The organism is Pseudomonas sp. FA117, from assembly GCF_057370475.1.
The window spans coordinates 1,637,138-1,750,229 of the sequence record NZ_CM170675.1 but is presented as its reverse complement, the minus strand read 5'-3'; the positions used below and the strand labels follow the sequence as shown (position 1 = coordinate 1,750,229).

Sequence of the window (113,092 nt, the reverse complement as noted above, 5' to 3'; positions counted from 1 at the left end):
TCCAGCACGCCATGGACGTGCATGGCGGCAAGGGCATCATCATGGGCCCGAACAACTACCTGGGGCGCAACTGGCAGGGCGCGCCGATCTTCATCACCGTCGAGGGCGCGAACATCCTCTCGCGCAACCTGATGATCTTCGGCCAGGGTGCAATCCGTTGCCATCCCTTCGTGCTCAAGGAAATGGCCCTGGCCGGGCGCGAGGATCGCGAGCAGGCGCTGAACGAATTCGACGACCTGCTGATGCAGCACATCATGTTCGCTGCCAGCAACGCCGCCAGCACCTTCGTTCTCGGCATCGGGCTGGGGCACTTCGAGAAAGTGCCGGGCGACGCCCTCAGCCAGGGCTACTTCCGCGCGCTGAATCGCCAGGCCGCGGCCTTTGCCCTGCTCGCAGACCTGTCGATGATGCTGCTGGGCGGTGCGCTCAAGCGACGCGAGCGCCTCAGCGCACGCCTGGGCGATGTGCTCAGCTACCTGTACCTGTCGTCGGCGGCGCTCAAGCGCTACCACGACCTCGGCTCTCTCGAGCATATGCAGCCCCTGCTGCGCTGGGCCCTGGAGGAAAGCCTGGGCCAGGCCGAGAAAGCCCTGGACCGACTCCTCGACAACTTCCCCAACCGCTTCATCGGCTGTGCGCTGCGGGTTCTGGTCTTCCCCTTTGGCCGCCGTCACACCGGGCCGAGCGATGAACTGGATGCCGAGGTGGCCGAGCTGATCGGTCGACCAAAAGGCGATCCGGCCCTGGAAGAACTGCTGGCAGGTTGCTTCCGCCCCGAGGCCGAAGGTGATCCGGTGGCTGCCCTGCAGAAAGCCTGCGACCTGTTGGACGATGCAGCGCCGCTGCACAAGGCATTGCACCAGGCGCTCAAGGACGGCAAGGTGCAGCCGGCACCCGGCCAGTCGGTCATCGACGCCGCCGTGCAGGCCGGAGCCCTGCAGGCTGGCGCAGGCGACCAGCTGCAGGCCGCCGAGGCGGCGCGCCGTGCGGTGATCGATGTCGACGCCTTCGACAAGGAGCAACTGCTGGCCACCGAGGGCAAGGTTCGCTAGCGAGCCGGGCACCGTTTCGCTGGCGCTGTACGTGCCTGGCGAACCGGTGCCTGTCTGCCCCCTGGGGCAAAACCTGCGTATACTCCGGCCCCTTTTCAACACCAAAGGATCGCCCCATGGCCAACCCCCACCTGGAGTACCACCTGCAACTGCTCCAACACCTGCGCACCATCCTGGTGGCCCTGGGCGAAGCCGAGCAAGTGCCGGAAGAAAGCCATGCGCTGTTCCTCGAGCGCTTCGATGAGCTGCTGACACTGCTGCCGCAGAACCCACTGGAAAGCCAGTACCTGGGCCAGGACCTGATGTGCCAGGTCATTACCCGCTACCCGCAGATCGCCCACCTGGTCCCGCGCGATTTGCTGTGGTTCTTCGGCGGCGATTGCCTGCACTACATGCCCGACGAAGAACTCGACCTGTACCAGACCCTGGAAGAGCGTCGTTACGAAGCCGAGCAGAATGAAGAACCCTTCGACTGGAACATGGAAAAGCAATTGCTGAGCGCACCCGATCAGGGCGAGCGCCACTGATCACGGCAGGCTGCGGGTCGTGATGACCTGCAGCGCCTCTGCCGCCAGCTTTATTGCAGGCATAAAAAAACGCCACTTCAATGAAGTGGCGTTTTGAATTGGAGCGGGAAACGAGACTCGAACTCGCGACCCCGACCTTGGCAAGGTCGTGCTCTACCAACTGAGCTATTCCCGCAATGTGAAGCAAACTGCATCTGGCCTGAAGCGACAAAAGCCCTTCACCACCGCTGTACCGTCAATGAACGCCACAGTATTGAACTGGAGCGGGAAACGAGACTCGAACTCGCGACCCCGACCTTGGCAAGGTCGTGCTCTACCAACTGAGCTATTCCCGCAAATGGCGTCCCCTAGGGGACTCGAACCCCTGTTACCGCCGTGAAAGGGCGGTGTCCTAGGCCACTAGACGAAGGGGACATGCCCAACGCTTTTCAGCGCACCAGATGTAAAGCCTTGCGGCCGACTCTGGATTTCTTTTCCAACCCTGCCAGGGGCAGTGCTGTGGAAACTGGAGCGGGAAACGAGACTCGAACTCGCGACCCCGACCTTGGCAAGGTCGTGCTCTACCAACTGAGCTATTCCCGCATTGGCGTCCCCTAGGGGACTCGAACCCCTGTTACCGCCGTGAAAGGGCGGTGTCCTAGGCCACTAGACGAAGGGGACACGCTACATCTTTTCACTCCCTGCCGCGCTTCGCTGTGTGCTTTACGCTGCAAGTGGCGCGCATTCTATGGATGCCTCGACAAGCCGTCAACCCCTTTATGGAAATTTATTTAAATCAATGACTTCCGTCTTTCCCGTGCGGCGGCGTAACGTACGTCCGGGGATTGACGTTGATTTTCTGACGCTGGCCCGGCAAGCTCGCATCAAAGTGCCAGCACTGCAGATTTCCGCACCTGCGCCGACACTACATCATGGACCCCAGCCAACGGACTGTCCGCCAGGCTGTACTGTTCGCCCCCGGGTGAACTCACTACACTCAATGATGCAAAACTTCTTCGTGAGGCGTTAACGGTGACACCACTTCTGATCACCCTGCTCATCGTGGCGGGTATCGCGTTGCTGATCGTGATCGGCTACCTCAATAATGTCGTGGAAAACGCCAAGCTCGAGCGCGCCCGCCTGAAAGTCGAACTCGCCGAACGCCTGCGTCGCTGCGGCGAGATCACCGAGACCTTCCCCGGCCAACTGATGACTCCGGCCCTCAAGTTGCTGCTCACCCGCCTGGAACTGAACCTCAACCAGCGCCTGCTGGCACTGGACAAGCACAATGCCGGCCTCAAGGCACGCATCGCCGAGCTCGAGGAACTGATTGCCAAGGGTGACAAGCTGCCGGTGAACAATCCGCCCAGCCCGATCCAGACCGAGGTCAAGGCCAAGGACGTACGTTTCCTGCTCGAGTCGCTGCACAACCAGATCGTGCGCGCCACCCAGGAAAACTTCCTGCAGTCCAACGAAGGCAAGTACTGGGTCAGGGAAATACGCCACATCCTGGTGCTGCTGCACATCGAGTTCTTCAACAACCTCGGTCAGCAGGCCCTGCAGCAAGGTCAGCCGGGGCACGCACGCCTGGCATTCGAGCGTGGCGTGCAGTACCTGCGCAAGCAACCCGAGCCGAAACAGTACGAAGAGCAACTCACCTACCTGGAAAAACTGCTGGCCCGTGCCAACGCACAGGTGCTGGACCAGATGGAGCCGGCAGAAAACGATCAGAATGCGCTGACCGAAGGGCTCAAGACCGACGAGGACGAGACCTGGAAGAAGCGCGTGATCTACGACTGACCCCACACACAAAAAACAAGGGCCGCAAATGCGGCCCTTGTTTTTTGCTCAGCAGTCGGTCAATTCCAGGAAGATTGCCGCCAGCCGCTCAAGCCCTTGTTGATCCGCTTCACTGAAGCGCGCCAGCTTCGGGCTGTCCAGGTCCAGCACGGCAATCAGCCGCCCGCCTTTCACCAACGGGATCACCAGCTCGCTGTTGGAGGCGCTGTCACAGGCGATATGCCCGGGGAACGCATGCACGTCCTCGACACGCTGGGTCTGGCGCGTTGCAGCCGCCGCGCCGCACACCCCCTTGGCGAAGGGGATGCGCACGCACGCCACCTGCCCCTGGAACGGCCCGAGGACCAGTTCCTCGTTGCGGTTGAGGTAGAAACCGGCCCAGTTCAGATCCTCCACCTGGTGATAGAGGAAAGCCGAGAACTGCGCGGCATTGGCGATGAAATCACGCTCGTCGGCGAACAGCGCCTGCACTTGCGCAGCCAGCAGGTCATAGCCGTCGAGGCCTTTGCCACTGGCGTTGAGGTCGATCATTGTTTCTGCTCCAGCAATTGCAGTCCGACCCAGTAGCGGGCGAACTGGTAGGCACAGCGGCCATTACGGTTGCCACGGCCGGTGGCCCAGCGCGCGGCGAGGATGTCGAGCTCTTCGGTACGCTGCCAGCTCAGCCCGGCCGGACGCGCCAGCTGGCCGATCCAGTGCTCGACCACGTTGAGGAAGTGCTCCTGGGTAAACGGATAGAACGACAGCCACAGGCCGAAACGGTCGGACAGGGCGATCTTGTCCTCCACCGCCTCGTTGGGGTGCAGTTCGCCGTCGACCATCTTCCAGTTCTCGTTGTCGCTCTGCTTTTCCGGCACCAGGTGGCGACGGTTCGAGGTGGCGTACAGCAGAACGTTGTCCGGCGCCTGTTCGAGCGAGCCGTCGAGCACGCTCTTGAGCACCCGGTAATCACCCTCCCCGGCCTCGAACGAGAGGTCGTCGCAGAACAGGATGAAGCGCTGCTCGAGCTTTTGCAGTTGCTCGACCACCCGCGGCAGGTCGGCCAGGTGGTCGCGCTCGATCTCGATCAGGCGCAGCCCCTGGCCGGCATGTTCGGCCAGCAGCGCACGCACCAAAGACGACTTGCCGGTACCGCGCGACCCCCAGAGCAGCGCGTGGTTGGCGGGCATGCCATTGATGAACTGGTGGGTGTTGCGACCCAACTGCTCACGCTGCTGGTCCACACCGATCAGGTCCGAGAGGCGGATGTCCAGGCTGACGTCCAGCGGCATCAGATAGCCGCTGCGACCATCGCGCTGCCAGCGCGCGGCGAGGGTCGAGGACCAGTCGATCTGCGGGCGAGGCGCCGGCAACAGGGGTTCGAGGCGCGTGAGGACGGATTCGGCGCGTTCGAGAAATGCAATGAGGCGGGTGTCCATGGAAGCTTCCTTTATCAAGACCGGTTCAGTGGCCGATGCGCAGCCGTCGCAGGATCAGCCCCACTCACGGGGCACTCGCTGCGATGGCCGCGCACCGGCCCATCGATTGGATCGCTCGAAACAACAGACAGACCCGCCAGCAGCCGGGGCTGATCGGCTATGCTTGCGCAGCGCAAGGGGCGTTGAACCGGCTCGGGAACCATGGATATCAAGTTCACCAATCGCCTGTCATACAAGCAAGCCCGGTTGACAGTCCTGGTCGGCTTCATCCTGGGGACATTGCTCAGTCTCATACAGATCGGCATCGATTATGCCAGCGAAGACGCGTCCATCAACCGCGAAGTGCAGGCGCTGCTGCAAATAAGTCACGACCCGGCCTCGCGCATCGCCTACAACATCGATGCCGAGCTGGCCCAGGAGCTGACCGGCGGGCTGTTGCAGTCGCCTGCGATCATCCGCGCCCGCCTGATCGACAACAACGATACCGTGCTGGCCGATGTCAGCCGTCCACGCCTCGAAGACAACTACCGCGCGCTCAGCGACTTCCTCTTCGGTGAGCAGCGCCAGTTCAGGGACCGCCTGTTCCTGGCGCACATGCCCGACGAGTACCTCGGCACCCTGTACCTGGACGTCGACACCTACGCCTTCGGCGGCCGCTTCCTGGACCGTGCCGGCATCACCCTGCTCAACGGCTTCGCCCGCAGCCTGGTACTGACCGGCATCCTCCTGGGGCTGTTCTACATCATGCTGACCAAGCCACTGGTCACGGTGATCGGCGCACTCAGCGGCAGCGATCCGCGCCAGCCCGGACAGACCCGCCTGGACTACCCCAACGGCCACGAACACGACGAGATCGGCGTGCTGGTCAAGGTTGCCAACCAGCAGTTCGTCAGCATGGCCACCGAGATCCAGCAACGGCGCAATGCCGAAAACCGCCTCACCCAGTACCTCAACGAACTCGAGGATATCGTCTCGGCCCGCACCGATGAGCTCAAGGCCAGCAACAGCCGCCTGAGCCAGTCCAACCAGGATCTGGAGGAAGCCCGCCGCCGTGCCCTGGACATGGCCCAGGCGCGTGCGGCATTCCTGGCCAACATGAGCCACGAGATCCGCACCCCGCTCAACGGCATGCTGGGCATGATCGCCCTGGCCCTGGACAGCGGCCTGACCGCCGAGCAGCGCCAGCAGCTGTCGATCGCCCACGACTCGGGCAAGGTGCTGGTGGAACTGCTCAACGATATCCTCGACCTGTCCAAGTTCGATGCCGGCCAGCTGGAGCTCGAGCGCATTGCCTTCGACATGGGCGCGATGGTCGAGGACACCGCCAGCCTGCTGTCGCAGAATGCCGCACCCAGCGTCGAGCTGACCTGCCTGGTTGCACCGGACTTTCCCAGCACGGTGCTCGGCGACCCCACGCGGGTCCGACAGATCGTCAGCAACCTGCTGTCCAACGCGCTCAAGTTCACACGTTTCGGTCGGGTCGACGTGCGCCTTTCGAGCATTGTCGGCGGTGTACGCCTGGAGGTGTGCGACACCGGCATCGGCATCCCCGAGGAAGCCCAGGCTCGCATCTTCCAGCCCTTCACCCAGGCCGGTGCCGGGATCACCCGCCAGTACGGCGGCACCGGCCTGGGCCTGGCCCTGACTCGCAACCTGTGCAAGGCGATGCAGGGTCACCTGCATATCCTCTCGCAAACCGGTTTCGGCAGCCGCTTCAGCGCCGACCTGCCCCTGCCTGCCCACACCGAAGCCGTTGCGCCTGCGCCGCTACGCGGCCAGGTCGTGGCGCTGAGCAACGCCAGCAGTGGTCTGGCCGAGCTGCTGCAAGGCCTGCTGCCCGGCTGGGGCCTGGACTATCAGCGCCACGACGACAGCCGCCGGCTCGACGGCATGGCCATCGACCTGCTGATCACCGACGACGTCGAGCACCTGTTCGACCTGCGGCCCGGCATCAGTGCACCGATCCTGCTGGTCACCGCCTATGGCAACTTCCTGCCAGGCGAGGAAACCGCGCGCCTGGCGCCACTGCACCAGCAGGCACGCCCCCTGGCACGTAACGCGCTGTACCAGATCTTGCGTCGCACCCTGCAGGGCGAGAACGCCCAGACACTGCCGTCCGAGGCCAGCCGCCTGCTCGAGCGCCGCGCCCATATCCTGCTGGTCGAAGACAACCCGGTGAACCAACTGGTGGCCAAGGGCATGCTTGGCAAGCTCGGCTGCCAGGTGCAGGTCGCCGCCCACGGCGCAGAAGCGCTGGAAATGCTCGAGCGTGAAGGTTTCGACATGGTGCTGATGGACTGCAACATGCCGGTGATGGACGGCTATGAGGCCAGCCGGCGCATCCGCCAGAGCGGACGCTGGCCGGAGCTGCCGATCGTCGCCCTGACCGCCAATGCCATGCCCGAGGAGCGCGAGCGTTGCCGCGCCGCGGGCATGGACGACTACCTGGCCAAGCCGTTTCGCCGCGAAGAACTACTGGCGCTGATCGAACACTGGGTGCCCGTCAGCGGCTGAGCAGGCGCTGGATATCGGCTTCCAGCGCCTCGGGCTTGGTGGTCGGTGCGTAGCGCGTGACCTTGCCGCTGGAGGGGTCGACCAGGAACTTGGTGAAGTTCCACTTGATCTTCTGCGTCCCCAGCAGGCCCGGCGCACGGCGCTTGAGTTCGGCGAACAGCGGATGGGCGCCGGGGCCGTTGACCTCGATCTTGCGAAACAACGGGAAGCTCACGCCGAAGTTGAGTTCGCAGAACTGCGAGATTTCCAGCGCATCGCCCGGCTCCTGCTTGCCGAACTGGTTGCAGGGAAAGCCCAGTACGACCAGGCCTTGCCCGCGATGCTCCTGCCAGAGCTTTTCGAGCCCCTTGTACTGCGGGGTAAAGCCGCACTGGCTGGCAGTGTTGACCACCAGCACAGCCTTGCCGGCGAAATCGCCGAGCTTTTTCTGCTCACCCGTGAGGGTGACGCAGGGGATGTCCAGCAACGCATCGGCCATGTCGATTCTCCCTTCAGGCGCGCGGTTCGAAATCCAGGCACACCGAGTTGATGCAGTAGCGCAGCCCCGTCGGCGGCGGGCCGTCCGGGAATACGTGGCCCAGGTGCGCATCGCACTGGGCGCAGGTGACTTCGGTGCGGATCATGCCGTGGGAGGTGTCGCGAATCTCGATCATCGCACTCTCCTCGATCGGCGCGTAGAAGCTCGGCCAGCCGCAGCCAGAGTCGAACTTGGTCTGCGAATCGAACAACGCCAGCCCACAGCAGATGCAACTGTAGACGCCCGCACGCTTTTCGCTGTTGTATTTACCCGTAAACGGCCGCTCGGTGCCTTTCAGGCGACACACCTGATACTGCGCGGGGTCGAGCATCTCGCGCCATTCTTCGAGTGTTTTGTCGATCTTTTGCATGGGGTAGACCTCGGCAGGCTGAATTTCACTCCGCGCCGTCTTTTCCCTGGCGCGGGTGGCACGTATATTAGTTGGCTTGTGTGCAGACGATCAGTCTGGCACCCGCGCCCCGTCCTTTTCAAACCTTTTGACGGCCGCGCCCCGCGACTTATCCATTCGGGATCACATCATGCAGTTCAGCAAATCGAACAAGCTCGCCAATGTCTGCTATGACATTCGCGGCCCGGTGCTCAAGCACGCCAAACGCCTGGAAGAGGAAGGCCAACGCATCCTCAAGCTGAACATCGGCAATCCGGCACCTTTTGGCTTCGAGGCGCCGGACGAAATCCTCCAGGACGTGATCCGCAACCTGCCGACCGCCCAGGGCTACAGCGACTCCAAGGGTCTGTTCAGTGCGCGCAAGGCAGTGATGCAGTACTGCCAGCAGAAGCAGATCGAAGGTGTCGGCATCGAGGACATCTACCTGGGCAACGGCGTCTCCGAGCTGATCGTGATGTCGATGCAGGCGCTGCTCAACAACAACGACGAAGTGCTGATTCCGGCCCCCGACTACCCGCTGTGGACCGCTGCCGTGAGCCTGGCTGGCGGCAAGCCGGTGCACTACCTGTGCGACGAGCAGGCCGACTGGTTCCCCGACCTCGACGACATCAAGGCCAAGATCACCCCGAACACCAAGGCCCTGGTGATCATCAACCCGAACAACCCCACTGGCGCCGTGTACTCCAGGGAGCTGCTGCTGGGCATGCTGGAGCTGGCGCGCCAGCACAACCTGGTGGTGTTCTCCGATGAGATCTACGACAAGATCCTCTACGACGAAGCCGTGCACATCAGTACCGCCTCGCTCGCACCCGACGTGCTGTGCCTGACGTTCAACGGCCTGTCGAAGTCGTACCGCGTGGCCGGTTTCCGCTCCGGCTGGCTGATCATCTCCGGGCCCAAGCACACCGCCCAGAGCTACATCGAAGGCATCGACATGCTGGCCAACATGCGCCTGTGTGCCAACGTCCCGGCCCAGCACGCGATCCAGACGGCGCTGGGTGGCTACCAGAGCATCAACGACCTGGTGCTGCCGCCGGGCCGCCTGCTCGAACAGCGCAACCGCACCTACGAATTGCTCAATGCCATTCCCGGCGTCAGCTGCGTCAAGCCGATGGGTGCGCTGTATGCCTTCCCGAAGATCGACCCGAAAGTCTGCCCGATCCACAACGACGAGAAATTCGTGCTCGACCTGCTGCTGTCGGAGAAACTGCTGATCGTCCAGGGCACCGCCTTCAACTGGCCATGGCCGGACCACTTCCGCGTCGTCACCCTGCCCCGCGTGGATGACCTGGAACAGGCCATCGGGCGCATCGGCAACTTCCTGCGCACCTACTCGCAGTAAGCCCGGCAACACCTGCAGAGGCCTGTACGGCAGGCCCTGCAGGCGCTCGCGCAGCTCCCTTTCCCCCAGGATGAATTCTTACATCCTGCAACGGTCTATCTCCCGGCGAGTTGCCGCGCCTCTGTCATACTGCCCGGTACACAGTTTGAAATAGTCGGCCGGTTGAATCACCCGGGCCGCCCCCTTATATACCCCGCAGTAGAGCGACATTTTCATCCGTCAGGAGAACGTAACAACCATGATGCGCATTCTGTTGTTTGTGGCCACCAACCTTGCGGTGGTGCTGGTTGCAAGCATTACCCTCAGCCTGTTCGGCTTCAACGGGATCATGGCCGCCAATGGCGTCGACCTGGACCTGGGCAGCCTGCTGGTGTTCTGCGCCGTGTTCGGCTTCGCCGGTTCGCTGGTTTCGCTGCTCATCTCCAAGTGGATGGCGAAGATGAGCACCGGTACCCAGATCATCACCCAGCCGCGCACCCGCCACGAGCAGTGGCTGTTGCAGACGGTCGAGGAACTGGCCCGCGAAGCCGGCATCAAGATGCCCGAAGTGGGGATCTTCCCCGCCTACGAAGCCAACGCCTTCGCCACCGGCTGGAACCGCAACGACGCGCTGGTCGCGGTGTCGCAGGGCCTGCTCGAGCGTTTCTCGCCCGATGAAGTGCGCGCGGTGCTGGCCCACGAGATCGGCCACGTGGCCAACGGCGACATGGTCACCCTGGCACTCGTCCAGGGCGTGGTGAACACCTTCGTGATGTTCTTCGCCCGCATCATCGGCAACTTCGTCGACAAGGTGATCTTCAAGAACGAGGAAGGCCAGGGTATTGCCTACTACATCGCGACCATCGTCGCCGAACTGATCCTCGGCATCCTGGCCAGCATCATCGTCATGTGGTTCTCGCGCCGCCGCGAGTATCGCGCCGACGAAGCCGGCGCGCGCCTGGCAGGCACCGGCGCGATGATCGCCGCCCTGCAGCGCCTGCGCTCGGAGCAAGGCATGCCGGTGCACATGCCCGACACCATGAAGGCCTTCGGTATCAATGGCGGCCTCAAGCAGGGCCTTGCCGGGCTGCTGATGAGCCACCCGCCGCTGGAAGACCGTATCGACGCACTGCGTCGTCGCGGGTGATCCGACAGGCAAACAGGAAAGGGCGACTCAGGTCGCCCTTTTTCGTGGGTGAGTAACGGCCAGTGCGAGCTCAGCGTTGCAGGTGATACACCCGCTCCAGCAGGCTGGTCACTCCCGCATTCTGAAACTTGGGGCTCTGCCCGATGATTTCCGGCGCTTGCAACTCGGTCACCTGCCAACCTGCCAGGCCGCGCCTGACCTCCTCGTCGGGCACCGAGAACGGCGGCCCATCGAGACGCCCCTGATCGTACTCCAGCGTCACCATCAGCCCCCGGCATACCGCCGGCAGGCAGCAAGACAGATGCTCAAGGTAACGGCCACGCATGGTTTCGGGCAGGGCAATCACGGCAGCGCGATCATACAGCGCCGCGCAGTCGGCGAGGTCCGTGGCCTGCAAGGCGAAGAAATCGCCACACCAGAGTTCCACCGCGTCGCTGCGCCAGACCTCGAAGGCGCCATGGCTGGAGACTTCGGGCTGCAGCCCATGCTCGCGGAAGAAACTCTCCACCGCCACCCGCGACAACTCCACTCCCAACACCCGATAGCCTTGACCCGCCAGCCAGGCGAGATCCAGGCTCTTGCCACACAGCGGCACCAGCACCTTGCTGCCCGGCGCCAGCGTCGGCCAGTGCGCCTGCAGATAAGGGTTCACCTGCGCCTGGTGAAAGCCGATCTGGTTATCGGCCCATCGCTTGTGCCAGAACGTCGACTCCATGATCACCCCAAATAATTCGATGGATTTCTTGCAAAACTTATATTGGATATCGATCTGTAACTGATCGAAGATGGCGCCATCTTAACCCTTCAGGATCTCGCCATGCTGCCCAGCCTGTTCATTTCCCATGGTTCCCCCATGCTCGCCCTGCAACCCGGCGCCAGCGGCCCGGCGTTATCCCGCCTGGCGGCAAGCCTGCCGCGGCCGAAGGCGATCGTGGTGGTATCCGCGCACTGGGAAAGCCGGGAACTGCTGGTGATGAGTGGCGCCCAGCCACAGACCTGGCACGACTTCGGAGGTTTTCCCGCCGCCCTGTATGCCGTGCAGTATCCGGCACCTGGCGCGCCTGGACTGGCGCGTGAGGTGGTCGCCCTGCTCGATGACGCCGGGCTGCCCGCCCAGCTTGACGCACAACGTCCGTTCGACCACGGCAGCTGGGTGCCACTGTCGCTGATGTATCCGGATGCCGCCATCCCGGTGATCCAGGTCTCGCTGCCCAGCCGCCAGGGCCCGGCCCTGCAGCTCAAGGTCGGCAAGGCATTGGCCAGCCTGCGCGCCCAGGGCATCCTGCTGATCGGCTCAGGCAGCATCACCCACAACCTCGGCGAGTTGGACTGGCACGCCGGCCCGGAAGCGATAGAACCTTGGGCGGGTGCGTTCCGCGACTGGGTGGTGGAGCGCCTGGAGGCAGACGACACCGCTGCGCTGCTGGACTACCGGCAGCAGGCACCTCATGCAGTACGCAACCACCCCAGCGACGAGCACCTGCTACCTTTGTTCTTCGCCCTGGGCGCAGGAGAGCGCTTTGGAATTGTGCATCAAGGATTCACGATGGGTGCACTGGGAATGGACATCTACAGCTTCGATTGAGCTGCCCCACCCTCGCCCTCGCCCTCGCCCTCGCCCTCGCCCTTGATCTTGATCTTGATCCCCCGGTGTCAGGATAGTTGTCGCCTCGCCAGATTTACCTGAAACCAGACCCCGGGGGCTGAAAGAGAGCCGTTATGCCGTACTATTCCTCTGAGCGCAAAGCCGAACTGCTCAAGATGCTGGGTCCTCCACTCAACCTGACGATGGCCGAAGTCGCTAGGCGTGAGGGCGTTACTGAAATGTCGCTGTATACCTGGCGCAAACGAGCCAGTGCCGAAGGATGTGTGGTGGTGACCGATCCCAAACACCCGACCGAGAGCTGGTCGGCAGAAATGAGATTCGCAGCTGTGGCTGAATGTGCCAGCTTGTCCGAGATCGAGGTGGGTGAATACTGCCGTCGCAAAGGCTTGTATCCGGAGCAGATTGCTGCCTGGCGGCAAGCGTTCCTGAGTGGGATGGCCCCTCCAAAAGCGCAGCCCAAGGTTGATCGGGAGCAGGCCCGTCAGGATCAGAAACGTATTAAACAGCTCGAGCGCGAGCTGCGCCGCAAGGATAAGGCGCTGGCTGAAACAGCCGCGTTACTGGTGCTGCGAAAAAAGCTCAACGACTACTGGGGAGTAGACGACGAGGACAATTGACTGCTTTGCCGGAACGGCAACTGCTGGTGACTTGGTTGACTGAGGCGATTAATTCCGGAGCTCGGAAATTGACGGCATGTCAGGAAGTTGGCTTGACGCTCCGAACGTTGCAGCGCTGGACTCAAACGGAAGAAGTGGCGGCTGATGCACGCACAACTACAGTTCGCGCAACCCCACCAAACGCGCTGAGCGAGCACGAGCGACAAGCGATTCTCAACCTGTGCAACAGCGCTGAGTATGCTCACTTGCCACCTAGCCAGATCGTGCCGAGGCTGGCCGACAAGCAGCTCTACATAGGCTCGGAGTCGACCTTCTACCGGGTGCTTCGGGCTGCTGGACAGCGAGAACGCCGAGGGCGCGCTCAGCGCCCTGGGCGTCATGCCGAGCCGACAACGCATGCTGCCCGCGCACCTAACCGGGTGTGGTCGTGGGACATCACATACTTGCCATCTTCGGTGCGTGGAAAGTATTACTACCTGTACCTGATCGAAGACATCTACAGCCGCAAGACTGTGGGCTGGGAGGTACACGAGAACGAAGACGGCGCCAAAGCTGCAGTGTTGCTGCAGAGAAGTGTAATCAGCGAACAGTGCTTGAGAGAGCCGTTGGTGTTGCACTCGGACAACGGCACGCCGATGAAATCGGCCACTTTGCTGAGCAAGATGTACGAGCTGGGCATAACACCGTCCCGCGGCAGGCCGCGTGTCAGTAATGACAATCCATACTCGGAGGCACTTTTCAGAACACTGAAGTACTGCCCGCAATGGCCGACCAAGGGCTTCGAGACCTTGGATGCTGCACGATGCTGGGTGCGTGATTTTATCCGTTGGTACAACCACGAACACCGACACAGCCGAATCCGCTTCGTCACGCCAGCAGAGCGTCATCGAGGCCAGGACAGGCAAATCCTTGCCCTGCGCCACGAACTCTATGAGCGCGCTCGAAATAGGAATCCGGAGCGATGGTCAGGACGCACTCGCAACTGGGAGCCAATTGGTACCGTGCTTCTGAACCCTGATCGGGAACAACAGCACGTGAAGCAAGCCGCATAGTTGGATGGTTGACGCGACAACTACCTTGAAAAACGCCGTGATCTTGATCTTGATCTTGATCTTGATCTTGCTTCTAAGCGCACGATATCTCAGGCGCCACAAATCGCGACCTCAGGAGGCCGAGCGTAGGCGTCTGGAGGGCCAGGCGCGTCAGCGCCCTTCGGCGTCAGCCGAAGTCGCCAGGCGAAGTGTTTGCGCAGCAAACCGTAGCGGCGATGGGCCCGTAAGACGCCGGAGCGAGGGGACCCGGAGCGAAGCGGAGGGCCGTATGTGGGAGCCAGCCCTTTTTGGTTACTTTTTGGGGCGTTTGCCAAAAAGTGACTCGCTGTAAAAGCGAAAAGGTGATTGAGCCTCACCCTGGCAAACGGATATTCACTCCATTCATGCAGCCATGCACCTCGCCTCAAAGCGGCTAAAAAAGAGCGATGATGCGAAAGCCGTGTGCATATCCATTTGCCAGTGTGACGCCCAATCACCTTTTCGCTTTTACAGCGAGTCACTTTGCTCGCGGGCAAAGTAACCAAAACCGCCTCGCTCCCACATACGGCCCCTACGCTACGCTCCGGGGTCCCCTCGCGCCGGCGCCTTCCGGGCCCATCGCCGCTACGGTTTGCTGCGCAAACACTTCGCCTGGCGACTTCGGCTACGCCGAAGGGCGCTGCGCGCCTGGCCCTACAGGCACCTCTGCTCGGCCTTCTGAGGTCGCACCTTGTGGTGTCTGATCCAGCGCGCACTCAGAAGCCAGAGCAACAGCAACAGCAACAGCAACAGCAACAGCAACAGCCCTTATCCGACCAGGCCGCGAACACAGAAATAAAGAATCGAAGCCTCTATCAAGCACCACGCTCAAGCTTGCGCAAACCTCCAACGGATCATCCCCCCGCAAACAAAAAATCCCCGGCAAGCCGGGGATTTTTCATTGCAACAAGGACTCAGTCCTCGCGATAACGACGCAGCTTCAGCTGCTTGCCCGCCACACGAGTATCCTTGAGCTTGGACAGCAGACGCTCCAGCCCCTCTTCCGGCAGCTCGACCAGGCTGAAGCTGTCGCGCACCTGGATGCGACCGATAGCATCGCGGGCCAGGCCGCCTTCGTTGAGGATCGCACCCAGCAGGTTCTTGGCGGCGATACCGTCACGGGCACCCAGGGCAGTACGGCAACGCACGCGGCCTTCGGCCAGCGGCATCGGCGCACGGCGTTCGCGGTCACCGCGCTCGCTGCGCTCACCACGGTCGCTGCGCTCGCCGGTACGCTCACGCGGCGTGTAGGTCGGCACCAGCGGCTGCTCGCGCTCGACGGCAGCCAGGTCCAGCGACTGACCGTTGGTGGCCTTGCGCAGCAGGGCCGCGGACAGGGCGCGGGCCGAGCAGCCGAGGTCGGCGGTCAGGCGGTCGAATAGCTCGCCGTGGGTCGCTTCGGCTTCGGCCACCAGCGGCGCGAGGCTTGCGGTCAGTTTCTTGATGCGCGCGTCCAGCACGGCCTGTGGGCCTGGCAGGCGGGCTTCGGCAACCTTCTGCCCGGTGACACGCTCGATCACCTGCAGCATGCGGCGCTCGCGCGGAGTCACCAGCAGCAGGGCGCGGCCATCGCGACCGGCACGACCGGTACGGCCGATACGGTGTACGTAGGACTCCGGATCGTACGGCATGTCCACGTTGAACACGTGGGTGATGCGCGGTACGTCCAGGCCACGGGCAGCGACGTCGGTGGCGACGACGATGTCCAGGCGACCGTCCTTGAGCGAGTCGATGACGCGCTCACGCTGGTTCTGGGCGATGTCGCCGTTCAGCGCGGCAGCCTTGTAGCCCTTGGCTTCCAGCGCAGCGGCCAGGTCCAGGGTGGCTTGCTTGGTACGCACGAAGGCGATCAGCGCGTCGAATTCCTCGACTTCCAGCAGACGCAGCACGGCCGGGATCTTCTGGTCGGCGTGGACCATCAGGTGGGCCTGGTCGATCGCGGTGACGGTCTGGGTCTTGCTCTGGATCTTGACGTGCTTGGGCTCGCGCAGGTGACGCTCGGCGATCGAACGGATCGACGACGGCAGGGTTGCGGAGAACAGTACGGTCTGGCGGGTGGCAGGGATGGCATCGAAGATCACTTCGAGGTCGTCCATGAAGCCCAGCTTGAGCATTTCGTCGGCTTCGTCGAGTACCAGGTACTGAACGGTGGACAGCACCTTCTCGTCACGACGCAGGTGGTCGCACAGGCGACCCGGGGTGGCGACGACGATCTGCGCGCCGTTACGGATGGCGCGCAGTTGCGGGCCCATCGGGGCACCGCCGTACACGGCCACCACGTTAACGCCCGGCATCTGCTTGGCGTAGGTTTCGAAAGCGGTGGCTACTTGCAGCGCCAACTCACGGGTTGGCGCCAGGATCAGGGCTTGCGGTTCGCGCTTGCTCACGTCGATCTTGTTGAGGATCGGCAGGGCGAAGGCAGCGGTCTTGCCGGTGCCAGTCTGCGCCTGGCCGATCATGTCATGACCGGCGAGGATGATCGGGATCGACTGTTGCTGGATGGCCGACGGCTCTTCATAGCCGGTGGCCAGAACGGCGGCAACGATGTTCGGATGAAGATCGAGAGCGGCGAATCCGCCGGTTTCCTGGGTCATGGGTCTGCCTCTATGTGCATCCGCAAAGACCCATGCTCCAAAGCTGCACATGCCTTGAAAGACCCGAAGGTCACCCAGGCAGCTTTGGCGGCGGGGATTTGCGAAAACGATTGAAAAAGAATACGTGGGAAAGGTCCGCCTAGCGGACGCGCAGCCGAAGCTGGACTCGGAGGATTTGCACCACCTGATTTTGAGGTCCGCTAAAAGACCGGCGCGTACTATATACGAATTCGCCTTGCACCGTGAGATTTTTTTCTGAAATGTTGCCAGGCATCAGGCCATCATCCAGCAGCTTGCTGAATCGATTCCCTTTTGCTCCGCGCTACACATTTGCAGGAGCGGGCTTGCCCGCGAATGACAGCACCACCGACGCCGGATCAGCTCGCCGCCCGAACCGCCTTGATCAGGTAGTCCAGCGAATACCCCAGCCGCGGCGCCAGCGCCTCGGCCCGCGCCAGCAAACCGTCCAGGTCCAGCTCCTGATCCAGGTCGGCGGGCACCAGCAGGATCACATTGCCCTCCTTCACCGGCAGCTCCCAGTAGTGGCGGTGGTACAACCCGCGCAGCAGCGCCGCGCCCAACGGCCGGCCGTCGTCGCCGGCCCACTGGTTGATCACCAGCCAGCCGTCCGGGTTGAGCTGCTGCTGGCACTGCTCCAGGAACTTCCACGCCAGGTGCCCGACACCCGGGCCATGATCGGTGTAGAGGTCGACGAAGATCAGGTCGGCCTTCTCCGCCGTGGGCAGCAGCTCCAGCGCATCGCCGATGCGCACGTACAGGCGCGGGTCGTCGTCCAGCCCCATGTATTCCATGGCCAGGCGCGGCACATCCGGGCGCAGCTCGATGGCCTCGACATCCTCCAGCGCCAGGAACTTCAGGCAGGCCTGGGTCAGGGTGCCCGCACCGAGGCCAAGGAACAGGGCGCTCTCCGGCTGCGGATGGCACAGTGCACCGACCAGCATGGCGCGGGTGTAGTCGTACTCCAGCCAGCTGGGATCGGCGGTGAAGGTGCAGCTCTGCTCGATGGCGTCGCCGAACTCGAGAAAACGGTAATCCTCGACCTCGTACACACTGATGATGCCGTAGGCATCCTCCACCCGGGCCAGCAGCCGTTCTTCCCGCTCCGTCGCCATCGCCTGCCACCTGCCCGCACAAAAACCGGCATTGTCCGCCAATGCCTGCGGTGCAACAAGCAGGCCGGCACCTGATACCATGACCGATACGCCTGAACCGACCACATCGAGCCCGTGATGAACCAACCCTGGACCCCTGACAGCTGGCGCGCCCTGCCGATCCAGCAGCAACCGACCTACCCCGACGCCGCGCACCTGCTGAAGGTCGAGCAGACCCTGGCCAGCTACCCGCCGCTGGTGTTCGCCGGTGAAGCCCGCGAGTTGCGCCGCCAGTTCGCCGAGGTCACCCAGGGCCGCGCCTTCCTGCTGCAGGGCGGCGACTGCGCCGAAAGCTTCGCCGAATTCTCCGCCGCGAAGATCCGCGACACCTTCAAGGTGCTGCTGCAGATGGCCATCGTCATGACCTTCGCCGCCGGCTGCCCGGTGGTGAAGGTCGGGCGCATGGCCGGGCAGTTCGCCAAGCCGCGCTCGGCCAACGACGAAACCATCGGCCAGGTCACGCTGCCGGCCTACCGTGGCGATATCGTCAACGGCATCGGCTTCGACCAGGCCAGCCGCGTACCCGACCCCGAGCGCCTGCTGCAGGCCTACCACCAGTCCACCGCCAGCCTCAACCTGCTGCGCGCCTTCGCCCAGGGTGGTTTCGCCGACCTGCACCAGGTGCACAAGTGGAACCTGGACTTCATCGCCAACTCGGCGCTGGCCGACAAATACCATCAGCTCGCCAACCGCATCGACGAAACCCTGGCCTTCATGCGTGCCTGTGGCCTGGACAGCGCGCCGCAACTGCGCGAGACCAGCTTCTTCACCGCCCACGAGGCGCTGCTGCTCAATTATGAAGAGGCCTTCGTGCGCCGCGACAGCCTGAGCGGCGACTACTACGACTGCTCGGCGCACATGCTGTGGATCGGCGACCGTACCCGCCAGCTCGACGGCGCCCACGTCGAGTTCCTGCGCGGCGTGCACAACCCGATCGGGGTCAAGGTCGGCCCGAGCATGAACACCGAAGAGCTGATCCGCCTGATCGATGTGCTCAACCCGGACAACGACCCCGGCCGCCTCAACCTGATCGTGCGCATGGGCGCAAACAAGGTCGGCGACCACCTGCCCGGGCTGATTCGCACCGTCGAGCGCGAGGGGCGCCAGGTGCTGTGGAGCTCCGACCCGATGCACGGCAACACCATCAAGGCCAGCAGCGGCTACAAGACCCGCGACTTCGCGCAGATCCTCGACGAAGTGCGGCAGTTCTTCCAGGTGCACCAGGCCGAAGGCAGCCACGCCGGTGGCATCCACATCGAGATGACTGGACAGAACGTCACCGAATGCATCGGTGGCGCCCGTCCCATCACCGAAGATGGCCTGTCGGACCGCTACCACACCCACTGCGACCCGCGCATGAATGCCGATCAGTCGCTGGAACTGGCCTTCCTGATCGCCGAAACCCTCAAGCAGGTGCGTCGCTGAGGGCCTGACGCAGAGGCCCGGTCGACTCGCGCGCACAATCCAGGCGCACCCGCTCAAGGCCCAACCAGCCCGCCAGCCGTTCCAGGCTGCGGGCCAGGGCCTGGAAGCCCTGCTCGTCCAGCCCCTGCGGCTCCTCATGCACGGCATGCACCGCCAGCTCGCTGCGCGCACGCTCGGCGCGCAGGTCCAGGCGGGCTGCGATGCGCCCGTCGTGCAGGAACGGCAGCACGTAGTAGCCATACACCCGTTTGTGCGCCGGGGTGTAGATTTCCAGGCGATAGCGGAAGTCGAACAGTCGCTCGGTACGTGCCCGCTCCCAGACCAGCGAATCGAACGGCGAGAGCAAGGCGCTGGCCTCCACCCGCCGGGGAATGCGAGGAGTGCCGACGCAGTAGGCAGGCTGCTTCCAGCCCTCGACCGTGCAGGCCTGCAGGTGCCCCTCGGCGAGCAGCGCGGCAAGCGCGTCGCGGGCCTGTGCAGGGCCGAGCCGGAAATAATCGCGCAGGTCCTGGGCGGTGGCTACGCCCAGCGCCGTGGCCGCATGCAGCATCAGGCCCTGCTGGGCCTGGGCCTCCGACAGTTCGGCCTGATCGAGGACCGCAGCTGGCAACACCCGCTGCGGCAGGTCGTAGAGGCGTTCGAAACCCCGTCGCCTGGCAACGGTGACCTGCCCGGCAGCGAACAGCCATTCCAGGGCCATCTTCTCTTCGCTCCAGTCCCACCACGGGCCGGCACGCTCCTGGCGGGTCGACAGGCTGCCAGCACCCAGCGCTCCCTGGTCACGCACGGCGGCCAGCACACGGGCGACGACATCCTGGCGCTCACGACCGAACTGCGCCAGCTGCCGGTAGATCCCCTCGCCCTGCTGCGCCCGCGCCATGCGCCAACGCATCAGGGGATAGAGCGAAAGCGGCAGCAACGAGGCCTCGTGCCCCCAGTACTCGAACAGCTGGCGCTGCCGTCCGCGCCCCCAGGCCAACTGGTCGAGCAGTTCGGGCTGATAGTCGCCCAGGCGTGAAAACAGCGGCAGGTAGTGCGAACGCACCAGCGCATTGACCGAATCGATCTGCACCACACCCAGGCGTTGCAGCATGCGCCTGAGCGCAGCCAGGGTCGGTGCCTGGGGCTTGCCGAAACCTTGTGCCGACAGGGCCAGGCGGCGAGCTTGCTTGAGGGAAAGGCTGAGGGTCACGGGACGGGCTCCACGGCAAGTCGGCTCACAGTGTAGCGCCAAGCCTGTCTTTACCCAGCCTTTACCCTGCACTGACTGCCCTTGACCTTGATCTCCCTAGACTGGGCTCATCCGGTAACCACCGGCTTGAGAAAGGAGAAACACCATGCGCAAGACCCTTATCGCCCTGATGTTCGCCGCTGCCCTGCCGACCGTCGCCATGGCCATGCCAGACGGCGGCCCACGCGGCGACGGCCCGCATCACCGCGGTGACGCGCCTTTCGCCCAGCTCGACCTGACCCGTGACCAGCGCCAGCAGATCGGCAAGCTGATGGGCGAGCAGATGAAGCAGCGCCGTGACGTCACCGAACGCTACCTGGCCAAGCTGCCGGCTGCCGACCAGAAAGCCATGAAAGACGAGCTCAAGGCCAGCCACGACAAGACCCAGGGCCAGATCCGCGCCCTGCTCAAGCCCGAGCAGCAGAAGCAGTTCGACGAACTGCAGAGCAAGCGCGCCGCCGACAAGGCCGAATGGCAGCAGTTCCAGGCATGGAAAGCTGAAAAAGCCGCCAAGGCCCAGTAAGCTGTCCGACCGATGCCCGGCCCGCGCTCTCGCGGGCCGGGCCTTTCTCGTGTGTGGGCCCGTGTGGGGAGGTACTCGTCTTGCGTTCATTGTTCTGGCGCATCCTGGCCAGTTTCTGGCTGGCCATCGCCCTGGTCGCCGGGCTGTCGATCCTGCTCGGCCACATGCTCAACCAGGACGCCTGGATTCTCAGCCGCCACCCGGGCCTGAACACCCTGGCCAGTCGCTGGGTACAGCACTATGAACAGGAAGGCCTGGACGCCTCGCAGCGTTTCCTGGAACGCCGCAAGCAGCGCTACAAGATCGACGTCCAGGTGCTCGACGACAGCGGCGACGCCGTGGTGCCCGGCACCTTCCCACGGCGCGCCGAGGACTTCGAGCGGCGCCAGCACAATGATCAGCGCCGCCTGCCCTGGCGCCGCCTGACCGAGGAATACACCAGCCCCACCACGGGCGAGACCTACCTGCTGATCTACCGCATTCCGCACCCGGAGCTGATGGCCTGGCACCGCGAAAGCCTGATCTGGCCGCTCAGCGCCCTGGGCATCGCGCTGGTGGTGCTGACCCTGTTCAGCCTGCTGGTGACGCTGTCCATCACCCGCCCGCTCAGCCGCCTGCGCGGTGCGGTACACGACCTCGGCCAGACCAGCTACCAGCAGAACAGCCTCGCCCGACTGGCGGTGCGGCGCGACGAGTTCGGCGTGCTGGCCAACGACTTCAACAAGATGGGCGCCCGCCTGCAGAGCCTGATCGGCAGCCAGCGCCAGCTGCTACGCGACGTGTCCCACGAGCTGCGCTCGCCGCTGGCGCGCCTGCGCATCGCCCTGGCCTTGGCCGAACGCGCCGAACCCGAACAGCGCCAGGCCCTGTGGCCGCGCCTGACCCGCGAGTGCGATCGCCTCGAAGACCTGATCAGCGAGATCCTGGTGCTGGCCCGGGTCGATGCCGAACAGGCGCATGCCGAGCCTGTCGACGTCAACGCCCTGCTCGGCAGCGTGCGCAAGGATGCCCAGCTCAGCGTGCCGGAGCAGGAGGTGCGCCTGGAGGCCGAGCCGGGACTGACCCTGCAGGGCTGGCCGACCTTGCTGGAGCGTGCCGTGGATAACCTGGTGCGCAATGCGCTGCGCTTCAGCCCGACAGGGCAGCCAGTCGAGATACGCGCCGTTCGCGAGCAGGAGCAACTGCTGCTGAGCGTACGCGACCACGGCCCTGGCGTTGCGCCCGAGCACCTGGAGCAGTTGGGCGAGCCGTTCTTCCGCGCGCCCGGGCAGGACGCGCCAGGCCACGGACTGGGGCTGGCGATCGCCCGGCGCGCGGCCGAGCGTCACGGTGGCGCGCTGGTGCTGGAGAATCATCCCCAGGGGGGCTTTGTCGCAAGGCTGGAACTGCCGGTGACCCAGGCATCCGCCTGACCGGCCCGTCCAACCATGCGATGACTCTGTGAGCGGGGCTTGTTGCGCGATAGGGCTGCGCAGCAGCCCCCAGCCCCACTCGGTCACTCGCCCCAGGCGCTGACGAACGCGGCCGTTTCCAGTACCGGCGGCGTACGCGGCTCGTTGACCGGCGTGCCGAGGTACAGGTAGCCGATCAGCTCTTCGTTCTCCGCCAGCCCCAGCCCCTTGTTGACATGGGCATCGAAGGCCATGTCGCCGGTGCGCCAGACCGCGCCGATCCCCTGGGCATGCGCGGCGATCAGGATACCGTGGGCGGCGCAGCCGGCCGCCAGGCGCTGCTCCGACTTCGGCACCTTGAAGTGATCCTGCAGGCGCGCGATGACCACCACCAGCAGCGGCGCACGCAGCGGCATGGCGCGGGCCTTGTCGAGCGCGGCCTGGCTGGCGTCGCCCTTGGCCTGCACCGCTTCGGCGAACAGCTCGCCGAGCTTGTCGCGGCCCTGCCCCTCGATGGTCAGGAAGCGCCACGGGCGCAGCTGGCCGTGGTCCGGGGCACGCAGCGCAGCCTGGAACAGCCCCTCGCGCTGGGCGGCATTAGGCGCAGGTTCGGTCAGGCGTGGCACGGAAACACGGTTGAGCAATGCGTCGAGAGCCTCCATCGGCTACCCTCCTGGCAGAAGAAATGTGCCGCCATTCTAAAGGACCGCGCGCACCTGTGGGGCCGGCTTGTCCGCGATCACGATCAAAAGTGCGCATCCCCCCTGCCGCACGTACGTTTACATCCCGCGACCCGCAGGTAGAATGGCGCCTTTTCCGTTTCGAGTCAGAGCAGATCACATGGCGTTGCCGACCTTAAGGATCATCGCGTTCATCATCGGCATCTTCCTGATCACCCTGGCGGTGAGCATGGTCGTGCCCATGGCGACCCTGGTGATCTTCGAACGCACCGGCGACATGCCGTCATTCCTCTGGTCGAGCCTGATCACCTTCATCGCCGGCCTGGCCATGGTCCTGCAGGGCCGTCCCGAGCACGTCCACCTGCGTCCGCGCGACATGTACCTGCTGACCGTCAGCAGCTGGCTGGTGGTCTGCGTGTTCGCCGCCCTGCCCTTCCTGCTGACCCAGCACATCAGCTACACCGACGCCTTCTTCGAGAGCATGTCCGGCATCACCGCCACCGGTTCGACGGTGCTCAGCGGGCTGGACAACATGTCCCCAGGCATCCTCATGTGGCGCTCGATGCTGCACTGGCTCGGCGGCATCGGCTTCATCGGCATGGCGGTGGCGATCCTGCCGCTGCTGCGCATCGGCGGCATGCGCCTGTTCCAGACCGAGTCCTCGGACCGCTCGGAAAAGGTCATGCCACGCTCGCACATGGTGGCCAAGTACATCGTCGCGGTGTACGTCGGCATCACAGTGCTCGGCAGCCTGGCGTTCTGGTGGGCGGGGATGAGCCCCTTCGATGCGATCAACCACGCCATGTCGGCGATTTCCACCGGCGGCTTCTCCACCTCCGACCTGTCGCTGGCCAAGTGGGACATTCCTGCCGTGCACTGGGTGGCGGTGGTGGTGATGATCCTGGGCAGCGTGCCCTTCACCCTCTATGTCGCCACCCTGCGTGGCAACCACCGGGCGTTGCTGCGCGACCAGCAGGTGCAGGGGCTGCTGGGGCTGCTGGTGGCCACCTGGGTCGTGCTCGGCACCTGGTACTGGGCCACCACCGACCTGCACTGGCTCGACGCCTTGCGCCATGTGGCGCTGAACGTCACCTCGGTCGTGACCACCACCGGTTTCGCCCTGGGCGACTACAGCCTGTGGGGCAACTTCTCGCTGATGCTGTTCTTCTACCTGGGCTTCATCGGCGGCTGCTCCGGCTCGACCGCCGGCGGCATCAAGATCTTCCGTTTCCAGGTCGCCTACATCCTGCTCAAGGCCAGCCTCAACCAGCTGATCCACCCGCGCGCGGTGATCAAGCAGAAGTACAACGGTCATCGCCTCGACGAAGAGATCGTGCGCTCGATCCTGACCTTCTCGTTCTTCTTCGCCGTGACCATCTGCGTCATCGCCCTGCTGCTGTCGCTGCTGGGCGTGGACTGGATGACCGCCCTGACCGGCGCGGCCAGCACGGTTTCCGGCGTGGGCCCCGGCCTGGGCGAGGTGATCGGCCCGGCCGGCAACTTCGCCAGCCTGCCGGATGCAGCCAAGTGGATCCTGGCTGGCGGCATGCTGCTTGGCCGCCTGGAGATCATCACGGTGCTGGTGTTGTGCATGCCTGCGTTCTGGCGTCACTGACCAACGGCGCTTCCAGGCGTGCGCGGTATTCGCTGGGCGTGACGTCGAACCAGCGGCGGAACGCCCGGTAGAAGTTGCTCGGGTCGGCAAAGCCCAGCAGGTAGGCGGTTTCCAGCAAGGTCATGCCCGGTTGCGCCAGATACTGCTCGGCCAGCTCGCGCCGGGTGTCGTCGAGTAGCGTCTGGAAACTGGTGCCCTCCTCCTGCAGTCGCCGCTGCAGGGTGCGCTGCGACAGGTGCAGGGCCTGGGCCACGGTTTCGCGCTTGGGTTCGCCCTGGGGCAGGATGCGGCACAGGGTCTGGCGCACACGGTGGGTGACCCGGCTTTCGGAAAAGCGCGCCAGGTACTCGCCGGCGAAACGGTCATGCAGGATCGCCATGGCTTCATTGGCCGTCGGCAGCGGCGCGTCCATGTCGGCCCGCTCCAGTACCAGCGCATCGTGGGGTGCACCGAACACCAGCGGTGCACGGAACGCCACGCGGTAGGGCTCGACGTTCCTTGGTTGCGGACCCTGGATCAGCACTCGGCGCGGCTGTACCGGACGCCCGCTGAGCCAGCTGCACAACGACAGCGCACAGGCCAGCGAGGCTTCGGCGCTGTGCCGGGTGGGAGGCAGATGATCGCCATGCACGGTGAGAATCAGGGAATAGCCCTCAGGCCCAAGGCGAAAGCTCAGGTCGGAGCTTTCGGCGATGATCCGCTGATAGCGCACCAGCCGTTCGAACCCCTCGGCCAGCGTACGGCTGGACATCAACGCATAGCCCACCACATGGAAGGAGGCCGGCCTGACCACCCGCGCCATGTTCAGGCCAATGGCTTCGTTGCCCGACAGCTCGACAGCCAGCAGCCAGAGTCGGGTCATGGCATCCTGGGGGAAGCGGGCGTCCGGATCGTCGAGGGCGGCAAAGTCCAGCCCCAGTTGCCTGAACATCGCCGGGCAGTCCAGGCCTTCGAGCTCGAGTGCCTTGACGATGCCTGATGCCCAGCTGGCTGATGTGGTTCTTTCACTCATGACAGGCTTCTTATACTGATCGCTCCTGCGGTGAATCCGAAGGATACTCAATTGGCGCCAATTGTCACTGGTCGCCATTCCCAATGACTCTAGACTCGAAACAGGCTCCACGCCGTGTATCCTGAACAAAAACGCACCTGCGGGAACACAGCCATGAACAGCACAGCGCAGTTTCGCAGTTTTGCCGAGTTCTACCCTTACTATCTGGGCGAGCACGCCAACCCGACCTGCCGACGCCTGCACTTCGTCGGCACCAGCCTGGTCATCGCCCTGCTGGCGTACACCATCGGCAGTGGCAAGTGGCTGTTGCTGCTGGCGATCCCCTTGGCCGGCTACGGCTTCGCCTGGGTCGGGCACTTCTTTTTCGAGAAGAACCGACCGGCGACCTTTACCTATCCGCTGTACAGCCTGATCGGTGATTTCGCCATGTTCCGCGATATCCTGCGGGGCAAGATCAGCCTCTGAGCGCCTGTTCTAGACCGGCTCGCCCGCGGTGGCCAGGCGCTCGGCTTGCCGCGCCTGGGCATCGGCCAGCCGGTACAGCTCGATCTGGCCGTCCCAGTGCTCGATCAGCGCGGTGCACGACTCGACCCAGTCGCCGCAGTTGAGGTACTCCACCTCCCCCACCTTGCGGATCTCGGCGTGGTGGATATGCCCGCAGACCACGCCCTGGAAGCCCCGGCGCGTGCATTCGTGGGCGATGGCATCCTCGAAGTCGCTGATGAAGTTCACCGCTCCCTTGACCTTGTGCTTGAGGTACGCCGACAGCGACCAGTAGCCGTACCCGTAGCGGGCGCGCCAGTGGTTGAGCCAGCGATTGAGCACCAGGGTGAATTCGTAGGCGCGGTCGCCGAGGAATGCCAGCCAGCGGTGATAGCGGGTGATCACGTCGAACTGGTCGCCGTGCACCACCAGCAGCCGCCGGCCATCGGCGGTCAGGTGCTCGGCCTCGTCCACCAGCTGGATGTTGCCCAGGATCAGCTTGGAGTAGCGGCGCAGGAATTCGTCGTGGTTGCCGGTGACGTAGATCACCTCGGTGCCACGCTTGCTCATGGTCAGCAGCCGCCGGATCACGTTGGTGTGCGCTTGCGGCCAGTACACGCCGCTGCGCAGCTTCCAGCCGTCGATGATGTCGCCGACCAGGTAGATACGGTCGGCCTGGTAACCCTTGAGGAATTGCGACAGATGCTCGGCCTGGCAATCCCGGGTACCCAGGTGCACATCGGAGATCCACAGCGTGCGTACACGCTGCTTGCGTGACGGACGGACAAATTCGGCGTGTGTCATGGGGCGGCCTCCGGCGCTGTTTGCAGGAGACTGGCAGGTACCGATGACAGGTTGGTGGCAGTCTTGTGACGAGTGATGGAGCCTTTTCGCGGGCAGGTCGGGGCGCGCGCGAAAAGGCCGGTGCAATTTCCACGGTGATACACTGCATCTCTGTTCCAAGGATGTCCCTCATGGCCGCTCCGATCCTGTCCCTGCGCCACTACCGCGACGAGCTGCTCGCCCACAGCCACGAACATCCGCAACTGGTGTTCGGCCTGCATGGGCGCCTGGATTTCGAGGTGCAGGGTCAAGGCGCACGCATCGACCGCCAGGGCCTGATCGTGGTCCCGGCCGGCTTTCATCACACCTGCGCCAGCGACACCGGCAGCCACTGCCTGGTGCTGGACATTCCCGGCGAGCCCTGGCTGCACGAGCAGATGGGTGGCCACGCCGAGGCCAGCCACCGCCTGCTCGAGCGCCCTGCCGCCCTGCTGCTCGATGGCCGCCAGCAACAACTGGTGGACTGGCTCGCCGCCAGCCCCATGGACGACCCGCTGATCGGTCGTCAGGGCGCACTGCTTTTGCTGGCCAGCCTGAACACCGCCGCCGCCACGCCCGCTCCGAGCAGACGCCTGCCCTACGCCGCCTTCGACGCCCATATCGAACGCCACACCGCCCACCCGTTGCAGGTGGCCGACCTGGCGCGGCTGGCCGGGCTGTCCGCTGCCCGGCTGCATGCACGGTTCGTCGAGGAGTGCGGCATGACGCCGATGGACTACATCCGCCAGCGGCGCCTGCTCAAGGCACGTCGGTTGATCGAGCAGACGCTGCTGCCCATGGGCGAGATCGCCGCGCAGGTCGGCTACAGCTCGCAAAGCGCGTTTGGCGCGGCGATGCTCCGGGCGTTCGGTCGCACGCCCCTGGCGCTGCGGCGAGAGTCTGGCGACAACTGACGCCAGGTTGGCGACAGAATCTGTTTTCCCTGAGCTCTACACTGTCGGTGCTGGCCCCTTCGCGGGCGGACCCGCTCCGGCAACTGCCCGTGAACGCGCCAGCACGCCAGCAAAGACCTCGAGCAAGGACTCATCATGAACCACCGTACCGCCCTCGGCGCGCTGCACATCGGCGCATTGTTCTTCGGCCTCACCGGCGTCTTCGGCAAGCTGGCCGCCAGCGCCACGCCCTCGGTCATCGTCTTCGGCCGCGCGCTGTTCGCCGTGCTGGCCCTGGCGCTGTTCGCCGGCCTCGCACGCCAGGGCTGGCAGCGGCTCGCAGCCCAGGACCTGCGTCGCCTGCTGCTCGGCGGCCTGCTCCTGGCCGGTCACTGGGTGAGCTTCTTCATCGCCGTGCGGGTCGGCGGCGTGGCCATCGCCACCCTGGGCTTTGCCAGCTTCCCGGCCTTCACCGTGATCCTCGAAGGGGTGCTGTTCCGCGAACGCATCCGCCGCAACGAAGCGCTGCTGGTGCTGCTGGTCAGCATTGGCCTGGTACTGGTCACGCCGGATTTCGACCTGGCCAGCGAGGCCACCGGCGGCCTGCTCTGGGCCCTGCTGTCGGGATTGCTGTTCTCGCTGCTGTCGCTGACCAACCGCGCCGGCTCCGGTCGCCTGCCCGCGGTTCAGTCGGCACTGTGCCAGAACCTGGTGGTCGGCCTGTGCCTGCTGCCCTTCGCCCTGCCCGGCCTGGGCGCGGTCAAAGCCATGGACTGGCTGTGGATCGCCCTGCTCGGCATCTTCTGCACGGGCGTGGCGCACAGCCTGTTCGTCGCCAGCCTTGCAGTGATCAAGGCGCGCACCGCCTCGGTGGTGTTCGGCATGGAGCCGGTCTACGGCATCGCCGTGGCCTGGATGGTGTTCGCTGAAACGCCCACCCTGCGCATGCTCGCCGGCGGCGCGCTGATCATCTTCGCCATCGTGCTCTCCAGCCGGCTGTCGGCCGAGCAACCGCCGCGGCGCGAAAGCCTGGCCGAAGGCGCCTGATCAACGATCGTTGTGCCCCAGGTCGCGCTGCGGGTCGATATGGTCGCGCACCCGCTGCTTGAGCACCTTGGCTTCAGGGAAACCACCGTCGGTCTTGCGCTCCCAGATCTGCGTGCCGTCGCAGGTGATGCGAAACACCCCGCCGGTGCCCGGTTCCAGAGCCACACGGCCAAGGTCGTCGGTGAAGGTGCTGAGCAACTCCTGCGCCAGCCAGGCAGCACGCAGCAGCCACTGGCACTGCGTGCAATAAGTGATGACGATTTCGGGCTTGGCATTGGCCATGGGCAAACATCTCCTGCGCGGGTGAGCCGCTTATACTAGCGGTCTTTGCCCAACGCTTTGAGACTCACGATGCATCGTCTGCTGTTATGCCTGTTGCTGACGCTCACCTCCTTCTGCACCCTGGCCGCGGAGGCAGCCCGCCCCAAGGTCGGCCTGGTGCTGTCCGGCGGCGCCGCCCGCGGCCTCGCCCACATCGGCGTGCTCAAGGCCCTGGAGGAACAGGGCGTGCGTATCGACGCCATCGCCGGCACCAGCATGGGCGCGGTGGTCGGCGGCCTGTACGCCTCCGGCTACAGCGTCGAGGAGCTCGAGCACCTGGCGCGCACCCTCGACTGGCAGCAGGCGCTCTCCGACGCCCCGCCGCGCAAGGATGTGCCGTTCCGGCGCAAGCAGGATGACCGCGACTTCCTGGTCAAGCAGAAGCTGAGCTTTCGCGACGACGGCAGCCTCGGCCTGCCGCTGGGCGTGATCCAGGGCCAGAACTTGTCGCTGCTGCTGGAAAGCAAGCTGGCCCACACCGCCGACATTCGCGACTTCGACAAGCTGCCGATCCCGTTTCGCGCCGTCGCTACCGACATCGCCAGCGGCGAGAAGGTGGTGTTCCGCCGTGGCCACCTGCCGCAGGTGGTGCGCGCCAGCATGTCGATCCCGGCGGTGTTCGCCCCGGTCGAACTCGATGGACGCTTGCTGGTAGACGGCGGCATGGTCGACAACATCCCGCTGGACGTGGTGCGCGAGATGGGCGTGGACATGGCCATCGTGGTCGACATCGGCACACCGCTGCGCAACCGCAAGCAACTGGCGACCGTGGTGGATGTGCTCAACCAGTCGATCACCCTGATGACCCGGCGCAACTCCGAGGAGCAACTGGCCAGTCTGCGTCGCGAGGACATCCTCGTGCAGCCGCCGCTGGCGTCCTTCGGCGTTACCGACTTCGGTCGCGCCCAGGACATGATCGACGCCGGCTACCGCGCCACCCGCGCGCTCGACACACGCCTGGCAGGCTTGCGCCAGGCCGAAGGCGACAGCTCGCTTGCGGTGGCCCGCTCGCCACGCCAGCGCACCCCGGTGATCACCGCGATCAAGGTCGAGAACGACTCCAAGGTCAGCGACGACGTGATCCGCTACTACATCCGCCAGCCGATCGGCGAGCCGCTGGAGCTCGAGCGCCTGCAAACCGACATGGGCACCCTCTACGGCCTGGACTACTTCGACCGCGTGCAGTATCGCGTGGTGCACAAGGGCGATGACAACACCCTGGTGATCAACGCCCGTGGCAAGACCGGCGGTACCGACTACCTGCGCCTGGGCCTGAACCTGTCGGACGACATGCGCGGCGACAGCGCCTTCAACCTCGGTGCAAGCTACCGGGTAAACGGCATCAACCGCCTGGGTGCCGAATGGCTGACCCGCGCGCAGATCGGTGACCAGCAGGAGCTCTACAGCGAGTTCTACCAGCCGCTGGACGTCGGTTCGCGCTATTTCGTCGCACCCTACCTGGCACTCGGCTCGCAGAACATCGAGGCCACCCTGGACAACGACCCGGTGGCCGAATACCGCCTGGAGCGCTATGGCTTCGGCCTGAACTTCGGGCGCCAGATCGGCACCTACGGCGAAGTGCGGCTAGGCGTGGGCAAGGCCTGGGGCGAAGCCGAGGTGCGCATCGGCGCCCAGGACCTGCCCAAGGTCAGCTTCAACGAAGGCTTCTATGAACTGAAGTATTCGTTCGACACCCTCGACAACGTGTACTTCCCGCACAGCGGCGAAGACATCGGCCTGACCCTGCGCAAGTACGACCGTTCGCTGGACTCCGACACCGACTACCGCCAGTGGCAGTTCCATATCGACAAGGCCCTCAGCCATGGACCGAACACCTGGGTGCTCGGTGGGCGCTACGGACGCTCTCTGGACGACGCCGAGGTGGTGACTTCGAGCTTCGTGCTCGGCGGCGCGCGGCAGTTGTCGGGCTTCCGCCAGGATTCGGTGTCAGGCCAGAACATCAGCCTGATGCGCATGGTCTACTACCGCCGCCTGACTCCGCGCGCCTACCTGCCACTGGACTTCCCGCTGTACCTGGGTGGCTCGCTGGAACGTGGGCGGGCCTGGAACAACGGCAACGACTTCGACAGCGGCTACATCAACGCCGCCAGCATCTTCCTGGGCCTGGATACGCCACTGGGGCCGGTCAACATCAGCTACGGCGCCAACAGCGAGCACCAGAAGGCGGTGTACCTGAATCTTGGCAATACGTTCTGAGCCGGATCGATGATGCGCTGAACCAACAGCAATCCACCGTGCGACAATGCCCGAACGATTCATCTTGCAAGGAGGCCACCATGCCCCGCCGCCATGAACTGAAGATCACCCTCAAGCCCCTGCAGTTGATTGTCTGCGTGGCCTTCGGCCTGTGGCTCGGCGCCGTGGCCATTGCCCTGAGCCTGTGGCTGGCCTGGCAGTTGTGGCCCCAGCAGGTGGAGCCGCTGGCCCGGGCAGCGGCGCCGGCACACATCGCCCCTGTGCCTGCCGCCGCGCCACAGGCGCAACCGGCCGACGCCCAGCAAGCGATGTTCGAGCGCTACAAGGAGATCCTGCACGAACAGCAGGCGCAACAGGCCATCGAAGCCGACCCGCGTAACCTGAACAACCCCAAGTGCCAGTTCTGGCTGCAGCAGAACCGCAACGCGCCGACCGACAAGAGCCAGGCCAACGTGCTGGAGTTCTGTAACTGACATGGACAAGGCCACCCTGCTCACAGGCATCGTCGAGGCACTGGAGCTCGACATGGAAGTGTTGCGCCAAGCCGCCCAGACGGCCTACGAAACCGCCACCGCCGAAGAGAACATCGCCGAGAACAAGTACGATACACTGGGGCTCGAAGCCTCCTACCTCGCCACCGGCCAGGCGCGCCGTACTGCCGAGATCCGCCAGGCACTGCTGAGCTACCAGCAGTTGGTGCTGCGCGACTACGATCCGGCGCGCGGGATCCAGCTCAGCAACCGGGTGACGCTGGAGGATGAGCAGGGCCGTCGGCAGCAGCTGTTTCTCGGCCCCGAAGGCGCCGGGCTGAAGATCGGCGAAGGCCCTGGGCAGGTTACCGTGATCACCCCGCGCTCACCGCTGGGCCAGCAGTTGATCGGCAAGAAAGTGGATGACGAGGTGAGCCTGGTGCTCGCCGGGGTGACTCAGCTGCAGTTCATCGTCGACGCCGACTGACGGCCGCTGCGCGGCCGCAGTTCCGGTTCATGCGCCCCCGGCCAGGGCATCGAACCGCCGGGCCAGCCCCTGGGCCTCGAAACAGGCCACCAGGTAATCGATGAACGCCCGGGTCTTGCCCGGCAGCAGCTTGCGCTCGGCGTAGTAAAGGCTGACGTGGCCATCATCCACGTACCAGTCCGGCAGCACCCGGCACAAACGCCCGCTGGCGAAATACGGCACGGCGAACGGCAGGCTCACCAGGGCGATGCCCAGCCCCTGCTCGGCTGCCGCGCAGGCCGCATCCGAGTCGCTCATGGTCATTGCCTGACGCAGTTGCAACGGATGCTGCTGCTCGGAGCGACTGGTCAGCGGCCATGAACGCACGCGACCGGTCTGCGGCGAGCGGATCAGGATGCCGTCGTGCACGGGCAATTGCTCAGGCGCCAGGATCGGTGCATGCCGCTCCAGGTACTCGGGAGCTGCGACCAGCACCCGATGCGCGGGCGCCAGCTTGCGCGCAACCACCCCCGGGGGCAGATCGAAACCACCGCCGATGGCGGCATCGAAGCCCTGGCCGATCAGGTCGACCTGGCGGTTATCGAAATGCCAGTCCGGGGTGATCGCCGGATACCGGCGCAAGAACTCACCGAGCAGCGGCAACACGTACAGCCGCCCGAACACGATGCCCATGCTGACCCGCAGCACCCCGGCTGCCTGGCCCTCGATGCTGGCAAGGTTGGCTACGGCATACTGAATGGTGCGGAAACTCTCGGTGATCTCGCCGAGAAAACAACGACCGGCTTCGGTCAGCGTCAGCTTGCGCGTGCTGCGCTGGAACAGCCGTACCCCCAGGCGCGCCTCCAGCTGGGCGACGTTCTTGCCCACTGCCGCAGGCGTCAGCGACAGGCGCCGGGCGGCTTCGGCAAAACTGCCGACTTCGGCGCTGGTGATGAAGCATTCGAGGCTGCTGAAGGATTCCATCTGCGATTCCCAACCAGAAGTTTACTCTGACACAAAGAATTACCATCTTATCAAGGCGTAATCATCATCCGATACTGGCGTCATCCAAGGCATTCAGCCTTGCTCGCTTCAGGAGAGCAGCATGTCCCAAGTATCCAGTCTCGAAGGCAAGGTCGCCCTGGTCCAGGGCGGTTCGCGCGGCATCGGTGCCGCCATCGTACGGCGTCTGGCCCGCGAGGGCGCGCAGGTGGCGTTCACCTACATCAGCTCGGCGGGCCCGGCCCAGGCGTTGGTCGAGCAGATCGAGGCCGAGGGCGGTCAGGCCCTGGCCCTGCACGCCGACAGCGCCGATGCCAAGGCGATACAGCTGGCGGTGAACGACACGGTGAAGGCCTTCGGCCGCATCGACATCCTGGTCAACAACGCCGGGGTGTTGGCGGTGGCACCGGTCACCGAGTTCGACCTCGACGAATTCGACCGGATGCTGGCCATCAACGTGCGCAGCGTGTTCGTCGCCAGCCAGGCCGCTGCCCGGCACATGGGCCAGGGCGGCCGGATCATCAACATCGGCAGCACCAACGCCGAGCGCATGCCCTTCGCAGGCGGCGCCCCCTACGCCATGAGCAAGTCGGCGCTGGTCGGCCTGACCCGCGGCATGGCCCGTGACCTTGGCCCGCAGGGCATCACCGTCAACAATGTGCAGCCCGGCCCGGTGGACACCGACATGAACCCGGCCAACGGCGATTTCGCTGAAAGCCTGGTGCAATTGATGGCCATCGGACGCTACGGGCATGCCGATGAAATCGCCAGCTTCGTCGCTTACCTGGCCGGCCCTGAAGCCGGCTACATCACCGGGGCCAGCCTGTTGGCCGACGGCGGTTTCGCCGCCTGAGCCAGCCGGAGCAGGAGCAGCCCGCCGGCTGCTCCTCAACCGCCCGCGACCACGAAAGCCTCGTCCACCCGCGCCAACTGCGCTTCGCTCAAGGTCCCCGCCTGGTAATGCAGTTTTATCCAGGCCAACAGGTAGTCGTAGCGCGCCCGAGCGAGGTCGCGTCGGGTGGTCGCCAGTTGCTGTTCGGCATTGAGCACATCCAGGTTGACCCGTTCCCCCCCCTGCACGCTCTTGCGCGTCGACACCACCAGCGCCTCGGCCGCCTGCAGTGCCCGCTGGTAGGCACGCAGACGACTGGCCCCGGACTCACAGGCGTTGTACTGCTTGCGCAGCTCGATCAGGGTCGTGCGGGTATTGCCGTCGAGCTCGTATTCGGCCTGCTCCAGGTGGCGGCTGGCCTGACGGGTCGAGGCGCTGACGCCGCCGCCGGCGAACAGCGGCAGGCTGATCTCGATGCCGACGGTATTGGTATCGTAGCGCTGGTTGTAGGTGTTGCCGCTGTCCGACTCCTGGCGCCGCGAGGTAGCGAAGGCGTTGACCTTGGGCAGGTGCCCGGCACGGTTGCGCTCGACCTCGTAGCGCGCCACTTCCAGTGCATGACGCTGCGAACCGAGCTGCGGATTGCTGGCCAGGGCCAGCGATTGCCAGGCCTCATAGCTGACGGGCGTGACCTGCGGCAAGGCGAAACCACTGCGCAGCGGCGCCAGTTCGTCGATGCGCACCGCCGGCTCGCCGATCAGTGCACCGAGTTCGCGCAGGGCGGCATCTTCATCGTTACGCGCCTGGATCTCCTCGGCATCGGCCAGTTCGAAACGGGCCTGGGCCTCGAGGATATCGGTCCGCGTGCCCTCGCCGGCCTGGAACAGCCGCTGGTTCTGCTGGAACTGCTGACGATAGGCCTGCTTGCTGGCCACGCTGATGGCGATCTGGTCCCGCGCGTACAGGGCCTGGGTATAGCTGGTCATTACCCGTACCAGCAACTGCTGGCTCTGGTCGCGGAAACTTTCGTCGGCGAACAGCGCCTGGGCCACGCCCTTGCGGTAGGCGGCATAGGCTTCGTAGTCGAACAGCGGCTGCTGGAGGATGAAGGTCGAACCGTAGCTGTCATAGCGCCGGTCTTCACTCGAGCGACGTGAATCCCCCAGGTAGGTGGCCTTGGAGTCGTTGCGACCCTTGTTGTAGTTGTAGGACAGGTTGGGCAGCAAGGCGGCGCGACCGATGGCCCGGTATTCCTGGCCGGCCTCGCGGGCCTTGAAGGCCGCGAGGTAGGTCGGATCGCGGCGCAGTGCCTGCTCGTAGACCTGGAACGGCCCCATGCCGGCCTGGGCCGCGACTGGCAGCATCGCCAGGGCGGCCAGCAGGCCGAGTGCAGATGACTTCATTGCAGCGTCCTCATTGTTCGGTCAAGGCGCTGCCGGCTCGGTCGAGCAGGGGCTTGAACAGGTAGTTGAGCAGCGAGCGCTCGCCGGTACGCACGAACAGCTCGGCCGGCATGCCCGGACGGATCGACAGGCCCTGCAGGCGTGCCAGCGCTTCTTCGCTGACCGTACTGCGCAGCACGTAGTACGGCTGGCCGCTGCGCTCATCGAGCAACTGGTCGGCCGACACCAGCGCCACCTCGCCCGTGACCCGTGGCGTGCGGTTCTGGTTGAAGGCGGTGAACAGGATGTCGACCGGCAACTGCGGCGCGACCTTGTCCACCAGGTTCACCGGCAGACGCCCCTCCACCTCCAGCGCCGTGCCCTGGGGCACGATCTCCAGCAAGGTGTCGCCTGCCCGCACGACCGCACCCTCGGTATGCACGCCCAGGTTGACGGCGATGCCGTCGGCCGGCGCCAGGATCTCGCTGTGGCGCAGCTCGAAGCGTGCCGAGTTGAGCTGCTGCTCGAGGGTGGCGGTCTTGACCTGGGCCTCGGCCAACTGCGTGCGCACCTCTTTCTGGTATTCCTCGCGGCGCTGCTGCAGGTTGAGCCGGGCCTCGACGATGCCCTGCTCCAGGCGCGCACTGTCGCCGGCGTTCTGCGCCAGGTCGCGCTGCACCTGGGACAACTGGCGCTGGTACTCGAGCACGCGATTGCGTGGAATGTAGCCGTCACCGGCCAGCGGGCGCAGGTTGTCCAGCTGCTCGCGCAGGGAATCGGCCTGGGCCTGCAGGTCGCCGCGCGCCCGGCGCATGCCGCCCAGTTGCGCCTGCGAGCCGTCGATGCTGGCCGACAGCGCGGCCTGCTCGCGGGCCAGGGCCTGGCGACGGCTGTCGAACAATTGCCGCTGGCCTTCCAGGACCAGGCCCAGTTGCGCGTCGGTGTCATCCGACAGCTGCGACGGAAACTGCACCTGCGCTGCGTTATCCCGCTCCCCGCGCCAGCGCGCCAGGCTGGCCTGGGCCATGCGGTACTGGGCCTGCAGTGCTTCGACATCGGCCTGCACCTGGGTGCGGTCGAGACGGAACAACGGCTCGCCCTGGCGCACCGCCTGGCCTTCGCTGACCAGTATGCGGCTGACCACCCCGGCAGCCATCGACTGCACCGCCTTGCGCTTGCCCGACACCACCACGGTGCCCTGCACCGCCACGCCCTGGTCGAGCGGCGCCAGGCTGGCCCAGGCCATGAAGCCGCCAAAACCCAGCAGGGTCAGCAGCCAACCCAGGCGCACATGAAAACGGGCATCCCTTGTCGCGCGGTTCATGCACCACCTCCGGCTTGCAGCGGACGCTGGGCAGTGCCCTGCCCTAGCGCCTGAAGAATGTCGCGGGCCGGACCGAAGGCCTGCATCCGCCCTTCGTTCATCACCAGCAGCTTGTCGGCCTGGGCCAGCGCCGCCGAGCGATGGGTCACCAGCACCACGGTGCGGCCCAGCACCTTGAGCTGGACGATGGCGTTGGCCAGCGCCGCTTCGCCCAGGCTGTCGAGATTGGAATTGGGTTCGTCGAGCACGATCAGGCACGGATTGCCGTAGAGCGCCCGGGCCAGAGCGATGCGCTGCTTCTGGCCGCCGGAAAGGTCGCCACCGTCCTCGCCCAGGCGGGTGTCGTAGCCCTGCGGCAGGCGCAGGATCAGCTCGTGCACACCGGCCAGGCGCGCAGCCTCCACCACCTTGTGGCCGTCCAGTTCGCCGAAGCGGGCAATGTTCTCGGCAATGCTGCCACGCAGCAGCTCGATGCTCTGCGGCAGGTAGCCGATGTGCGGGCCGAGCGCATCGCGATCCCACTGGGCCAGCTCGGCGCCGTCCAGGCGCACATGGCCCGCCAGCGGTTGCCAGACCCCCACCAGCAGCCTGGCCAAGGTCGACTTGCCGGACCCCGAGGCCCCCAGCACACCCAGCACCTCACCCGCTGCCAGGGCGAAACCGACCTGTTGCAGGGTGGCCAGTTTGCGCCCGGGCGGCCCACCACTGAGCTGCTCCACCAACAGCTGCCCGCTCGGTGCCGGCAGCGGCATCGGTGCAGGTGGTTCGGGATGTTCCTGCAGCAAATTCTCCAGCCGTCTGTAGGCCAACTGCGCGCCGCTCCATTGCTTCCACACCGCGATGAGCTGGTCGATCGGCGCCAGCACGCGACCCATCAGAATGGAGCCGGCGATCATCATGCCCGGGGTCATCTGGCCTTCGATCACCAGCAGCGCACCAAGCCCCAGCACCAGCGATTGCAGGCACAGGCGCAGCGCCTTGCTGGTCGCGGTGATCATCGCCGAGGTATCGCTGGCGCGGTTCTGCAGTTCCAGAAACCGCCCGTGCAGGCTGAACCAGCGTTGGCGCAGGGCGCCAAGCATGCCCATGGCCTGGATGCTCTCGGCATTGCGCAACTGGCTGCCGGCCAGGCTGCTCGATTGCTGCTGCAGGCTGCTCGCCTCGGCCAGCGGACGCTGGGTCAGGCGCTCGTTGAGCACTGCAAGCAGCACCAGCAGCAGCGCACCGGCGCTGGCCAGCACACCCAGCCAGACGTTGAACAGGAAGATTACCGCCAGGTACACCGGAAACCACGGGGCATCGAAGAAAGCGAACAGCGCAGGGCCGGTGACGAACTGGCGCACCTGGGTCATGTCGTTCAAAGCCTGACCCGCGGCACCGTCACCCTGGCGCAAGTTGCGCTCGAAGGCGGCGCGATAGATCCTGAGGTTGAAACGCTGTTCCAGTTGTTGGCCAACCCGAATCACGATGAAACTGCGCACGGCTTCCAGGACACCCATATAGATGAAGAAACCCACCACCATCAGGGTCAACATCCACAAGGTCGTTTCATTCTGCGAAGTGAGGACTCGGTCGTACACTTGCAACATATAAATAGAGGGCACCAGCATGAGGATATTGATCAGCGCGGTAAAACACCCGACGCTGATCAAGGTCGATTTGAATTCGCCAAGTGCCGCCCACAAAAGTGCGCCGGGCCTGTTGCTCGGAAGTTTCATGTTTCGCCCTTACTGTCGATATAACCGGCTGGCGGGTTTAATTATCCAGGCGTTCCAGCACCAGGGTGCTGCCCGACGCTGAAGTCCAGGTATAACGACCGGCGCCCTGGCGACTGAAGTGCACTGCGGTGCTGCCATCACCGGCCACGAAGGCCAGGGTATCGGGGGTGACCAACCAGCTGCCCGGCCGTACCCCGAGCAGCGCTTCGGCACAGGCCAGGTCGCCTGCCAGCGAACCCTCGCTGGCTGTCAGGTTCAGTCGGCAGGCGTCGGCCTGCTGCTGTTGTGGATAAAGCTGCCAGCGTCCGGCCAGTTGCGCAGCGTTGGGGAGTAGCAGGCTGCTCGCCATACCTACCTCGGTCATCGACATCAGGGAAATCGCGCCCAGCACGATCATCGGTTTGCGTGTTCGCATCCATCCACCTCCGGTGGCAGGGAGCGGCCCGCGTGAGCCGCTCCCGCCCCGTCAGACCACGATATCCGTGGCGACGGCCTGACCCACGGTGGTCACCAGGAAGTCAGCGAGGCTGTTTCCGGTGAAGTCGATGGACAGGCTGCCCAGGTTGGTGGCCTGGTCATAGCTCAGGATCGCCTCGCCGGCATGTCCGCTGAAGGCACTGACGAACTCTAACGGCAGCTTGCCCTGGGAAAACGCCGAGATGGCCGACAGATCGATCTTGTCCTGGCCGCTGACGAAATCCATGATCCGGTCCGGCGCCTTGGCCGTCGAATCGCTGATGGCGGCATAGACGAAGGTGTCTGCACCGCTGCCACCCCAGAGGGTGTCAGCCCCGCCACCGCCGTAGATGATGTCGTTGCCGGCACCACCCTTGAGCACGTTGGCCACCGCGTTGCCGATCAGCAGGTCGTTGCCCGACCCACCGATGGCGTTCTCCACGGTCACGCCCTTGGCGATCGACACGTTACCGATCATGCCACCTACATCGGAGAACGACGCCTCGTTGAGGTTGATCTTCTGGTTCTGGGTGAACCCGGAGAAGTCCAGGGTATCGTTGCCGCCACCGTCCCACACGCTGAACACCAGCTTCGACGACGCCGAGGTGGCCGAGTAGAAGTCGCGGTCGGCGGTGGAGTTGAAGCCGTACACGGTATCGCCCGAACGCGTGGCGTAGTTGGCGCCGTAGAGCTTCTGGATCGCCGCGATATCGTCCATCAGGGGTGCCGAGGCGTAGTACTGCCCACCACCCTTGACGAAGTTCTGCGCGGTGTTGCTCTCGCTCCAGTAGCTCATGACGCTGTAGCCGCGGGTGTCCTGTGCGTACGAAGCGTCACGGTAGCTCGGGTTGCCCTCGCCGGCGTTGTAGTCGCCGGGGTGGGACAGACCGAGCACGTGGCCGATTTCGTGGGTCAGGGTCTGGCGGCCGTAGTTGCCGGTGTCCGGGTTGATGTTCACCTGGTAGCCGTTGTTGATCAGGTACCACGACTCGCCCTTGTGCGAGCCTCGGCCGTCGAACGGCAGGTAGGCGAACGCCGCCCCGCCGTTGCTGGCGCTGAAGTTGCCGAAGGTCATGTGGCCGTCACCGCCGGAGGCGGCCTCGGTGAAGCTCAGCTTGGCCACATCGGCCCAGGACTCCATGGCCAGCTTGGCCTGGGCCTTCTGCTGGTTGCTGAACTGGCTGAAGCTGCCCAGGCCACGGCTGACGAAATCTGCCGGTGCCTTGGTCAGGAAGGTGTAGGTCAGGCTGATGGTGCCGTCCTTGTTCAAGTCCTTCCAGGACGCCCCGTCGCGCAGCAGCTGAGTGGCGGCCTGGTCGACGGTGAACGAGGGTTTGCCATTGATGTTCGCGCCACCGCGGTCGTACTGGTGGGCGAAGCTGTTGATCAGCCCGAAGGCCGAACTCGGCCCGTTCGGTTGCAATACCGAAGCGGCGGAAACAACAGCGTTTGCTTTGACTTTCGACATGCAGACACTTCCTTGTTTGCGGAAATAGTTCGACAGGAACGCTCAAACTTTCGGCGAGAGCATCCTGTCACTCGCCCTTGTGAGGCGCAAAAAAACTGACACATTCTGAAACTTTCTGTCCAGTGTTTTTTGACGTCAATCTTCCGAACGGACAATCAACAACTGCGCCGCTGTTATTTGCGCAAATTGTTTATACGCAGGCGTATTGGAGAGTACCCATAGTCCAGATAATGACTGGCCGGTTTATTATTCAAGGCCAGGAAGTTTTATTATGAAAACGCGACGTCGCACTGGTGATTGCGCGTCGTCGTTCGTTAATGGCCTCGGGGCTCGCGACAACCGGTCGCACGACCCTCCGTCGCCTGGCCGTTGACTTGCCGAGGGGCGCGGCGCTCAGTAGATGCTGGTCACAGCCCTTCCACTGACAGGACGACACAATGACAAGACTCACGGTGCAATCCGGCGATTTCTTGCAAGGTGAAGGCGAGTATCGCAACGGATCGCTCACACTCAAGACCCCTCGCAGTCCCTCCCCCGGGGAGCGCATCTCGCTGGCACGGGTCAAGGACCTCAGGCTTGCCAGCCTGGAATCGAACCGCAGCCTCGGCGCTGCCCTCGGCTGGGGCGTGGCCGGCGCCCTGGTGGCCGGCCCGGTCGGCCTGCTGGCCGGCCTGTGGCTCGGCGGCAAGGAGGAAGAGGCCACCTTCCTCGCCACTTTCAAGGATGGTCGCAAGCTGCTGGCCATCACCGACGGCAAGACCTGGTCGAAGATCGACGACACCTGGCGCCAGCGTCAGCGCTCGGCCGCCAGGTAAAACGATCGGGTTCGAGTTCGTCTGACTGATCGAGGTGTTCTTTTCGCGGGCAAGCTCGCGAAAAGAACACCGCACAGCCCCTGACACCCCTGCTACCATTGCGCCCCCTTTGCCAACCGCCCCACCGGCTGCAGCCGGAGCATACCGGCGCGTCCGCCTTCCAAGGAGCCTTGCATGACCCCGCTTCGCCCCCGCCTGCCCCTCGGCCTGCTTGGCCTGGGCCTTGCGCTGCATGCTGGCCAGGGTCTGGCCGATGAACGCGTGACCCTCGCCCCCTTGCAGGTCACCGAGCGCAGCGGCGACGACGGCTATCAACCTCGCGAAGCCCAGGTCGGCGGCTGGCATGCCGCGCCGCTGCTCGATACTCCGGCCTCGGTCAGCGTATTCAGCCGTCAACTGCTCGACGACCGCCAGGTGCGCCTGCTCAGCGAGGTGCTGCAAAGCGATGCCTCGGTCGGCGAAAGCTACGCGCCGATCGGCTACTACGAGAACTTCAACGTGCGCGGCTTCGAGCTCAATGCCGCCAGCAGCTACCGGATCAACGGCCAGACCATCGCCGGCGAGCAGAACGTGGCCCTCGAGAACAAGCAGCAGGTCGAACTGCTCAAGGGGCTGTCGGGCCTGCAGAGCGGCGTGTCCGAACCCGGCGGGCTGGTCAACTACGTGACCAAGCGCGCCGAGGATGTACGCAGCGTCACCGTCTCGACCAACGAACAGGGCGAGCGCTACCTGGCCACCGACCTGGGCGGCTGGTTCGGCAGCGAAAAACAGTTCGGCCTGCGCGCCAACCTGGCCCACGAAGATATCCGCAGCTACGTCGACCACGCCGACGGCAAGCGCGACTTCGCCTCCCTGGCCTTCGACTGGCAGATCAACCCCGACGCCACCCTGCAGCTCGACGCCGAGTACCAGCACCGCGAACAACGCTCGGTGCCTGGCTACCAGTTGCTCGGCGGCACCCAGGTGCCCCACGGCATCGACCCTGACGACCGCCTGGCCTACCAGCACTGGGCCAAGCCTGTGCAGAACGATTCGCTGAACCTGGGCGGGCGTTTCGAGTACCGCTTCAGCGAGGCCTGGACCGGCACCCTCAGCGCGTCGCGCAGCAAGGTGGTGATCGACGACTACAGCGCGTTCGCCTGGGGCTCCGGCGACGATGCGTTCTTCTCCGACAGCGGCGACTACGGCATCTACGACTTCCGCAGCCCCGACGACACACGGCGCACCGACGAACTCCAGGCCACCCTCGAAGGGCATTTCGATGCCTTGGGCGTCGGCCATGAGCTGACGGTTGGCAGCAGCGCTCAGCGCCGCACCCTGGATCAGCGTCCGTACTACAACGAGTGGCTGGGCAGCGGAAACATCTACACCGGTGCGCCGGCGCTGGATCCGTCCGACAAGCCGGTCGGCCATAGCGAACGCCGCCTGGACAGCCGTCAGTACGGCCTGTTCATCAGCGACCGCATCAGCTTCAACGAGCAATGGCAGACCGTGCTCGGCGCCCGCGAAGTGCGCCTGGACGAAAAGACCTGGGACGAAACCGGCGCGCCCGGTCGCCATACCCGCCAGTACCAGTTGCTGCCCAATGCAGCCCTGATCTACAAGCCGCAAGCGGACACCACGCTGTATGCCAGCTGGTCCAAGGGCCTGTCGGCCGGCGGTACTGCACCCTGGTTCGCCAGCAACGCTGCCGAGATCCTTGCCCCGACCCTGTCGCGTCAACTGGAAGTGGGCATCAAGCGCGACTGGAAAGGCATGAGCCTGAGCGCCGCGCTGTTCCAGATCCGCCAGGCCTACCAGTACGCCCGTCCGCAAGACAGCGGGCGTCCGATCTACGTGCAGCAGGGCCAGCAGAAGAACACCGGCCTGGAGCTGGGCGCCAGCGGCTGGGTGACCTCGAACCTGCAACTGCAGGCCAGCGCCGCGGCGATTCGCGCCCGGGTGCAGAACAGCGGCACCGACGCCTACGAAGGCCATCAGGCGATCAACGTACCGCGCCTGCGTGCCGCGCTGCAGGCCGAGTACAACCTGCCGGTACCAGGCCTGGCATTGCTCGCCGGTGCCCGCTACAGCGCCAGCAAATATGCCAGCCAGGCGGGCAACGTCGAGGTCGGCGGCTACACGGTATTCGATATCGGCAGCCGCTACCGTACCCGCATCGGTGACTACGACACCGTGCTGCGCCTGAGCGTCGACAACCTGTTCGACAAGCGCTACTGGCGCGACGTGGGCGACTACCTCGGTGACAACTATCTGTTCCAGGGTGCGCCACGCACAGCGCGGTTGTCGGCTTCGGTCAGTTTCTGACCCACTCCACGGAAACTCCGGTACACAGGGTAATGCTGTTCACTTAAGATCCTCGGGGCCGCTTTGCGGCCCATGCCGCCATATTCAGGCATCCACCTTTGAACAGCCGACGTAATGGACAGACTCGACGCTCTTCGTATCCTGATCGACATCGACGACCTGGGTAGTTTCTCGGCCGTCGCTCGATCTCGCGCGGTTTCCGCCTCGACGATCACCCTGATGATCCAGCAGCTCGAGGCGCAGATGGGGGTGCGCCTGATTACCAGAACCACCCGCAAGCTGACCTTCACCTACGAGGGCAACCTGTTGCTGCAGGCCGCCAGGAGCATGCATGCGACCTGGGATGCGGCCGTCGGTGACATCACCCAACAGGATGACCTGCAAGGCCCCATTCGCGTCACGGTCAACAACGATTTCGGTCGCCGCAGCCTGTTGTCCGTGGCGGATGACTTCATGGCCTGCCACCCCAAGGTACAACTGACGCTGCTGTTCAGTGACGGCCTCGAAAACCTGCTGGATCAAGGTATCGATGTCGCCATTCGCAGCGGACCACTCGAGAACTCGCGGCTCAAGGCCAAGCTGTTGATCCGTGGCAAGCGGGTGGTGTGCGCCTCACCACAGTATTGGCGCACCCACGGAAAGCCCGGCCATCCCCAGGCACTCACCCAGCATAACTGCATGATCCTTTCACGCAACGGCGCACCGTTGTCGATCTGGAACTTCCGGGTGGAGGGAAAGCGCCTGTCGGTGAAGGTAACCGGTGACCGGGTCGTCAATGACGGCGCGGTACTTCGACAATGGGCAGTCGAAGGCAAGGGCGTCATTATCAAGAACGAATGGGATATTCGCCTGGAACGCGAAGCCGGCACGCTGGAAGTTGTGCTGGACGACGCAGTGGAAGAGCGCGCCGATTTATATGCGGTTTATCCAAAAGATATTCCCAATCGACGAACGCTGGCCTTTATCGAGTTTCTTTCAGGCAGGCTTTCGGGCAACTGATTCTTGCGCCACGGCGACGCCCACCGGCCAATGCAGGTAGGCGTCGCCGTTTCATTCAGGCCGGTGGAAGGGCGTCAGAAGGCGCTCCTGACCACCCCGCCATCGACCCGCAGCGCCGCGCCAGTGGTCGCCGAAGCCGCTTCCGAGCACACATAGGCCACCATGTTGGCAACCTCCTCGGGGGTGGTGAAGCGCTTCAACAACGAACTGGGGCGGGCCTGTTCGAAGAAGGTCTTCTCGAAGTCATCGAACGACTGCCCGCCGGAGAGTTTGTCGACGAAGTCGCTGACGCCCTCGGAGCGGGTCGGCCCAGGCAACACCGAATTGACCGTGACCCTGGTGCCGGCGCAAGACTCGGCCAGACCGCGCGACAAGGCGAGCTGCGCAGTCTTGGTCATGCCGTAGTGGACCATCTCGACCGGGATCTGGATCGCGCTCTCGCTGCTGATGAACACCATGCGCCCCCAGTTGCGCTGCTTCATGCCCGGCAGGTAGGCACGGGCCAGGCGCACACCGGACATGACGTTGATGTCGAAGAAGTGCTGCCAGTCGCTGTCGGGAATCTCCTCGAACGGCTTGGGATCGAAGATGCCCAGGTTGTTGACCAGGATCTCGACGTCCGGATGCTGGCGCACCAGGGTATCGATGGCTTCGGCCTGTGACAGGTCGCCGGCGAAACCGAAGACCTTCGCCGCAGGCACTTGCCCTTGCAGCCGGGCGATGGCGTCGCCGACAGAGGCCTCGGTACGGCCATTGAGGATCACCCGGGCACCTTCGCGGGCGAGGATGACCGCCGTGGCGAAGCCGATGCCCTTGGTCGAACCGGTCACCAGCGCCAGCTTGTTTTCAATTTGATAGTTCATGCAGGACCTCAGTATCAATCGTGTGGGATCGATGCTACTGAGCAGTGGGCGGCATGATAATCGGCGCAAGCTCCAATTCATTCTTCGGGATCGTCGAATGATCGGAGCCGCCGTTTGGGACAGGCCGACTCGGCGTGAAAACGAAAAACCCCGTAAATCGATGATTTACGGGGTTTTCGTGGAATGTGGCGGTGAAGAAGGGATTTGAACCCTTGATACGATTTCTCGTATACACACTTTCCAGGCGTGCTCCTTCGACCACTCGGACACTTCACCGGATCTCTTCAAGCTATTCAGCCTGTCGAGGCGCGCTAATTTAGTAGAAGACCTTTCCTTTGGCAAGCATTTTTTTCAGAATTTTCATGCGCTTAAGCCTCGCCCCGGAAAAACCCGGCCAGCCAGGGCAATGCTGCCAATCTGGCCTGTGCTTTTTCCACGCCCACCCGCCTGCCCTGCTGCGCCAGGGCGTGCGTGGCACAGGCTGACCAGCCGGTCAGCCTTGGCGCTTTACCTGGCCCGCGCGGCTGGGTAACGTCATCGCCACGCCACCCAAAGGACTCTGTCATGAGCGAGCTGATTACCTACCACGCCGAAGACGGCATCGCCACCCTGACCCTGAACAACGGCAAGGTCAATGCGATCTCCCCCGACGTCATCACCGCCTTCAATACCGCGCTGGACCGCGCCGTGGAGGAACGCGCGGTGGTGATCATCACCGGCCAGCCGGGCATTCTCTCCGGCGGTTATGACCTGAAGGTGATGACCGCAGGGCCGCGCGAGGCGATCGAGCTGGTCACCGCCGGATCGACCCTGGCCCGCCGCCTGCTTTCGCACCCCTTCCCGGTGGTGGTCGCCTGCCCTGGCAACGCCGTGGCCAAGGGTGCATTCCTGCTGCTGTCTGCCGACTACCGCATCGGCGTCGAAGGGCCCTACAAGATCTGCCTGAACGAGGTGCAGATCGGCATGACCATGCACCACGCCGGCATCGAGCTGGCGCGCGACCGCCTGACCCGCTCGAGCTTCCAGCGCTCGGTGAACAACGCCGAGGTGTTCGACCCGCACGGGGCGGTAGTGGCCGGTTTCCTCGACAAGGTGGTCCCGGCCGAGCAGTTGCAGGAAGCGGCGTTGAGCGCGGCGCGGGAGCTGAAGAAGCTCAACATGCTGGCGCACAAGAACACCAAGCTCAAAGTGCGCAAGGCGCTGCTGGAGACCCTCGACAAGGCGATCGAGGCCGACAAGGGCCACATGGGCTGAAACCAGCCCCCGCAGCGGCAACGCGCCGCTGCGCAATGGCCAGGGCACGGCAGCGCCCTGGCCACAGGTTTGCCCCCGACCAGTGCACAGTCGTACACTGCGCCGCGACTGTCTGGTGTGAGCCTTACCATGCTCTATATGCTTCGCATGCTCCTTCTGGCGCTGCACTTCCTGCTGGTCGGCGCTGTCGGCCTGGTCATCGGCCTGTGCCGCCCCTTCAATCCCGACAACAGCCGCCTGTTCGCCCGCCTCTACAGCGTGCCGGCTGCCTGGTTCATGGGTATCCGGGTCAAGGCCGAAGTCGGCCCTTTGTGGGACCAGCCACCGGGCTGCGTGATCGTCGCCAACCACCAGTCCAACTATGACCTGTTCATCCTGGGCCAGGTCGTCCCGCAGCGTACCGTGGCCATCGGCAAGAAAAGCCTGGGCTGGATTCCCCTGTTCGGGCAGCTGTTCTGGCTGGGCGGCAACGTCCTGGTCGACCGCAAGAACGCCTACCAGGCGCGCAAGGCCCTGCAACTGACCACGCGGATCCTGCGCGACGGCACCTCGATCTGGATCTTCCCGGAAGGCACGCGCAATCCGTCCGAGCAACTGCTGGCCTTCAAGAAAGGTGCGTTCCACATGGCCGTGGAGGCCGGTGTGCCGATCGTGCCGGTGTGTGTAAGCCGCTACTCCAGGCGCCTGAGCCTGAACAGCTGGCGTCGACGCACCGTGATCGTCCGTTCCCTGCCGCCGATCAGCACCCAGGGGCTGGGCCAGCAGGACGTGCCTGCGCTGATGGAGCAGTGCCGGACGCAGATGCAGCACAGCATCGAGCGGATGGAGCGGGAATTGCCGCAGGCCTGAGCCAGGCGCTTGCGGTGCGCGGCGCCACGGCCCAAGCTGTGCGGGTGTCCAACCGAAAAAGCAGGCAACCATGGGTCGAGTCGTCGCAGCGGCGGTGTACAGCGCCGGGAGAAAGGTCACCAACATCAGCCTCGACGAAGGCAGCGAGTGGGCGCGCAAACCTGGCCACTTCGTCTGGATCGGCCTGGAGGAACCCAACGCCCAGGAACTGGCCAACCTGCAACGCCAGTTCGGCCTGCATGAACTGGCCATCGAAGATGCGCTGGAAAAGCACAGCCGGCCCAAGCTGGAGACCTTCGGCGACGCCCTGTTCATCGTCACCTACTCACCGGTGCGTCACGAGGGCAAGCTGGAGTTCATCGAGACCCACATCTTCGCCGGCAACGGCTACATCATCACCTGCCGCAACGGCCACTCGAAATCCTACGCCCTGGTGCGCCAGCGCTGCGAAGCGCGGCCACTGCTGCTCGAACACGGCGAGGACTTCGTGCTCTACGCCCTGCTCGACTTCGTCACCGAGAACTACCAGCCGGTCAGCGAGGCAATCCACGGCGAGATCGAAGAGCTGGAGCAGAGCGTGCTCAGCGGTTCGCTGCAGGAGCAGGACATTCGCCGCCTGCACAGCCTGCGCCGCGATATCCTGCGGCTTCGCCGCTACGTGGCACCGATGGTGGAGATCGGCGAGGAACTGCAGCGCCTGAGCTTTCCCTTCATCGACAAGAACATGCGCCCGTACTTTCGCGACGTGCAGATCCACGTCACGCGGCAGATGGAAGACCTGGTCGGGATACGCGACATCGCCAGCCAGACCATCGAGATCGGCATGCTGCTGGAGTCGTCACGCCAGAGCATCGTGCAACGCAAGTTCGCGGCCTGGGCGGCGATCCTGGCCTTCCCCACCGCCATCGCCGGGATCTACGGGATGAACTTCCAGAACATGCCCGAGCTGGGCTGGCACTACGGGTACTTCGTGGTGCTGGGGGTGATCGGCGCAGGGTGCGCAGGACTCTATGCGAGCTTCAAGCGCTCGGGGTGGTTGTAGAGGGGCGCAATACCGCGCCGCGACAAGCGCGACGCGGTACCAGGGTCAGGCCGCGCTCTGCCGGCCCTTGCGTGGCTGCTGGATGAACCGCAGCATCCACTCGCCGACCAGATCACCCTGATGGTCGGTGGCAAGGCTTGCCACCGCCTTGTGATACACCTCATCCCCCAGGACGTCCTGGCGCGCATCGAGCAGCGCACGGGAGTAATCGTGGACAAACTCCGGATGCCCCTGGAAGCACAGCACCTGGTCACCCACGTGATAGGCGGCATTCGGGCAGAAGTCGCTGGAGGCAATCAGGGTTGCGCCCTTGGGCAACTCGGTGACCTGGTCCTGGTGGCTGATCAGCATGGTCAGCTCGGTCACCTCGGGGTCCATCCCCGGCGCATGGGCCGCCAGGCTGTAGCGATGGATGCCCAGCCCCCAGCCACGGTCGGCGCGCTCGGCCTTGCCGCCGAGCACCAGTGCCAGCAGCTGATGACCGAAACACACACCCAACAGCTTCTCGCCACGCTCATAGAGCTTGAGCAGGTAGGCCTTGAGGGTCTGGATCCACGGATCGCTACCGAACGAGTCCGCCTTGCTGCCGGTCACAAGGTAGGCATCGAAGGTTTCACCGTCGGGTGGGTAGTCGCCGTTCATCACGTTGTAGACGCGAAACTCGGCGGCGATCGGCTGACGCGAGAACAGCTGCTCGAACATCCTTCCGTAGCCCTGGTACTGCGCGGTCAGCTCCGGTCGCAGGACATCGGTTTCAAGGATGCAGATGCGTAACGACATAGGAATAGTCCTGAACGACATGTGATGGAAACTGATGTAGAGACTGACGCGAAAGACACGTACAAGCAAGAGGTGTGCACTGACGAACGGTCGCTGTACAGCAGGCCCCGGCCCGGCATCCACGACGCGTCTAGCCAGAGCATGCCAGCTAAATGGCCAGTGGCCTCATAACGTTCGGAAATTTCCGCTTCAGCGGTTAGAACAAAGGGTTCTCAAACAAGGGTGATGTTCGCCCTACTGTTGGGTGTAGACACATCTGAAAGAGGCAATCAACAGCGGCGTTCACTCGCCCGTTCGAACGCCACAGTGATCGACCCGACACGAGACAAGGAAGCCAACGGCTATTCAGGAATAACAACAAGAAGGCGGTCCGCCATGTTCAGACACTCGAAGCTACGCCAAGCCGGACTCATACTCTTCGCCACCACATTGCTGCTGATCCTGCCGAACCTGACGCGCTTGTTCGGCTGACGACAGCGGTGGCATTCACCGGCTGCACAAGGGTAATCTGCCGACCTTCCGGGGTTGGAGATCATTCATGCGCCATTACCTGAGCCTGCTGTTGCTGCTGCTCAGCCTGCCGTTGGCGGCTGCGCAGCTGACGCTGGAACTGGGCAGCGGCCAGCATCGTCAATGGCAGAGCGCAGAGCTGCTCGAGCATCCCCAGGCGCGTGACATCGACATCCCGCAGGATGTCGCCTACAAGCGCGCGATGCATTACCGCGCCGTACCGCTGGCGACCCTGCTCGAAGGCATCAAGCCCGGCGACCACCTGCAAGCGGTGGCGCTGGATGGCTTTGCCGCAGAAATGCCCGCCGCCCCACTGCTGCAGCAAGGCCCGGCACGCGCCTGGGTCGCCGTGGAAGACCCGCGTCATCCTTGGCCTGCACTGGCACCGGACAAACCCGGTGCCGGCCCGTTCTACCTGGTCTGGACCGATCCTGAAGCAAGCGGCATCCGCCCTGAACAGTGGCCCTACCAGATGGCGTCCATCCGCCGCCTGGCGCCGGTCGCCGAGCGCTTCCCCGCCTTGCTGCCAGCGCCGGGGCTGCCTGCACAGGACCCGGTGCGCCAGGGCTTCGCCCTGTTCCAGCAGAACTGCCTGGCCTGTCATCGCCTCAATGGCGCCGGCGATGCCCAGTTCGGGCCGGACCTGAACCTGCCGCACAACCCCACCGAATACTTCCAGCCAGGTTACCTGCGCCAATACATTCGCGACCCGCAGAGCCTCAGGCAGTGGCCGCAGGCGCGCATGCCGGGCTTCCCGAAGGCGGTGTTGAACGATGAGGAACTCGATGCGTTGATCGCCTACCTCGGACACATGGCCGGGCGACGACCTCGATGAACGTGCGCGGGGCCGCCAAGCAGCCCCGAACGCCTCAGGCGATAAGCCTTTCCTGCTTGACGCCCCAGCCCTCGACCTCGCCGCCCAGCGGCACGATCACCGCCTCGAACGCTTGCTCGAAAGCCCCGATCCCTCGGTAGGTGGCGTACATGACCTTGCTCAGTTCCAGGTGCCAGGCGCCGTCATCGCGCTCGCGTACCTGGGCATTGATCGACTCTCCGCGGAATTGCCCCGCGGCCCGGCGTGCCCTGACTTCGTCCGGAAAGGTGGCGTAGAACTCGATGGGATGGATCCGGGTGAAGTCGAAACCACCCGCTTTCATCTGGCGAAGCACGCTGCTGCTGATGTCTTCGTTCTGGCTGCTCATGAAACGTCCTCCTGAAAACCCAAGGGATAGACTTTCCGTGCACTACGCACCTGCCAGCGGCCCGCTGGGGGCCTGGCAGTTCGAGCTGATGCAAGACGCGACTGAAAACGGCACCGCCCCGCAGAAGAGCGATGCCTCTGTCCAGCGTAGTGCCAGTAGCGGCACCTTGCCAGTGGACGGCGCTCAGGGCGCCTCGTGGATGGTGGTGATGATCACGCCGTTCTGCTCCTTGAGCCACAGCGCCGTGGGAGAAGGCTTGCGGTCCTGGAAATCGTTGAGGTCCAGTTCATCCATGAGCGGAAACAGCTTGGAGCGGATCGCCCGCGCGGCATCTTCTTCGCTGGGCAGGTGCTCGCTGGTGAGCAGCAGGGACTGCGGTACGCCCTTCTGGTCAGCAAAGATGACTTCCCACTCTTTCATTGATCGACCCTCTTGCAAGCACAGCCGTGAGTGATATCCGTACTTAGCTGACCATGCAGGCAGGCCGACGTTCAGCGTGGCTGGCCGGCGAGGATGAAGATTTTGTCAGCCGGCGATCACCCAGGGCCTGGTCGCGCCCTGCGCCCCTTTCACGGCACAAGGCCGCTCCCTCACGGCCCGCGCGAGCCCATGAAGGCTGGCTTGCGCGGTCAGTGTGGAAGCGGCCTCGTACGCGGGCAGCCGTTACTCAGGCTTGCCGTGAATCACACCGGCGGTGTTGTCCAGCAGGCTCTTGGTCGCCGTCTGGATGTAGGCCTCGAGATTCTTGAGCATGGCCGGCTGCTCAGGGCTTTCGATCAGCTCGGCCTTGAACTCGCGACCCAGCTGGTAGCGGTACAGGCGCGGGGTCATGTCCTTGGATTCGATGAGGATGTGATCGCCCTGGACCAGGCCGACGATCTGCTCGCTGCCCGAGGGTTTGATCATGCCCACGCCCTGGTCACCGGCCGGCAGGTTGAGCAGGTCGCGGCCCCAGCACTGGTGACGGGTCTCGCCACCCAGGCGACCCATGATGGTCGGCACGATGTCGACCTGGGTACCGACGGTGTGGCTGACCGCACCGAACTTGTCCTGGATACCCGGGGCGATCAGCAGCAACGGCACGTTGAAGCGGCCCAGATCCAGCTCGGTGACCTGCTGGTGGTTGCCGAAGCCGTGGTCGCCGACGATCACGAACAGCGTCTCCTTGAAGTACGGTTCCTTGCGCGCCTTCTCGAAGAACTGCCCCAGCGCCCAGTCGGAATAGCGCATGGCAGTCAGGTGCTCGTCAAGCCGGCCCTGGCCTGTGACCTTCTCCACCGGCAGGTCCTTGGGCAATGCATAAGGGGTGTGGTTGGAGAGGGTCTGCAGCAAGGCATAGAACGGCTTCTTGCCGTAGTTGTGCGCCAGTTCCTGGTTGGCACGATCGAACATGTCCTGGTCGGACACACCCCAGGTCGGGTCGGAGAACACCGGGTTGACGAAGTCGTTGCGGCCGATGAAGGTGGTCATGCCCTGGTTGCCGAAGAACCCGGACTGGTTGTCCCAGGCGAAATCGCCGTTGTAGACGTACACATCATCGTAGTCACGGGCGCTGAGCAGCGCCGGCAGGCCCGAGAGCTTGTGGCCACCCTCGGGGGTCTGCATCAGGTATTCGAAGCCCGGCAGGTTGGGGAAGCACGCCATGGTGGCGAACATGCCCTGGTGGGTGTGGGTGCCGTTGGAGAAGAAGCGGTCGAACAGCAGACCCTCCTTGGCCAGCTTGTCGAAGTACGGGGTGATGTTGTTCGGGCTGCCCAGCGCGCCCACGGAGTGGCCGGCGAAGCTTTCCATGAGGATCACCACCACGTTCTTGATCGGCAGGGTGTTGCCGGCCGGTGGCACGAAGTCGCGACGGATCGCCGCCTGGTCGGCATCGACCAGCGTGTCGTTGGGGGTCAGCAGCAGGTCACGCACGCTCTGCTGGGCGACGCCGGTTTCCAGCACGGGCTTCCAGATGTTCGCGCGGTCTTCGCCGAAACGGCTCTTGGCCGCGTCGATCAGGGTCAGCGTACCGTTCAGGCCCAACTGGTTGACGAAGTTGGAATCGGTGGTGAAGGCATCGCCCCAGCGCATCGGCGGCCCCTGGCGCAGGGTGCCACGGGCGGCGACCACCGCCACCAGCAGGATGACCATGAACACCGCCAGGCGTCCGTACCAGGGTGCGACGCGGCGCTGCCCGACGAGCTGGCCACTGCCCTGGCCGCCGCGGGTCAGGCGGTCGATACCTTTGAACAGCAGGCTCAGCAGCCAGGTGCCGACCAGCCACGCCAGCAGGTAGCGAACCACCGGGAAGCCGTACCAGAGCATGCTCATGACGGTCTTGGGGTCTTCCTGGATGTACTGGAACACCAGGCCGTTCAGGCGCTGGTGGAACTCGCGGTAGAAGTCCATTTCCATCAGCCCGAGGAACATCACGATGCTCGAGGTGACGGTCAGCCAGAAACGGAAGAAGCCACGCCGGGCCATGGCCCACGGGCTGTTCATGGCCAGCAGCAGCGGAATGCTCAGGTACACCACCACCCGCAGGTCGAAACGCAGGCCGTTGATGAAGCCTTCGGCCACCGTCGCATAGGGGGTGTCGCCGATCATGTCGCTGTTGTAGACCAGCAACGCCAGCCGCACCAGGCTGAGCATCAGCATGATCAGCAGCGCGCTGAGCAAGGTATAGGCGAGGTGCGATTTCAGGGTCGGCGAGAACGGTGCCGACGAGGCCCGTTGCTTCAAGGCATCCGTGTTGGCCATGAAAGGGAGGATCCTAGGGTTTCAGGGGTTGGAAAAAGGCGCTGACGCGGCCTCGCAGTCCTGTGCCGGACCATCGCCGGCAAGGGCCCATACATTAAATGTGCGGCGCGGAGTTTGGTTAATGCTGTGTGAAAATTTTGTCACGATGGACGGTCAGAAGCGCAGGTTCCCCCGTGGGCCGGCGATGGCCCAGATGATCAGGCCCAGCACCGGCAACAGCAGGATCAGCAGAATCCACAGGATCTTGATTCCCACCTCGCTGCCGCTCTTGAGTACGTTGAGGATCGCCCAGATGTCCAGGGCAAGGATGATCAAGCCGACCAGGCCATTGAAGGTGGACCCCATGCTGCAGCTCCTGCGTGTGTATTCATGTGGCTGAGCATAGTCGGCTATAAGGGCGATAGAAGGGAATCCTTAGCCGGCGCCACGGGTCACTGGATAGACTGCAGTCATTCACCGCTTTCGAGGTTGCCATGCCCCCTGCCCATACCCACAGTGCCACACCACCCTCGCTGTTCGATGCCTGGCGCCAACAGGTCCTGAACACCCCCTGGCTCAGTGCGGGCCTGGGGCTGAGCTTGCTGGCGATCATCTTCCTGCTGGGCGCCAGCCTGTGGAATGCGGTCAACGGCGACCATTCGCAAAACCTGCACCTGGCGGTGCTCGGTGGGTTGTCGGGCTTCGGCGCCACGGCGCTGGGCGCGGTGCTGGCCGTGGTGCTGCGTGATGTCAGCGCACGCAGCCAGGATGTGATGCTCGGCTTTGCCGCCGGGATGATGCTCGCCGCCAGCTCGTTTTCGCTGATCCTGCCGGGCCTGGATGCAGCCCGCGAGATCACCGGTAGCGGTCCGGCGGCCGCCGCCGTGGTGGTCCTGGGCATGGCCCTGGGCGTGTTGCTGATGCTCGGCCTGGACCGCTTCACCCCGCACGAGCATGAAAGCACCGGACGCTGCGGCCCTGACGCCGAGCGCATCAACCGGGTCTGGCTGTTCGTGCTGGCGATCACCCTGCACAACCTGCCCGAGGGCATGGCCATCGGCGTGAGCTTCACCAACGGCGACATGAGCATCGGCCTGCCGCTGACCAGCGCCATCGCAATCCAGGACATTCCCGAAGGCCTGGCCGTGGCCATGGCCCTGCGTGCCACGGGGCTGTCGAATTTCAAGGCGGCGCTGGTGGCGATCGGCTCGGGCCTGATGGAGCCGCTGGGTGCGGTGATCGGCCTGGGCATCTCCACCGGCTTCGCCCTCGCCTACCCGATCAGCATGGGTCTGGCGGCCGGGGCGATGATCTTCGTGGTGTCGCACGAAGTGATTCCGGAAACCCACCGCAATGGCCACCAGACCTCGGCCACGCTGGGGCTGATGGGCGGCTTTGCGGTGATGATGTTCCTGGATACTGCGCTGGGCTGAACGGTCGCTGCAGGCGTCAGCTGCAGCGCACCGATGGGTCAGACATGTACCGCGACCTTCAAGGCTTCCAGTGCAGGTTCCACCTTGATGCCCAGCTCGGCGCCCAGCTCCAGCACACGAGCCAGGTCCTGCTGGCCGACCATCACCATCTGCAACTCATCGTCGAGCAACTGGCTGAAGTTCAGCAGCACGTAGCCGCCGGCCTCTTTGTTCAGCGCGCCCATCTGCACCTGGATGCGATTGAGCGCGGTCAGCGGCTCGGTGCGCGCCAGCTGCTTGGCCTTGAGCGTAAAGGGGACGCTCTTGTCGAACGAGTCGCTGATGGCCTGGAACAGGTCCTGGTAGCTGTCGGCCTGGAACACCACGGTGTCCGGCAGGCTGCCGAGCACGACCCATTCGCCCAGCGGGATCGGGAAGCTGTCGTCGTAGTTGATATCGGGGTTGGCGGCCAGGAAGGCCGCAGGGTCGGCGTAGGCCTGGGCGGCCTCGTCGGCGATGCGCTCGATGTCGTCCTCGCGCAGGCAGCCGGCGCCGATGAGGCTGATGAATTCGAGCAACTGGTTTTTCATGGGGGGCCCTGCTTGGCGAATGGCGAAAAAGGCGCCAAGGATACCCCCCGGGGTGTCAGCCGGCCAGCGCCTGCAGGCGGGCGGCCGCTTCACTGGCGCCCATCATCTGCGCCGCCACCAGCGCGGTGGCGCCGCGGGCGTCCTGGCGCGTCGGGTCGGCGCCCTGGGCCAGCAGGTAGTCGAGAATCTCGCCACGGTTGAACATCGCCGCCAGCATCAACGCAGTACGGCCATCCACGGCTGCGGCATCCACCGGCACACCGTGCTCCACGAACAGCCGGATCATGTCCAGGTCACCCTTGAAGGCCGCACCGGCAATCGGCAGCTGGCCGTTGTCATTGGCAATCAAAGGGTCGGCACCATGGGCCAGCAGCACTTTCACCGCCTCGTGATGACCGTGGTAGCTGGCCAGCATCAGCAAGGTATCGCCCTTGTGATTGCGCAGGTTGGCCTGCAGGCCGCCGTCGAGCAAGCGCTCGAGCATCGCCGCGTCACCGCGGCGGGCACGGTCGAACACTTCTTCGGCGAACGCGGCGGATTCTTCTGCGGTCATGGCGACGGGCTGTTGGTCGAACATCTGGAACCTCCTGGCATGTTTGATGACCCAATTTTCTGTCAGGCCAGCGCTGCCCGGCAAAGGTTCAGATTCTATGAGCCCGAAAGGCGGCGTCTATGACCTTGCAAATTGCACTGTGCAAATTGCACGACCATGCACAATGCACGGGGGAGAAATGTAGATAGCAACTTAAACTATTGATTTATAAGAATTTTATAATAAGACACAGTTTGGCACGGTCACTGCAACCATCAACTCATGTCTGCCAAACCTACACGTCAGGAGTTGATATGGACCTCATCCAGGAAAAATTCGCCTCGGTCTTCGCTGCCTACCAGGTCGACACCAAATCCCGTCCGGATGGTGGTGTTCTGCTGACCCTGCGCGCCGCCGACGGTACCGTGACCCGCCGCGTGCTGTCCTATGCGCAACTGCACAGCGCCGAACAGCTGTCCTGGGCGATCAGCGCCATCCGCCGCGACCTGGCCGAGCAGGCCAGCGAATTGCCGGTGATCTCCATGCTGCAAAGCCAGCAACGTTTTGCCCTGCCGACCTATCGTTGACAGAGGCTGCCGTCTCGCGGGGCAATCCTCCTTCCACGAAAGGATTCTGTGGGAAGAGGATTGCCCCGCGATCCATTCACGACCTCACAGCTCGCTCATTCCGGCATATTCGCGGGCCTGTGCGTCACCGGTGAAACGCACGCCCTGCGGCGAGCCGAACAACTGCACAGCCAGGCAGAACGGCGTATCCCCCAGGTCGATCCAGCGCCGCGTCGCCGCTGGCACCACCACCACATCGCCCTGTTCGCACAGCACCGCGAACACCTGCTCGCCCAGGCGCAGGCTGAGCTGGGCGCGACCACTGATCAGCGCGAATACCTGAACGGCGTCATGCACATGCTCCTCGCGCAGGTCATTTTCCTGCGCCTGCCCACCGTCGCAGTCGAGTAGCGCCAGCGCCTGGCAGCCATGCTCGGTCATCAATGCATCGATCCAGCCCCCCGCCTCGTCATGCACCTGCGCCTGGGCATTGCCCGGGCGAATGCGCAGCCCGTGCGGGCGGCGGGCGAATTGCACGCCCTGCTCGGCCAGGGTCGCGGCGATGTCTTCGTGGTGGGTCAGCACCTTGTTCGGCAGCTGTGGGCTGCTGGAGTGGAAAACGCTGAGAATGCTCATCAGGGGCTGTTCCTGGTCTGTTGCGAACGAAGGGCAATGATAACGGCTGCCGCCAAGGCTGCGACGCTTGCCATACCAAAGGTGAACTGCGGGCCGAGCCATTTCCAGCTGTAGCCCGAATAGAGCGCGCCCAAGGCACCGCCGGTGCCGGACAGCGCTGCATACAGCGCCTGGCCCTGACCCTGTTGACGCGCGCCGAAGCTCGACTGCACGAAGGCGATGGAGGCGGCATGGAAGCAGCCGAAGGTGGCCGCATGCAGCAACTGGGCGAAGATCAGCACCGCCGGAATCTCGGCAAGGCTGCCCAGCAGCAGCCAGCGCAGCGCCGCCAGCAGGAAACTCACCAGCAACACGCGGCGCACCGGGAAGCGCGCGAAGATGCGGCTCATCAGCATGAACATCAGCACTTCGGCAACCACCCCCAGGGCCCACAGCAGGCCGATGGCGCCGCGGCTGTAGCCCAAGTGCTCCAGGTGCAGGGTGAGAAAGGTGTAGTACGGCCCATGGCTGAGCTGCATCAGCGCCACGCACAGGTAGAACGAGAGAACGCCCGGCGCCGCCAGTTGCTTGAGAAAGCCCCCCGCCGCAGGACGTTCAGCATGCTCGACCGGCTGCGCGTTGGGCACCCACAGGCTGGCGACGACGATGCCGGCCATGATGCTGACCATCGCCAGCGGGTAGATGTCCAGGCTCAGCCATTCGAACAGGCGCCCCAGGCCGACCACGGTGAGAATGAAACCGATCGAGCCCCATAACCGCACCTGGCTGTAGCGTGAGGTCTGCCTGTGCAGGTGGGCCAGGGTGATGACTTCGAACTGCGGCAGTACCGCGTGCCAGAAGAACGCGTGCAGCGCCATGACCAGCGCCAGCCAGGCGTAGCTCTTGGCGAAGAAGATCAGCGAGAAGGTCGCCAGCGTGCACAGCGCACCCAGGCGCACGATCAGCAGGCGGTGGCCGCTGCGATCACCCAGCCAGCCCCACAGGTTGGGAGCGATGCAGCGCATGAGCATGGGGATCGCCACCAGCTCGCCGATGCGTGCCGGGGAAAAGCCCAGGTGGTCGAAGTAGAGCGCCAGGAAGGGGGCTGTGGCACCGAGCAGGGCGAAGTAGCAGAGGTAGAAGCTCGACAGCCGCCAGTAGGGAATGGGGTGCATGAGAGGGCCTTGTGGGGACCTGTACCGGCCTCTTCGCGGGCAAGCCCGTTCCCACAGGGATCGCATGTGGCACTCCTGTGGGAGCGGGCTCGCCCCGCGAAGGGGCCGGTTCTGGCTGAATCAGAGCTGGCCCAGCACCGGGGTGTCGACCTTCACATCGGCGTTCTGCGCACGATGACGCAGCAGGTGGTCCATCAGCGCGATCGCCATCATCGCCTCGGCGATCGGCGTGGCACGGATGCCCACGCACGGATCGTGACGGCCCTTGGTGACGACATCCACCGGGTTGCCATCGACATCGATGGAGCGCCCCGGCACGGTGATGCTCGAGGTGGGCTTGAGTGCCAGGTGAGCGACAATGGGCTGGCCGGAGGAAATGCCACCAAGGATGCCGCCCGCGTTGTTGCTGAGGAAGCCTTGCGGGGTCAGTTCGTCACGGTGCTCGCTGCCGCGCTGGGCGATGCTGGCGAAACCGGCGCCGATTTCCACGCCCTTGACCGCGTTGATGCTCATCAGGGCATGGGCCAGTTCGGCGTCGAGGCGGTCGAAGATCGGCTCGCCCAGGCCCGGCATGACGCCCTCGGCGACCACGGTGATCTTCGCGCCGACCGAATCCTGGTCGCGGCGCAGTTGATCCATGTACGCCTCGAGCTCAGGGACTTTGTCCGGGTCGGGGCTGAAGAAGGCATTCTGCTCGACGCTGTCCCAGGTCTTGAAGGGGATTTCGATCGGACCCAGCTGGCTCATGTAGCCGCGCACCTGGATGCCCTGGGTGGCCAGGTATTTCTTGGCGATGGCACCGGCCGCCACGCGCATGGCGGTTTCGCGCGCCGAGCTGCGGCCACCGCCACGGTAGTCGCGGATACCGTACTTGTGGTGGTAGGTGTAGTCGGCGTGTGCCGGGCGGAACAGGTCCTTGATCGCCGAATAGTCCTTGGACTTCTGGTCGGTGTTGCGGATCAGCAGGCCGATCGAGCAGCCGGTGGTGCGGCCTTCGAACACGCCGGAGAGGATTTCGACTTCGTCGGGCTCCTGGCGCTGGGTGGTGTGACGGCTGGTACCGGGCTTGCGACGGTCAAGGTCGTGCTGCAGGTCGGCCAGGGAGATCTCCAGGCCCGGAGGGCAGCCGTCGACGATGGCGACCAGCGCAGGACCATGGCTTTCGCCTGCGGTGGTGACGGTGAACAGCTTGCCGTAGGTATTGCCGGACATGGACGCTCCGCGAAAATCAGCCTGAACTTGAAAGAGGCCGCCAGTATACGGAAAGCCGCGGGTTTGCGAAAAAAATCACGAGAACCTTCGTTTGCGCCACAGGTCCAATCGAACATCTCCCCATGCAGTATCCGAAGATGCGCATCGTCGCCCTGCTCCTGCTGTTCTGCGCAAGCCTGGCCCAGGCCGCCGCCCCCACCGTGCTCAAGCATCCCATCGACCTGGACACCGGCCACGGCGTGCTGCACGGCAGCCTGCTGCTGCCGCTGCAGGACACCCCGCCACCGGTCGCGCTGATCATCGCAGGCTCCGGCCCCACCGACCGCGACGGCAACAACCCGGCCTCCGGGCGCATCGACAACCTCAAGCGCCTGGCCCAACTGCTGGCCAGCGAACGGATTGCCAGCGTGCGCTACGACAAGCGTGGCGTCGCTGCCAGCCAGCCGGCGGCACCCGACGAGCGCGACCTGAGCGTCGAGGGCTATGTTGCCGATGTCGTGGCATGGGCGCACAAGCTGCAGGCCGACCCGCGTTTCGGCCCGGTGATCCTGATCGGCCATAGCGAAGGCGCCCTGATCGCCAGCCTTGCCGCCCGGCAAGCCGGGGCCAGTGCGGTGATCACCCTGGCCGGCAGCGGTCGGCCGATCGCCGATGTACTGCGCGAACAGCTGGCGCAGCGTCTGTCGGCGGCGCAACTGGCACGCGGCAACAGCCTGCTCGACCGCCTGCAGGCCGGGCAGACCAGCCTCGACGTGCCGGCGCCGCTGCGCGAGGTATTCCGCCCGACCGTGCAGCCGTACCTGATTTCGCTGTTCCGCCAGGACCCCGCCGCCGCCTTCTCGCAGTTGCAGGTTCCGGCGCTGATCGTCCAGGGGCGCAACGACGTACAGGTCGAGGTCGATGATGCCGAGCGCCTCAAGGCAGCCAAGCCGGACGCGGAACTGGTGCTGATCGACGGCATGAACCACATGCTGCGCATCAGCCCGCGGGCGATGAGCCAGCAGCGCGAGAGCTACAGCAATCCCGACCTGCCCCTGGCCCATGAGCTGGGCGAGCGGATCGTCGCCTTCATCCACCGCGTGCAATCCGCCTGACACCTTTACCCCTCAGGTCTTGCCCGAAGCTGCCGATAACGCAGGGCAAGAGGCGGTGATGGCAGACAGCCTTGTCGCGCAGCGGCCGCTGCGCGCAGGCCCATGACATCACCCGGCCCGTGCACTTGAGGATTGCCTGATGACCGATGCCCCCGCCGCCGAGGCGACCGAAGAACAACCGCCCGAAAGCGCCCCGCTGCCCTGGGCGGACCTTGCCCCCGAGCATTTCCAGCTGCTGCGCCTGGCGCCGTTGCCAACCGACCGCAACAGCGGCGCGCGACCGCTGCGCTTCGTCCAGTTCGGCCATGCCGAGCGTCACGACAAGGCCGGCAGCCTGCTGCGCATGGAGATCCTGTTGCCGGGCCAGAAAGTGCGCAAGGAACAGAATCACCTCGACATCCGGGTCGATCATGAACAGCGGCTGGTGCGCATCGGTGACGAAGCCGGTCTGCAACTGGAGCCGCTGAACCGCGGTCTCGGCCGCTATCTGCTGGCCCAGGCGGTGCAGTGGCTGCAGCGCAAGTGGTCGCACTACCGGGTCGAAGGCATGGCCCTGCCGAGCAAGGACGCCCTCAACGAAGACTCGCGCCTGCGCCGTGATCACGTGCTGCGCAGCGTGGGCCTGGAAGTGGAGTATGCCGACGGCCAGATGCTCAAGGCCCGTACCGTGGAGACCCCGGTCGGCCAGCTCAAGGGCACCTGGAGCAGCGAGAAGGTGCAGCGTGTCGACATGCTCGAAGCCGCGACCATGCTGCAGCAGGCCGAACAGAAACTGCAGGAGAAGGAAGCGCAGCTGCGCGAGCGCGACGAGCGCGTGGCCAAGTACCGCCGCGAAGACAGCGGCCTGCGCTTCACCATCACCTGCCTGGTGGCCTTTGCCGTGTTCCAGGCCGGGCTGCTGATCTGGATCGCAACCCGCTGACCGGCCGTCGCGGGGCAGGCCCCGCGACCTGACGCCTTACACGCGTGAGGCGAACAGCTCCTGGTGGTCACGGCACTGCTGCGCAGTCAGCATGAACACGCCGTGCCCGCCACGCTCGAACTCCAGCCAGGTGAAGTCCACTTCCGGGTACAGCCCTTCGACGTGCACCTGGCTGTTGCCCACCTCGACGATCAACAAGCCCTTCTCGGTCAGGTGATCGGCCGCCTCTGCGAGCATCCGCCGCACCAGGTCCAGGCCATCGTTGCCACAGGCCAGGCCCAGCTCGGGCTCGTGGTGGTACTCGGCCGGCATGTCGGCAAAATCCTCGGCATCGACATACGGCGGGTTGGACAGGATCAGGTCGAAGCGCTGGCCCGGCAGGCCGGCAAAGCCATCGCCCTGTACCGTGAACACACGCTGGTCGAGGCCGTGGCGCTCGATGTTCTGGTTGGCCACTTCGAGGGCCTCGAACGACAGGTCGGCCAACACCACTTCGGCGTCCTGGAACACGTCGGCGGCCACGATGCCGATGCAGCCGGAACCGGTGCACAGGTCGAGGATCCGCGCGGGCTCGCTGGCCAGCCAGGGCTCGAAGCGCTTTTCGATCAGTTCGCCGATGGGTGAGCGCGGCACCAGCACGCGTTCGTCGACGATGAACGACATGCCGCAGAACCAGGCTTCACCCAGCAGATAGGCGGTCGGCACACGCTCTTCGATACGGCGCTTGAGCAGGTGCTGCAGACGCACCCGCTCGTCATCCTCCAGCTGGCAGTCCAGGTAGCTGTCGGCCACTTCCCAGGGCAGGTGCACGGCACCGAGCACCAGCAGGCGGGCCTCGTCCCAGGCATTGTCGGCGCCATGGCCGAAGAACAGCTCATGCTCATGGAAGCGGCTGACGGCCCAGCGGATGTGGTCGCGCAGGGTGCGCAGGCGGGATGTGATCACGGAGTACTCCTTTTCAGACTGGGCGAAAGTCTAACAGTCCACCGGCTGAAATGTTCCATCGGATGCCGCCTGGCTAGCCACAGGCCAGTAATCACGCTGTCTGCGTTGTCAACCATTCACATTGGCGCCGAGGCAGGGGAGAATAGAGGGATAAAAGCCCTTCCAAGGAGCCCTTGATGTCCGTTCCAACCACGATGTTCCGCCTCACCGGCCGCGACTACCCGCCGGCCCGGCTGAGCCAAGCCAGTTTGATCGTCATCGACGCGCAGAAAGAGTACCTGAGCGGTCCGCTGGCGCTGTCGGGCATGGACGAGGCCGTGGCGAACATTGCCAGGTTGCTCGAGGCTGCCCGCCAGGCCGGTCGCCCGATCATCCACGTCCGCCACCTGGGCACCGTCGGTGGCCGCTTCGACCCGCAGGGGCCGGCCGGCGAGTTCATCCCGGGCCTGGAGCCGCAAGGTGACGAGATCGTCATCGAGAAGCGCATGCCCAACGCCTTCAAGAACACCCAGCTGCACGAAACATTGCAGCGCCTCGGCCATCTGGACCTGATCGTCTGCGGCTTCATGAGCCATTCCAGCGTCAGCACCACCGTGCGCCGCGCCAAGGACTATGGTTATCGCTGCACCCTGGTCGAAGACGCCTCGGCCACCCGAGACCTGGCGTTCAAGGATACCGTCATCCCGGCCGCGCAGATCCACCAGTGCGAAATGGCCGTGATGGCCGACAACTTCGCCTGCGTCGCCCCGACCTCCAGCCTGATCTGACGCGCAACCGCCCGGCAGCCGGGCGGAACCCAAGGGGCAGGCGCAGGTCGAATTCCGGATACCCAACGAGGAACACGGAATGAAGCTCAAAGGCAGTTTCGATGCCAAGCGCCTGCGCCCGCGCGAACCGAGCAACTGGGGCGCGCGCCTGGCGGCCGGCCTGTCCGCCCTGCTTGCCACCCTGGGCATTCTCCTGGCCATGGCCGGCCTCGCCGGCCTGCTGGGCAACTACCAGGCCTTGGCCGAACTCAATGCCAACCGTCCCCTGTCGGCCATTCTCACGGTGGTCGGGTTGCTGATGCTGTACCTGGGTGTGCGCTTCTGGCGGCGCAGCCGCATCCGCCTGCGCCGTGGGCGGGAGCTGAATCTGTCACCGCACCTGATGAAGAAACATGATTGAGCTTCTGCCAGGGCGGGTCCCTTCGCGGGCAAGCCCGCTCCTGCAGGTCCGCTGCTGACTACGCAGGGTCGATCGCGTAGAATACGCCGCCCACGTGGAGGCACACATGCAAGACGACGACTTTTCCCTCTTCCGCAGCGAGGTGCGCGGCGTCAAGCCGATCGCCCACGACCGCGCCGAAGTCGGCAAGCCCAAGGCAGACCGCAAGCAACTGGACGGCCTGCGCCAGGCAGCCACCGTGCGCAGCGACCAGCCCCTGGTGGTCGACGGCATGTCGGACCAGTTCGTCATCGACGTCGGCGCCGAAGACGAACTGATGTGGCGCCGTGACGGCGTGCAGGAAGGCCAGATCCGCAAGCTCAAGCTCGGGCAGATCGCCTTCGAGGGCAGCCTCGACCTGCATGGCATGACGGTCGAACGCGCACGCGAGACGCTCTGGGCCTTCATCGCCGAAGCCACCAAGCTGGAAGTGCGCTGCGTGCGGGTCACCCACGGCAAGGCCGCGCGCCTCGACGGCAAGCGCCCGATGATCAAGAGCCACGTCAACACCTGGCTGCGCCAGCACCCGCAAGTGCTCGGTTTCGTCTCCTGCCAGCCACGCCATGGCGGCACCGGCGCGCTGTACGTGATGCTCAAGCGGACCATGCTCGACGGTCGCGACGAGTGACATCACGCTTGCAGCGCCGCGTTTGCCGCCGTAACCTTCGTTTTTGCGTTTTTTCCCACAGGTAGATCCATGTCCCTGGAACAGAACTACACCGCGATCCTCAGCCAGATCGGCGAGGACGTCTCCCGTGAGGGCCTGCTCGACACGCCCAAGCGGGCCGCAAAGGCCATGAAGTACCTTTGCCGCGGTTATGAACAAACCCTGGAAGAAGTCACCAACGGCGCGCTGTTCACGTCCGACAACAGCGAAATGGTGCTGGTGCGCGATATCGAGCTGTACTCGATGTGCGAACACCACATGCTGCCGTTCATCGGCAAGGCCCATGTGGCCTACCTGCCCAAGGGCAAGGTGCTGGGGCTGTCCAAGGTGGCACGGATCGTCGACATGTATGCGCGTCGCCTGCAGATCCAGGAAAACCTCAGCCGCCAGATCGCCGAGGCGGTCGAGCAGGTCACCGGCGCCGCTGGTGTTGCGGTGGTCATCGAAGCCAAGCACATGTGCATGATGATGCGCGGGGTCGAGAAGCAGAACTCGAGCATGATCACTTCGGTGATGCTCGGCGAGTTCCGCGCCAACGCCGCCACGCGCAGCGAATTCCTCAGTCTGATCAAGTGATCGGACCGTGCGCCAGGCCGGCCCCTCGGGGTCGGCTTTTTATTTGCCGTTTTGCACTACAGATCAGGAGTTGCCCATGATCGTCAAAGCCCTGCGGGTCGGCCTCGGCCAGCTCATCGTGTTCGGCGACTGGATCAGCCGTCCGGCCAAACGCAAGCGCGACGCCGCCGCCCAGGCCGAGGTCGAGCAGCAGGCCAAGGGCCTGGCGCTGTACCAGTTCCACGCCTGCCCTTTCTGCGTCAAGACGCGCCGCGCCCTGCACCGTCTGAACGTGCCGGTCGCCCTGCGCGATGCGAAGAACGACCCGCAGCACCGTCAGGCGCTGCAGGAAGGTGGTGGTCGGGTGAAGGTGCCGTGCCTGCGTATCGAGGAACAGGGCAAGGTGACCTGGATGTATGAATCCAAAGCGATCATCGGCTATCTGGAAAACCGCTTCGGCGCGGTCTGAGCGCGGCTACAGCAGGGATCAATCCACCATCGGCACATGCTGCGGATGGCTCGCGACCCGCTCCAGCCAAGCCCTCACCGCCGGATACTCGGCCAGGTCGAAACCGCCCTGCTGCGCCACGTGGGTGTAGGCATACAACGCCACATCGGCGATCGAGTACTGCTCGCCCACCAGGTACGGCGTCATCTGCAACTGGCGCTCCATCACCTTCAGCGCCTTGTAGCCACCCTTGTGCAGCTTGCGGTACTCCTCGAGGCGCTCGTCCGGCAGCCCAAGGTAGAACTGGATGAAGCGCGCCACCGCGATATAGGGCTCGTGGCTGTACTGCTCGAAGAACTGCCACTGCAGCACCTGGGTGCGCAGGCGCGGCTCGGTGGGCAGGAACTCGCTGCCATCGGCAAGGAAGTTGAGAATCGCGTTGGACTCCCACAGGCAGGAACCGTCCTCGAGCTCCAGCACCGGCACCTTGCCGTTGGGGTTCCTGGCCAGAAACTCGGGGGTTTCGGTCTCGCCCTTGAGAATGTCCACCGGATGCCATTCATAGGGACGGCCAAGCAGGTTCAGCATCAACTTGACCTTGTAGCAGTTACCCGACTGGTAATCCCCGTAAACCTTGTACATTGCCCCTCCCCTCCTGTGCAGTTGCAGGTCAGCGCCCAATAGTTGGGGACTGTACGGCCAAATGCAATGGTCGCTGTATGGCAAACATCGGCGCCGCCCGCGTTAGGCTGCAAAAAAGTCTACATGCACAAGGAATGCACCATGACCGACGCTACGTCCACGCGCCTGCGTCCGCTGGCGGACAGCTCGCCCTCGGCAGTGGTCGCCGGCTTCATCGCCATGCTCACCGGCTACACCAGCTCACTGGTGCTGATGTTCCAGGCCGGACAGGCCGCCGGGCTGACCAGTGCGCAGATTTCCTCATGGATCTGGGCGCTGTCGATCGGCATGGCAGTGTGCAGCATCGGCCTGTCACTGCGCTATCGCACCCCGATCACCATTGCCTGGTCGACACCCGGGGCGGCGCTGCTGATCACCAGTCTTGGCGGGGTCAGCTACGGCGAGGCCATCGGTGCCTACATCACCTGCGCCGTGCTGGTACTGATCTGCGGGCTGACCGGCAGCTTCGAGCGCCTGGTACGGCGGATTCCGGCATCACTGGCCTCGGCCTTGCTGGCCGGGATCCTGTTCAAGATCGGCAGCGAAATCTTCGTCGCCGCCCAGCACCGCACCCTGCTGGTGCTGGGCATGTTCTTCAGCTACCTGCTGGTCAAGCGCCTGTCGCCGCGCTACTGCGTGCTGGCTGCACTGGTGGTCGGCACGGCGCTGTCCGGTGCCTTGGGGCTTCTGGACTTCAGCCACTTCAACCTGGAAGTGGCCCGCCCAGTGTGGACCACGCCGAGCTTCTCGTTGGCAGCGACCATCAGCATCGGCATCCCGCTGTTCGTGGTGGCGATGACGTCGCAGAACATGCCCGGGGTCGCTGTGCTGCGCGCCGACGGCTACCAGGTACCGGCCTCGCCGCTGATCTCGGCGACCGGCCTGGCCTCGCTGCTGCTGGCGCCGTTCGGTTCGCATGGGGTCAACCTGGCGGCGATCAGCGCGGCAATCTGCACCGGCCCGCACGCCCATGAAGATCCAGCCAAGCGCTACACCGCGGCGGTCTGGTGCGGGATCTTCTACGGCATTGCCGGGGTGTTCGGCGCCACCCTGGCGGCGCTGTTCGCGGCGCTGCCAAAGGAGCTGGTGTTGTCGATCGCGGCTCTGGCGCTGTTCGGCTCGATCATGAACGGGTTGAGCGTGGCGATGAGCGAGGCGCGGGAGCGTGAGGCGGCGCTGATCACCTTCATGGTGACGGCCTCGGGGCTGACGTTGTTCTCGATCGGCTCGGCGTTCTGGGGGATCGTGGCGGGGGTGATTACCTTGATGATTCTGAGCCCGCGCAAGGGGTAAAGGCTATCGGTTGCCTGCATCAGTCTCTTCGCGGGCAAGCCTGCAGGTACAGCGCAGGCATTGAATGCTGCTGAACCTCTGTGGGAGCGGGCTTGCCCGCGAAGAGGCCAGCCTCATCCCAAGCGGAAATGCCCAACCATGCCCTTCAATTCATCCCCCAACTGCGCCAGCTCCACACTCGACCGCGCATTGTCCTGCATCGCCAGCGCCGCCTGATCCGCGCTGCCGCGAATCTGCGTGACGCTGCGGCTGATCTCCTCGGCCACCGAGCTCTGCTGCTCCGCCGCCGCCGCAATCTGCTGGTTCATCTGCTGGATCAGCGATACCGCCGAAGCGATGCTGCCCAACGCGCTTTCGGTGTGCAGCGCATCGGCCACGGCCATGCGCACCAGCTCGGTGCTGCCGCGAATCTGCGCCACTGACTGCTGGGCATTGCCGCGCAGGCTGGCCACCAGGCGCTCGATCTCCTCGGTCGACTGGCGGGTCCGCCGCGCCAGCGCCCGCACCTCATCGGCGACCACCGCGAAGCCACGCCCCTGCTCACCGGCACGCGCTGCCTCGATCGCCGCGTTGAGCGCCAGCAGGTTGGTCTGCTCGGCGACACTCTTGATCACCTCCAGTACATCGCCGATGGTGTGGATCTCGGCGCTCAGGCTGTCGATGCCGGCGCTGGCGGTTTCCGCAGCCTCGGCCAGTTGCTCGATGCGCTGCATGCTCTGGCGCACCACCTGCTGGCCGGACTCGACCCTGTCGTCGGCATCCTGCGCAGCCTGCGCGGCTTCCTCGGCATTGCGCGCCACATCGTGCACGGTGGCGGTCATCTGCTGCATGGCGGTGGCGACCTGCTCGGTCTCCTCCTTCTGGCTGCCGACCTCGCGGTTGGTCTGCTCGGTCACTGCCGACAGCGCCTGGGCATTGCCGGCCAACTGCTCGATGCCTTGCTGCAAACCACTGACGATGCCCGACAGCCCGGCAGCCATCTGCTGCATGGCCAGGGTCAGTTGCCCCACCTCGTCCCGACCGGCCACCTGCGCCTCGATAAGCAGGTCTCCCGCCGCGATGCGCTGGGCGCTGGCGATCACCCGCTTGAGCGGGCCGACCACGGCACGGGTGATCAACCAGGCTGCAACGATACCCACCAGCAAAGCCAGGGCCGTGGCGATGGCGATGGCCAGCGCGTTGCGCAGCAGCTCCTGGCGCATCGCTTCCTGCTGCGCGGCATAGGCCTGGTCGACCCGCGTGGTGACCTGCTCGGCGCTGGCCTGGAGCTGGGTCTTGGTGCCCTGCTCCTTGGCCAATTCGTCGGTGTATTCGTTGAGTTTGTCGGAGAAGGTCGCGATATGCCCGGCGACCTCGGCCAGCACGCCCTGGTAGCCCGGGTCGGTGACTGCCGTCTTGAGCTGGTCGACCAAGCCCGCCGCCTCGACGGTCTGCGCAATGCGGCCTTGGGCCACCGCCTCATCACCTTTGCGCCCCTGCTCCAGGCGCACCCGCGCCTCGTCCATTGCCTGCAGCATCAAGCGCGAGACCTGCGCCACCTGCGCCGCCTGGTCGAGGAACTCGCTGCCCTGCTGGCCCTGGGACTGCTTGAGGGTATAGGCGCCATCGTCCGCAAGGCCCGCCTGCAGCACATCGAGGTTGTTGGCGACGCTGGAAACCGACCAGCCTGCCGTGTCCAGCGCCAGCTCCTTGGCCTGCACCGCCTCGACGAAGGCATCGAAGGCCCTGCCATAAGCCTCGAGATCGGCCGTGCCAGCGGCCAGCCCGGGCAGGCCGCGCAGGCGTTCGAGCAACGCCTGCAAGCCCGCACGCAGGGCCTCGGCCTCCTTGACGTCCGAGCGCAGGGCGAAGGCCTGTTCATGCTGACGCAGGCGCAGCAGTTCCGTGTTCACCTCGCCCATCTGGCGCAGCCCGTCGAAACGCTGGCCGACATTGTGCAAGGCATACACACCGATGGCCGCGACCGCCAGGGTCAGCAGCAGCACCAGGGCGAAACCCAGGCCCAGCTTTCGGGCCATGCCCAGGTTGGCCAGACTACCGCGCTTGGTCGACTCCATCGCCGCTCCCCTCGCCCATGCAGGTGTTTGCGAAGGGTCAAGAGTGACAACCGGGCCGGCACGCTAACAAGGCCTTGACGCCAGAATGGTGTCAAATAGCTATGACCCTGTCGCTTTCAGCTAACTGCAGGTCGCCCTGCGTGCGCGAAGAAGGCCTGGGCGCGGATGTCCTGTCCGTAGGCGACATTGATTCGCAGCCAATCGCTATCAGCACCCTGATAGTCGAAGGCGCTGCCGGGGGTGAGCAACACCGAATGTTCCAACGCCAGGCGGTCCAACCAGGCGAAATCCCGGCCTGGCACCCGCGCCCAGACGAACATACCACCGTAGGGTTCACAGAACACCTCCCAACCAAAGGCCTCCAACTGCCCCAGCAACTTGGCCATGTGCTGGGCCAGGCGCAGCCGCAAGCGCTGCACGCTCTTGCGGTAGCTGCCGTTGGCGAGCATCTGCCCGATCACCTGCTCGACGAAGCGCGAGGTGCCGATACCGGTCACCATCTTCAACTGCGCCAGTTGCGCGATCAGTTCGGCGTCGGCGGCGATGTAGCCGACCCGCAGGGCGCTACTCAGGGTCTTGGAAAAGCTGCCCAGGTAGATCACCCGCTGCTCGCTGTCCAGGGTCGCCAGGCGCGTCGCCGGCCCATCCTGGAAATCGGCGTAGATGTCATCCTCGATGATCCACAGGTCATGCTCGCGCGCCAGTTCCAGCAGGCGGTAGGCAGTCTTGGGGCTGAGGCTGGTGCCGGTGGAATTCTGATACAGGCTGTTGACGAACAGGCAACGCGGACGATGCTCGGCCAGCAGCCGCTCGAGCGCTTGCACGTCAGGCCCTGTGGGTGTGCGCGGCAACGGCAGCATGCGCACCTGGTGCTGGCGCAACAGGGTGAACAAGTTGTAGTAGCCGGGGCGTTCGACGATCACGGTGTCGCCGGGCTTGAGCAGTGTGCGCACCAGCAGGTCGAGGCCATGGCTGCCGCCCTGGGTGGTGAGGATCCGCTCGGGCGCGCTGGCGATATCCAGCTGCGACAGGCGCTTGTGCACCTGCAGGCGCAGGCTGCCCAGCCCCAGTGGCGGGCAGTAGCGGAACATGTCTTCGGGGTCGCCACGGCTGACCTGGCGTATCGACTGCGCCAAGGCTTCGCGTGCATGCCAGGCGCTGGGCAGCCAGCCGCAACCGAGCTTGAGCAGGGTCTCGTGACCCTCACCGAACTGCCGCCAGCTGCCGTCGATGGCGTCTCCCCAGGCAACGGCATCCTCCTGGATCAGCCCCGGCTTGCGTTCGGCAACGAAAAAGCCGGCACCGTGGCGCGCCTCCAGCCAACCCGTGGCTACCAGCCGGTCGTAGGCGTCGATGACGCAGGACTGGCTGACCTCCAGGTTGCTCGACAAGGAGCGGATCGACGGCAGGCGGGCGCCGGGGCGCAGGCGCTGGGTCTCGATCCAGGCTCGCAGATGCTCGGTGAGCTGTTGAACCAGAGGGGTGCTGCTGAGGCGATCCAGAGGAATATGCATGGCCAGGTGTTTGCTGTTTTCGAGGGAACAGTTAAGCACAAATGCCGAAAATGTGTGCCTTGTCGCTGCAACGCGATCACGCCAATGTGGCTTCACACTTCCTTGCACCTACGGACCCTTCATGCCCACCCGCCTGGCCTTCGCCCTGTGCCTGATCACCCTCGCCGTGAACCTGCAGGCCCCGCTCTATACCGCCTATGCCGACCTGTCCGGTTACGGCGCCGCCGCCACTGCCCTGGCATTCTCCAGCTATGTGCTGGGCGTACTTCCCGTGCTGCTGGCCTTCGGCGGCCTGGCCGACCGGGTCGGTCGCCGCCCGCTGATCATTGTCGCGCTGCTGCTGTCGATGCTGGGGACCACGCTGGTGCTGCTCGCACCCGGCCTGGAAACCCTGGCCCTGACCCGACTGCTGATGGGCATCGGCACCGCCCTGGCGACCACCACCGCCACGGCCTACATGAGCGAGCTGCTCGGCGATGCCGACAATAATGCCCGCGCGGCCAACTGGGTGACGGCCAGCACTTCGTTGGGCTTCGGCCTGGGCGCCGCGCTGACCAGTCTGTTCCTGTTGCGCGGCCCGAGCCTGAGCCCAGGCAGCTTCTACCTGCAACTGGGGCTGGCCGCCATCGCCGCGCTGCTGGTCTGGCGCCTGCCCGACCCTCGTCCTGCACAACGTGGTGCGATGCTGCGCCTGCCTTGCTACCCCGCAGGCAGCCTGCCTTACGGCCTGGCGATCCTGCTGGCCTGGGCCTGCACCGGGCTGGTCATCGCCCTGCTGCCTGGGGTGCTGCGCCAGCAGGGGCTGAGCGAATGGTCGGGCTTTTCCACGTTCTGCGTGATCAGTTGCGGCCTGCTGTTCCAACCACTGGCCAGGCGCCTGGCAAGCCTGCGCGCCACCCTGCTGGGCCTGGCCATCCTGCCGCTGAGCTTCGCCCTGCTGGCCTGGGGCGCCGAAACAGGCAGGCTGGCCGCCGTGCTGGCAGGCGCGGTGGCCGCCAGCAGCGCCTGCTATGGCTTCATCTATCTGGGAGGGCTGGCAGCGGTGAACACGCTTGGCGGTGCCGAGAAGACCCGCGCCAGCGCCGGTTTCTTCCTGCTCGCCTACCTGGGGTTCAGCCTGCCGGTGATCTTCACCGGGCTGCTCAGTGATCGACTGGGCTCGAGCATGGCGCTGATGCTGTTCGGGCTGGCCCTGTCAGTTGCATGCGTTGCTGTTGCGACGGCTCTCTGCGCACCCGGCAAGCGTCCCTGCAGAGCAAGTCGCCAGACGCAAATGAACTGAAAATCTGCATTTGTCCAGCGCACAAGGATGAAGTTGAATGTTAAAAAGATTAAAAAAGTGTAATATTACAAAAATATGACGATGGCTTTTTGACACTAGCAAGGATGTTTGTGAAACGTTTTGATTGGGTTCGCTCGCAATTTTTCCCCCACACTTTTGACCAATGCCGGGCCACGCTGCACCTTCAGGCAGCACTTCCCATGCCCACGAGTGAAGCACTCGCGCAAGTGATTGGCCAAGCCTCCATAGCCAAGCGTGTCAGCAAGCCGTTGCAATGCTTGCACAGTAGGCTGTTCGTCAAACGCGAGCGCTTGGATTCGCTGCGGAAGAAATGGCGAATCCAACGCGGCGTTCGCAAGCGCAACGGCCTGTTCGACTGGAGCCTGGAAGAACTGATCAATACCCGCGAGGCTAATTTGCGGGGCGCTCGCGTCCCCAAGCTCAAGGGCTACGGCTACAGCCATGGCGCCCTGGGCTTGCCTGAGCATTTCTATTTGCTGATCGAACACCTGGAAGACCACATCGATGGGTACAACTGGGTGATGCAACAGCCCCAGTGTGTGAGCGAACTGATAGAAACCGCCTTCGAGCTCATGTACTCGCTGCACGGCTGCGGCGTGACCCACATGGATCTTTGGGCTGGAAACCTGATGCTACCTGTTAAAGGTAACCAACCCGCACAGGCAATCGACCTGGAAAACTGCTTTGTCACGCCAACGAACCACTTCACTGAAGTGCTAGCGTTCCAGATGGGTTTTTTCTATTACCGCCAGATCTATCGCTTTATCACCGAGACCGACTACGACGCGCTGGTTGAAGACGCCTTGATGCGCTACTTCACCAACGTTCAGCGCGACCTATTCGAGCGGATCTACGCCATTGCCAAGCATCAGGATGTCGGCCGACTGGAACGGCGCGACATCTTCCACACCGGCAAATTGCAGGCACGCTGGTAGCGTATTCTCAGATCGCAAGCGCACCACCATCCACTGCCAGGCTATGGCCGGTGGTGAACTTCGCCCCATCGCTGCACAGGTAAAGCACCGCGCTGGCGATTTCCTCGACCTTGCCGATGCGCCCGACCGGGTGCATCGCTGCGGCGAACTCGGCCTTGCGCGGATCGGCCTCGTAGGCACGGCGGAACATATCGGTATCGATAACCGCCGGGCACACGGCATTGACCCGAATTCCCTTCTTCGCATACTCGATGGCGGCCGACTTGGTCAGGCCGATCACCGCATGCTTGGACGCGGCGTAGATGCTCATCTTCGGCGCTGCGCCCAGCCCGGCCACCGAGGCGGTGTTGACGATCGCACCGCCACCCTGGGCCATCAGCAGCGGCAACTGGTACTTCATGCACAGCCACACACCCTTGACGTTGACGCCCATGATCGCGTCGAACTCGGCCTCGCTGCCTTCGGCCAGGCGCCCCTTCTCGATCTCGATGCCGGCGTTGTTGTAGGCGTAATCCAATCGACCATAGGCTTCGACGATTTTCTCGTGCAGTTGCCGCACATCGCTGTCGCGGGTGACGTCGCATGCCACGAACAGCGCTTCGCCGCCCGCGTCACGGATAAGCGCGACGGTCGCCTCGCCACCGGCCGCATCGAGATCCGCCACGACCACCTTCAGCCCCTCGGCGGCGAACGCCTGGGCCGTTGCCCGGCCGATCCCCGCCGCACCACCGGTGACCAGGGCGACCTGGCCGGAAAACGTCATGCTCATCACAGGCTCCTGCATACCAGAGAACAAGTAGAGGCTGAGTCTAGTCAGAGCGCCGTCCGGCTGGGCAGCATCATCAGGAGCACGGTTGGACTACCATCGTTTGCAGTGATTGTGCCCCGCCAGCCAGATCATCGAGATGGATCGCAGGGCATTCGCCATGGCGGTCGACCTTGCCTGGTGCGGCGCGACCGTCTATCAAAGGGCTTTGCCACCTACAGGGAGAACCACCATGACCCAGACCAACCGCCGCTTCCTGCTCGCCAAGCGTCCTGTCGGTGCCGTACGCCGCGAGGACTTCGACTACCAGCAGGTACCTGCCGGCGAACCGGCCGATGGCCAGATTCAGGTGCGCAACCTGTACCTGTCACTGGACCCGGCCATGCGCGGCTGGATGAACGAAGGCAAGTCCTACATCCCACCAGTAGGCCTGGGCGAGGTGATGCGCGCACTCGGCGTCGGCGAAGTCGTCGCCTCCAAGCATCCGGACTACAAGCCCGGCGACCATGTCAGCGGCGCCCTTGGCGTGCAGGACTACTTCACCGGCACGCCCCAGGGCCTGCACAGGATCGACCCGCGCCTTGCCCCCCTGCCCCGCTACCTGTCTGCGCTGGGCATGACCGGCATGACCGCCTACTTTGCCCTGCTCGACGTCGGACAGCCCAAGGCCGGTGAGACCGTGGTCATTTCCGGCGCCGCCGGTGCGGTCGGCAGCATCGCCGGGCAGATCGCCAAGCTCAAGGGTTGCCATGTCGTCGGCATCGCCGGTGGTGCGCAGAAATGCCAGTACCTCAAGGATGAACTGGGCTTCGATGGTGTCATCGACTACAAGGCCGAGGACGTGCTCGCCGGCCTCAAGCGCGAGTGCCCCAAGGGCGTGGACGTGTATTTCGACAACGTCGGCGGCGACATCCTCGACGCCGTGCTCAGCCGCCTGAACTTCAAGGCACGTGTGGTGATCTGCGGCGCCATCAGCCAGTACAACAACAAGGAAGCGGTCAAAGGGCCGGCCAACTACCTGTCGCTGCTGGTGAACCGAGCACGCATGGAAGGCTTCGTGGTGATGGACCACGTCAAGGAATACGGCAAGGCTGCGCAGGAAATGGCCGGTTGGCTGGCCAGCGGCAAGGTCAAGAGCAAGGAGGATGTGGTCGAAGGCCTGGAGACTTTCCCGGAGACGCTGCTCAAGCTGTTCAGCGGGGAAAACTTCGGCAAGCTGGTGCTGAAGGTCTGAATTGGCTGCAGCTGGCCGCTCCGTGAGAGAGCGGCCTTGTACCGTGGTGGGCTGCATGGCAGCCCTTGAGTCGAATCAACCGCGAATCTCGGCCACCACCGCCGCCAGCGCCTGTGCCGGATCCGCTGCCTGGCTGATCGGGCGGCCGATCACCAGGTAGTCGGAGCCGGCATCCAGCGCCTGACGCGGCGTGAGGATACGGCGCTGGTCATCCTGGGCGCTGCCAGCCGGGCGAATACCCGGGGTCACCAGTTGCAGTGCCGGATGCGCTGCCTTCAGCGCCGGTGCTTCCAGCGCCGAACACACCAGGCCGTCCATCCCCGCCTTCTGCGCCAACGCCGCCAGACGCAGCACCTGCTCCTGCGGATCGACATCCAGGCCGATCCCGGCCAGGTCTTCACGCTCCATGCTGGTCAGCACGGTGACGCCGATCAGCAGCGGCTGCGGCCCGCTGCGCTTGGCCAGCTCTTCACGGCAGGCCGACATCATGCGCAGGCCACCGGAGCAATGCACGTTGACCATCCACACGCCCATCTCGGCAGCGGCCTTGACCGCCATCGCAGTGGTGTTGGGAATGTCGTGGAATTTCAGGTCGAGGAACACCTCGAAGCCTTTGGCGCAGAGGGTCTCGACAATGCCCGAGGCGCTGCTGGTGAACAGCTCCTTGCCAACCTTCACCCGGCACAGCGCCGGATCGAGCTGGTCAGCCAGCTGCAGGGCGGCCTCACGGGTAGGGAAATCGAGGGCGACGATCAGGGGCGTCTGGCAGGCGGACATGGTCAGGTCTCTTGGCAAGTCGTAAACGGCGCGCATTGTAAACGAAGTGGGCCACGGTTTGGGGGCCGCAGATCCACTGGCTGGGCAGGCAATGGCCGGAGGCTATAATTGAACGGACAGACTGGGTTGCCGGTCGAATGAAATGACACGCAGCGCATTCACCATCACAGGAGAACGACAATGCCCTGGTATGCCTGGCTGATACTCATCATAGCCCTCGGCTCGATCGTCGGCGGGTTGATGATGTTGCGCGATACGGCGAAGAAACTGCCTCTGACGGAGGAGCAGTTGAGGAAGGTTCATGAGAGGAATGCGGAGATGGATGCTGACGACACCAAATATCAATAATATGCCGACAGCAAAAATTGCGAACTTAACAGTGGCCTCTCCAGCTGGTTTCCGTAGGGTAACTTAGATACCTACAGGCATCATATCGAAAAGCAACAAAAGAGAGGCCTGCAGTGGCGTTATTATGTGGAAATTTATTCTACGGTCAACTTATTACGATTACGCTCGAGCAACGCACTGCCAATCCCCTTGATTTCCATTAACTCATCTACCGAAGCAAAGGAGCCATTAGCCTCTCGATAAGTCACGATTGACTCAGCTTTCGTTTTGCCGATGCCACTCAACACCTTCTGCAGGCTCTCTGCATCAGCGCTGTTGATATTCAGCCTATCAGAAACTGGGTCCATCACGCTGACTACCGGTACAGACGTCTTTGCTGCTGATGTCGTCGCCGCATTGATGGAAAATGAAGTTGCCGCCATCAGAGACAGACAAAAATACGCCAGGAAATTCTTGTACATATAGAGTCACTCCATTGAGTCTGTTTTTAGTGCAGCCGTTTTTGCTGCTGCCATATAAAACTAGTACCTCAGAAGCAGTACGCCCACTGCAAAATAATTACAAAACTTAACATCAATGGCAGAAATTATAACCCAGGAGAAAATTTCCTACAGCTGAAGACTATGACTCCCTCACAATCCACAAACAGTGCCGCACGCTCACCGCTCACAGAATCACAAATAAGAAAAGTTACCATCAGAGAATCAGATATCCAGTCGTCGCTGCTGATAAACCCAGTCAACAATATCACCTTCAGGCGCGTACCCATTCACCAACTCTCGCAATATAAGACGCAAGTTCGTGAAGTCATCTTTTTCCACAGCGTCGAACAGCGCCCACAGACGCAAACTCAAAATTTCCCAGGAAATAAAGTCTTCGTTGGCAGCCATAATCATGGGGTGTGCTGTGGGCGAAACATCATCTCCGATCAGTAACTCCTCGTACAGCTTTTCCCCCGGTCGTAATCCTGTAAATTCGATAGCGATATCTCCCTGCAAATTATCTGCACTTCGAACCGTAAGCCCTGAAAGATGAATCATTTTTTCAGCTAACTCAAGAATTTTTACCGGCTCTCCCATATCCAGCACAAAGACATCCCCACCCAGACCCATTGCCCCTGCCTGCACAACCAATTGAGCGGCCTCGGGAATCGTCATAAAATAGCGGGTGATTTTAGGATGGGTGACCGTTATAGGACCACCAGCTTTGATTTGTTTATGGAACAGAGGTATCACCGATCCTGAAGATCCAAGTACATTACCAAAACGTACCATGGTGAAGCGTGTCTTGTTGACTCTGGAAATCTTGCAACTGTCACCATACATCACAGGCGCCGATTCACTGCTTAATGCTTGCAGGATCAACTCAGATACACGTTTGGTGCTCCCCATCACATTGGTAGGGCGCACCGCTTTGTCTGTAGATACCAACACAAAATTGGCTACACCGGTCTGCAGGGCTGCCTGCGCCGTGCACAAGGTGCCGAATATATTATTAAGAATACCCTCGCCCATGTTGTGCTCGACCATGGGCACATGCTTGTAAGCCGCGGCATGGTATACGGTATCTACCTTCCATGTGCGCATTATATCTATCAAATGCTGCTGATTACGAACTGAACCAAGCATCGGCAACAACCTAACCGAGAGTGACTCGCGAGCAATACGCTGCTCCAACTCCCCCTGAATGCTGTACAGGTTGTACTCACATTGATCGAAGAGCAGCAACGTTCTAGGACCTGAGGCAATGATTTGCCGGCAAAGTTCAGAACCTATCGACCCCCCCGCACCGGTCACAAGCACAGTTTGTTTTCTAATGCAGCGCTCCAGAAGCTCCTCCTGCGCCGGCACCGGGTCACGCCCCAGTAAATCTGCGATATCAACATCCTGGATGTCGTCGACCTTGACTCTGCCACTCGCCAGATCGGCAAATGTAGGAACGCTGCGCACATGTAGAGGGTAAGGTTCAAGGGACGCGAGAATTTCCTTACGCCGGGTACGCGAGGCTGAAGGCAGCGCCAAAAGCACTTCCTGGACACCTGTGTCATCAATTAGCTGTTGCAGATGCTTCGGTTTATAAACCTGCAGACCAGCAATTATTCGATTTGCCAGATCACCATCATCATCAATGAATGCCACAGGGCGCATGGACCTGCCCATACGTAAAGCTGCCAGCAACTGGTTTCCCGCTGTGCCGGCACCATAGATAGCTACCTTGACCAGTCCGTCATCTCGGCTGGTAAAAGGAATTTGTTGATGACCTGAAAACCAATCACCCAAGAAAAACTGCCGCATGACCAGGCGTAGCCCCCCAATAATCACGAGGCTCAGCCACCAGTAGTTGAAGATAATGGATCGCGGAACTACCGCCTTATGATTACTGTACCAATACACCACGACTGCAAGAATCAAGGCGGCCAATGTAACAGCCTTGATAATAGTGATAAGCGCATCGTTACCGAAGTAGCGCATCACAGCCCTGTACATACCAAAACGAATGAATAAAGGCACTGCCACAACCGGAGCGGCCACGAACAACCAAGTATGTTCGAGGATGGGATTGTACATTTCATCGAGTCCCAGGCGCACGATGAACGACAACCACAGAGCCAACCAGATCAGTAGCACGTCAGTGCAAACTTGCATCAGCCGTTTTTGTTGGCGGGACAAGCTTACCAAGTAACGGCGAAGCTTATCTTTATTCAAGTCCCTCATCTGACTAACCTCAAGGTGTCACAACACAGTTGATCATTTCACTCCCGCCTACCAGCCTTATACTTGACCGCCAACAGCACAAGAGGCGCATAGGCAATGACCACTCCCGTTGCGCCATCCAACCGCAGAAAAATCACCGCCGATGCCATTGGCAGCAACCAGACAGCATTGATGGTTGCCACCCCAAGACTGACTACACGGTGGCTACGGAACTGGCGTGCGGCATATTGATAGGCATGGCTGCGATGGGCCTCGTAGACGCGCTCTCCCCTGAACAGTCTTCTCGACAAGGTAAAGGTTGCATCCACTACGAAAACCCCAAGAAGTATTAACCAACTCCAGAACAATTGTGGGTTCGACCAGGCCGAGTGCAGCACCAATATGCCGAGCACGATACCCAGAAAACCACTGCCCGCATCACCCATAAAGATGCGGGCCGGGGGAAAATTCCAAAAGAGGAAACCCGCTACCGCAGATGCCAGCAAAATTGGCAACCAGACCCCCTGTACGTTTCCGCTCAGCGAGTAAAGCAGAGACGCCCCTAGACAGGTGCAGATCGCCTCAATGCTAGCAATGCCATCAATCCCATCCATGAAATTGTACAAGTTGAGTAACCACACCAGGAATAGGACACCAAGCGAGCCACCCAACCAGGCGATATCTAGTTGCCAACCAAATACCACCAGAGGAGGCATACCACCTAGCCAGTAGAGTGCCCAGCCGCCAGCGACAAAATGCCCCACCAACCGCCAGCGTGCGGCGATATGTCCATGGTCATCCATGAAACCGATCATCGCCACCAGACCGCCCGAACCTAGCAGGGCAATCACTAACTCCGTAGACACGCTTCCGCTCCAGCACACACCTAGTACGGCAACCAAGAAGACAACAACAAACGACAAACCACCGCCCCGCGGGGTAGGCAAGCTATGTGAGCTGCGGGCATTGGGGATATCCAACAGACTGCGAGAAAGTGCATAACGACGTAGCACCGCTGTCCCCACCAGCGATGTAACGATGGCGAGCAGAATCAACCAAATCATGGACGGCTGCGCTCCAAAAAAGAGCGCGCGGTTTTCTGCAGACCTTGCTCCAGCGAATATGGCGGGCGCCATCCGAGCAGCCTGCTGTTTTTGGTAATATCCACTTGCAATGAGTCCAGGAGACGCTGGGCAAGATCGCGCTGACCGAATAGCCCAGCAGTCAGTCGCAGCAATGCTACAGGCACCGGTACAAGCCGCTCAGCGCATCCAAGCGCTCGACTCAAAACTCGCAGGAGCTCTGTCACTGGCAGAGCCTCCGCGTCGCTCGCCAAAAGGATCTGACGCGCTGCTCGCGGATGGTCGATGCACGTAATAAGTAGGTCCACCAGGTTTTCGACATATACAAGACTACGGCGGTTATCCAATGCCCCAAATGGTAAGGGGACGCCTCTCTGCACCCAGCGCATCATGCTGTGGAAGTTGGCCTTGACCCCAGGACCGTAGACCAGCACCGGACGAATCACCACCAGCTCCATGTTGACGGTGGCTGCGAGTTGCAATAAGCCCTGCTCTGCTTCGTACTTGGATACCGCATAGGCACCCTGCGGCATAGGTGGATCATCCGCACGCAATGGACAACCTGGCTGGCTGGACTCCCCGTTTACCTTCACCGAGCTGATGAAAATAAAGCGACGTACGCCTGCCGCAGCCGCCTGACGAGCCAGGTTGAGGGTTCCTTCGACATTCGCTCGACGAAACTCCGCCAGGCTATCACTAGCAACCTCCTGCATCACATGTACACGTGCCGCAGCATGTACGATCGAATCGACATCGCCCAGAAGCCCTCCCCAATCAGTAGAGTTCGACAAGGCGTCTACAACAACTGACTGAATACCTTCAGGCTCGCTACCCGCCCGCCGCACAGCCGCTCTTGCGTTGTACACCCCTTGTGCCGCGAGCGCTCGACATAATGCACCTCCGACAAAACCACTGCCTCCGGTTACAAGAATCGTTCGTTTATTCACAAATAATATCCATCCTGCCAACCTTCATATCAAGATGAGAGTAGACTCGAGGACAACCCGCCTCTATACCTGCCTGACAGATCTGCATGACGTATTTATTTCAGGAACGTTCTGGTCGTAACAAGTCGCGATACAAGTCGGCATAGGCTACCGCCATAGCTCGCGCTGTGAACACAGACTCATAGCGCTGCTTCGCCCTATTGCCCATCTCACGAGCCATGGCTGGATTGTCCCATAACCATGTCATCGCTTGCGCCAGTGCCGAGGGATCACGTGGTGGCACGACCAAACCGGTCTGATCCGCGAGATTGATAAACGTGGTGCCCGAGCCCATTTCGCAGGAAATCAACGGCTTGCCATACATCGCAGCCTCCAGCAAAGAAATACCGAACGACTCGGAACGGAGGTGGGAAGGAAATACGAAACCGTAACACAGCTCAAGCAATGCTGCTTTATCCTCATCAAGCAAACCACCCAGGAAGTGTACATTCCCCAGACCCAGATCGTGGGCTTGCTGCTTGAGCTCGGCCTCAAGGAAACCACCCCCCATGATTGCCACTGGCAAGCCATTGATTCTGGATGCCTGCAGCAAATAGTCCAATCCTTTGTAATAGCGTAGCGCGCCAACGAACAGGAAAAAACGATCTCCGAGTCGCTCACGCCAATAAACCCGCTTGTTGGCACTTACCTCAGGATAGGTAGTCCTCTCCAGCCCGTAGGGAATAATCGAAACCTTATCCTGAAAGCTCCTCAACACCGGACTGCTCGCAGCATAATTGGGCGATGAGGCAACCACTCGATCGACGCTTGAGAGAAATTGATTCATTAACGGCTGATACAGTTTTAACAACCACTTTTGCTTGACGATATCTGAGTGATAACTCACTACACTTGGTTTGTTCACCCGTGCAAGAAAGTGAACCAGATCCATGTACGGCCATGGGAAGTGGTAGTGCACAATGTCGGCTTGACGAGCAAGGTCAGAAAAATCCCTGAGGGCAGATATTGAAAAACCAGTGGAAGCCAGGTGCAGATCAAGCTTGGCACGATGCGTCAAATGGCCCGCTACCGGCTCGTTGCGCGCAGCTCCGCGGGCACTGAGATAGAGTACCTCAGCATCTATACCCTGAGTACGGGTACCTTCGGCGATCTGGAAAATAACCTGCTCGATACCTCCCATCGAGTCGGGATAGTAGGTCTTGAAAAAATGCAGAACCTTGATCATCTTCCTTCGCTGACCTTTCGGTAGACATCAATAGTGTTCAGTGCGCAGCGCTCCCACGAAAAGCCAGCGGCATGGCGTATTCCTTCTTGTATGGCAGCCATACGCCAGGAATCGTCCTCGAGCCCTCGCCGTAGCAGGTCGCTCAGGTGATCAACATCCTCCGGCGAACACATCAGCGCTGCTTGTCCTGCCACTTCGGGCAAGGAAGAACTGTTGGAGCACACCACGGGCACACCAGAACTCATGGCCTCCAGAACGGGCAAGCCGAAGCCCTCGTAGTGCGAGGGAAAGGTGAACAGTCGAGCCCCGGCATACAAAAGTGGCAGATCTTCACTGGCGACGAAACCGAGATAACGTGCCCAACCTTGCTGCTGAGCATTCTCGATTCGTTGGTGGATCGCTTCGCTCCGCCATCCATGGTAACCGGACAGAATCAATGGCCAACGCTGGCGCAGCGCCATCGGCAACCTGCCATAAGCTTCCAGTAACGTCTCGATGTTCTTGCGCGGTTCGACAGTGCCCACAAACAAACTATAGCCACCCGGTTTCAGGCCGTGAAATGCCAATCTCTCACGCAACGTCTGCGGACTACGCGGATAGAATTCGGGGGAACTGGCCAATGGCACTGCATGAATGCGTTCGATGGGCCAACAGAAGTGGTCAGCCAACTCTTGCCGAGTATAGAGTGAATCAGTGATCAGCGCATCGGCTCGCTCAAGGGTGAACTTGAGCTCTTTTTGCAAGTATCGTGCAATCTGGGGGGCATAGCAGTGCGCCCAAGTGAATGGCGACAGATCGTGGAACGTCGCTACGCTGCATCCTCCGAAAGGCGGCAAGTAGTAATTTGGGCTGTGGTAGATAAAGCTCTCGTGCCCTTTCAAAACCCGCTTGCGCAGATAAGGCATAACGCGACGATACGCCTCAACAAACAGTGCGTTCCGTTGGACCAAACGCTTCAAGCCATGTCCTGCATCAGACTGCTCGGATGGCTTCGGCAAACCCGTTAGAAAACGTTGACCTGCGAAGAGCTGCAATTCAGTAATTTCGCTGCTTTTCTGTAGTCGGGATGCCAACTCATAAGTATAGCGCCCGATGCCAGTCAACGGAAAGCGCACTGGCTCGACGGAAAGGATGACATTCATTTACTGGCAAGCATCCAATCCAGAGTTTCATCCAACGGCCGAGTTCCCCACTCAGGGAATAAGCGGCGGAGCTTGGCATTATCACCGCACAAGGTTTTAACCTCGTTAGCGCGCACGAATGCAGGATTGACCTGCACCTTGATTCGGTGCCCAGTGATGGCCTCACATTTGGAGATAACTTCACGCAACGAATGCGTCTGTCCGGAACTTACGTTTACTATTTGTCCGAGCGGGCGAGCTTCGAGCAAGCCGCGATAGGCCTGGACCACCGAGCGGACGTCACTGAAGTCGCGCCAAACATCCAAATTGCCGAGCTCGATCGTATGTGCCTTATGCTTAAAATGCGAGACAATCTTGGGCAACAGAAAGTTCTCTGCTTGCCCAACACCGGTATAGTTGAAGGGGCGGGTGATGATGATCGGCAGACGATCGACCCACAGACCGGCCATATACTCCATCGCCAGCTTGCTAACTGCGTAGTCATTGGTCGGTGCGGGCAACGTTTGTTCGTCGAGCATCCCCTCGGAAACATTGCCATAGACATTCGCACTGCTGGCAATCAGCACACTTTCCGGCTGCTTGCCACAGCTCGCAATGGCTTCCAGCAGGTTGCGCGTACCTATGAGGTTGACCCGATAAAACGCATCTGCCGCACCGTGACCTACGAACGCAATGGCAGCCAGATGCACTACGACATCCGGTTGCACCTTGACCAGCAAAGCGCGCAATCCTGAGGCGTCGGCAAGATCCATCTGATAGTAGTCGGGAGCCTGCGACGGCTGACTGCCCGTCCCTACAACCTCATAGCCTCTGCCCCTTAACTCGGCCGCCATATAGCGACCAGTGAAGCCCTGGACCCCTGTAATCAACGCGCGCTTGCTGGCCATTTGCATCAGAACGAGAATCCTTTTTCGTTACGGCGCAGGTCAGCTTCAACCATCATGCGGCATAGTTCCTCCAGGCTAGTCTTGGGCTCCCAACCAAGCACTTCCTTAGCTTTTGCCGGATTACCGATCAACAACTCGACTTCCGCTGGACGATAAAACTTGGGATTGACCACGACCAATACCTTACCAGTGGCAGCACAAACGCCTCGCTCTGTCTCGTCCTTGCCGCTCCAGTTGATTTCAATGCCCACGGCCTTGAAGGCCATGGAGACAAAGTCGCGCACGGTTTCGGTACGGTTGGTTGCAAGCACGAAAGTATCGGGCAAGTCGACCTGCAGCATGCGCCACATACCTTCGACATATTCCTTGGCGAACCCCCAGTCACGCTTAGCGTCGAGGTTACCCAGCTCAAGCCTGTCGAGCAGGCCAAGCTTGATCTTGGCCACCGAGTCGGTAATCTTCCGGGTCACGAATTCGCGACCACGCAAGGGAGACTCGTGGTTGAACAAAATCCCGCTAGTGGCGAAGATGCCATAGGATTCTCGGTAATTAATGGTCATCCAGTGTGCATAAAGCTTCGCTACACCGTAGGGGCTACGCGGATAGAACGGGGTGCTCTCGATCTGTGGGATGGCCTGAACCTTGCCAAACATCTCCGATGTGGACGCTTGGTAGAAGCGTACTTTCGGATTGACGATTCGGATCGCCTCCAGCAGGTTCACGGCACCAAGACCCGTGATTTCTGCCGTGGTCAGCGGTTGCTCGAAGGAAACGCCAACAAAGCTCTGTGCTGCAAGGTTATAAACCTCCGTGGCTTCGGTGCTTTGCAGCAAGCGAATGCTAGCGGATAGATCAGTCAGATCGTATTCGACCAGATGAAGATTGGGGTTGGTGTCAATCCCCAGCTCTTCGATGCGCCAAAAATTGACCGAGCTTGTGCGACGATAGGTGCCGAAGACCGTGTAGCCTTTTTCCAGCAGCAGCTCCGCCAGGTATGCGCCGTCCTGACCAGTGATCCCTGTGACGATTGCTTTCATGCGACTTAACCAACTCCGATAGTGCCGTACGGGCATGCGTGAATATTCACCCCTGCGCTGGATTCCGACCACGCGCCTGAAGGGTTCAGTGGCGGAGTATACATCTCTTGCCACGTGTACTCGAATCAGAAAACGCCTACCAGACTGATGCGCGCGCGCCACCTGAACGCACATCGAATCGCCATCAAACCGCCACCCCCTCCTGCGAGGCCATGAACGTCGGCAACCTCAAGGACTCCACCCCCTGAGGGGGCTGCGAACTATACAAACCGGAGACATCGTTTACATTCCATACCGGGAACATAGCTTACAGGTTGATACGGATGATCAGGAGGCATTTGATCCCCCCTAGAACCAAGAGCCCCCTATGGATCAACGAGTCGGACTGGTCAGTGAATGGCTTTCCGGTAATTACACCAATAGCCAGCGGGCGCGCCGACACGACGTCAGCCGTCCAAACGATCGACAAGTGGATAGCCCGATATGGTGCGGGAGGATTTGCGGCGCCCTACCCCCCCTACCAAAACCAGTGATGAGCTACTGACCCGCATTGTGGCGATGGAAGAAGCGACGACCAATGCCTGAAACCTTAATACTCAGCGACAATACTCTGAAAAAAGCCTTGGCACATATTTGCAAACCGCACATATCGCACCTGCGACTGCTTTCGCCCGAGCTATCTCTCGTGTCAAATTTACGTGTTGAACCCCTACGACCAGAAGCTATCACCCCGGATTCAGAGCAGGCTCTGCATGAAAACTCTTGAGACGAAGGTCAGGCCAAGGCGAGGACAACCGCGGTCGCGCCAGACCTTGCGGGTTGCAGATGGGGATCCCGGCCGGGCTGGCACTCCAAGCCGTTTTCAACGCAGCATCGCCGATGCATAGGGCCTTTCATATTCATTGCCTAAGCCGCAGGCCTGTGAGGGCATCCGTCATGGGTGCACATATCCCATACCTTCGCTATCATACCCACCTCTAAGGCGCCAGGCTTATTACCAGCAGCGTCAAACCATCACTGCATGGATAAGCATTTCAGTGTGAACAACGGACTTTCCGAAGGCATGCGACGCATATGTCGCAGGCTACAACCTCCCCCCCTTCCCACTAAAGCGATACAGGAGCGCCTGCAGTACAGCGCATCGCCCATGCACAACACCAGCATAATCTACACGCTCCTGTCGTCAGGCGTTGGCGCGTCGCACCGCCCCCCTCCACGCTGTCGGATGTCGGATAATGCTGCAGCTTGGCAAATCCAGCACGCGAGTCAGGATGGCGATGATAGAATCCCCGTCGAAGCGTCGCCCGAAGCGCTGCAAGCGTGCCCTCCCATGAGATAGGGATAGGCTCGAGATGGTCCGAATCTTGATCCCTCCGCGATTCTGAGCCTATGGAAATTTTCTCGGCGACCATCCAATGAGCGGTTTTCACAGCATTTCAGAATTCAACACCCGGTAATCCTATGGTTTCAGTAAAACTTCAAAACGGGAAGATGTTCAGTTCCGAGCCCGGCACATCACTGCTCGACAGCGCCAAGGCTGCAGGCCTTAGCTTGGAGCACAGTTGCCGCACAGGTCGCTGCGGAGTCTGCAAGACCACCGTGATTTGCGGTGAGACTGAAACCTTGCGAGAAGAAACCTCGTTGAGCGCTGAAGAGACCGCTGCAGGCGTTATTCTCACCTGCTGCCGTTATGCCACAAGTGATCTGGCGATCGATGCGCAGGACCTAGGCGCACTGAGCAATATAGTGGTCAAGACAGTCCCCTGCCGCATCGACAATATCAAGCGACTGGCGGCCAGCGTCGTCGGAGTCACCCTAAGAGTCCCGCCCTCCGGCAAGCTTACCTACCTGCCCGGCCAATATCTGGATGTCATCGCAGAGGGCGGCGTGCGCCGAAGCTACTCTATTGCGAATGCCCAACGCGAAGACGGCAAGCTCGAGTTGCAGATACGGGAAGTCGATCAGGGTGTGATGTCCAAGTACTGGTTCAACAGTGCGAAGCACAACGATCTACTACGACTGGAAGGCCCAATGGGCACATTCTGTCTACGTGAGCAGGAAGCGCGCACGATCGTGTTCCTTGCCACTGGTACCGGCATAGCACCGATCAAGGCAATGCTTGAACAGTTACAAGGCAGGCCCGACCTGGCTGATGGCAAGAGGATCTTCATCTACTGGGGAGGCCGCACCCCTGACGATATCTACTGGACTCCTGGACTTGAAGGGCTGAATGCTGATTTCATTCCAGTATTGTCCCGTGCCAGCACCGAATGGTCAGGACGCACCGGATACGTGCAAAGTGCGCTACTGGATGATGGTATAGACCTTGCCGGTGCAGTCGTTTATGCATGTGGCTCAGAGGATATGATCCAAAGCGCGCGCGACGCATTGACTACTGCAGGATTGCCGTTAAAAAACTTTTATTCAGATGCATTTGTAAGTTCAAACTAACAAGGAACAGTCATGAAAGCAGTCATTTTGGCGGGTGGACTGGGGACGCGCCTAAGCGAAGAAACCGGTACTCGCCCCAAACCCATGGTCGAAATCGGCGGCAAACCGATACTCTGGCATATCATGAAGATGTACTCCTCGCATGGCATCAATGACTTTATTATTTGCTGTGGCTACAAGGGCTACATGATCAAGGAATATTTTGCCAACTACTTCCTGCATACTTCAGATGTCACCTTCAACATGCGTGACAACAGCATGGAAGTGCACGACAAGCGCGCTGAAGACTGGAACGTTACCTTGGTCGACACAGGCGAAACCTCGATGACGGGTGGCCGCCTGCGCCGCGTAGCTGACTACGTTCGTCACGAAGACGCTTTCTGCTTCACCTATGGTGACGGCGTTGGTGACATGAACATCAGCGCCACTATCGCATTCCACAAGCAGCACGGAAGAGACGCGACACTGACCGCCACATATCCACCAGGTCGCTTCGGCGCACTGGACATCAACAAAGGCCAGGTCCTGAACTTCAAGGAAAAACCCAAAGGCGACGGTGCGATGATCAACGGCGGCTTCTTCGTATTGTCACCAAAAGTTCTCGACCGCCTACACGCCGACAACACGGTTTGGGAGCAGGAACCGTTGATGGGCCTGGCCGAAGATGGTCAGCTGATGGCCTACGAGCACGCCGGATTCTGGCAGCCAATGGACACTCTTCACGACAAGAATCTGCTGGAAAAGCTTTGGCAGAATGGCGCCGCACCTTGGAAGTCGTGGGAATAAAGCGAACATGAAAGCTTCCGTCTCAGCCGCCTTCTGGCAAGGCAAGAAAGTATTCCTTACCGGCCACAGCGGCTTCAAAGGTAGCTGGCTCGCCTTGTGGCTGCAGGGCATGGGTGCACAAGTCAAAGGTTTTGCCTTGGCACCACCCACCACACCCTCGCTGTTCGAACAAGCGAAGGTGGAACAGGGTATGCACACCTCGGAGATCGGCGATATACGCAACTTGGCGACCATTATCGAAAGCATGACAGCGTTCGATCCGGACATCCTCATCCATATGGCGGCGCAGCCATTGGTGCGCTTGTCCTATCGCGAACCTGTGGAAACCTATGCTACGAACGTGATGGGGACCGTCCATGTCCTGGAAGCAGCACGCCAATGCACGAACCTGCGCGCAATCGTCAACGTCACAACCGACAAATGCTACGAAAACCAGGAGTGGGAGTGGGGCTATCGTGAAAACGAGCCGATGGGCGGACACGACCCCTACAGCAACAGCAAAGGCTGTGTCGAGCTGATCACCAGCGCCTACCGCAACTCGTTCTTCAGCAGCAAAAACGCTGCCGCCTTGGCCTCAGCACGCGCGGGTAACGTCATCGGTGGTGGCGACTGGGCCGACGACCGACTGATCCCGGACATTCTGCGCGCTGTTGCGAAGGGTGAGCCGGTGGTGGTGCGCAACCCCAGGGCTACACGTCCTTGGCAACACGTACTGGAGCCGTTGAGTGGTTACCTTGTTCTGGCCCAGCAGCTGTGGGAGCATGGCCACGCCGTTGCGCAGGGTTGGAACTTCGGGCCACGTGACGAAGACGCACGCCCTGTCGAGTGGATACTGGACCACATGGTCAAAGCATGGGGCGATGGCGCCCGCTGGCAGTTGGACGACAATCCTCAGCCGCATGAAGCCCGTCACCTGAAACTAGACATCTCCAAGGCACGCGCCCACCTGAAATGGGAGCCAACCTGGAACCTCGAAACTACCTTGACCCACATCGTCAATTGGCACCGCGCCTGGCTACAGGGCGATGACATGCACGCCCGTTGCATGGACGAAATCAACAGTTACATGGCTGCCATGGCTTCTGGCGCCTAAACAACTATTAGCTTGAGCAGGAACTACCTTATGACCCCCGATATGCTCCGTCAGGAAATCAGCCAGCTCGTCGAGCGCTATGCCCAGACAGCCCTGGCTGCCAAACCTTTTGTTGGGGGCGAAACCGTCATCCCTCCCTCGGGCAAGGTGATCGGCACCCGTGAACTGCAACTGATGGTCGAAGCCTCGTTGGATGGCTGGCTGACCACCGGACGCTTCAACGCCCAGTTCGAGAAAAAACTGGCTGAGTTCATTGGTGTCAAATACCTGATCACCGTGAACTCGGGTTCATCGGCCAATCTAGTGGCCTTCAGCACCCTGACTTCGCCAAAGTTGGGTGAGCGTGCGATCAAAAAAGGTGACGAAGTGATCGGCGTAGCCGCTGGCTTCCCGACGACCGTCAACCCGATCGTGCAGTTCGGCGCCATTCCGGTGTTCGTCGACGTCGACATGGCCACTCACAACATTAATGCCGACCTGATCGAGGCTGCCATCACTCCGAAAACCAAGGCCATCATGCTTGCTCACACCTTGGGCAACCCGTTTAACCTGGCTAAGGTCAAGGCGATTTGCGAGAAGTACAAGCTCTGGTTGGTCGAAGACTGCTGTGACGCCTTGGGCGCCACCTACGAGGGGAAGCAGGTCGGCACTTTCGGCGACATTGCCACCCTGAGTTTCTACCCGGCGCACCATATAACCATGGGCGAAGGCGGTGCGGTGTTCACCAACAACGCCCAGCTCAAGCTAATCGCCGAATCTTTCCGTGACTGGGGTCGCGACTGCTACTGCGCACCGGGTTGCGATGATACCTGCGGCAATCGCTTTGGCCAGCAGTTCGGCAGTCTGCCGCAGGGTTACGATCACAAGTACGTGTATGCCCACTTGGGCTATAACCTGAAGATCACCGACATGCAGGCCGCCTGTGGACTAGCCCAGCTGGACCGTGCACAAGCGTTCATCGAAACCCGCAAGCGCAATTTCAAGCTGCTCAAGGAGCGCCTGGCGAGCCTAAGCGACTTCCTGGAAATTGCAGAGGCGACCCCGAACAGTGATCCATCCTGGTTCGGCTTCCCAGTAACCCTTAAGGAAAGTGCCGGGGTCAAGCGTGTTGACCTGCTGAAGTTCCTTGATCAGCACAAGATCGGCACACGCCTCCTGTTCGCTGGTAATTTGATTCGCCAGCCCTACTTCCACAACGTGGAATACCGGGTAGTCGGCGAACTCACCAATACCGACCGAACCATGAACCAGACCTTCTGGCTCGGTGTGCAACCTTCGTTGGGTCAGGAACACTTCGACTACGTTGGTGAAAAACTGGAAGAATTCTTCGGGCTTGGTTTCTAACTTATGAAAGCTTCAGATGCAGTGGCAAAAGTTCTGGCGGACCACAACGTCCTCTATGGTTTTGAGCTCATCGGTGGAATGATCGCCCATCTGGTGGACAGTATTAGCTTGCTCGGCAAGACCAAGTTGATATCCATGCACCATGAGCAAGGCGCTGCTTTCGCTGCATCTGCAGTTGCACGTGCGACTCATCACAAGGTCATGGGTGTGGCACTGGGCACCAGCGGCCCAGGTGCAACCAACCTGATCACGGGTATCGCCGACTGCTGGCTGGACAGCCACCCGTGCGTGTTCCTCACCGGGCAGGTGAACACCCACGAGCTCAAAGGAGAGCGCGCCATCCGCCAGCAGGGTTTCCAAGAACTCGACAGCGTGGCCCTAGTGAGCAGCATTACCAAGTATGCGCATCAGGTCACTCACGTCGAAGAGCTCATTCCGAGCCTTCTCAAAGCGCTACGTATTGCGCGAGAAGGCCGTCCGGGGCCAGTGCTGCTGGATATCCCCATGGACATCCAACGCGCCGAAATCGATGAGGCGCTGCTGGACCAGTTGATCAAAGCCAGTTTCACGACCTCTGTGGCCGAACCCCAGGCCTCGTATGGCGAGGTCTGGGCCGCATTGGCCAAGGCACAGAAGCCGCTGTTCCTGATCGGTGGCGGCGCTGTCAACTGCGTACACTTTAACCGCTGGCTGAGCCAGGTCGACAAACTGGGGATTCCCCACGTTGCCAGCCTGAAAGGAGCCGAAAAGCTCACGGCCCGCGAACATTACCTGGGCATGCTCGGGGCCTATGGCACCCGTGCCGCCAACCATGCTGTGCAGAACTGCGACCTGCTGATCGTGTTCGGCAGCCGCATGGATGTGCGCCAGACCGGTGCCAAGACCGAGACCTTCGCCACCAATGCGCAAATCATCCAGTTCGACCTGGACGCAGCTCAGCTGGACAACCGAGTCAAGGCACAGCAGTCGATTCATGCCGGACTCGACGAGGTGTTCCTCGACTTCATTGCCCATAACGACACCCTGAAACCCGCACCTATGGCTTGGCGCACGCACCTGGCCCAAGTCTTCGCCCAGACCTTCGCCGATGAGTACACAGCCTGGAATGTCAGCCCATTCGCAGTGTTCAGCAGTCTCAACGCATTGACTGCCAACCGAGCCCTAGACTACGTTGTTGACGTCGGCAACAATCAGATGTGGGCCGCTCACACCCTGCGTTTGAGCCCCAACCAGGCCATGCACCACTCCGGTGGCCTGGGCACCATGGGCTTTGCCATTCCCGCAGCAGTAGGTGCGAGCATCGCCGGCAACAAGCCAGTCATCGTCATCACCGGTGACGGCGGCGCTCAACTCAATATCCAGGAACTGGACATCATCGCCCGCGAACAGCTACCGATCCTGACCATCGTCATGAACAACCACTCGCTGGGCATGGTGCGCGGCTTTCAGGAAATGTACTTCGAAGGGCGCAATTCCTCAACGTACTGGAACGGCTACACCTCGCAGTTTAAGGCCTTGGGCGAAGCGTACGGCATCCCGTCGCACAGCGTAATCGACCTGGCCACCATGAATACGGCGGTGGCCGAGTTCCTGACCAATCGAAGGCCGATGCTGATCGAAGTACTGATGCCTGATGCCCGTGAATGCCGTCCACGCCTGGAGTTCGGCCGGCCGATCGACGAGCAGTCGCCACTAATGGATCTGGGCCGATGAAACTGGCAATCCTCGGCGCCAGCAGCCACATTGCCAGGGACTTGGTTGCCAGCATCGCTGTACACAACAGCTACGCCTGCACCTTGTTCGTCCGCTCGCCCGACATGCTGGACACCGAGTTGAAAGCCATCGCGGCGCGCAAAGGCTTTGCCATCAGCAGCTATGCCGGCTTCGGCGCCAGTTGTCAGTTCGACGCGATCATCAACTTCGTAGGCGTCGGCGACCCGGCCCGCGCCGTGCAGATGGGCAAAGACATCTTCACGGTCACTGAGCAGTACGACAAAATGGCGCTGGACTACCTGTACAGCCATCCGACCTGCAGATATATCTACCTCAGCAGCGGCGCCGCCTATGGTAGCAACTTCGCTGCACCAGTTTCCGAGTCCTCGCACGCGGTGTTCCCGATCAACGGCTTGCGCCCACAAGACTGGTACGGGGCGGCTAAGTTCCAGGCTGAATGCCACCACCGCGCGCTACCCGAGGCGACGATCGTCGATGTGCGGGTATTCAGCTACTTCAGCCACCGTCAAGCCCCGCAGGCGCGCTTCTTCCTCAGTGACATCCTACGTGCCCTGCATAATGGCAGCGTACTGGAAGTGGCCGCGGACGACATGCTTCGAGATTACCTGACGCCGGCCGACTTCTTTCAACTGATCGACCGTATCCTGCAAGGGCCTGCTTGCAATACAGCAATCGATTGCTACAGCCTTGCACCGGTTGGCAAGTTCGAGCTGCTTGCGGCATTGGAAGATGCCTTCGGCCTGCAACACCGTGTCGCCGGCGACCAGGTACGAGTCAATGCGACTGGACCCAAGGCGCATTACTATTCCCATAACCGGCGGGCGGAGCAGTTGTTCGGTTACGTGCCCGGCGACTCGTCACTCAGCGGAGTTGTACGTGAGATCAGGCAGCAGCTCGATGCAAGACACTAAGCCAGCGCTCTCCTGGATACGCAAAATGCTGCGGGTGAAGCTGTTCCGATTCTTGCTCGTGGGTGTGCTGAACGCGGCGTTCGGCTATGGCTGCTTTGCCGGGCTTCTATATCTGGGCCTGCACTACAGTGCGGCTTTGCTGATAGCCACCTTACTGGGCGTGGCCTTCAACTTCAAAAGCACCGGGGCCCTGGTGTTCGGGTCGAAGAACAACAAGTTGATCTTCAGATTCGTCGCCGGATATGGCGTGGTCTATAGCGCCAACGTGGCTGGCATCGCAGCGCTGAAACTGCTCGATGTCGACCCTTACGTGGCCGGAATAGCATTGATCGTGCCAATGGCCCTGCTCTCCTTTGTCATCAATAACAGGTTCGTTTTCAATTATGCGTAAGTTGATCAGCATAGTGACTCCCTGCTACAACGAAGAAGCCAACATCGATGAGCTTTACCAACGCATCGTCGAGGTCATGTCACGCCTTGACTACGATTACGAACATGTGTTCATCGACAACTGCTCGACCGATGGCAGCCATACCAAACTGCGCGCCCTTGCCGCCCAGGACAAACGCGTCAAGGTTATCTTCAACGCCCGTAACTTTGGTCATATTCGTTCGCCGTACCACGCCTTGCTGCAGGTCAACGGCGACTGCGCTGTACTGATCGCCTCCGACCTGCAAGACCCGCCCGAGATGATCGAGGATTTCGTCAAGAAGTGGGAAGAAGGGTTCAAGACCGTAATGGCGGTAAAACCAGAAAGCGAAGAGTCGCGTATGATGTTCCTGGTACGCCGAGCCTACTACCGCTTCGTCACACGCATCTCGGAGGTGCCGCTGGTGCAGAATGCCACCGGTGCCGGTCTGTTCGATCGTGCGGTACTGGATATCCTGAAGAAGATCGACGACCCGTACCCATACTTCCGTGGTCTGCTGTGTGAGATTGGCTTCCCGATTGCCACCGTGCCCTTCAAGCAGCCACGCCGCCAGCGCGGTATCACCAAGAATAACTTCTACACCTTGTACGATATCGCCATGCTGGGCATCACTAACCACTCCAAAGTGCCACTGCGCCTGATGGTAATGGGTGGGGGGTTGCTTGCAGGATTAAGTCTACTGGCTGCTTTCGCGTTCTTGATTGCCAAGCTGATTTTCTGGAATTCGTTTCAGATGGGTATCGCACCGCTGCTGATTTCGCTGTTCTTCTTCAGCTCTGTGCAAATTCTATTCCTGGGCATGCTCGGCGAGTATTTGGGCTCAGTGCACACGCAGATGCGCAACATGCCGCTTGTGGTTGAAGCAGAACGTGTGAATTTTGACTGAACTCTACGGACAAAGTGCTTTGAACTCTTCTAATCTGAACGCCAGAACAGACACTACCCTGCCAACCAACTACCTTGACTGGTATAGCATTGTCAAAGAAGACTGGCGCCTGATGCTTATTGGTGCAATCGTCTCGTACTTTCTTGCAAACCTGATCACTTCCGGCTTATCTGCCGGATTAATTCCAGATTTGTCAGTGCCATTCGGCTATAACGGCGATTCTATTTTCCACGCTTGGATGGCCAGCCGGGTCGATGAGGGCTGGATATTCGACAATGCTAGAAGCGGGTACCCCTTCGGCTCAAACTTTCTGGATTATCCGGGCGCCGATGCCGGGAATCACCTTGTCATCAAGCTGCTCTCTGGTCTCACTGGAGGCTGGGTTGGCGGGCTCAACCTGTATTTCTTGCTCGGCTTCCCTACATGCTTCATCGCCAGTTACATTGCTACTCGTGCTTTCGGACTGAATCGTAGCTTCACAGTGACGGTAGCTGGACTTTACACCTTCACGCCTTTCCACTTTCTGCGCCTGGAATATCAACATTTATTCTATACTTGGTATTTTGTAGCACCTGTATTTTTCTATTTAGCACTTTGTGTTTATCGAACCGCTCAACAGCCGCTGACCGACAATTTACCACTTCGCACAGCAAAGGGCATTCTGTCCATAGCTGGCTTGCTCATAATCTCTTCATTCGGTGTTTATTATTCTGTATTTGGGGTAATCATTATTGGCTTCGCCGGCTTATTAAACTGGGCAAAGTCAAAACACCTTCAGGGCATCAAAAGATCCATCTTACTTTGCTTTGCCATTGGCACTGGCGTTGCGCTTAATATTGCGCCCAACGCAATGAACACCTTCAAAAATGGCCCTAACGAAGAAGTGGCCCAGCGCTCGCCAGGCCAGTCGGAACACTTAGGCTTCAAGTTGATGCAGTTGATGCTACCTCGACTGGATCATCGGTCTTCAACCCTGGCCAATCTGACACAAACCTATAACAAGGGATCTCCGCTGGTCAATGAAAATGCCACTGCGACACTTGGTATGATCAGCGCTGGGGGGCTCGTTCTAACATTCCTATTTTTGCTATTCAGGCCAACAGGATCTGCAAATGACGAACGTCTACGCCTAATAGCCGCAATTACCTTTGTGCTCTTTATGTTCGGCACCATAGGAGGGCTTGGTACAGTTTTCGCCTGGTTCATCTCCCCCTCTATCAGGGGTTGGAATAGAATTAGCGTATTCATCGCCTTCAGCACTCTATTGTTCACTTTCATTGCTTTGCAGATCCTTCTGAAAGCGAGAGGTAAACACCTTTCCCGCTATGTCACTGCCATTGCGGTGGCGGCACTACTTTTCGGCTTTCTCGACCAGACGACGCCAACCTGCAAAAGCTGCTATGTGCAGCGTAAAAGCGAATTCGAAAACGACAAGAACTTCGTTCATTCCATCGAGCGCGCGCTGCCTTCTATGGGCGCCGTGTATCAATTACCGTACATCGGCTTCCCAGAAGAGCCGCCCCTCAATCGCATGATAAGTTACCAGGCTCTAGCAGGGGTTATCCACTCAAAGGGACTGCATTGGAGCTTTGGCGGGATGAAAGGGCGGGATGGTGATGCTTTCTATCGCGCACTCGCCAAGGAATCAACGAGCAAGCAATTGAGTGTAATTCGCCGCTTGGGATTCGACGGAATTTACATCGACCGCAGAGGTTATGCCGATAATGGTGACGCTTTGATTACCCAGTTGAGTGAGCTTCTTAACAGCGCACCAGACTTGGTAAGCAGTAGCGGCGACCAAGTATTCTTCAAGGTTACTGGCAGCGATCATCCTCCGCTCGAAAATCTCACTACACCCCAGATCATGAAACTATCTGGATTTTATGCTGACCACCTCGGCATTCGCTACCCTTCTACGTTAGAAAACGGCATTGATTTCACCAAAGAAGGTTGGCCGGAATTCATCGCTAATGTCAAAGGGCTCTGGCCGCTGGAGCCTTGGGGACGATGGTCTGTGAAATCGAAGGTGTCCTTCGATTTTACAGAACCGTTGCCCCAGACATTTACATTAGTCTTAACCGCTCGTGCATTTGCATCCAACGCAGAGCACCCTACTCGTATTCAAGTGGCCGATAAGGAATACACGGTTCAGTTGACCAGCGATACTTCAGAGGTGCGGGTTAAAGTCGACCTCCAAGGCTCAAACGCGCAACGTATTACTTTAATTCCATACGCCCCAACCTCCCCCAAAAAACTCATGGGGGGCACGGATGGTCGTAGGTTGGGTATCGGCTTTGTATCTATGCGCTTTGAGCAATAGGCCACTCATTCACGTCGGTGCGGGAATTATTGATCTGACGCCCGCATCGACATATCACTGCACTCGCCGCGCCTGAATTTTTCTGGTCCGCTTTATTAAAAGCCGCAGAGCCATAAGGAGAATACATGTCTGGATTATTGAGAGGGTTATATGGCTATAGAGGTTTCATTGCCACCTCGATCCGCAATGAATTCGTAGCACGATTCTCGCGCAGCAGCCTAGGCGGCCTGTGGATGATTATCAATCCATTGGCAAACGTGCTCATCTACGCACTTATTCTTTCCAACATCCTGGCAGCAAAGCTGCCAGGCATCGACAATAAATATGCCTATGCCCTGTATCTGATGGCAGGTACTTTGGCCTGGAGTCTTTTTGCGGAGATCATCAACCGCAGCCTTACGCTATTCATCGAAAACGGCAACCTGATGAAAAAGATGAAGTTCCCGCGGATAACCTTACCATTTATTGTGCTAGGCTCTTCCCTCCTAAACAATCTGTTACTACTACTCTCGGTGCTGGGCGTTTTCATCTGTCTGGGCCATTGGCCGACTTGGCAGATGCTGTGGGCCTTTCCTTTAATACTCACCGTAGCCGCCCTGGCCGTCGGCCTTGGCCTAATCCTCGGCGTGTTGAATGTGTTCGTTCGCGACATCGGCCAGGTGGTCCCTATTGTGCTGCAGATACTTTTCTGGTTCACACCTATCGTTTACCCTATCACGATTATACCCGATGAACTTAAATCTCTAATTGCATACAATCCTATGTTCCCGATTGTCAGCGCTTACCACGATGTTTTCGTTTATAACGTCGTGCCTGATATCGCCCAAATTGCCGTTACCTTGGGCTTTACACTTCTGCTTCTTGCTTTCAGTCTTTTTCTGTTCCGCCGTGCGGCGCCTGAAATGGTGGATGCACTATGAGTCTTCTCAGCGCCAAAGATCTTGGCAAGGCCTACCGCACCTACACAAGCGAATGGCAACGTATTGGTCGCTGGCTGGGTTTACCGAGCAAACCCCGAGAAGAGCATTGGGTGCTCAAACACATCAACTTTGAAATCAATGCTGGGGAAGCGATTGGTATCGTTGGTCAAAACGGTGCTGGTAAATCCACTTTACTGAAGATGCTGACAGGAACGTTGCAGCCTTCCACAGGCGAAGTGCAAGTAAACGGCCGAATTGCCGCGATCTTGGAGCTTGGCATGGGTTTCAACCCGGAGCTGACAGGTCGTCAGAACGTCTATCATGCCGCCGGCTTGATGGGATTTGGCGCCGACGAAATCGAGCAGTTGATGCCTGCTATCGAAGCTTTTGCTGAAGTCGGGGAATATTTTGACCAGGCGGTACGGACCTACTCCAGCGGTATGCAGATGCGTGTGGCATTTTCGGTGGCGACGGCCAAGCGTCCCGAGATCCTCATTGTCGATGAGGCGCTTTCTGTGGGCGATAGCTATTTCCAACATAAAAGCTTCGACCGTATTCGCGAGTTTCAGGAGCAAGGGACTACCTTACTGATTGTCTCTCACGATCGCAGTTCGATCCAAGCGCTGTGTGACCGTGTTCTTCTGATCGAAGAAGGGACAGTGATCAAGGACGGCGCACCCGAGGAGGTGATGGATTTTTACAATGCGATCATCTCCGAGAAAGAAAATTCCACGGTTGTCGTACACAAGCTGGAAGATGGGACCACACAAACGAGGTCCGGCTCAGGCGAAGCAACCGTCGGCAGTCTTGCCCTCTATAATGAGGTTGAGGAGCCTATTGAATTTGTCACTGTTGGCCAGACGGTACGTCTAAAGATAACTGTCGATATAAACCAGGCAATCCCTGAACTGGTGGTGGGCTACATGATCAAAGATCGGTTGGGACAGGCCATCTACGGCACCAATACACATCACCTGGACAGAAAACTCACAGCATTGTCTACGGGGACCGTGCTTGAGTTTATCTTTACCTTCAACGCCAATATTGGTGTAGGCTCATACTCAATTGCTGTTGCGCTCCATACTGCAGACACTCACCTCAACGCGAATTATGAGTGGCGAGACCTGGCACTGATATTCAATGTTGTCAACGCAGACAAAGCCCCATTTGTTGGATCTGCCTGGATTCAACCCGTTGTGGAGTGCAATCAATGACTCAGTTTTATCGTGCGTTTGAAGATAAACATCGCGGTGCCCGCGACACAATAAAGCAACGCTTGCAAATTTACCTGCCCTTTATCCTTCCATTGCTCGATTTTTATCCGGACGCCAAAGCACTCGATGTGGGGTGCGGTCGCGGAGAGTGGTTGGAAACCTTGATGGAAAACGGCTTCAATACCATTGGCGTTGATACGGATGAGGGGATGCTGGAAGCGTGCAAGGCTCGCAATCTCCCCGCTGTCAAAGCAGATGCCCTTTCTTATCTGCAAACAACCTCAAGCGACTCCCTCTGTGTTCTGACAGGCTTCCACATCGCTGAGCATATTACATTCGAAAGCTTGAAAGCGCTGGTAGCGGAAGCACATCGCGTGCTCAAACCAGGAGGGCTTCTGATACTCGAGACGCCCAATCCGGAAAACCTTATAGTCGCGACTCAAAACTTCTACCTTGACCCTACACACGAACGCCCTATTCCAAATTTGCTTCTTGACTTTCTTGTGAAATTCAGCGGATTCCAGCGCTCAAAAATACTCCGTCTGCAGGAAAATCCTACCTTGGCAACGGCCAAATCTCTCTCGCTGATGGATGTCATTGGCGGTACTAGCCCAGACTACGCCATCATTGCTCAGGTAGACTTGGGTGAACTGGACAGCGCACCTTTTGACGGACCTTTTTCAGAAGACTATGGGCTGAGCATGGCCGAACTTGCGCGCCGCTATGAACTAACGACTGACACCAGCGCGATTAAAAAACTTTATATCGAACTCGCAAAAAGAGTGACTGCGTTGGAAAATCACCAAGTCGAGCCATCTGAAAAATCACAAAGCAGACAGGATTCAGTTATGACACTGGAGCTTGAAGAGCTGCAATTCGAATATACCGCATTACAGCATTCTCTCCAAGAAGCGCACTCGGATGTCCAGTACTGGCGAAACAAAGCAGAATCTCATCAACAGCATATTTTGAGCTTGACAAGTACTACAAGCGCTCATCAACAGACCATCAACGATCTCAGCGACTATATAAACAAGCTCAAAACCAGTACATCCTGGAAAATAACTGCACCCGCCAGATATACAGCCACCCTAGCCAGGTCAGCGCTCTTATCCCCATTACCTACTTCCAAACGGATAGTAAAAACAAGCCTAAAAAAGGCGCTCAAGAATCAGACCTTGATCAAATTGGCAAAAAAAGTTCTTTATCGAATTCCAGCATTAAACACCTATGCAAAAAAACTGGCCACACGGCTGAGCTTGGAAACAGCACATTCCGCACTCAAAGGGCCGCATAGTACATCCTACTCGAATTCAGCTCCGTTCCCTGCTGCACCATCGAACCTCACCGAAAATGCCAAGGCTATTTATCATCGACTCAACAGAAACGCTTCACAAAAGGATGCGAATTGATGCGTGTCGTCATTGACCTTCAAGGTGCCCAGGCGGAAAACAGAACCCGAGGTATCGGCCGCTATGCGTTATCGTTTACCAAGGCGTTTATTAAGCACCGTGGTGAAATCGAAGTTTTCGTTGTGCTAAATGCCTTGTTCGGTGAGTCGATTGATGACATTCGTGAAGCGCTGCACGGCCTACTTCCAGATAGCCATATCCACACATGGATGCCCAATGCGGGTGTGGCCTCACTGAGCGCCGATAACCTATGGGGGCGCCAGGCAGCGGAGCTGATCAGAGAGGCTTTCATTGCCAGCCTGGATCCAGATCTGGTCCTCGTTACCAGTCTTTTCGAAGGACTGGTTGATGATGCCGTAACAAGCATAAAGTGTTTAAACTCGACTATTCCAACTGCGACGATCGTTTACGATCTGATTCCTCTCCTCAATCCAGAGACCTATCTCAGCGCCCTGCCGGTGCGTCAATGGTATGAAAGCAAGCTCAAACATTTGCGCCGTGCTGACCTGCTGCTGACCATCTCGAACTCATCGCGTTCGGAAGTCCTCCGCTATCTGGGCTTCGCCCCCGACCAGGTCGTCAACATCTCTACGGCTATCGACACCGAGCATTATCGGCCGATTACCAATATGCAACCGCCAACTGAGCTTTTGCAGCGGCTTGCGATTTCTCGCGATTTCGTCATGTACACCGGCGGAATCGACCCCAGGAAAAATATTGACGGGCTGATCATTGCCTACGCGAAGCTGCCAGCAGAGCTCCGCATGCGGCATCAGCTGGTTATTGTCTGCAAGGTACAGCCGCAAGAGCGCGATCGACTTTTGCGCCTGGCTAAAGCCAGTGGCCTGAATAAGTCTGAAGTGTGCTTTACCGGATATGTCAGTGATGATGATCTCCTTGCCCTGTACAACGCATGCAAGCTGTTCATTTTCCCATCCCTACACGAAGGGTTCGGTCTTCCCGCGCTGGAGGCAATGGCCTGCGCAAAGCCGGTAATCGCATCGAATACCTCAAGCTTACCTGAAGTGCTAGGTAACCCGGAAGCGCTGTTCGACCCATTCGATACCCATTCGATCACAGCGAAGCTCAATGAAGTGCTCAATCATGAGGCTTTGCGCACTAGTCTGGCTGAATCGGCAGTTGTTCAAGCTGCCACTTTCAGTTGGGATCTGACTGCAACCACAGCCGTGAGGGCGGTGCACCAGTTACTCTCGCAAAAACACCCAATTTCTAAGCAAGCCAGTGCCCCCCGACAGTTGCGCCTAGCCTATGTATCACCACTACCACCTGCGCGAAGCGGTATCAGTGACTATAGCGCCGAATTACTCCCGGAACTCGCTGCCCACTATCAAATTGATGTCATTGTGGCGCAGGATTCGGTCTCTCCCGCAGACGTCGGTATCAATTACACATTACGTTCGGTGGCCTGGTTCGAAGCCAATGCACACGTTTTCGATCGCGTGATCTATCACTTTGGAAACTCAAGCTTCCATAGCCATATGTTCCACTTGATCGAGAAAATACCTGGCACTGTAGTGTTGCATGACTTCTTTTTATCTGGCGTCGTGGCCAATATGGAAGTCCATCAAGGACAGCCAAACTTTTGGGTCCGGGCGCTTTATCATGGACATGGCTATCGTGCGGTCAGTGACCGCATAAATAACGCAGACACTGCCGATGCTGTATGGAAGTACTCGTGCAACCTTGGGATCCTCCAGCAAGCTGAAGGCATTATTGTACATTCGCACTATTCGATTCGGTTGGCCCAACAGTGGTATGGGAAAAACTCCGGCCTGAAATGGGCTGAGATCCCTATGCTGCGCACTCCACATTACCCTGACCTTCGCAAGCGTGCGAAGATCAGGAGTGAACTCGGCTTCTCCGAACACGACTTCATCGTCTGTAGTTATGGACTACTCGGTCCTTCCAAGTTAAACGACCGCTTGCTTGAGGCCTGGCTGGATTCCACACTTCCCAACGACAGCAACTGCCACCTGATTTATGTAGGGCAAAATAGTGAGGGTGAGTTTGGTGATCGTTTACTGAAACGGATCAACGCCAGTGGCTTCCGCAACCGTATCAAGATAACGGGCTGGGCGGATGCGGACATCTTCAAATCGTACTTGGAGGTAGCCGATGCTGCCGTACAACTTCGCACCCTATTCCGCGGTGAAACTTCAGCAGCTGTGTTGGATTGTCTAAATTACGGTATTGCCACTATCGTCAATGCCAACGGTAGTATGTCGGACATCCCAGATAACCGCCTGATCAAACTACCTGACTCATTTAGCAACGAAGAGCTAACTGAGGCCCTATTGTTCTTGCGTAATGATTTGGCCGCTCGCCAGCGTATTGGAGCAGAAGGCCAGAAGCTGATACACACGCAACACTCACCCCGTGCCTGTGCAGCCCTCTATCATCAAGCAATAGAGACATTCCATAAAGACTCATTCCATTCCACTGCTGAAGTCATCTCCTCCATCGCCACGCTGGATAAGATGGCCTTCAATTTTGAAAGCTCCTTAGCCGTTGCGGCATCGATCGATCAAAGTTTGAAACCTAGCATCTCAAATCCTCAATTGCTGGTGGACATTTCGGAACTGGTCAACCGTGATGCTAAAAGCGGTATCCAGCGAGTTGTTCGTAACATTCTGCAGGTCTGGCTAAAAACCCCCCCTGGCAATTACCGGGTTGAGCCGGTTTACGCCACCGACCACGAGGACGGCTATCGTTACGCTCGACAGTTTACTCTGGACTTTATGGGCTGCCCTAGCAATCTTCTGATTGATGAGCCGGTGGTTTACCATAATGGCGATAACTTCATCGGACTCGATTTACAACCCGTCACAGTTCCTCGGCAGCGCTCCGCACTCGCACAGATGCGCCGACGAGGTGTGAAAGTGCAATTCGTCGTGTACGATCTGCTGCTGAAGGAACTCTCTCACTGCTTCCCTCCCGGAGCATCTGATGTGCTTGATCAATGGCTGGCGACCGTTTCCCAAGCGGACGGCGCAATCTGCATATCCAAAGCAGTAGCGGATGAAATGGCCGAATGGCTCTCTGCAAATCGAGTACCGTCGAAACGGCCTTATTCATTGTCATGGTTCCATCTCGGTGCTGATATCAACGAACCGCGCCTTGCGCACACAGCCCTCGCTACATCTCAGGCAGATTTGTCTGAGCTGGGCAACCGTACTTCATTCTTGATGGTAGGTACGCTTGAGCCTAGGAAGGGGCATGTTCAGGTACTGGATGCTTTCGAAGCGCTCTGGGCGAAACAGCACGATGTAAACTTGCTGATTGTAGGCAAGCAAGGTTGGATGGTCGAAACGCTTATTGAACGCATTGAGAGCCATTCCGAGAAGGGAAAACGGCTGTTCTGGTTCCAAGGCGTTGACGATAATTATCTGTGTGAGCTCTATGAACACGCGGATGCATTGATCGCGGCATCGCTTGGCGAGGGGTTTGGACTACCGCTTATCGAGGCAGCTCAACATGGCCTACCTCTGATCGTGCGTGATATTCCGGTTTTCCGAGAGGTAGCAGGCACGCACGCTTTCTATTTCAAAGCAGAGCATGGTATCGATCTGTCGTCTCAACTTGTAGATTGGATGAAGCTTCAGGCCCAAGCAGCACACCCAAAATCTGAAGGAATGCCCTGGATGACTTGGGAAGAAAGTGCGCAACAGTTGTTCAAGGCGTTGCAGCAGAACGTGGGGTAGAGCACTGTGACTTATGCCCTCATCCACTATGGGATGAGGGCAGTAGTAGTGACGCAAGCTTTCCGACTCAAGCCGTCAGCCTTGAATCATACGGGCAATTTCATTAACTCGATCTGACACCAACATTTCATCGCCACGGCTCTCGACGTTTAGGCGCAGCAGTGGCTCGGTATTCGACCCACGCAGGCTGAACCGCCAATCGGCGAACTCGACACTGATACCGTCGGTCCGGTCGACGCTCGGCTGGTGCGGCAGGTAGAAAGCCAGAATCTTCTCGATGGTGCCTTTCACATCGGCCACTTCATAATTGATTTCACCGCTGCACGGAAATGCTGCGATGCGCTCGTCTACCAGTTGCGCCAGGCTCTTGCCGCTGATGCTCATCAGCGCAGCCACCAGCAGCCACGGGATGTTACCGCTATCGCAGTAGGCGAAATCGCGGAAGTAATGGTGCGCACTCATTTCGCCGCCGTACACAGCGTCTTCAGCGCGCATGCGCTCCTTGATGAATGCGTGGCCGGTTTTGCTCTGGATGGCCTGTCCACCGGCGGCGCTGACCTGCTCGATGGTATTCCAAGTCAGGCGCGGGTCGTGGATGATCTTGCTGCCTGGGTACTGAGCCAGCAGCATCTCGGCCAACAGCCCGACCACGTAGTAACCTTCGATGAAGCGGCCCTGATTATCGAAGAAGAAGCAGCGATCGAAGTCACCGTCGAAGGCAATGCCCATCTCCGCTCCGGTTTCGAGCACGGCCCTGCGAGTAAGTTCGCGATTTTCCGGCAGCAACGGGTTAGGAATGCCATTGGGGAAGTTGCCGTCTGGCGTGCCGTTTATGATGGTTATATCCAGCGGCAGGCGCGCACTGAGCAGTTCCAGCACTGGGCCAACGGCGCCATTGCCAGGGTCAGCCAACACTTTCAACGGTTTGAGAGCAGACAGGTCGATGTAGGTTAACAGATGTTCGATGTAGGCTGCCTTATCGAACGCTTCGCGAATTCCGCCCAAGGTGTCGGCCTGGACGCCGAGATCACCGGCTTCGACACGCTGACGAATATCGTTGAGGCCGGTGTCGCCACTGATCGGACGCGACTGCTCGCGCACCAGCTTCATACCGTTGTAACCCTTGGGGTTGTGACTGGCGGTGACCATGATGCCGCCGTCCGCTTGGTAGTGGCTGGTGGCAAAGTAGACTTCTTCGGTCCCGCACAGGCCGATGTCGATCACATCGGCGCCGCCTTCGGTCAGGCCTTTCATCAGGGAGCGGGACAGGCCAGGGCTTTCCAGGCGCATATCTCGGCCGACCACGTAGCTGCGCCCTCCCAACTGGGCCACCAGGGCACGACCGATGCGGTAGGCGATATCATCGTTGAGCTCGGTCGGCACTTGGCCGCGGATATCATAGGCTTTGAAGCAGCGGGTCTGGATAGGAGCGTACATACATCTCTCTAGATACGGTTCCGTGTGAGCGAGCACCGATTAGAAGGGGATGGCCGGCGAATAATTTTCTGCCGCATGAAGTTTCCCCCGGGCACCTAAGCGAGACTCCGGGGGTGGATAGGGAAGGCCTGGCTCAGCCGTCGCAACGACCGTAGTTGTCCTCGAAGCGGACAATGTCGTCTTCGCCAAGGTAGTCGCCGCTCTGCACCTCGATCAGGACCAAGTCTATGACACCAGGATTTTGCAATCGGTGTTTGTGGCCGGCACGAATAAAGGTAGATTCATTACTGTTGAGCATCAGTTCCTGATCATCATTGACGACCAGTGCCATGCCACTGACGACGATCCAGTGCTCGCTACGATGATGGTGCATCTGTAATGACAGCGAAGCTTTGGGTTTGACTACGATGCGCTTGATCTTGAAACGATCGCCGTCCTCCAGTGTGGTGTAGGTACCCCACGGACGATGGACCGTCTGGTGAAGCATATGAGCAGCGTGCCCGTCGACTTTCAAACGTTTGACAATATGTTTGACGTCTTGGGCATGGTCCCTGTGGGCAATCAGCAACGCGTCTGGGGTATCGACCACCAGTAGGTCCTGCACACCGACCAAGGCGGCCAAGCGGTCCTCGGTGCTGACATAGTTGTTGCTGGCGCCGTAGGCCATCACTTCACCCTCGAAGCGATTACCGTGTTCATCGGGAGGAGTCAGTTCGCTGACGGCATTCCACGACCCGATATCGCTCCAGCCGATATCGCACGGAATGGTCGCAACCTTGCGCGAGCGCTCCATAAGCGCGTAGTCGATGGAGATATCCGGCACCTGTGCGAAGATATTGGCGTCCAGGGAGAGGCAGCTGTAGCCTTTCGAGGTGGCGCGGCGCGAGGTTTGCAGAGTGCGTTCGACGGCTTCGAACACATCCGGAGCATAGGTCTTGAATTCCTCGATGACGGCGCCGACCTGGAAGCAGAACATGCCAGCGTTCCAAAAGTAGTTACCCGCCGCCACATAAGATTCAGCGGTTTTCTGGTCGGGCTTTTCAACGAAGCGCTCAACCTTGAGGCCACCTTCGAGCTCGCCGGCAGCAGCAGCTTCGATATAGCCAAAACCGGTTTCCGGGTATTGCGGTTTGATGCCGAAGGTTACCAACCAGCCCTGCCCGGCTAAGTTAACGGCCTTGCGGACAGCTTCGTCGAAGGCGTCTTCGTCCTGGATCAGATGGTCGGCGGCCAGCACCAGCATATAGGCCTGTGCGCCGTGGGCCTGCTGCAGTTGCAACGCGGCGGCGGCCACTGCGGCAGCGGTATTACGGCCAAAAGGCTCAAGGATATAGCTTTGGGCATAGCCCCTGTGATTGATGTCGCGGTATTCATCTTCAGTCTTGAACAGGAGTTCGCGGTTGGTGACGGTAAGCACCTCGACAACCCCGTCCAGACGAGCGGCACGCAAAAATGTTTTCTGAATCAGGTTCTGTCCATCAGGCAGCGCCATAAATGGCTTTGGATGAGCCTCACGAGATACTGGCCACAAGCGACTGCCAACACCACCGGATAGAATTACCGGTATCAATTCCATATTCGAGTCCTTAACGGCCCTTGAAGTTTTCAACCTCAGGAAGCCTGCATGTACCTTATTCACAAGCATCGTTACGCCCGCCGCAACAACGCTAAAAATGTACGCGCCCTAGGTTTGTAGCCTCAAGCCATTCATTGACTCAGGACGCAAGCTTCTGACGCTAGAATACCAGAGATTTTTCTTTGTAGCTTGCCTACGTAGGGGGAACGGAAGACCACCTGCAACACACCAGATCGCCATCACTCGACCACACCATGGGTATTTCCGCCTGATGAAGCCCCTCTAGACCGAAGCACTAAGTGATCACGACAAGAGAAAATTATGAATCGACTACTTAACCTCACGCTTACAATCAATTTCACAATATTTCATAAACCACCAAGAAATAATCTCTGGAAGCCTCGTTAAGCAGAGCCAAGATACAGAAGTAATATCGAGGGGCACTGGAAGCGGATGAGAGCATCAGCGCGTACAGAGGGTGACAATCTATGCAGCAAGAAAAGAGAGATTTCAGACTCTGCAACAAAGCCGCTATTACTTCATTTTGACCAAATTTTGCATAGTTATAAATTTCCTAGAGAAATGAGAGAATTTTCTGCATTCCCTACGCCCTACCGGAAACCTCGCTTCGCGCCACCGCACGGATTTCACGGTAACGTCGCCGCAGACTATAAGCAGCCAAAAACGGTCCAACAGCCAAGCCTACTGCCAGAGCGCCGAGGACAAGCACCGCCACCGGCATTGTCGGCACCGACCAACCCAACAGCGCCAAAGAAACGTCTTGCTGGTTCTCCAAAACAAACAATAGAGTCAGAGCTCCCAACAGAATAAGGAACAACGCAACAACGATAATCTTGACTTTACGCATTGTACTGGGCTCCGTTCCTCACACTCCATGCTCGTCTTCATTCACCCGATCCCGCAACTCCTTCCCCGGCTTGAAGTGCGGCACGAACTTGCCCTCGAGGCTGACCGACTGCCCGGTCTTGGGGTTGCGTCCAACCCTTGGCGCACGATAATGCAGGGAAAAACTGCCAAAGCCACGGATCTCGATGCGATCCCCAGTCGCCAGGCATTGGGACATCTGCTCAAGCATGGTCTTGATGGCCAACTCGACGTCCTTGGACGAGAGCAAACCCTGATGGGTGACAATACGTTCGATCAGCTCCGACTTCGTCATGTTTTTCCCTTCGTTATCAAGCAGCTAGATCATTGCTTAACCAGTTTGTAGCACGCTTGGAAGGATTTGAACAGGGTGCTTCTTGACTTGATAAAAAAATTCAAGAACTAAACATTCGCAGCGCACGCTCCCAGCCGCTCAAAGGTCTTGCGTCGCAATCGCAGGGCAAGCCCGATCCCACGGGCACACCAGGAAAATTTGGGACAAAAAAAGGGCGACCCGAGGGTCGCCCTTTTTTACCGATCAAACAGAACTCAGTTCTGCTTGGCCATTGCTTCGCGCAGCAGCGCAGCCATGGTGGTATCGGCAGCAGCTTCCGGAGCGGTGTTTTTCAGGCTCTGGATAGCTTCGCGCTCTTCAGCATCGTCCTTCGACTTGATGGACAGGCTGATGACGCGGGACTTGCGGTCAACGCTGATGATCTTGGCTTCGATCTCTTCGCCTTCCTTCAGGACGTTACGCGCGTCTTCAACGCGGTCACGGCTGATTTCGGAAGCCTTCAGAGTAGCTTCGATGTCGTCGGCCAGAGTGACGATGGCGCCCTTGGCGTCAACTTCCTTCACGATGCCCTTGACGATTGCACCCTTGTCGTTGACAGCAACGAAGTTGGAGAACGGATCGTCTTCCAGCTGCTTGATGCCCAGGGAGATGCGCTCGCGCTCTGGGTCAACCGACAGGATGACGGTTTCCAGCTCGTCGCCCTTCTTGAAACGACGTACGGCTTCTTCGCCGGTTTCGTTCCAGGAGATGTCGGACAGGTGAACCAGACCGTCGATGCCGCCGTCCAGGCCGATGAAGATACCGAAGTCGGTGATCGACTTGATGGTACCGGTGATCTTGTCACCCTTGTTGAACTGGCCGGAGAAGTCTTCCCATGGGTTGGATTTGCACTGCTTGATACCCAGGGAGATACGACGACGCTCTTCGTCGATGTCCAGAACCATGACTTCCACTTCGTCGCCAACCTGAACAACTTTCGACGGGTGGATGTTCTTGTTGGTCCAGTCCATTTCGGAAACGTGTACCAGGCCTTCGACACCCTCTTCCAGCTCGGCGAAGCAGCCGTAGTCGGTCAGGTTGGTGACGCGAGCGGTAACACGAGTACCTTCTGGGTAGCGGGAAGTGATAGCAACCCACGGATCTTCGCCCATCTGCTTCAGACCCAGCGAAACGCGGTTGCGCTCACGGTCGAACTTCAGAACGCGAACGTCGACTTCGTCACCAACGTTGACGATTTCCGACGGGTGCTTGATGCGCTTCCAGGCCATGTCGGTGATGTGCAGCAGGCCGTCGATGCCGCCCAGGTCCACGAAGGCGCCGTAGTCGGTGAGGTTCTTGACGATACCTTTGACCTGTTGGCCTTCCTGCAGGGTTTCCAGCAGGGCTTCGCGCTCGGCGCTGTTCTCGGCTTCCAGCACGCTGCGACGGGAAACGACAACGTTGTTGCGCTTCTGGTCCAGCTTGATGACCTTGAATTCCAGCTCTTTGCCTTCCAGGTGGGTGGTGTCGCGCACTGGGCGGACATCAACCAGGGAGCCCGGCAGGAACGCACGGATGCCGTTAACGTCGACAGTGAAGCCGCCCTTAACCTTACCGTTGATAACGCCCTTGACCACTTCTTCGGCAGCGAAAGCAGCTTCCAGAACAATCCAGCACTCGGCGCGCTTGGCTTTTTCACGGGACAGCTTGGTTTCGCCAAAGCCGTCTTCGACCGCGTCCAGCGCAACGTGAACTTCGTCACCGACCTTGATGGTCAGCTCGCCAGCTTCGTTGTAGAACTGCTCGAGCGGGATGACGCCCTCGGACTTCAGACCAGCGTGAACGGTAACCCAGTCGCCATCGATGTCGACAACGATACCGGTGATGATTGCGCCCGGCTGAAGATTGAGGGTTTTCAGGCTTTCTTCAAAGAGTTCTGCAAAGCTTTCGCTCATTTTAATTCCTGTAGATTCGGGCGATACAGACGCCCATCGCCACATTCCAGACAATGTGGGTTTCGTTTAAGTAAAGGAAAGCGGGCAGGACGTTGACTGGTGCCCCTGCCTGCTTTCCTGGCGATCAGAGCAGGTCGCGCAATGCGAGCTCGCTTCTGATCCGTTGCAGCACCTGCTCGATGGACAACTCGGTGGAGTCCAGCTGGATCGCATCGGCCGCCGGCTTGAGCGGGGCCACTGCGCGCTGGGTGTCGCGCTCATCACGCGCACGAATCTCATCTAGCAGACTCGACAGACTAACATCTTCGCCTTTGCCCTTCAACTGCAGGTAACGGCGGCGGGCGCGTTCCTCGGCACTGGCGGTGAGAAACACCTTCAGCGGTGCGTCCGGGAACACCACGGTGCCCATGTCGCGGCCGTCGGCGATCAACCCGGGCGCCTCGCGGAAGGCACGCTGGCGCTGCAGCAGCGCCTCGCGCACCGCCGGCAGCGAGGCGACCATCGAAGCACCCGCCCCCACCGTTTCGGTACGGATGACATTGCTGACATCCTCGCCTTCGAGAATGATCTGCTGCAGCTTGCCCGGCTCGGCGGCGATGAACTGCACGTCCAGATGGGCGGCGAGCGCCTTGAGCAGCTCTTCGTTGGTCAGGTCGACGCCATGATTCGAGGCATTGAACGCCAGCAGGCGATACAACGCCCCGGAGTCCAGCAGTCGCCAGCCGAGCTCGCGCGCCAGCAGACCGGCAACGGTACCCTTGCCCGAGCCGCTCGGCCCGTCGATGGTGATGACCGGCGCCTGGGAATTCACGACTGCCCCTCTTGCGCCACGCGGATGCCGACTTCGGCGCACAGCGCCAGGAAGTTGGGGAACGAGGTGGCGACGTTGGCGCAGTCGTGGATGCGGATCGGTGCACTGGCTCGCAGCGAGGCGATGCTGAAGGCCATGGAGATACGGTGATCACCATGACCATGGACTTCACCACCACCGATCTGGCCGCCATCGATGATGATGCCGTCCGGGGTCGGCTCGCACTTGACGCCCAGGGCGATCAGGCCATCGGCCATGACCTGGATACGGTCCGATTCCTTGACCCGCAGCTCCTCGGCACCACGCAGCACGGTACGCCCTTCGGCACAGGCCGCGGCGACGAACAGCACCGGGAATTCGTCGATGGCCAGCGGCACCAGTTCCTCGGGAATCTCGATGCCCTTGAGCTTCGCCCCACGCACGCGCAGGTCGGCAACAGGCTCGCCGCCGACTTCACGCTGATTCTCCAGGGTGATGTCGCCACCCATCAGGCGCAGGATGTCGATCACGCCAGTGCGGGTCGGGTTGATGCCGACGTGCTCCAGCACCAGCTCCGAACCTTCGGCGATGGAGGCAGCGACCAGGAAGAAGGCCGAGGACGAGATATCGGCCGGCACTTCGATCCGGGTGGCGGTCAGCTTGCCGCCGGACTGCAGCGAGGCGACAGGGCCATTGCTCTGCACGCTGTAACCGAAGCCACGCAGCATGCGCTCGGTATGATCGCGGGTCGGTGCCGGCTCGGTGACGGTGGTAGTGCCTTCGGCGTACAGGCCGGCCAGCAGCAGGCACGACTTCACCTGGGCACTGGCCATCGGCAGGGTGTAGTCCAGCGCCTTGAGCTTCTGGCCACCGCGAATGGTCAGTGGCGGACGCCCCTCGGGGCCGGTCTCGACCACGGCGCCCATTTCGCGCAACGGATTGGCCACGCGATTCATCGGGCGCTTGGACAGCGAAGCGTCACCGGTCATGGTCACATCGAACGGCTGTGCAGCCAGCAGGCCCGACAGCAGGCGCATCGAGGTCCCGGAGTTGCCCAGGTAGATCGGACCAGGTGGCGGCTTCAGGCCATGCAGGCCGACACCATGAATGGTGACGCGGCCGTGGTGCGGCCCTTCGATGACCACACCCATGTCGCGGAAAGCTTGCAAGGTCGCCAGGGCGTCCTCGCCCTCGAGGAAGCCTTCGACTTCAGTGGTGCCCTCGGCCAG

The 113,092-nt window shown here is 61.2% G+C and carries 103 protein-coding genes, 6 tRNA genes and 1 pseudogene (2 of these 110 cut by a window edge); 53 read left to right on the top strand and 57 right to left on the bottom strand.

Annotation, left to right across the window (positions count from 1 at the left end):
• Nucleotides 1–1,052 carry the end of an acyl-CoA dehydrogenase gene (locus tag AC1TXO_RS08235; protein ID WP_486405853.1) on the top strand. The gene continues 1,396 nt to the left of window position 1, outside the view, so the window shows 1,052 of its 2,448 coding nt (coding positions 1,397–2,448); its start codon lies beyond the left edge, outside the window; the stop codon is at nt 1,050–1,052.
• A 116-nt stretch (nt 1,053–1,168) separates the two neighbouring features.
• Nucleotides 1,169–1,579, top strand: a complete 411-nt coding sequence (locus AC1TXO_RS08230) for a PA2817 family protein (protein ID WP_486405852.1) — start codon at nt 1,169–1,171, stop codon at nt 1,577–1,579.
• A gap of 99 nt (nt 1,580–1,678) precedes the next feature.
• Here the strand turns inward: AC1TXO_RS08230 and AC1TXO_RS08225 are convergent.
• The 5 genes from AC1TXO_RS08225 to AC1TXO_RS08205 form a co-directional block, all read right to left on the bottom strand.
• Nucleotides 1,679–1,754, bottom strand: a tRNA-Gly gene (locus tag AC1TXO_RS08225).
• Between the two features lie 84 nt (nt 1,755–1,838).
• Nucleotides 1,839–1,914 (bottom strand) — tRNA-Gly (locus tag AC1TXO_RS08220).
• 3 nt (nt 1,915–1,917) lie between these two features.
• Nucleotides 1,918–1,993 (bottom strand) — tRNA-Glu (locus AC1TXO_RS08215).
• A 92-nt stretch (nt 1,994–2,085) separates the two neighbouring features.
• Nucleotides 2,086–2,161 (bottom strand) — tRNA-Gly (locus AC1TXO_RS08210).
• A gap of 2 nt (nt 2,162–2,163) precedes the next feature.
• A tRNA-Glu gene (locus AC1TXO_RS08205) sits at nt 2,164–2,239 on the bottom strand.
• Between the two features lie 351 nt (nt 2,240–2,590).
• Here AC1TXO_RS08205 and AC1TXO_RS08200 point away from each other — a divergent pair.
• On the top strand, nt 2,591–3,358 hold the full coding sequence (locus AC1TXO_RS08200) for a hypothetical protein (protein ID WP_486405851.1): 768 nt from the start codon (nt 2,591–2,593) through the stop codon (nt 3,356–3,358).
• A gap of 48 nt (nt 3,359–3,406) precedes the next feature.
• Here the strand turns inward: AC1TXO_RS08200 and AC1TXO_RS08195 are convergent, their stop codons facing one another.
• Nucleotides 3,407–3,889, bottom strand: a complete 483-nt coding sequence (locus AC1TXO_RS08195; protein ID WP_486405850.1) for a GAF domain-containing protein — start codon at nt 3,887–3,889, stop codon at nt 3,407–3,409.
• Nucleotides 3,886–4,776 carry an ATP-binding protein gene (locus AC1TXO_RS08190; protein ID WP_486405849.1) on the bottom strand — a complete coding sequence of 297 codons (891 nt, stop codon included), beginning with the start codon at nt 4,774–4,776 and terminating at the stop codon, nt 3,886–3,888. Before AC1TXO_RS08190 ends, AC1TXO_RS08195 begins: the two co-directional genes overlap by 4 nt.
• A 201-nt stretch (nt 4,777–4,977) precedes the next feature.
• Here AC1TXO_RS08190 and AC1TXO_RS08185 point away from each other — a divergent pair, with 201 nt between their 5' ends.
• The gene (locus AC1TXO_RS08185; protein ID WP_486405848.1) at nt 4,978–7,290 is read left to right on the top strand and encodes a response regulator; all 2,313 of its coding nucleotides are present in this window, start codon (nt 4,978–4,980) and stop codon (nt 7,288–7,290) included.
• On the opposite strand, the gene AC1TXO_RS08180 is transcribed toward AC1TXO_RS08185, so the two are convergent.
• The gene (locus tag AC1TXO_RS08180) at nt 7,280–7,768 is read right to left on the bottom strand and encodes a glutathione peroxidase (RefSeq protein WP_486405847.1); all 489 of its coding nucleotides are present in this window, start codon (nt 7,766–7,768) and stop codon (nt 7,280–7,282) included. The two genes, AC1TXO_RS08185 and AC1TXO_RS08180, sit on opposite strands and share 11 nt — an antisense overlap.
• 13 nt (nt 7,769–7,781) lie before the next feature.
• Nucleotides 7,782–8,177: a peptide-methionine (R)-S-oxide reductase MsrB gene (gene msrB / locus AC1TXO_RS08175; protein ID WP_486405846.1), complete on the bottom strand. Its 396-nt coding sequence runs from the start codon at nt 8,175–8,177 to the stop codon at nt 7,782–7,784.
• 169 nt (nt 8,178–8,346) lie between these two features.
• On the opposite strand from msrB, the gene AC1TXO_RS08170 reads away from it, so the two are divergent.
• Entirely contained in the window at nt 8,347–9,558 is a 1,212-nt protein-coding gene (locus AC1TXO_RS08170) for a pyridoxal phosphate-dependent aminotransferase (RefSeq protein WP_486405845.1), read from the top strand.
• Nucleotides 9,559–9,796: 238 nt separating this feature from the next.
• Entirely contained in the window at nt 9,797–10,684 is an 888-nt protein-coding gene (htpX, locus tag AC1TXO_RS08165) for a protease HtpX (RefSeq protein WP_486405844.1), read from the top strand.
• Between the two features lie 70 nt (nt 10,685–10,754).
• Here the strand turns inward: htpX and AC1TXO_RS08160 are convergent, their stop codons facing one another.
• On the bottom strand, nt 10,755–11,399 hold the full coding sequence (locus tag AC1TXO_RS08160; protein WP_486405843.1) for a thiopurine S-methyltransferase: 645 nt from the start codon (nt 11,397–11,399) through the stop codon (nt 10,755–10,757).
• A 102-nt stretch (nt 11,400–11,501) separates the two neighbouring features.
• On the opposite strand from AC1TXO_RS08160, the gene AC1TXO_RS08155 reads away from it, so the two are divergent.
• The gene (locus AC1TXO_RS08155) at nt 11,502–12,269 is read left to right on the top strand and encodes a DODA-type extradiol aromatic ring-opening family dioxygenase (RefSeq protein WP_486405842.1); all 768 of its coding nucleotides are present in this window, start codon (nt 11,502–11,504) and stop codon (nt 12,267–12,269) included.
• 134 nt (nt 12,270–12,403) lie between these two features.
• Nucleotides 12,404–13,959, top strand: a protein-coding gene (locus tag AC1TXO_RS08150; protein WP_486402409.1) for an IS3 family transposase whose coding sequence is annotated in 2 segments (ribosomal slippage) — nt 12,404–12,869 and nt 12,869–13,959 — 1,557 coding nt in all. Because the reading frame shifts where the segments join, the coding sequence is not laid out codon by codon here.
• A 932-nt stretch (nt 13,960–14,891) separates the two neighbouring features.
• On the opposite strand, the gene AC1TXO_RS08145 is transcribed toward AC1TXO_RS08150, so the two are convergent.
• Nucleotides 14,892–16,571 (bottom strand): DEAD/DEAH box helicase, encoded by a 1,680-nt coding sequence (locus AC1TXO_RS08145; RefSeq protein WP_486405841.1) that lies wholly within the window; start codon nt 16,569–16,571, stop codon nt 14,892–14,894.
• A 377-nt stretch (nt 16,572–16,948) separates the two neighbouring features.
• The gene (locus AC1TXO_RS08140) at nt 16,949–17,704 is read right to left on the bottom strand and encodes a spermidine synthase (RefSeq protein WP_486405840.1); all 756 of its coding nucleotides are present in this window, start codon (nt 17,702–17,704) and stop codon (nt 16,949–16,951) included.
• A gap of 117 nt (nt 17,705–17,821) precedes the next feature.
• Here AC1TXO_RS08140 and AC1TXO_RS08135 point away from each other — a divergent pair, with 117 nt between their 5' ends.
• On the top strand, nt 17,822–19,168 hold the full coding sequence (locus AC1TXO_RS08135) for a class II 3-deoxy-7-phosphoheptulonate synthase (RefSeq protein WP_486405839.1): 1,347 nt from the start codon (nt 17,822–17,824) through the stop codon (nt 19,166–19,168).
• Here the strand turns inward: AC1TXO_RS08135 and AC1TXO_RS08130 are convergent.
• Nucleotides 19,149–20,360: a winged helix-turn-helix domain-containing protein gene (locus AC1TXO_RS08130; RefSeq protein ID WP_486405838.1), complete on the bottom strand. Its 1,212-nt coding sequence runs from the start codon at nt 20,358–20,360 to the stop codon at nt 19,149–19,151. The two genes, AC1TXO_RS08135 and AC1TXO_RS08130, sit on opposite strands and share 20 nt — an antisense overlap.
• 145 nt (nt 20,361–20,505) lie before the next feature.
• Between AC1TXO_RS08130 and AC1TXO_RS08125 the strand changes: the two genes are divergently transcribed.
• Both AC1TXO_RS08125 and AC1TXO_RS08120 read left to right on the top strand, forming a co-directional pair.
• Nucleotides 20,506–20,922 (top strand): Spy/CpxP family protein refolding chaperone, encoded by a 417-nt coding sequence (locus AC1TXO_RS08125; protein ID WP_486405837.1) that lies wholly within the window; start codon nt 20,506–20,508, stop codon nt 20,920–20,922.
• A gap of 80 nt (nt 20,923–21,002) precedes the next feature.
• Nucleotides 21,003–22,334, top strand: coding sequence for a sensor histidine kinase (locus AC1TXO_RS08120; protein WP_486405836.1), 1,332 nt, complete (start codon nt 21,003–21,005; stop codon nt 22,332–22,334).
• An 83-nt stretch (nt 22,335–22,417) separates the two neighbouring features.
• On the opposite strand, the gene AC1TXO_RS08115 is transcribed toward AC1TXO_RS08120, so the two are convergent.
• Nucleotides 22,418–22,975, bottom strand: a complete 558-nt coding sequence (locus tag AC1TXO_RS08115) for an NAD(P)H nitroreductase (RefSeq protein ID WP_486405835.1) — start codon at nt 22,973–22,975, stop codon at nt 22,418–22,420.
• A 178-nt stretch (nt 22,976–23,153) separates the two neighbouring features.
• Between AC1TXO_RS08115 and AC1TXO_RS08110 the strand changes: the two genes are divergently transcribed.
• Complete coding sequence (locus AC1TXO_RS08110; protein ID WP_486405834.1) at nt 23,154–24,608, top strand: TrkH family potassium uptake protein; 1,455 nt, start codon at nt 23,154–23,156, stop codon at nt 24,606–24,608.
• On the opposite strand, the gene AC1TXO_RS08105 is transcribed toward AC1TXO_RS08110, so the two are convergent.
• A complete protein-coding gene (locus AC1TXO_RS08105; protein ID WP_486405833.1) occupies nt 24,565–25,620 on the bottom strand; it encodes an AraC family transcriptional regulator in 1,056 nt (351 codons plus the stop codon). The genes AC1TXO_RS08110 and AC1TXO_RS08105 overlap by 44 nt on opposite strands.
• A 153-nt stretch (nt 25,621–25,773) precedes the next feature.
• On the opposite strand from AC1TXO_RS08105, the gene AC1TXO_RS08100 reads away from it, so the two are divergent.
• On the top strand, nt 25,774–26,085 hold the full coding sequence (locus tag AC1TXO_RS08100) for an Mpo1-like protein (protein WP_486405832.1): 312 nt from the start codon (nt 25,774–25,776) through the stop codon (nt 26,083–26,085).
• A 9-nt stretch (nt 26,086–26,094) separates the two neighbouring features.
• Here AC1TXO_RS08100 and AC1TXO_RS08095 read toward each other — a convergent pair whose 3' ends face one another.
• Nucleotides 26,095–26,907: a UDP-2,3-diacylglucosamine diphosphatase gene (locus AC1TXO_RS08095; protein ID WP_486405831.1), complete on the bottom strand. Its 813-nt coding sequence runs from the start codon at nt 26,905–26,907 to the stop codon at nt 26,095–26,097.
• A gap of 161 nt (nt 26,908–27,068) precedes the next feature.
• On the opposite strand from AC1TXO_RS08095, the gene AC1TXO_RS08090 reads away from it, so the two are divergent.
• Nucleotides 27,069–27,839 carry a helix-turn-helix transcriptional regulator gene (locus AC1TXO_RS08090; protein WP_486405830.1) on the top strand — a complete coding sequence of 257 codons (771 nt, stop codon included), beginning with the start codon at nt 27,069–27,071 and terminating at the stop codon, nt 27,837–27,839.
• 135 nt (nt 27,840–27,974) lie between these two features.
• A complete protein-coding gene (locus tag AC1TXO_RS08085; RefSeq protein ID WP_486405829.1) occupies nt 27,975–28,865 on the top strand; it encodes a DMT family transporter in 891 nt (296 codons plus the stop codon).
• On the opposite strand, the gene AC1TXO_RS08080 is transcribed toward AC1TXO_RS08085, so the two are convergent.
• The gene (locus tag AC1TXO_RS08080; RefSeq protein ID WP_486405828.1) at nt 28,866–29,147 is read right to left on the bottom strand and encodes an Rdx family protein; all 282 of its coding nucleotides are present in this window, start codon (nt 29,145–29,147) and stop codon (nt 28,866–28,868) included.
• Between the two features lie 69 nt (nt 29,148–29,216).
• Here AC1TXO_RS08080 and AC1TXO_RS08075 point away from each other — a divergent pair, with 69 nt between their 5' ends.
• The 3 genes from AC1TXO_RS08075 to AC1TXO_RS08065 all read left to right on the top strand — a co-directional run bounded on the left by AC1TXO_RS08075 (nt 29,217) and on the right by AC1TXO_RS08065 (nt 32,360).
• Nucleotides 29,217–31,403 carry a patatin-like phospholipase family protein gene (locus tag AC1TXO_RS08075; RefSeq protein WP_486405827.1) on the top strand — a complete coding sequence of 729 codons (2,187 nt, stop codon included), beginning with the start codon at nt 29,217–29,219 and terminating at the stop codon, nt 31,401–31,403.
• A gap of 80 nt (nt 31,404–31,483) precedes the next feature.
• Nucleotides 31,484–31,876, top strand: coding sequence for a hypothetical protein (locus tag AC1TXO_RS08070; RefSeq protein WP_486405826.1), 393 nt, complete (start codon nt 31,484–31,486; stop codon nt 31,874–31,876).
• Between the two features lies 1 nt (nt 31,877).
• A complete protein-coding gene (locus AC1TXO_RS08065; RefSeq protein ID WP_486405825.1) occupies nt 31,878–32,360 on the top strand; it encodes a GreA/GreB family elongation factor in 483 nt (160 codons plus the stop codon).
• Nucleotides 32,361–32,387: 27 nt separating this feature from the next.
• On the opposite strand, the gene AC1TXO_RS08060 is transcribed toward AC1TXO_RS08065, so the two are convergent.
• The gene (locus tag AC1TXO_RS08060; protein ID WP_486405824.1) at nt 32,388–33,323 is read right to left on the bottom strand and encodes a LysR family transcriptional regulator; all 936 of its coding nucleotides are present in this window, start codon (nt 33,321–33,323) and stop codon (nt 32,388–32,390) included.
• A 121-nt stretch (nt 33,324–33,444) separates the two neighbouring features.
• Here AC1TXO_RS08060 and AC1TXO_RS08055 point away from each other — a divergent pair, with 121 nt between their 5' ends.
• Complete coding sequence (locus AC1TXO_RS08055; protein ID WP_486405823.1) at nt 33,445–34,194, top strand: 3-oxoacyl-ACP reductase family protein; 750 nt, start codon at nt 33,445–33,447, stop codon at nt 34,192–34,194.
• Nucleotides 34,195–34,229: 35 nt separating this feature from the next.
• On the opposite strand, the gene AC1TXO_RS08050 is transcribed toward AC1TXO_RS08055, so the two are convergent.
• Genes AC1TXO_RS08050 through AC1TXO_RS08030 form a run of 5 tightly spaced genes read right to left on the bottom strand, consistent with a single transcriptional unit; the run spans nt 34,230 to nt 40,521 of the window.
• Entirely contained in the window at nt 34,230–35,576 is a 1,347-nt protein-coding gene (locus tag AC1TXO_RS08050; protein ID WP_486405822.1) for a TolC family outer membrane protein, read from the bottom strand.
• A gap of 10 nt (nt 35,577–35,586) precedes the next feature.
• On the bottom strand, nt 35,587–36,879 hold the full coding sequence (locus AC1TXO_RS08045) for an HlyD family type I secretion periplasmic adaptor subunit (protein ID WP_486405821.1): 1,293 nt from the start codon (nt 36,877–36,879) through the stop codon (nt 35,587–35,589).
• Entirely contained in the window at nt 36,876–38,597 is a 1,722-nt protein-coding gene (locus tag AC1TXO_RS08040; RefSeq protein WP_486405820.1) for a type I secretion system permease/ATPase, read from the bottom strand. Before AC1TXO_RS08040 ends, AC1TXO_RS08045 begins: the two co-directional genes overlap by 4 nt.
• 37 nt (nt 38,598–38,634) lie before the next feature.
• Entirely contained in the window at nt 38,635–39,012 is a 378-nt protein-coding gene (locus AC1TXO_RS08035; protein WP_486405819.1) for an AprI/Inh family metalloprotease inhibitor, read from the bottom strand.
• Nucleotides 39,013–39,063: 51 nt separating this feature from the next.
• The gene (locus AC1TXO_RS08030) at nt 39,064–40,521 is read right to left on the bottom strand and encodes a serralysin family metalloprotease (RefSeq protein WP_486405818.1); all 1,458 of its coding nucleotides are present in this window, start codon (nt 40,519–40,521) and stop codon (nt 39,064–39,066) included.
• A gap of 437 nt (nt 40,522–40,958) precedes the next feature.
• On the opposite strand from AC1TXO_RS08030, the gene AC1TXO_RS08025 reads away from it, so the two are divergent.
• The 3 genes from AC1TXO_RS08025 (at nt 40,959) to AC1TXO_RS08015 (ending at nt 44,642) form a co-directional block, all read left to right on the top strand.
• Nucleotides 40,959–41,336 carry a hypothetical protein gene (locus AC1TXO_RS08025; RefSeq protein ID WP_486405817.1) on the top strand — a complete coding sequence of 126 codons (378 nt, stop codon included), beginning with the start codon at nt 40,959–40,961 and terminating at the stop codon, nt 41,334–41,336.
• Nucleotides 41,337–41,510: 174 nt separating this feature from the next.
• Entirely contained in the window at nt 41,511–43,643 is a 2,133-nt protein-coding gene (locus AC1TXO_RS08020) for a TonB-dependent siderophore receptor (protein WP_486405816.1), read from the top strand.
• Nucleotides 43,644–43,757: 114 nt separating this feature from the next.
• A complete protein-coding gene (locus AC1TXO_RS08015; protein ID WP_486405815.1) occupies nt 43,758–44,642 on the top strand; it encodes a LysR family transcriptional regulator in 885 nt (294 codons plus the stop codon).
• Between the two features lie 74 nt (nt 44,643–44,716).
• Here the strand turns inward: AC1TXO_RS08015 and AC1TXO_RS08010 are convergent, their stop codons facing one another.
• Together AC1TXO_RS08010 and AC1TXO_RS08005 are read right to left on the bottom strand one after the other, a co-directional pair.
• Nucleotides 44,717–45,505 (bottom strand): SDR family NAD(P)-dependent oxidoreductase, encoded by a 789-nt coding sequence (locus AC1TXO_RS08010; protein WP_486405814.1) that lies wholly within the window; start codon nt 45,503–45,505, stop codon nt 44,717–44,719.
• Nucleotides 45,506–45,691: 186 nt separating this feature from the next.
• Nucleotides 45,692–45,781, bottom strand: a tRNA-Ser gene (locus tag AC1TXO_RS08005).
• A 288-nt stretch (nt 45,782–46,069) separates the two neighbouring features.
• On the opposite strand from AC1TXO_RS08005, the gene AC1TXO_RS08000 reads away from it, so the two are divergent.
• From AC1TXO_RS08000 to AC1TXO_RS07990, 3 genes are all read left to right on the top strand, one after another.
• Nucleotides 46,070–46,759, top strand: a complete 690-nt coding sequence (locus AC1TXO_RS08000; protein ID WP_486405813.1) for a crotonase/enoyl-CoA hydratase family protein — start codon at nt 46,070–46,072, stop codon at nt 46,757–46,759.
• A gap of 129 nt (nt 46,760–46,888) precedes the next feature.
• On the top strand, nt 46,889–47,608 hold the full coding sequence (locus AC1TXO_RS07995) for a lysophospholipid acyltransferase family protein (RefSeq protein WP_486405812.1): 720 nt from the start codon (nt 46,889–46,891) through the stop codon (nt 47,606–47,608).
• A 70-nt stretch (nt 47,609–47,678) separates the two neighbouring features.
• Nucleotides 47,679–48,650, top strand: a complete 972-nt coding sequence (locus AC1TXO_RS07990; protein ID WP_486405811.1) for a magnesium and cobalt transport protein CorA — start codon at nt 47,679–47,681, stop codon at nt 48,648–48,650.
• Between the two features lie 45 nt (nt 48,651–48,695).
• Here AC1TXO_RS07990 and AC1TXO_RS07985 read toward each other — a convergent pair whose 3' ends face one another.
• Nucleotides 48,696–49,430 (bottom strand): amidotransferase, encoded by a 735-nt coding sequence (locus AC1TXO_RS07985; protein ID WP_486405810.1) that lies wholly within the window; start codon nt 49,428–49,430, stop codon nt 48,696–48,698.
• A 538-nt stretch (nt 49,431–49,968) separates the two neighbouring features.
• Between AC1TXO_RS07985 and AC1TXO_RS07980 the strand changes: the two genes are divergently transcribed.
• On the top strand, nt 49,969–50,775 hold the full coding sequence (locus AC1TXO_RS07980; RefSeq protein ID WP_486405809.1) for a cytochrome c: 807 nt from the start codon (nt 49,969–49,971) through the stop codon (nt 50,773–50,775).
• 34 nt (nt 50,776–50,809) lie between these two features.
• Here the strand turns inward: AC1TXO_RS07980 and AC1TXO_RS07975 are convergent, their stop codons facing one another.
• The 4 genes from AC1TXO_RS07975 to AC1TXO_RS07960 form a co-directional block, all read right to left on the bottom strand.
• On the bottom strand, nt 50,810–51,142 hold the full coding sequence (locus tag AC1TXO_RS07975; RefSeq protein WP_486405808.1) for a ribonuclease E inhibitor RraB: 333 nt from the start codon (nt 51,140–51,142) through the stop codon (nt 50,810–50,812).
• Between the two features lie 183 nt (nt 51,143–51,325).
• Nucleotides 51,326–51,562 (bottom strand): hypothetical protein, encoded by a 237-nt coding sequence (locus tag AC1TXO_RS07970; protein WP_402758005.1) that lies wholly within the window; start codon nt 51,560–51,562, stop codon nt 51,326–51,328.
• A 243-nt stretch (nt 51,563–51,805) separates the two neighbouring features.
• Nucleotides 51,806–53,884 carry an LTA synthase family protein gene (locus tag AC1TXO_RS07965; protein WP_486405807.1) on the bottom strand — a complete coding sequence of 693 codons (2,079 nt, stop codon included), beginning with the start codon at nt 53,882–53,884 and terminating at the stop codon, nt 51,806–51,808.
• A gap of 153 nt (nt 53,885–54,037) precedes the next feature.
• Complete coding sequence (locus AC1TXO_RS07960; protein ID WP_486405806.1) at nt 54,038–54,229, bottom strand: PLDc N-terminal domain-containing protein; 192 nt, start codon at nt 54,227–54,229, stop codon at nt 54,038–54,040.
• Nucleotides 54,230–54,357: 128 nt separating this feature from the next.
• On the opposite strand from AC1TXO_RS07960, the gene AC1TXO_RS07955 reads away from it, so the two are divergent.
• Complete coding sequence (locus AC1TXO_RS07955) at nt 54,358–55,296, top strand: ZIP family metal transporter (protein ID WP_486405805.1); 939 nt, start codon at nt 54,358–54,360, stop codon at nt 55,294–55,296.
• 38 nt (nt 55,297–55,334) lie between these two features.
• Here AC1TXO_RS07955 and AC1TXO_RS07950 read toward each other — a convergent pair whose 3' ends face one another.
• Entirely contained in the window at nt 55,335–55,865 is a 531-nt protein-coding gene (locus AC1TXO_RS07950) for a hypothetical protein (protein WP_486405804.1), read from the bottom strand.
• A 55-nt stretch (nt 55,866–55,920) separates the two neighbouring features.
• Nucleotides 55,921–56,442 carry an ankyrin repeat domain-containing protein gene (locus tag AC1TXO_RS07945; protein ID WP_486405803.1) on the bottom strand — a complete coding sequence of 174 codons (522 nt, stop codon included), beginning with the start codon at nt 56,440–56,442 and terminating at the stop codon, nt 55,921–55,923.
• Nucleotides 56,443–56,711: 269 nt separating this feature from the next.
• On the opposite strand from AC1TXO_RS07945, the gene AC1TXO_RS07940 reads away from it, so the two are divergent.
• The gene (locus AC1TXO_RS07940) at nt 56,712–56,984 is read left to right on the top strand and encodes a DUF3509 domain-containing protein (protein WP_486405802.1); all 273 of its coding nucleotides are present in this window, start codon (nt 56,712–56,714) and stop codon (nt 56,982–56,984) included.
• 84 nt (nt 56,985–57,068) lie between these two features.
• Here AC1TXO_RS07940 and AC1TXO_RS07935 read toward each other — a convergent pair whose 3' ends face one another.
• The 3 genes from AC1TXO_RS07935 to aroC all read right to left on the bottom strand — a co-directional run bounded on the left by AC1TXO_RS07935 (nt 57,069) and on the right by aroC (nt 59,965).
• Nucleotides 57,069–57,599: a cupin domain-containing protein gene (locus tag AC1TXO_RS07935; RefSeq protein WP_486405801.1), complete on the bottom strand. Its 531-nt coding sequence runs from the start codon at nt 57,597–57,599 to the stop codon at nt 57,069–57,071.
• Nucleotides 57,599–58,753 (bottom strand): MFS transporter, encoded by a 1,155-nt coding sequence (locus AC1TXO_RS07930; RefSeq protein WP_486405800.1) that lies wholly within the window; start codon nt 58,751–58,753, stop codon nt 57,599–57,601. The genes AC1TXO_RS07935 and AC1TXO_RS07930 overlap by 1 nt, the downstream gene beginning before the upstream one ends.
• A gap of 120 nt (nt 58,754–58,873) precedes the next feature.
• On the bottom strand, nt 58,874–59,965 hold the full coding sequence (gene aroC, locus AC1TXO_RS07925; RefSeq protein WP_486405799.1) for a chorismate synthase: 1,092 nt from the start codon (nt 59,963–59,965) through the stop codon (nt 58,874–58,876).
• Nucleotides 59,966–60,087: 122 nt separating this feature from the next.
• Between aroC and AC1TXO_RS07920 the strand changes: the two genes are divergently transcribed.
• Nucleotides 60,088–61,059 carry an alpha/beta hydrolase gene (locus AC1TXO_RS07920; protein ID WP_486405798.1) on the top strand — a complete coding sequence of 324 codons (972 nt, stop codon included), beginning with the start codon at nt 60,088–60,090 and terminating at the stop codon, nt 61,057–61,059.
• Nucleotides 61,060–61,198: 139 nt separating this feature from the next.
• Nucleotides 61,199–61,981: a hypothetical protein gene (locus AC1TXO_RS07915; protein WP_486405797.1), complete on the top strand. Its 783-nt coding sequence runs from the start codon at nt 61,199–61,201 to the stop codon at nt 61,979–61,981.
• 36 nt (nt 61,982–62,017) lie between these two features.
• Here the strand turns inward: AC1TXO_RS07915 and prmB are convergent, their stop codons facing one another.
• The gene (gene prmB / locus AC1TXO_RS07910; protein WP_486405796.1) at nt 62,018–62,926 is read right to left on the bottom strand and encodes a 50S ribosomal protein L3 N(5)-glutamine methyltransferase; all 909 of its coding nucleotides are present in this window, start codon (nt 62,924–62,926) and stop codon (nt 62,018–62,020) included.
• 176 nt (nt 62,927–63,102) lie between these two features.
• Here prmB and AC1TXO_RS07905 point away from each other — a divergent pair, with 176 nt between their 5' ends.
• The 5 genes from AC1TXO_RS07905 to AC1TXO_RS07885 all read left to right on the top strand — a co-directional run bounded on the left by AC1TXO_RS07905 (nt 63,103) and on the right by AC1TXO_RS07885 (nt 65,823).
• Entirely contained in the window at nt 63,103–63,693 is a 591-nt protein-coding gene (locus tag AC1TXO_RS07905; protein ID WP_486405795.1) for a cysteine hydrolase family protein, read from the top strand.
• A gap of 79 nt (nt 63,694–63,772) precedes the next feature.
• Nucleotides 63,773–64,093, top strand: a complete 321-nt coding sequence (locus AC1TXO_RS07900) for a hypothetical protein (protein WP_486405794.1) — start codon at nt 63,773–63,775, stop codon at nt 64,091–64,093.
• A 106-nt stretch (nt 64,094–64,199) separates the two neighbouring features.
• On the top strand, nt 64,200–64,760 hold the full coding sequence (locus tag AC1TXO_RS07895; protein ID WP_486405793.1) for a Smr/MutS family protein: 561 nt from the start codon (nt 64,200–64,202) through the stop codon (nt 64,758–64,760).
• Nucleotides 64,761–64,829: 69 nt separating this feature from the next.
• Nucleotides 64,830–65,375: a GTP cyclohydrolase I FolE gene (gene folE, locus AC1TXO_RS07890; RefSeq protein WP_486405792.1), complete on the top strand. Its 546-nt coding sequence runs from the start codon at nt 64,830–64,832 to the stop codon at nt 65,373–65,375.
• A 76-nt stretch (nt 65,376–65,451) separates the two neighbouring features.
• Entirely contained in the window at nt 65,452–65,823 is a 372-nt protein-coding gene (locus AC1TXO_RS07885; protein WP_486405791.1) for a glutaredoxin family protein, read from the top strand.
• An 18-nt stretch (nt 65,824–65,841) separates the two neighbouring features.
• Here AC1TXO_RS07885 and AC1TXO_RS07880 read toward each other — a convergent pair whose 3' ends face one another.
• A complete protein-coding gene (locus AC1TXO_RS07880) occupies nt 65,842–66,444 on the bottom strand; it encodes a glutathione S-transferase family protein (protein ID WP_486405790.1) in 603 nt (200 codons plus the stop codon).
• A 141-nt stretch (nt 66,445–66,585) separates the two neighbouring features.
• Between AC1TXO_RS07880 and AC1TXO_RS07875 the strand changes: the two genes are divergently transcribed.
• Complete coding sequence (locus AC1TXO_RS07875) at nt 66,586–67,776, top strand: benzoate/H(+) symporter BenE family transporter (protein WP_486405789.1); 1,191 nt, start codon at nt 66,586–66,588, stop codon at nt 67,774–67,776.
• 113 nt (nt 67,777–67,889) lie between these two features.
• Here the strand turns inward: AC1TXO_RS07875 and AC1TXO_RS07870 are convergent, their stop codons facing one another.
• From AC1TXO_RS07870 to AC1TXO_RS07860, 3 genes and pseudogenes are all read right to left on the bottom strand, one after another.
• Complete coding sequence (locus tag AC1TXO_RS07870) at nt 67,890–68,597, bottom strand: methyl-accepting chemotaxis protein (RefSeq protein ID WP_486406813.1); 708 nt, start codon at nt 68,595–68,597, stop codon at nt 67,890–67,892.
• 204 nt (nt 68,598–68,801) lie between these two features.
• Nucleotides 68,802–68,978: pseudogene (locus tag AC1TXO_RS07865) on the bottom strand (hypothetical protein); the annotation flags it as partial.
• Between the two features lie 971 nt (nt 68,979–69,949).
• Nucleotides 69,950–71,347 (bottom strand): aminotransferase-like domain-containing protein, encoded by a 1,398-nt coding sequence (locus AC1TXO_RS07860; RefSeq protein ID WP_486405788.1) that lies wholly within the window; start codon nt 71,345–71,347, stop codon nt 69,950–69,952.
• Nucleotides 71,348–71,468: 121 nt separating this feature from the next.
• On the opposite strand from AC1TXO_RS07860, the gene AC1TXO_RS07855 reads away from it, so the two are divergent.
• Nucleotides 71,469–72,629: an MFS transporter gene (locus tag AC1TXO_RS07855; RefSeq protein WP_486405787.1), complete on the top strand. Its 1,161-nt coding sequence runs from the start codon at nt 71,469–71,471 to the stop codon at nt 72,627–72,629.
• 110 nt (nt 72,630–72,739) lie between these two features.
• Nucleotides 72,740–73,585 (top strand): lipopolysaccharide kinase InaA family protein, encoded by an 846-nt coding sequence (locus AC1TXO_RS07850; RefSeq protein ID WP_486405786.1) that lies wholly within the window; start codon nt 72,740–72,742, stop codon nt 73,583–73,585.
• A 7-nt stretch (nt 73,586–73,592) separates the two neighbouring features.
• Here AC1TXO_RS07850 and AC1TXO_RS07845 read toward each other — a convergent pair whose 3' ends face one another.
• Complete coding sequence (locus AC1TXO_RS07845; protein WP_486405785.1) at nt 73,593–74,354, bottom strand: SDR family oxidoreductase; 762 nt, start codon at nt 74,352–74,354, stop codon at nt 73,593–73,595.
• Nucleotides 74,355–74,583: 229 nt separating this feature from the next.
• Here AC1TXO_RS07845 and AC1TXO_RS07840 point away from each other — a divergent pair, with 229 nt between their 5' ends.
• Nucleotides 74,584–75,585: an NADP-dependent oxidoreductase gene (locus AC1TXO_RS07840; RefSeq protein ID WP_486405784.1), complete on the top strand. Its 1,002-nt coding sequence runs from the start codon at nt 74,584–74,586 to the stop codon at nt 75,583–75,585.
• Nucleotides 75,586–75,660: 75 nt separating this feature from the next.
• Here the strand turns inward: AC1TXO_RS07840 and pyrF are convergent, their stop codons facing one another.
• Nucleotides 75,661–76,362 (bottom strand): orotidine-5'-phosphate decarboxylase, encoded by a 702-nt coding sequence (pyrF, locus tag AC1TXO_RS07835; protein ID WP_375101016.1) that lies wholly within the window; start codon nt 76,360–76,362, stop codon nt 75,661–75,663.
• 180 nt (nt 76,363–76,542) lie between these two features.
• On the opposite strand from pyrF, the gene AC1TXO_RS07830 reads away from it, so the two are divergent.
• Nucleotides 76,543–76,710: a DUF2897 family protein gene (locus tag AC1TXO_RS07830; RefSeq protein ID WP_486405783.1), complete on the top strand. Its 168-nt coding sequence runs from the start codon at nt 76,543–76,545 to the stop codon at nt 76,708–76,710.
• Nucleotides 76,711–76,844: 134 nt separating this feature from the next.
• On the opposite strand, the gene AC1TXO_RS07825 is transcribed toward AC1TXO_RS07830, so the two are convergent.
• The 8 genes from AC1TXO_RS07825 to gmd form a co-directional block, all read right to left on the bottom strand.
• Nucleotides 76,845–77,171, bottom strand: a complete 327-nt coding sequence (locus AC1TXO_RS07825) for a ComEA family DNA-binding protein (protein ID WP_486405782.1) — start codon at nt 77,169–77,171, stop codon at nt 76,845–76,847.
• A 243-nt stretch (nt 77,172–77,414) separates the two neighbouring features.
• Entirely contained in the window at nt 77,415–79,424 is a 2,010-nt protein-coding gene (locus AC1TXO_RS07820; protein ID WP_486405781.1) for a polysaccharide biosynthesis protein, read from the bottom strand.
• Between the two features lie 38 nt (nt 79,425–79,462).
• Nucleotides 79,463–80,467, bottom strand: coding sequence for an MraY family glycosyltransferase (locus AC1TXO_RS07815; RefSeq protein ID WP_486405780.1), 1,005 nt, complete (start codon nt 80,465–80,467; stop codon nt 79,463–79,465).
• Nucleotides 80,464–81,432: a UDP-glucose 4-epimerase family protein gene (locus tag AC1TXO_RS07810; RefSeq protein ID WP_486405779.1), complete on the bottom strand. Its 969-nt coding sequence runs from the start codon at nt 81,430–81,432 to the stop codon at nt 80,464–80,466. The genes AC1TXO_RS07815 and AC1TXO_RS07810 overlap by 4 nt, the downstream gene beginning before the upstream one ends.
• Nucleotides 81,433–81,532: 100 nt before the next feature.
• Nucleotides 81,533–82,657 (bottom strand): glycosyltransferase family 4 protein, encoded by a 1,125-nt coding sequence (locus AC1TXO_RS07805; RefSeq protein WP_486405778.1) that lies wholly within the window; start codon nt 82,655–82,657, stop codon nt 81,533–81,535.
• Entirely contained in the window at nt 82,654–83,799 is a 1,146-nt protein-coding gene (locus tag AC1TXO_RS07800; protein ID WP_486405777.1) for a glycosyltransferase family 4 protein, read from the bottom strand. Before AC1TXO_RS07800 ends, AC1TXO_RS07805 begins: the two co-directional genes overlap by 4 nt.
• Nucleotides 83,796–84,692: a GDP-mannose 4,6-dehydratase gene (locus AC1TXO_RS07795; RefSeq protein WP_486405776.1), complete on the bottom strand. Its 897-nt coding sequence runs from the start codon at nt 84,690–84,692 to the stop codon at nt 83,796–83,798. The genes AC1TXO_RS07800 and AC1TXO_RS07795 overlap by 4 nt, the downstream gene beginning before the upstream one ends.
• A complete protein-coding gene (gmd, locus tag AC1TXO_RS07790; protein WP_486405775.1) occupies nt 84,692–85,723 on the bottom strand; it encodes a GDP-mannose 4,6-dehydratase in 1,032 nt (343 codons plus the stop codon). Before gmd ends, AC1TXO_RS07795 begins: the two co-directional genes overlap by 1 nt.
• Before the next feature lie 1,461 nt (nt 85,724–87,184).
• Between gmd and AC1TXO_RS07785 the strand changes: the two genes are divergently transcribed.
• The 13 genes from AC1TXO_RS07785 to AC1TXO_RS07725 all read left to right on the top strand — a co-directional run bounded on the left by AC1TXO_RS07785 (nt 87,185) and on the right by AC1TXO_RS07725 (nt 104,946).
• Nucleotides 87,185–88,174 (top strand): FAD-binding oxidoreductase, encoded by a 990-nt coding sequence (locus AC1TXO_RS07785; RefSeq protein ID WP_486405774.1) that lies wholly within the window; start codon nt 87,185–87,187, stop codon nt 88,172–88,174.
• A gap of 12 nt (nt 88,175–88,186) precedes the next feature.
• A complete protein-coding gene (gene rfbF, locus AC1TXO_RS07780) occupies nt 88,187–88,960 on the top strand; it encodes a glucose-1-phosphate cytidylyltransferase (protein ID WP_486405773.1) in 774 nt (257 codons plus the stop codon).
• Between the two features lie 7 nt (nt 88,961–88,967).
• Nucleotides 88,968–90,053, top strand: a complete 1,086-nt coding sequence (gene rfbG, locus AC1TXO_RS07775) for a CDP-glucose 4,6-dehydratase (RefSeq protein ID WP_486405772.1) — start codon at nt 88,968–88,970, stop codon at nt 90,051–90,053.
• A gap of 30 nt (nt 90,054–90,083) precedes the next feature.
• Nucleotides 90,084–91,397, top strand: a complete 1,314-nt coding sequence (gene rfbH / locus AC1TXO_RS07770; protein ID WP_486405771.1) for a lipopolysaccharide biosynthesis protein RfbH — start codon at nt 90,084–90,086, stop codon at nt 91,395–91,397.
• Nucleotides 91,398–91,400: 3 nt separating this feature from the next.
• Nucleotides 91,401–93,110, top strand: a complete 1,710-nt coding sequence (locus AC1TXO_RS07765) for a thiamine pyrophosphate-binding protein (RefSeq protein WP_486405770.1) — start codon at nt 91,401–91,403, stop codon at nt 93,108–93,110.
• Complete coding sequence (locus AC1TXO_RS07760) at nt 93,107–94,042, top strand: NAD-dependent epimerase/dehydratase family protein (RefSeq protein WP_486405769.1); 936 nt, start codon at nt 93,107–93,109, stop codon at nt 94,040–94,042. The genes AC1TXO_RS07765 and AC1TXO_RS07760 overlap by 4 nt, the downstream gene beginning before the upstream one ends.
• Before the next feature lie 25 nt (nt 94,043–94,067).
• On the top strand, nt 94,068–94,433 hold the full coding sequence (locus AC1TXO_RS07755; RefSeq protein WP_486405768.1) for a GtrA family protein: 366 nt from the start codon (nt 94,068–94,070) through the stop codon (nt 94,431–94,433).
• Nucleotides 94,426–95,358, top strand: coding sequence for a glycosyltransferase family 2 protein (locus AC1TXO_RS07750; RefSeq protein WP_486405767.1), 933 nt, complete (start codon nt 94,426–94,428; stop codon nt 95,356–95,358). The genes AC1TXO_RS07755 and AC1TXO_RS07750 overlap by 8 nt, the downstream gene beginning before the upstream one ends.
• A complete protein-coding gene (locus tag AC1TXO_RS07745; RefSeq protein ID WP_486405766.1) occupies nt 95,351–97,678 on the top strand; it encodes a DUF7024 domain-containing protein in 2,328 nt (775 codons plus the stop codon). Before AC1TXO_RS07750 ends, AC1TXO_RS07745 begins: the two co-directional genes overlap by 8 nt.
• Nucleotides 97,679–97,803: 125 nt before the next feature.
• Nucleotides 97,804–98,598, top strand: a complete 795-nt coding sequence (locus AC1TXO_RS07740) for an ABC transporter permease (protein ID WP_486405765.1) — start codon at nt 97,804–97,806, stop codon at nt 98,596–98,598.
• A complete protein-coding gene (locus AC1TXO_RS07735; protein ID WP_486405764.1) occupies nt 98,595–99,812 on the top strand; it encodes an ABC transporter ATP-binding protein in 1,218 nt (405 codons plus the stop codon). The genes AC1TXO_RS07740 and AC1TXO_RS07735 overlap by 4 nt, the downstream gene beginning before the upstream one ends.
• Complete coding sequence (locus AC1TXO_RS07730) at nt 99,809–101,224, top strand: class I SAM-dependent methyltransferase (protein ID WP_486405763.1); 1,416 nt, start codon at nt 99,809–99,811, stop codon at nt 101,222–101,224. The genes AC1TXO_RS07735 and AC1TXO_RS07730 overlap by 4 nt, the downstream gene beginning before the upstream one ends.
• On the top strand, nt 101,224–104,946 hold the full coding sequence (locus AC1TXO_RS07725; protein WP_486405762.1) for a glycosyltransferase: 3,723 nt from the start codon (nt 101,224–101,226) through the stop codon (nt 104,944–104,946). Before AC1TXO_RS07730 ends, AC1TXO_RS07725 begins: the two co-directional genes overlap by 1 nt.
• Nucleotides 104,947–105,021: 75 nt before the next feature.
• Here AC1TXO_RS07725 and AC1TXO_RS07720 read toward each other — a convergent pair whose 3' ends face one another.
• From AC1TXO_RS07720 to AC1TXO_RS07690, 7 genes are all read right to left on the bottom strand, one after another.
• Nucleotides 105,022–106,383 (bottom strand): phosphohexomutase domain-containing protein, encoded by a 1,362-nt coding sequence (locus tag AC1TXO_RS07720; RefSeq protein ID WP_486405761.1) that lies wholly within the window; start codon nt 106,381–106,383, stop codon nt 105,022–105,024.
• A gap of 133 nt (nt 106,384–106,516) precedes the next feature.
• Nucleotides 106,517–107,959, bottom strand: a complete 1,443-nt coding sequence (locus AC1TXO_RS07715) for a mannose-1-phosphate guanylyltransferase/mannose-6-phosphate isomerase (protein ID WP_486405760.1) — start codon at nt 107,957–107,959, stop codon at nt 106,517–106,519.
• A gap of 604 nt (nt 107,960–108,563) precedes the next feature.
• Entirely contained in the window at nt 108,564–108,827 is a 264-nt protein-coding gene (locus tag AC1TXO_RS07710; protein WP_486405759.1) for a LapA family protein, read from the bottom strand.
• Nucleotides 108,828–108,845: 18 nt separating this feature from the next.
• A complete protein-coding gene (ihfB, locus tag AC1TXO_RS07705; RefSeq protein ID WP_486405758.1) occupies nt 108,846–109,139 on the bottom strand; it encodes an integration host factor subunit beta in 294 nt (97 codons plus the stop codon).
• Nucleotides 109,140–109,393: 254 nt separating this feature from the next.
• Nucleotides 109,394–111,073, bottom strand: a complete 1,680-nt coding sequence (gene rpsA, locus AC1TXO_RS07700) for a 30S ribosomal protein S1 (protein ID WP_054893880.1) — start codon at nt 111,071–111,073, stop codon at nt 109,394–109,396.
• Nucleotides 111,074–111,197: 124 nt separating this feature from the next.
• Nucleotides 111,198–111,884 (bottom strand): (d)CMP kinase, encoded by a 687-nt coding sequence (cmk, locus tag AC1TXO_RS07695; protein ID WP_054893879.1) that lies wholly within the window; start codon nt 111,882–111,884, stop codon nt 111,198–111,200.
• Nucleotides 111,881–113,092 carry the 3' portion of a bifunctional prephenate dehydrogenase/3-phosphoshikimate 1-carboxyvinyltransferase gene (locus AC1TXO_RS07690; protein WP_486405757.1) on the bottom strand. 1,026 nt of this gene lie beyond the right edge of the window, so 1,212 of the gene's 2,238 nt are visible here — the last part of the coding sequence; the start codon falls outside the window, past its right edge; its stop codon occupies nt 111,881–111,883. The genes cmk and AC1TXO_RS07690 overlap by 4 nt, the downstream gene beginning before the upstream one ends.

Excerpts from the sequence above, each read along its gene's own strand:
- msrB (WP_486405846.1), bottom strand. The coding sequence starts at position 8,177 with ATGCAAAAGATCGACAAAACACTCGAAGAATGGCGCGAGATGCTCGAC.
- AC1TXO_RS07785 (WP_486405774.1), top strand. The coding sequence starts at position 87,185 with ATGGTTTCAGTAAAACTTCAAAACGGGAAGATGTTCAGTTCCGAGCCC.
- AC1TXO_RS08125 (WP_486405837.1), top strand. The coding sequence starts at position 20,506 with ATGCGCAAGACCCTTATCGCCCTGATGTTCGCCGCTGCCCTGCCGACC.
- AC1TXO_RS08195 (WP_486405850.1), bottom strand. The coding sequence starts at position 3,889 with ATGATCGACCTCAACGCCAGTGGCAAAGGCCTCGACGGCTATGACCTG.
- AC1TXO_RS07975 (WP_486405808.1), bottom strand. The coding sequence starts at position 51,142 with ATGAGCAGCCAGAACGAAGACATCAGCAGCAGCGTGCTTCGCCAGATG.
- AC1TXO_RS08075 (WP_486405827.1), top strand. The coding sequence starts at position 29,217 with ATGCATCGTCTGCTGTTATGCCTGTTGCTGACGCTCACCTCCTTCTGC.
- AC1TXO_RS07755 (WP_486405768.1), top strand. The coding sequence starts at position 94,068 with ATGCTGCGGGTGAAGCTGTTCCGATTCTTGCTCGTGGGTGTGCTGAAC.
- AC1TXO_RS08115 (WP_486405835.1), bottom strand. The coding sequence starts at position 22,975 with ATGGAGGCTCTCGACGCATTGCTCAACCGTGTTTCCGTGCCACGCCTG.
- AC1TXO_RS07820 (WP_486405781.1), bottom strand. The coding sequence starts at position 79,424 with ATGAGGGACTTGAATAAAGATAAGCTTCGCCGTTACTTGGTAAGCTTG.
- AC1TXO_RS08020 (WP_486405816.1), top strand. The coding sequence starts at position 41,511 with ATGACCCCGCTTCGCCCCCGCCTGCCCCTCGGCCTGCTTGGCCTGGGC.
- AC1TXO_RS07940 (WP_486405802.1), top strand. The coding sequence starts at position 56,712 with ATGGACCTCATCCAGGAAAAATTCGCCTCGGTCTTCGCTGCCTACCAG.
- AC1TXO_RS07955 (WP_486405805.1), top strand. The coding sequence starts at position 54,358 with ATGCCCCCTGCCCATACCCACAGTGCCACACCACCCTCGCTGTTCGAT.
- AC1TXO_RS07980 (WP_486405809.1), top strand. The coding sequence starts at position 49,969 with ATGCGCCATTACCTGAGCCTGCTGTTGCTGCTGCTCAGCCTGCCGTTG.
- AC1TXO_RS08230 (WP_486405852.1), top strand. The coding sequence starts at position 1,169 with ATGGCCAACCCCCACCTGGAGTACCACCTGCAACTGCTCCAACACCTG.
- AC1TXO_RS08080 (WP_486405828.1), bottom strand. The coding sequence starts at position 29,147 with ATGGCCAATGCCAAGCCCGAAATCGTCATCACTTATTGCACGCAGTGC.
- htpX (WP_486405844.1), top strand. The coding sequence starts at position 9,797 with ATGATGCGCATTCTGTTGTTTGTGGCCACCAACCTTGCGGTGGTGCTG.
- AC1TXO_RS08045 (WP_486405821.1), bottom strand. The coding sequence starts at position 36,879 with ATGAACCGCGCGACAAGGGATGCCCGTTTTCATGTGCGCCTGGGTTGG.
- AC1TXO_RS08110 (WP_486405834.1), top strand. The coding sequence starts at position 23,154 with ATGGCGTTGCCGACCTTAAGGATCATCGCGTTCATCATCGGCATCTTC.
- AC1TXO_RS08145 (WP_486405841.1), bottom strand. The coding sequence starts at position 16,571 with ATGACCCAGGAAACCGGCGGATTCGCCGCTCTCGATCTTCATCCGAAC.
- AC1TXO_RS08180 (WP_486405847.1), bottom strand. The coding sequence starts at position 7,768 with ATGGCCGATGCGTTGCTGGACATCCCCTGCGTCACCCTCACGGGTGAG.
- AC1TXO_RS07905 (WP_486405795.1), top strand. The coding sequence starts at position 63,103 with ATGTCCGTTCCAACCACGATGTTCCGCCTCACCGGCCGCGACTACCCG.
- AC1TXO_RS07800 (WP_486405777.1), bottom strand. The coding sequence starts at position 83,799 with ATGAATGTCATCCTTTCCGTCGAGCCAGTGCGCTTTCCGTTGACTGGC.
- rfbG (WP_486405772.1), top strand. The coding sequence starts at position 88,968 with ATGAAAGCTTCCGTCTCAGCCGCCTTCTGGCAAGGCAAGAAAGTATTC.
- AC1TXO_RS07930 (WP_486405800.1), bottom strand. The coding sequence starts at position 58,753 with ATGCACCCCATTCCCTACTGGCGGCTGTCGAGCTTCTACCTCTGCTAC.
- AC1TXO_RS07875 (WP_486405789.1), top strand. The coding sequence starts at position 66,586 with ATGACCGACGCTACGTCCACGCGCCTGCGTCCGCTGGCGGACAGCTCG.
- AC1TXO_RS07945 (WP_486405803.1), bottom strand. The coding sequence starts at position 56,442 with ATGTTCGACCAACAGCCCGTCGCCATGACCGCAGAAGAATCCGCCGCG.
- rpsA (WP_054893880.1), bottom strand. The coding sequence starts at position 111,073 with ATGAGCGAAAGCTTTGCAGAACTCTTTGAAGAAAGCCTGAAAACCCTC.
- AC1TXO_RS07795 (WP_486405776.1), bottom strand. The coding sequence starts at position 84,692 with ATGCAAATGGCCAGCAAGCGCGCGTTGATTACAGGGGTCCAGGGCTTC.
- AC1TXO_RS07845 (WP_486405785.1), bottom strand. The coding sequence starts at position 74,354 with ATGAGCATGACGTTTTCCGGCCAGGTCGCCCTGGTCACCGGTGGTGCG.
- AC1TXO_RS07840 (WP_486405784.1), top strand. The coding sequence starts at position 74,584 with ATGACCCAGACCAACCGCCGCTTCCTGCTCGCCAAGCGTCCTGTCGGT.
- rfbF (WP_486405773.1), top strand. The coding sequence starts at position 88,187 with ATGAAAGCAGTCATTTTGGCGGGTGGACTGGGGACGCGCCTAAGCGAA.
- AC1TXO_RS08000 (WP_486405813.1), top strand. The coding sequence starts at position 46,070 with ATGAGCGAGCTGATTACCTACCACGCCGAAGACGGCATCGCCACCCTG.
- AC1TXO_RS07855 (WP_486405787.1), top strand. The coding sequence starts at position 71,469 with ATGCCCACCCGCCTGGCCTTCGCCCTGTGCCTGATCACCCTCGCCGTG.
- AC1TXO_RS07710 (WP_486405759.1), bottom strand. The coding sequence starts at position 108,827 with ATGCGTAAAGTCAAGATTATCGTTGTTGCGTTGTTCCTTATTCTGTTG.
- AC1TXO_RS07990 (WP_486405811.1), top strand. The coding sequence starts at position 47,679 with ATGGGTCGAGTCGTCGCAGCGGCGGTGTACAGCGCCGGGAGAAAGGTC.
- AC1TXO_RS07740 (WP_486405765.1), top strand. The coding sequence starts at position 97,804 with ATGTCTGGATTATTGAGAGGGTTATATGGCTATAGAGGTTTCATTGCC.
- AC1TXO_RS08185 (WP_486405848.1), top strand. The coding sequence starts at position 4,978 with ATGGATATCAAGTTCACCAATCGCCTGTCATACAAGCAAGCCCGGTTG.
- AC1TXO_RS07965 (WP_486405807.1), bottom strand. The coding sequence starts at position 53,884 with ATGGCCAACACGGATGCCTTGAAGCAACGGGCCTCGTCGGCACCGTTC.
- AC1TXO_RS08140 (WP_486405840.1), bottom strand. The coding sequence starts at position 17,704 with ATGGCGACGGAGCGGGAAGAACGGCTGCTGGCCCGGGTGGAGGATGCC.
- AC1TXO_RS07750 (WP_486405767.1), top strand. The coding sequence starts at position 94,426 with ATGCGTAAGTTGATCAGCATAGTGACTCCCTGCTACAACGAAGAAGCC.
- AC1TXO_RS07825 (WP_486405782.1), bottom strand. The coding sequence starts at position 77,171 with ATGTACAAGAATTTCCTGGCGTATTTTTGTCTGTCTCTGATGGCGGCA.
- AC1TXO_RS07920 (WP_486405798.1), top strand. The coding sequence starts at position 60,088 with ATGCAGTATCCGAAGATGCGCATCGTCGCCCTGCTCCTGCTGTTCTGC.
- aroC (WP_486405799.1), bottom strand. The coding sequence starts at position 59,965 with ATGTCCGGCAATACCTACGGCAAGCTGTTCACCGTCACCACCGCAGGC.
- pyrF (WP_375101016.1), bottom strand. The coding sequence starts at position 76,362 with ATGTCCGCCTGCCAGACGCCCCTGATCGTCGCCCTCGATTTCCCTACC.
- AC1TXO_RS08030 (WP_486405818.1), bottom strand. The coding sequence starts at position 40,521 with ATGTCGAAAGTCAAAGCAAACGCTGTTGTTTCCGCCGCTTCGGTATTG.
- AC1TXO_RS07815 (WP_486405780.1), bottom strand. The coding sequence starts at position 80,467 with ATGATTTGGTTGATTCTGCTCGCCATCGTTACATCGCTGGTGGGGACA.
- AC1TXO_RS08060 (WP_486405824.1), bottom strand. The coding sequence starts at position 33,323 with ATGGAATCCTTCAGCAGCCTCGAATGCTTCATCACCAGCGCCGAAGTC.
- AC1TXO_RS07995 (WP_486405812.1), top strand. The coding sequence starts at position 46,889 with ATGCTCTATATGCTTCGCATGCTCCTTCTGGCGCTGCACTTCCTGCTG.
- AC1TXO_RS08100 (WP_486405832.1), top strand. The coding sequence starts at position 25,774 with ATGAACAGCACAGCGCAGTTTCGCAGTTTTGCCGAGTTCTACCCTTAC.
- AC1TXO_RS07950 (WP_486405804.1), bottom strand. The coding sequence starts at position 55,865 with ATGAAAAACCAGTTGCTCGAATTCATCAGCCTCATCGGCGCCGGCTGC.
- AC1TXO_RS07760 (WP_486405769.1), top strand. The coding sequence starts at position 93,107 with ATGAAACTGGCAATCCTCGGCGCCAGCAGCCACATTGCCAGGGACTTG.
- AC1TXO_RS08070 (WP_486405826.1), top strand. The coding sequence starts at position 31,484 with ATGCCCCGCCGCCATGAACTGAAGATCACCCTCAAGCCCCTGCAGTTG.
- ihfB (WP_486405758.1), bottom strand. The coding sequence starts at position 109,139 with ATGACGAAGTCGGAGCTGATCGAACGTATTGTCACCCATCAGGGTTTG.
- AC1TXO_RS07935 (WP_486405801.1), bottom strand. The coding sequence starts at position 57,599 with ATGAGCATTCTCAGCGTTTTCCACTCCAGCAGCCCACAGCTGCCGAAC.
- AC1TXO_RS07735 (WP_486405764.1), top strand. The coding sequence starts at position 98,595 with ATGAGTCTTCTCAGCGCCAAAGATCTTGGCAAGGCCTACCGCACCTAC.
- AC1TXO_RS07805 (WP_486405778.1), bottom strand. The coding sequence starts at position 82,657 with ATGATCAAGGTTCTGCATTTTTTCAAGACCTACTATCCCGACTCGATG.
- AC1TXO_RS08015 (WP_486405815.1), top strand. The coding sequence starts at position 43,758 with ATGGACAGACTCGACGCTCTTCGTATCCTGATCGACATCGACGACCTG.
- AC1TXO_RS07860 (WP_486405788.1), bottom strand. The coding sequence starts at position 71,347 with ATGCATATTCCTCTGGATCGCCTCAGCAGCACCCCTCTGGTTCAACAG.
- AC1TXO_RS07895 (WP_486405793.1), top strand. The coding sequence starts at position 64,200 with ATGCAAGACGACGACTTTTCCCTCTTCCGCAGCGAGGTGCGCGGCGTC.
- AC1TXO_RS08010 (WP_486405814.1), bottom strand. The coding sequence starts at position 45,505 with ATGAACTATCAAATTGAAAACAAGCTGGCGCTGGTGACCGGTTCGACC.
- AC1TXO_RS08135 (WP_486405839.1), top strand. The coding sequence starts at position 17,822 with ATGAACCAACCCTGGACCCCTGACAGCTGGCGCGCCCTGCCGATCCAG.
- AC1TXO_RS07960 (WP_486405806.1), bottom strand. The coding sequence starts at position 54,229 with ATGGGGTCCACCTTCAATGGCCTGGTCGGCTTGATCATCCTTGCCCTG.
- AC1TXO_RS08105 (WP_486405833.1), bottom strand. The coding sequence starts at position 25,620 with ATGAGTGAAAGAACCACATCAGCCAGCTGGGCATCAGGCATCGTCAAG.
- AC1TXO_RS08065 (WP_486405825.1), top strand. The coding sequence starts at position 31,878 with ATGGACAAGGCCACCCTGCTCACAGGCATCGTCGAGGCACTGGAGCTC.
- AC1TXO_RS08090 (WP_486405830.1), top strand. The coding sequence starts at position 27,069 with ATGTCCCTCATGGCCGCTCCGATCCTGTCCCTGCGCCACTACCGCGAC.
- AC1TXO_RS07915 (WP_486405797.1), top strand. The coding sequence starts at position 61,199 with ATGACCGATGCCCCCGCCGCCGAGGCGACCGAAGAACAACCGCCCGAA.
- AC1TXO_RS07715 (WP_486405760.1), bottom strand. The coding sequence starts at position 107,959 with ATGGAATTGATACCGGTAATTCTATCCGGTGGTGTTGGCAGTCGCTTG.
- AC1TXO_RS07765 (WP_486405770.1), top strand. The coding sequence starts at position 91,401 with ATGAAAGCTTCAGATGCAGTGGCAAAAGTTCTGGCGGACCACAACGTC.
- AC1TXO_RS08055 (WP_486405823.1), top strand. The coding sequence starts at position 33,445 with ATGTCCCAAGTATCCAGTCTCGAAGGCAAGGTCGCCCTGGTCCAGGGC.
- AC1TXO_RS08050 (WP_486405822.1), bottom strand. The coding sequence starts at position 35,576 with ATGAAGTCATCTGCACTCGGCCTGCTGGCCGCCCTGGCGATGCTGCCA.
- AC1TXO_RS07885 (WP_486405791.1), top strand. The coding sequence starts at position 65,452 with ATGATCGTCAAAGCCCTGCGGGTCGGCCTCGGCCAGCTCATCGTGTTC.
- folE (WP_486405792.1), top strand. The coding sequence starts at position 64,830 with ATGTCCCTGGAACAGAACTACACCGCGATCCTCAGCCAGATCGGCGAG.
- AC1TXO_RS08040 (WP_486405820.1), bottom strand. The coding sequence starts at position 38,597 with ATGAAACTTCCGAGCAACAGGCCCGGCGCACTTTTGTGGGCGGCACTT.
- AC1TXO_RS07880 (WP_486405790.1), bottom strand. The coding sequence starts at position 66,444 with ATGTACAAGGTTTACGGGGATTACCAGTCGGGTAACTGCTACAAGGTC.
- AC1TXO_RS08170 (WP_486405845.1), top strand. The coding sequence starts at position 8,347 with ATGCAGTTCAGCAAATCGAACAAGCTCGCCAATGTCTGCTATGACATT.
- AC1TXO_RS07985 (WP_486405810.1), bottom strand. The coding sequence starts at position 49,430 with ATGTCGTTACGCATCTGCATCCTTGAAACCGATGTCCTGCGACCGGAG.
- AC1TXO_RS07720 (WP_486405761.1), bottom strand. The coding sequence starts at position 106,383 with ATGTACGCTCCTATCCAGACCCGCTGCTTCAAAGCCTATGATATCCGC.
- AC1TXO_RS07870 (WP_486406813.1), bottom strand. The coding sequence starts at position 68,597 with ATGACCGCCACCGTGCACGATGTGGCGCGCAATGCCGAGGAAGCCGCG.
- AC1TXO_RS07900 (WP_486405794.1), top strand. The coding sequence starts at position 63,773 with ATGAAGCTCAAAGGCAGTTTCGATGCCAAGCGCCTGCGCCCGCGCGAA.
- AC1TXO_RS08035 (WP_486405819.1), bottom strand. The coding sequence starts at position 39,012 with ATGCGAACACGCAAACCGATGATCGTGCTGGGCGCGATTTCCCTGATG.
- AC1TXO_RS08025 (WP_486405817.1), top strand. The coding sequence starts at position 40,959 with ATGACAAGACTCACGGTGCAATCCGGCGATTTCTTGCAAGGTGAAGGC.
- AC1TXO_RS08085 (WP_486405829.1), top strand. The coding sequence starts at position 27,975 with ATGAACCACCGTACCGCCCTCGGCGCGCTGCACATCGGCGCATTGTTC.
- AC1TXO_RS08095 (WP_486405831.1), bottom strand. The coding sequence starts at position 26,907 with ATGACACACGCCGAATTTGTCCGTCCGTCACGCAAGCAGCGTGTACGC.
- gmd (WP_486405775.1), bottom strand. The coding sequence starts at position 85,723 with ATGAAAGCAATCGTCACAGGGATCACTGGTCAGGACGGCGCATACCTG.
- rfbH (WP_486405771.1), top strand. The coding sequence starts at position 90,084 with ATGACCCCCGATATGCTCCGTCAGGAAATCAGCCAGCTCGTCGAGCGC.
- AC1TXO_RS08155 (WP_486405842.1), top strand. The coding sequence starts at position 11,502 with ATGCTGCCCAGCCTGTTCATTTCCCATGGTTCCCCCATGCTCGCCCTG.
- AC1TXO_RS07730 (WP_486405763.1), top strand. The coding sequence starts at position 99,809 with ATGACTCAGTTTTATCGTGCGTTTGAAGATAAACATCGCGGTGCCCGC.
- AC1TXO_RS07830 (WP_486405783.1), top strand. The coding sequence starts at position 76,543 with ATGCCCTGGTATGCCTGGCTGATACTCATCATAGCCCTCGGCTCGATC.
- AC1TXO_RS07725 (WP_486405762.1), top strand. The coding sequence starts at position 101,224 with ATGCGTGTCGTCATTGACCTTCAAGGTGCCCAGGCGGAAAACAGAACC.
- AC1TXO_RS08160 (WP_486405843.1), bottom strand. The coding sequence starts at position 11,399 with ATGGAGTCGACGTTCTGGCACAAGCGATGGGCCGATAACCAGATCGGC.
- AC1TXO_RS07970 (WP_402758005.1), bottom strand. The coding sequence starts at position 51,562 with ATGAAAGAGTGGGAAGTCATCTTTGCTGACCAGAAGGGCGTACCGCAG.
- AC1TXO_RS08190 (WP_486405849.1), bottom strand. The coding sequence starts at position 4,776 with ATGGACACCCGCCTCATTGCATTTCTCGAACGCGCCGAATCCGTCCTC.